Origin of the sequence: Acidiphilium sp. AL (assembly GCF_025499445.1) — a bacterium.
Classification (GTDB): Bacteria; Pseudomonadota; Alphaproteobacteria; order Acetobacterales; family Acetobacteraceae; genus Acidiphilium; species Acidiphilium iwatense.
The window spans coordinates 169,376-280,913 of sequence record NZ_JAIMBZ010000002.1; the positions used below are offsets into that span (position 1 = coordinate 169,376).

The 111,538-nt window shown below is 65.4% G+C and carries 116 protein-coding genes, 2 tRNA genes and 2 pseudogenes (2 of these 120 cut by a window edge); 32 read left to right on the forward strand and 88 right to left on the reverse strand.

Annotated elements, in window-relative coordinates; all coding sequences use genetic code 11:
- Window positions 1-198, reverse strand: partial view of an ABC transporter ATP-binding protein gene (locus tag AiwAL_RS02195; protein WP_235702636.1) — the 5' end (the start) only. Its footprint begins 600 nt before the window's first position; 198 of the gene's 798 nt are visible here — the first part of the coding sequence; its start codon is at window positions 196-198; its stop codon lies off the left edge, out of view.
- Between the two features lie 4 nt (window positions 199-202).
- Entirely contained in the window at window positions 203-1,084 is an 882-nt protein-coding gene (locus tag AiwAL_RS02200; RefSeq protein ID WP_235702637.1) for an ABC transporter permease, read from the reverse strand.
- A gap of 270 nt (window positions 1,085-1,354) precedes the next feature.
- Here AiwAL_RS02200 and AiwAL_RS02205 point away from each other — a divergent pair, with 270 nt between their 5' ends.
- Both AiwAL_RS02205 and AiwAL_RS02210 read left to right on the forward strand, forming a co-directional pair.
- Window positions 1,355-2,749, forward strand: a complete 1,395-nt coding sequence (locus tag AiwAL_RS02205; RefSeq protein WP_235702638.1) for a selenium-binding family protein — start codon at window positions 1,355-1,357, stop codon at window positions 2,747-2,749.
- An 11-nt stretch (window positions 2,750-2,760) separates the two neighbouring features.
- Window positions 2,761-3,429: a hypothetical protein gene (locus AiwAL_RS02210; RefSeq protein ID WP_262312021.1), complete on the forward strand. Its 669-nt coding sequence runs from the start codon at window positions 2,761-2,763 to the stop codon at window positions 3,427-3,429.
- A 7-nt stretch (window positions 3,430-3,436) separates the two neighbouring features.
- On the opposite strand, the gene senA is transcribed toward AiwAL_RS02210, so the two are convergent.
- On the reverse strand, window positions 3,437-4,744 hold the full coding sequence (gene senA, locus AiwAL_RS02215) for a selenoneine synthase SenA (RefSeq protein ID WP_262312022.1): 1,308 nt from the start codon (window positions 4,742-4,744) through the stop codon (window positions 3,437-3,439).
- A 36-nt stretch (window positions 4,745-4,780) separates the two neighbouring features.
- Here senA and senB point away from each other — a divergent pair, with 36 nt between their 5' ends.
- A complete protein-coding gene (gene senB, locus AiwAL_RS02220) occupies window positions 4,781-5,743 on the forward strand; it encodes a selenoneine biosynthesis selenosugar synthase SenB (RefSeq protein ID WP_235702641.1) in 963 nt (320 codons plus the stop codon).
- Here senB and selD read toward each other — a convergent pair.
- Complete coding sequence (gene selD, locus AiwAL_RS02225; RefSeq protein ID WP_235702642.1) at window positions 5,727-7,994, reverse strand: selenide, water dikinase SelD; 2,268 nt, start codon at window positions 7,992-7,994, stop codon at window positions 5,727-5,729. The genes senB and selD overlap by 17 nt on opposite strands.
- Before the next feature lie 35 nt (window positions 7,995-8,029).
- Window positions 8,030-9,403 (reverse strand): FAD-containing oxidoreductase, encoded by a 1,374-nt coding sequence (locus AiwAL_RS02230; RefSeq protein ID WP_262312023.1) that lies wholly within the window; start codon window positions 9,401-9,403, stop codon window positions 8,030-8,032.
- Window positions 9,404-9,491: 88 nt separating this feature from the next.
- On the opposite strand from AiwAL_RS02230, the gene AiwAL_RS02235 reads away from it, so the two are divergent.
- On the forward strand, window positions 9,492-10,292 hold the full coding sequence (locus tag AiwAL_RS02235) for a phytanoyl-CoA dioxygenase family protein (protein WP_235702644.1): 801 nt from the start codon (window positions 9,492-9,494) through the stop codon (window positions 10,290-10,292).
- Window positions 10,293-10,298: 6 nt separating this feature from the next.
- Window positions 10,299-11,654, forward strand: a complete 1,356-nt coding sequence (locus tag AiwAL_RS02240) for an NAD(P)H-dependent oxidoreductase (RefSeq protein WP_235702645.1) — start codon at window positions 10,299-10,301, stop codon at window positions 11,652-11,654.
- An 11-nt stretch (window positions 11,655-11,665) separates the two neighbouring features.
- Here the strand turns inward: AiwAL_RS02240 and AiwAL_RS02245 are convergent, their stop codons facing one another.
- The 11 genes from AiwAL_RS02245 to AiwAL_RS02295 all read right to left on the reverse strand — a co-directional run bounded on the left by AiwAL_RS02245 (window position 11,666) and on the right by AiwAL_RS02295 (window position 23,968).
- A complete protein-coding gene (locus AiwAL_RS02245; RefSeq protein ID WP_262312024.1) occupies window positions 11,666-12,439 on the reverse strand; it encodes a ferredoxin--NADP reductase in 774 nt (257 codons plus the stop codon).
- 94 nt (window positions 12,440-12,533) lie between these two features.
- Window positions 12,534-12,806, reverse strand: coding sequence for a hypothetical protein (locus AiwAL_RS02250; protein ID WP_235702647.1), 273 nt, complete (start codon window positions 12,804-12,806; stop codon window positions 12,534-12,536).
- A 186-nt stretch (window positions 12,807-12,992) separates the two neighbouring features.
- The gene (locus tag AiwAL_RS02255; RefSeq protein WP_235702761.1) at window positions 12,993-13,913 is read right to left on the reverse strand and encodes an SDR family NAD(P)-dependent oxidoreductase; all 921 of its coding nucleotides are present in this window, start codon (window positions 13,911-13,913) and stop codon (window positions 12,993-12,995) included.
- 29 nt (window positions 13,914-13,942) lie between these two features.
- The gene (locus AiwAL_RS02260; RefSeq protein WP_235702648.1) at window positions 13,943-15,088 is read right to left on the reverse strand and encodes an acyl-CoA dehydrogenase family protein; all 1,146 of its coding nucleotides are present in this window, start codon (window positions 15,086-15,088) and stop codon (window positions 13,943-13,945) included.
- On the reverse strand, window positions 15,081-16,151 hold the full coding sequence (locus AiwAL_RS02265; protein ID WP_262312026.1) for an acyl-CoA dehydrogenase family protein: 1,071 nt from the start codon (window positions 16,149-16,151) through the stop codon (window positions 15,081-15,083). Before AiwAL_RS02265 ends, AiwAL_RS02260 begins: the two co-directional genes overlap by 8 nt.
- Window positions 16,148-17,026: a MaoC/PaaZ C-terminal domain-containing protein gene (locus tag AiwAL_RS02270; RefSeq protein WP_262312027.1), complete on the reverse strand. Its 879-nt coding sequence runs from the start codon at window positions 17,024-17,026 to the stop codon at window positions 16,148-16,150. Before AiwAL_RS02270 ends, AiwAL_RS02265 begins: the two co-directional genes overlap by 4 nt.
- Window positions 17,023-19,125, reverse strand: coding sequence for an acetate--CoA ligase family protein (locus tag AiwAL_RS02275; protein WP_262312028.1), 2,103 nt, complete (start codon window positions 19,123-19,125; stop codon window positions 17,023-17,025). The genes AiwAL_RS02270 and AiwAL_RS02275 overlap by 4 nt, the downstream gene beginning before the upstream one ends.
- Entirely contained in the window at window positions 19,122-20,279 is a 1,158-nt protein-coding gene (locus tag AiwAL_RS02280; RefSeq protein ID WP_262312029.1) for a thiolase, read from the reverse strand. The genes AiwAL_RS02275 and AiwAL_RS02280 overlap by 4 nt, the downstream gene beginning before the upstream one ends.
- A 1-nt stretch (window position 20,280) precedes the next feature.
- On the reverse strand, window positions 20,281-20,658 hold the full coding sequence (locus AiwAL_RS02285) for a Zn-ribbon domain-containing OB-fold protein (RefSeq protein WP_262312030.1): 378 nt from the start codon (window positions 20,656-20,658) through the stop codon (window positions 20,281-20,283).
- A gap of 135 nt (window positions 20,659-20,793) precedes the next feature.
- The gene (locus AiwAL_RS02290; RefSeq protein ID WP_262312031.1) at window positions 20,794-22,164 is read right to left on the reverse strand and encodes an MFS transporter; all 1,371 of its coding nucleotides are present in this window, start codon (window positions 22,162-22,164) and stop codon (window positions 20,794-20,796) included.
- A gap of 76 nt (window positions 22,165-22,240) precedes the next feature.
- Window positions 22,241-23,968, reverse strand: coding sequence for an acyl-CoA dehydrogenase family protein (locus tag AiwAL_RS02295; RefSeq protein ID WP_235702655.1), 1,728 nt, complete (start codon window positions 23,966-23,968; stop codon window positions 22,241-22,243).
- A 217-nt stretch (window positions 23,969-24,185) separates the two neighbouring features.
- Between AiwAL_RS02295 and AiwAL_RS02300 the strand changes: the two genes are divergently transcribed.
- Window positions 24,186-24,983 (forward strand): IclR family transcriptional regulator, encoded by a 798-nt coding sequence (locus tag AiwAL_RS02300; RefSeq protein WP_235702656.1) that lies wholly within the window; start codon window positions 24,186-24,188, stop codon window positions 24,981-24,983.
- A gap of 1 nt (window position 24,984) precedes the next feature.
- Here the strand turns inward: AiwAL_RS02300 and AiwAL_RS02305 are convergent.
- A tRNA-Thr gene (locus tag AiwAL_RS02305) sits at window positions 24,985-25,059 on the reverse strand.
- A gap of 86 nt (window positions 25,060-25,145) precedes the next feature.
- On the opposite strand from AiwAL_RS02305, the gene AiwAL_RS02310 reads away from it, so the two are divergent.
- A tRNA-Ala gene (locus AiwAL_RS02310) sits at window positions 25,146-25,221 on the forward strand.
- 304 nt (window positions 25,222-25,525) lie between these two features.
- Here the strand turns inward: AiwAL_RS02310 and AiwAL_RS02315 are convergent.
- The 37 genes from AiwAL_RS02315 to rplK form a co-directional block, all read right to left on the reverse strand.
- Window positions 25,526-25,906 (reverse strand): hypothetical protein, encoded by a 381-nt coding sequence (locus AiwAL_RS02315; protein WP_262312032.1) that lies wholly within the window; start codon window positions 25,904-25,906, stop codon window positions 25,526-25,528.
- 91 nt (window positions 25,907-25,997) lie between these two features.
- The gene (gene rplQ, locus AiwAL_RS02320) at window positions 25,998-26,435 is read right to left on the reverse strand and encodes a 50S ribosomal protein L17 (protein ID WP_235702658.1); all 438 of its coding nucleotides are present in this window, start codon (window positions 26,433-26,435) and stop codon (window positions 25,998-26,000) included.
- Between the two features lie 56 nt (window positions 26,436-26,491).
- The gene (locus AiwAL_RS02325; RefSeq protein WP_235702762.1) at window positions 26,492-27,511 is read right to left on the reverse strand and encodes a DNA-directed RNA polymerase subunit alpha; all 1,020 of its coding nucleotides are present in this window, start codon (window positions 27,509-27,511) and stop codon (window positions 26,492-26,494) included.
- Between the two features lie 123 nt (window positions 27,512-27,634).
- The gene (gene rpsK / locus AiwAL_RS02330) at window positions 27,635-28,027 is read right to left on the reverse strand and encodes a 30S ribosomal protein S11 (protein WP_235702659.1); all 393 of its coding nucleotides are present in this window, start codon (window positions 28,025-28,027) and stop codon (window positions 27,635-27,637) included.
- A 101-nt stretch (window positions 28,028-28,128) separates the two neighbouring features.
- Window positions 28,129-28,506, reverse strand: coding sequence for a 30S ribosomal protein S13 (gene rpsM / locus AiwAL_RS02335; protein ID WP_235702763.1), 378 nt, complete (start codon window positions 28,504-28,506; stop codon window positions 28,129-28,131).
- 225 nt (window positions 28,507-28,731) lie between these two features.
- Window positions 28,732-29,415, reverse strand: coding sequence for an adenylate kinase (locus tag AiwAL_RS02340; protein WP_235702660.1), 684 nt, complete (start codon window positions 29,413-29,415; stop codon window positions 28,732-28,734).
- On the reverse strand, window positions 29,412-30,761 hold the full coding sequence (gene secY, locus AiwAL_RS02345; protein WP_235702661.1) for a preprotein translocase subunit SecY: 1,350 nt from the start codon (window positions 30,759-30,761) through the stop codon (window positions 29,412-29,414). Before secY ends, AiwAL_RS02340 begins: the two co-directional genes overlap by 4 nt.
- Before the next feature lie 136 nt (window positions 30,762-30,897).
- On the reverse strand, window positions 30,898-31,383 hold the full coding sequence (gene rplO / locus AiwAL_RS02350) for a 50S ribosomal protein L15 (protein WP_235702662.1): 486 nt from the start codon (window positions 31,381-31,383) through the stop codon (window positions 30,898-30,900).
- The gene (gene rpmD, locus AiwAL_RS02355) at window positions 31,384-31,590 is read right to left on the reverse strand and encodes a 50S ribosomal protein L30 (RefSeq protein ID WP_235702663.1); all 207 of its coding nucleotides are present in this window, start codon (window positions 31,588-31,590) and stop codon (window positions 31,384-31,386) included.
- Window positions 31,583-32,155 carry a 30S ribosomal protein S5 gene (rpsE, locus tag AiwAL_RS02360; protein ID WP_235702664.1) on the reverse strand — a complete coding sequence of 191 codons (573 nt, stop codon included), beginning with the start codon at window positions 32,153-32,155 and terminating at the stop codon, window positions 31,583-31,585. The genes rpmD and rpsE overlap by 8 nt, the downstream gene beginning before the upstream one ends.
- 10 nt (window positions 32,156-32,165) lie before the next feature.
- Window positions 32,166-32,528 (reverse strand): 50S ribosomal protein L18, encoded by a 363-nt coding sequence (gene rplR / locus AiwAL_RS02365; RefSeq protein ID WP_235702665.1) that lies wholly within the window; start codon window positions 32,526-32,528, stop codon window positions 32,166-32,168.
- Window positions 32,528-33,061, reverse strand: a complete 534-nt coding sequence (gene rplF / locus AiwAL_RS02370; protein ID WP_235702666.1) for a 50S ribosomal protein L6 — start codon at window positions 33,059-33,061, stop codon at window positions 32,528-32,530. The genes rplR and rplF overlap by 1 nt, the downstream gene beginning before the upstream one ends.
- A 12-nt stretch (window positions 33,062-33,073) precedes the next feature.
- Entirely contained in the window at window positions 33,074-33,472 is a 399-nt protein-coding gene (gene rpsH, locus AiwAL_RS02375) for a 30S ribosomal protein S8 (protein WP_235702667.1), read from the reverse strand.
- A gap of 12 nt (window positions 33,473-33,484) precedes the next feature.
- Window positions 33,485-33,790 carry a 30S ribosomal protein S14 gene (gene rpsN, locus AiwAL_RS02380; protein ID WP_235702668.1) on the reverse strand — a complete coding sequence of 102 codons (306 nt, stop codon included), beginning with the start codon at window positions 33,788-33,790 and terminating at the stop codon, window positions 33,485-33,487.
- 77 nt (window positions 33,791-33,867) lie between these two features.
- A complete protein-coding gene (gene rplE / locus AiwAL_RS02385) occupies window positions 33,868-34,425 on the reverse strand; it encodes a 50S ribosomal protein L5 (protein ID WP_235702669.1) in 558 nt (185 codons plus the stop codon).
- 10 nt (window positions 34,426-34,435) lie between these two features.
- Window positions 34,436-34,756: a 50S ribosomal protein L24 gene (gene rplX, locus AiwAL_RS02390; protein WP_235702670.1), complete on the reverse strand. Its 321-nt coding sequence runs from the start codon at window positions 34,754-34,756 to the stop codon at window positions 34,436-34,438.
- Between the two features lie 2 nt (window positions 34,757-34,758).
- Window positions 34,759-35,127 (reverse strand): 50S ribosomal protein L14, encoded by a 369-nt coding sequence (gene rplN, locus AiwAL_RS02395; protein WP_235702671.1) that lies wholly within the window; start codon window positions 35,125-35,127, stop codon window positions 34,759-34,761.
- A gap of 1 nt (window position 35,128) precedes the next feature.
- On the reverse strand, window positions 35,129-35,407 hold the full coding sequence (gene rpsQ, locus AiwAL_RS02400; protein WP_235702672.1) for a 30S ribosomal protein S17: 279 nt from the start codon (window positions 35,405-35,407) through the stop codon (window positions 35,129-35,131).
- A 13-nt stretch (window positions 35,408-35,420) separates the two neighbouring features.
- Window positions 35,421-35,627 carry a 50S ribosomal protein L29 gene (gene rpmC, locus AiwAL_RS02405; RefSeq protein WP_235702673.1) on the reverse strand — a complete coding sequence of 69 codons (207 nt, stop codon included), beginning with the start codon at window positions 35,625-35,627 and terminating at the stop codon, window positions 35,421-35,423.
- A gap of 1 nt (window position 35,628) precedes the next feature.
- Window positions 35,629-36,045, reverse strand: coding sequence for a 50S ribosomal protein L16 (gene rplP / locus AiwAL_RS02410; protein WP_262312033.1), 417 nt, complete (start codon window positions 36,043-36,045; stop codon window positions 35,629-35,631).
- 17 nt (window positions 36,046-36,062) lie between these two features.
- The gene (rpsC, locus tag AiwAL_RS02415) at window positions 36,063-36,740 is read right to left on the reverse strand and encodes a 30S ribosomal protein S3 (protein ID WP_235702675.1); all 678 of its coding nucleotides are present in this window, start codon (window positions 36,738-36,740) and stop codon (window positions 36,063-36,065) included.
- Window positions 36,740-37,213: a 50S ribosomal protein L22 gene (gene rplV, locus AiwAL_RS02420; RefSeq protein ID WP_235702676.1), complete on the reverse strand. Its 474-nt coding sequence runs from the start codon at window positions 37,211-37,213 to the stop codon at window positions 36,740-36,742. Before rplV ends, rpsC begins: the two co-directional genes overlap by 1 nt.
- Window position 37,214: 1 nt before the next feature.
- Window positions 37,215-37,493 carry a 30S ribosomal protein S19 gene (gene rpsS, locus AiwAL_RS02425; RefSeq protein WP_235702677.1) on the reverse strand — a complete coding sequence of 93 codons (279 nt, stop codon included), beginning with the start codon at window positions 37,491-37,493 and terminating at the stop codon, window positions 37,215-37,217.
- Between the two features lie 3 nt (window positions 37,494-37,496).
- On the reverse strand, window positions 37,497-38,330 hold the full coding sequence (gene rplB / locus AiwAL_RS02430; RefSeq protein ID WP_235702678.1) for a 50S ribosomal protein L2: 834 nt from the start codon (window positions 38,328-38,330) through the stop codon (window positions 37,497-37,499).
- Between the two features lie 14 nt (window positions 38,331-38,344).
- Window positions 38,345-38,641 carry a 50S ribosomal protein L23 gene (locus tag AiwAL_RS02435; RefSeq protein WP_235702764.1) on the reverse strand — a complete coding sequence of 99 codons (297 nt, stop codon included), beginning with the start codon at window positions 38,639-38,641 and terminating at the stop codon, window positions 38,345-38,347.
- 41 nt (window positions 38,642-38,682) lie between these two features.
- Window positions 38,683-39,342 (reverse strand): 50S ribosomal protein L4, encoded by a 660-nt coding sequence (gene rplD / locus AiwAL_RS02440; RefSeq protein ID WP_235702679.1) that lies wholly within the window; start codon window positions 39,340-39,342, stop codon window positions 38,683-38,685.
- 10 nt (window positions 39,343-39,352) lie between these two features.
- On the reverse strand, window positions 39,353-40,027 hold the full coding sequence (gene rplC / locus AiwAL_RS02445; RefSeq protein WP_235702680.1) for a 50S ribosomal protein L3: 675 nt from the start codon (window positions 40,025-40,027) through the stop codon (window positions 39,353-39,355).
- A gap of 15 nt (window positions 40,028-40,042) precedes the next feature.
- Window positions 40,043-40,351 carry a 30S ribosomal protein S10 gene (gene rpsJ, locus AiwAL_RS02450; protein ID WP_235702681.1) on the reverse strand — a complete coding sequence of 103 codons (309 nt, stop codon included), beginning with the start codon at window positions 40,349-40,351 and terminating at the stop codon, window positions 40,043-40,045.
- A gap of 72 nt (window positions 40,352-40,423) precedes the next feature.
- Complete coding sequence (tuf, locus tag AiwAL_RS02455) at window positions 40,424-41,611, reverse strand: elongation factor Tu (protein ID WP_235702682.1); 1,188 nt, start codon at window positions 41,609-41,611, stop codon at window positions 40,424-40,426.
- A 65-nt stretch (window positions 41,612-41,676) separates the two neighbouring features.
- Window positions 41,677-42,153, reverse strand: coding sequence for a 30S ribosomal protein S7 (rpsG, locus tag AiwAL_RS02460; protein WP_235702683.1), 477 nt, complete (start codon window positions 42,151-42,153; stop codon window positions 41,677-41,679).
- An 11-nt stretch (window positions 42,154-42,164) separates the two neighbouring features.
- Window positions 42,165-42,536: a 30S ribosomal protein S12 gene (rpsL, locus tag AiwAL_RS02465; protein WP_235702684.1), complete on the reverse strand. Its 372-nt coding sequence runs from the start codon at window positions 42,534-42,536 to the stop codon at window positions 42,165-42,167.
- 412 nt (window positions 42,537-42,948) lie between these two features.
- Window positions 42,949-47,115: a DNA-directed RNA polymerase subunit beta' gene (rpoC, locus tag AiwAL_RS02470; RefSeq protein ID WP_235702685.1), complete on the reverse strand. Its 4,167-nt coding sequence runs from the start codon at window positions 47,113-47,115 to the stop codon at window positions 42,949-42,951.
- An 82-nt stretch (window positions 47,116-47,197) separates the two neighbouring features.
- Window positions 47,198-51,379, reverse strand: a complete 4,182-nt coding sequence (rpoB, locus tag AiwAL_RS02475; protein WP_408851126.1) for a DNA-directed RNA polymerase subunit beta — start codon at window positions 51,377-51,379, stop codon at window positions 47,198-47,200.
- Window positions 51,380-51,606: 227 nt separating this feature from the next.
- The gene (rplL, locus tag AiwAL_RS02480) at window positions 51,607-51,984 is read right to left on the reverse strand and encodes a 50S ribosomal protein L7/L12 (RefSeq protein WP_235702687.1); all 378 of its coding nucleotides are present in this window, start codon (window positions 51,982-51,984) and stop codon (window positions 51,607-51,609) included.
- Window positions 51,985-52,060: 76 nt separating this feature from the next.
- A complete protein-coding gene (gene rplJ / locus AiwAL_RS02485; protein ID WP_235702688.1) occupies window positions 52,061-52,579 on the reverse strand; it encodes a 50S ribosomal protein L10 in 519 nt (172 codons plus the stop codon).
- A 271-nt stretch (window positions 52,580-52,850) separates the two neighbouring features.
- The gene (gene rplA / locus AiwAL_RS02490) at window positions 52,851-53,543 is read right to left on the reverse strand and encodes a 50S ribosomal protein L1 (RefSeq protein ID WP_235702689.1); all 693 of its coding nucleotides are present in this window, start codon (window positions 53,541-53,543) and stop codon (window positions 52,851-52,853) included.
- A gap of 2 nt (window positions 53,544-53,545) precedes the next feature.
- Entirely contained in the window at window positions 53,546-53,980 is a 435-nt protein-coding gene (gene rplK, locus AiwAL_RS02495; RefSeq protein WP_235702690.1) for a 50S ribosomal protein L11, read from the reverse strand.
- Window positions 53,981-54,213: 233 nt separating this feature from the next.
- Between rplK and AiwAL_RS02500 the strand changes: the two genes are divergently transcribed.
- Window positions 54,214-55,194, forward strand: a complete 981-nt coding sequence (locus tag AiwAL_RS02500; RefSeq protein WP_235702691.1) for an aldo/keto reductase — start codon at window positions 54,214-54,216, stop codon at window positions 55,192-55,194.
- Here AiwAL_RS02500 and gltX read toward each other — a convergent pair.
- The 7 genes from gltX to AiwAL_RS02535 all read right to left on the reverse strand — a co-directional run bounded on the left by gltX (window position 55,184) and on the right by AiwAL_RS02535 (window position 61,411).
- Window positions 55,184-56,581 (reverse strand): glutamate--tRNA ligase, encoded by a 1,398-nt coding sequence (gltX, locus tag AiwAL_RS02505; protein ID WP_262312035.1) that lies wholly within the window; start codon window positions 56,579-56,581, stop codon window positions 55,184-55,186. The two genes, AiwAL_RS02500 and gltX, sit on opposite strands and share 11 nt — an antisense overlap.
- 39 nt (window positions 56,582-56,620) lie before the next feature.
- Complete coding sequence (locus tag AiwAL_RS02510; protein WP_262312036.1) at window positions 56,621-57,448, reverse strand: TIGR01459 family HAD-type hydrolase; 828 nt, start codon at window positions 57,446-57,448, stop codon at window positions 56,621-56,623.
- Window positions 57,445-58,539 carry a quinone-dependent dihydroorotate dehydrogenase gene (locus AiwAL_RS02515; protein ID WP_262312037.1) on the reverse strand — a complete coding sequence of 365 codons (1,095 nt, stop codon included), beginning with the start codon at window positions 58,537-58,539 and terminating at the stop codon, window positions 57,445-57,447. Before AiwAL_RS02515 ends, AiwAL_RS02510 begins: the two co-directional genes overlap by 4 nt.
- Window positions 58,540-58,541: 2 nt before the next feature.
- A complete protein-coding gene (locus AiwAL_RS02520) occupies window positions 58,542-58,985 on the reverse strand; it encodes a hypothetical protein (protein ID WP_262312038.1) in 444 nt (147 codons plus the stop codon).
- A gap of 65 nt (window positions 58,986-59,050) precedes the next feature.
- Window positions 59,051-59,896, reverse strand: coding sequence for a fumarylacetoacetate hydrolase family protein (locus tag AiwAL_RS02525; protein WP_262312039.1), 846 nt, complete (start codon window positions 59,894-59,896; stop codon window positions 59,051-59,053).
- Between the two features lie 84 nt (window positions 59,897-59,980).
- Entirely contained in the window at window positions 59,981-60,724 is a 744-nt protein-coding gene (locus tag AiwAL_RS02530; protein WP_235702697.1) for a BglII/BstYI family type II restriction endonuclease, read from the reverse strand.
- An 18-nt stretch (window positions 60,725-60,742) separates the two neighbouring features.
- Window positions 60,743-61,411 (reverse strand): MT-A70 family methyltransferase, encoded by a 669-nt coding sequence (locus AiwAL_RS02535; protein WP_235702698.1) that lies wholly within the window; start codon window positions 61,409-61,411, stop codon window positions 60,743-60,745.
- Window positions 61,412-61,649: 238 nt separating this feature from the next.
- Between AiwAL_RS02535 and AiwAL_RS02540 the strand changes: the two genes are divergently transcribed.
- The 7 genes from AiwAL_RS02540 (at window position 61,650) to tldD (ending at window position 70,151) form a co-directional block, all read left to right on the forward strand.
- Complete coding sequence (locus AiwAL_RS02540) at window positions 61,650-62,975, forward strand: aspartate aminotransferase family protein (RefSeq protein ID WP_235702699.1); 1,326 nt, start codon at window positions 61,650-61,652, stop codon at window positions 62,973-62,975.
- Window positions 62,976-63,004: 29 nt separating this feature from the next.
- A complete protein-coding gene (locus tag AiwAL_RS02545) occupies window positions 63,005-64,435 on the forward strand; it encodes an NAD-dependent succinate-semialdehyde dehydrogenase (RefSeq protein WP_235702700.1) in 1,431 nt (476 codons plus the stop codon).
- 10 nt (window positions 64,436-64,445) lie between these two features.
- Window positions 64,446-65,177: an SDR family oxidoreductase gene (locus AiwAL_RS02550; protein ID WP_262312040.1), complete on the forward strand. Its 732-nt coding sequence runs from the start codon at window positions 64,446-64,448 to the stop codon at window positions 65,175-65,177.
- Window positions 65,170-66,306 carry a winged helix DNA-binding domain-containing protein gene (locus tag AiwAL_RS02555; RefSeq protein WP_262312041.1) on the forward strand — a complete coding sequence of 379 codons (1,137 nt, stop codon included), beginning with the start codon at window positions 65,170-65,172 and terminating at the stop codon, window positions 66,304-66,306. The genes AiwAL_RS02550 and AiwAL_RS02555 overlap by 8 nt, the downstream gene beginning before the upstream one ends.
- Window positions 66,307-66,550: 244 nt before the next feature.
- Window positions 66,551-67,654: a COX15/CtaA family protein gene (locus AiwAL_RS02560; protein ID WP_235702703.1), complete on the forward strand. Its 1,104-nt coding sequence runs from the start codon at window positions 66,551-66,553 to the stop codon at window positions 67,652-67,654.
- Entirely contained in the window at window positions 67,651-68,715 is a 1,065-nt protein-coding gene (locus AiwAL_RS02565; RefSeq protein ID WP_262312042.1) for a COX15/CtaA family protein, read from the forward strand. Before AiwAL_RS02560 ends, AiwAL_RS02565 begins: the two co-directional genes overlap by 4 nt.
- Window positions 68,715-70,151, forward strand: a complete 1,437-nt coding sequence (gene tldD, locus AiwAL_RS02570; RefSeq protein WP_262312043.1) for a metalloprotease TldD — start codon at window positions 68,715-68,717, stop codon at window positions 70,149-70,151. Before AiwAL_RS02565 ends, tldD begins: the two co-directional genes overlap by 1 nt.
- A gap of 6 nt (window positions 70,152-70,157) precedes the next feature.
- On the opposite strand, the gene AiwAL_RS02575 is transcribed toward tldD, so the two are convergent.
- From AiwAL_RS02575 to AiwAL_RS02620, 10 genes are all read right to left on the reverse strand, one after another.
- Window positions 70,158-71,777 carry a GMC family oxidoreductase gene (locus AiwAL_RS02575; protein ID WP_235702706.1) on the reverse strand — a complete coding sequence of 540 codons (1,620 nt, stop codon included), beginning with the start codon at window positions 71,775-71,777 and terminating at the stop codon, window positions 70,158-70,160.
- Between the two features lie 276 nt (window positions 71,778-72,053).
- Window positions 72,054-72,830, reverse strand: coding sequence for an MBL fold metallo-hydrolase (locus tag AiwAL_RS02580; protein ID WP_235702707.1), 777 nt, complete (start codon window positions 72,828-72,830; stop codon window positions 72,054-72,056).
- Window positions 72,831-72,860: 30 nt separating this feature from the next.
- Window positions 72,861-73,010, reverse strand: a complete 150-nt coding sequence (locus tag AiwAL_RS02585; protein ID WP_235702708.1) for a DUF1674 domain-containing protein — start codon at window positions 73,008-73,010, stop codon at window positions 72,861-72,863.
- Complete coding sequence (gene ccmI, locus AiwAL_RS02590) at window positions 73,007-73,774, reverse strand: c-type cytochrome biogenesis protein CcmI (protein ID WP_262312044.1); 768 nt, start codon at window positions 73,772-73,774, stop codon at window positions 73,007-73,009. Before ccmI ends, AiwAL_RS02585 begins: the two co-directional genes overlap by 4 nt.
- Entirely contained in the window at window positions 73,771-74,238 is a 468-nt protein-coding gene (locus AiwAL_RS02595) for a cytochrome c-type biogenesis protein (protein ID WP_235702710.1), read from the reverse strand. Before AiwAL_RS02595 ends, ccmI begins: the two co-directional genes overlap by 4 nt.
- Before the next feature lie 9 nt (window positions 74,239-74,247).
- Window positions 74,248-74,811: a DsbE family thiol:disulfide interchange protein gene (locus AiwAL_RS02600; protein WP_262312045.1), complete on the reverse strand. Its 564-nt coding sequence runs from the start codon at window positions 74,809-74,811 to the stop codon at window positions 74,248-74,250.
- A gap of 8 nt (window positions 74,812-74,819) precedes the next feature.
- Window positions 74,820-76,793, reverse strand: a complete 1,974-nt coding sequence (locus AiwAL_RS02605) for a heme lyase CcmF/NrfE family subunit (protein WP_262312046.1) — start codon at window positions 76,791-76,793, stop codon at window positions 74,820-74,822.
- Complete coding sequence (gene ccmE, locus AiwAL_RS02610; RefSeq protein WP_235702713.1) at window positions 76,790-77,311, reverse strand: cytochrome c maturation protein CcmE; 522 nt, start codon at window positions 77,309-77,311, stop codon at window positions 76,790-76,792. The genes AiwAL_RS02605 and ccmE overlap by 4 nt, the downstream gene beginning before the upstream one ends.
- Window positions 77,308-77,457: a heme exporter protein CcmD gene (gene ccmD / locus AiwAL_RS02615; RefSeq protein WP_235702714.1), complete on the reverse strand. Its 150-nt coding sequence runs from the start codon at window positions 77,455-77,457 to the stop codon at window positions 77,308-77,310. Before ccmD ends, ccmE begins: the two co-directional genes overlap by 4 nt.
- Window positions 77,454-78,266, reverse strand: a complete 813-nt coding sequence (locus AiwAL_RS02620; RefSeq protein ID WP_235702715.1) for a heme ABC transporter permease — start codon at window positions 78,264-78,266, stop codon at window positions 77,454-77,456. Before AiwAL_RS02620 ends, ccmD begins: the two co-directional genes overlap by 4 nt.
- 301 nt (window positions 78,267-78,567) lie before the next feature.
- On the opposite strand from AiwAL_RS02620, the gene AiwAL_RS02625 reads away from it, so the two are divergent.
- From AiwAL_RS02625 to AiwAL_RS02640, 4 genes are read left to right on the forward strand one after another with little or no spacing between them, the layout of a single operon-like run.
- Window positions 78,568-78,861: a YciI family protein gene (locus tag AiwAL_RS02625; protein ID WP_235702716.1), complete on the forward strand. Its 294-nt coding sequence runs from the start codon at window positions 78,568-78,570 to the stop codon at window positions 78,859-78,861.
- Between the two features lie 4 nt (window positions 78,862-78,865).
- Window positions 78,866-79,279, forward strand: coding sequence for an EVE domain-containing protein (locus AiwAL_RS02630; RefSeq protein ID WP_262312047.1), 414 nt, complete (start codon window positions 78,866-78,868; stop codon window positions 79,277-79,279).
- A gap of 19 nt (window positions 79,280-79,298) precedes the next feature.
- Window positions 79,299-81,593, forward strand: coding sequence for a penicillin acylase family protein (locus AiwAL_RS02635; protein ID WP_262312048.1), 2,295 nt, complete (start codon window positions 79,299-79,301; stop codon window positions 81,591-81,593).
- A 56-nt stretch (window positions 81,594-81,649) separates the two neighbouring features.
- On the forward strand, window positions 81,650-84,037 hold the full coding sequence (locus tag AiwAL_RS02640; protein ID WP_262312049.1) for a 1-deoxy-D-xylulose-5-phosphate synthase N-terminal domain-containing protein: 2,388 nt from the start codon (window positions 81,650-81,652) through the stop codon (window positions 84,035-84,037).
- Between the two features lie 3 nt (window positions 84,038-84,040).
- Here the strand turns inward: AiwAL_RS02640 and hpf are convergent, their stop codons facing one another.
- The 9 genes from hpf to AiwAL_RS02685 all read right to left on the reverse strand — a co-directional run bounded on the left by hpf (window position 84,041) and on the right by AiwAL_RS02685 (window position 93,019).
- Window positions 84,041-84,646, reverse strand: coding sequence for a ribosome hibernation-promoting factor, HPF/YfiA family (hpf, locus tag AiwAL_RS02645; protein WP_235702720.1), 606 nt, complete (start codon window positions 84,644-84,646; stop codon window positions 84,041-84,043).
- Window positions 84,647-84,664: 18 nt separating this feature from the next.
- A complete protein-coding gene (rpoN, locus tag AiwAL_RS02650; protein WP_235702721.1) occupies window positions 84,665-86,212 on the reverse strand; it encodes an RNA polymerase factor sigma-54 in 1,548 nt (515 codons plus the stop codon).
- Window positions 86,213-86,310: 98 nt separating this feature from the next.
- Entirely contained in the window at window positions 86,311-87,228 is a 918-nt protein-coding gene (locus AiwAL_RS02655; RefSeq protein WP_262312050.1) for a type II secretion system F family protein, read from the reverse strand.
- A 10-nt stretch (window positions 87,229-87,238) separates the two neighbouring features.
- A complete protein-coding gene (locus AiwAL_RS02660; RefSeq protein ID WP_262312051.1) occupies window positions 87,239-88,195 on the reverse strand; it encodes a type II secretion system F family protein in 957 nt (318 codons plus the stop codon).
- Window positions 88,192-89,544 carry a CpaF family protein gene (locus tag AiwAL_RS02665; RefSeq protein WP_268920091.1) on the reverse strand — a complete coding sequence of 451 codons (1,353 nt, stop codon included), beginning with the start codon at window positions 89,542-89,544 and terminating at the stop codon, window positions 88,192-88,194. Before AiwAL_RS02665 ends, AiwAL_RS02660 begins: the two co-directional genes overlap by 4 nt.
- A complete protein-coding gene (locus tag AiwAL_RS02670; RefSeq protein WP_235702725.1) occupies window positions 89,544-90,746 on the reverse strand; it encodes a pilus assembly protein CpaE in 1,203 nt (400 codons plus the stop codon). Before AiwAL_RS02670 ends, AiwAL_RS02665 begins: the two co-directional genes overlap by 1 nt.
- 34 nt (window positions 90,747-90,780) lie before the next feature.
- The gene (gene cpaB / locus AiwAL_RS02675) at window positions 90,781-91,608 is read right to left on the reverse strand and encodes a Flp pilus assembly protein CpaB (RefSeq protein WP_235702726.1); all 828 of its coding nucleotides are present in this window, start codon (window positions 91,606-91,608) and stop codon (window positions 90,781-90,783) included.
- Window positions 91,609-91,659: 51 nt separating this feature from the next.
- The gene (locus tag AiwAL_RS02680; RefSeq protein WP_316044760.1) at window positions 91,660-91,905 is read right to left on the reverse strand and encodes a Flp family type IVb pilin; all 246 of its coding nucleotides are present in this window, start codon (window positions 91,903-91,905) and stop codon (window positions 91,660-91,662) included.
- Window positions 91,906-92,038: 133 nt separating this feature from the next.
- Window positions 92,039-93,019: an adenosine kinase gene (locus tag AiwAL_RS02685; RefSeq protein WP_262312052.1), complete on the reverse strand. Its 981-nt coding sequence runs from the start codon at window positions 93,017-93,019 to the stop codon at window positions 92,039-92,041.
- Window positions 93,020-93,419: 400 nt separating this feature from the next.
- On the opposite strand from AiwAL_RS02685, the gene AiwAL_RS02690 reads away from it, so the two are divergent.
- Genes AiwAL_RS02690 through gshB form a run of 3 tightly spaced genes read left to right on the forward strand, consistent with a single transcriptional unit; the run spans window position 93,420 to window position 95,235 of the window.
- Window positions 93,420-93,875 (forward strand): polymer-forming cytoskeletal protein, encoded by a 456-nt coding sequence (locus tag AiwAL_RS02690; RefSeq protein WP_316044761.1) that lies wholly within the window; start codon window positions 93,420-93,422, stop codon window positions 93,873-93,875.
- A 28-nt stretch (window positions 93,876-93,903) separates the two neighbouring features.
- Window positions 93,904-94,254 carry a hypothetical protein gene (locus AiwAL_RS02695; RefSeq protein ID WP_235702729.1) on the forward strand — a complete coding sequence of 117 codons (351 nt, stop codon included), beginning with the start codon at window positions 93,904-93,906 and terminating at the stop codon, window positions 94,252-94,254.
- Window positions 94,255-94,287: 33 nt separating this feature from the next.
- The gene (gene gshB, locus AiwAL_RS02700; protein ID WP_262312053.1) at window positions 94,288-95,235 is read left to right on the forward strand and encodes a glutathione synthase; all 948 of its coding nucleotides are present in this window, start codon (window positions 94,288-94,290) and stop codon (window positions 95,233-95,235) included.
- Here the strand turns inward: gshB and AiwAL_RS02705 are convergent.
- The 3 genes from AiwAL_RS02705 to AiwAL_RS02715 form a co-directional block, all read right to left on the reverse strand.
- Window positions 95,174-96,463 carry an MFS transporter gene (locus AiwAL_RS02705; RefSeq protein WP_262312054.1) on the reverse strand — a complete coding sequence of 430 codons (1,290 nt, stop codon included), beginning with the start codon at window positions 96,461-96,463 and terminating at the stop codon, window positions 95,174-95,176. The genes gshB and AiwAL_RS02705 overlap by 62 nt on opposite strands.
- Window positions 96,464-96,749: 286 nt before the next feature.
- Entirely contained in the window at window positions 96,750-96,953 is a 204-nt protein-coding gene (locus AiwAL_RS02710; protein WP_262312055.1) for a hypothetical protein, read from the reverse strand.
- Between the two features lie 223 nt (window positions 96,954-97,176).
- Complete coding sequence (locus AiwAL_RS02715) at window positions 97,177-98,634, reverse strand: NADP-dependent isocitrate dehydrogenase (protein ID WP_262312056.1); 1,458 nt, start codon at window positions 98,632-98,634, stop codon at window positions 97,177-97,179.
- A gap of 197 nt (window positions 98,635-98,831) precedes the next feature.
- Between AiwAL_RS02715 and AiwAL_RS02720 the strand changes: the two genes are divergently transcribed.
- Window positions 98,832-99,170, forward strand: coding sequence for a helix-turn-helix transcriptional regulator (locus AiwAL_RS02720; protein ID WP_262312057.1), 339 nt, complete (start codon window positions 98,832-98,834; stop codon window positions 99,168-99,170).
- A complete protein-coding gene (locus AiwAL_RS02725; RefSeq protein ID WP_262312058.1) occupies window positions 99,154-99,609 on the forward strand; it encodes an SRPBCC domain-containing protein in 456 nt (151 codons plus the stop codon). Before AiwAL_RS02720 ends, AiwAL_RS02725 begins: the two co-directional genes overlap by 17 nt.
- A 34-nt stretch (window positions 99,610-99,643) precedes the next feature.
- Here AiwAL_RS02725 and AiwAL_RS02730 read toward each other — a convergent pair whose 3' ends face one another.
- The 3 genes and pseudogenes from AiwAL_RS02730 to ispF form a co-directional block, all read right to left on the reverse strand.
- Entirely contained in the window at window positions 99,644-100,081 is a 438-nt protein-coding gene (locus tag AiwAL_RS02730; protein WP_235702736.1) for a type II toxin-antitoxin system VapC family toxin, read from the reverse strand.
- The gene (locus AiwAL_RS02735; RefSeq protein ID WP_235702737.1) at window positions 100,078-100,350 is read right to left on the reverse strand and encodes a type II toxin-antitoxin system Phd/YefM family antitoxin; all 273 of its coding nucleotides are present in this window, start codon (window positions 100,348-100,350) and stop codon (window positions 100,078-100,080) included. The genes AiwAL_RS02730 and AiwAL_RS02735 overlap by 4 nt, the downstream gene beginning before the upstream one ends.
- Window positions 100,351-100,417: 67 nt before the next feature.
- Window positions 100,418-100,903 (reverse strand): annotated as a pseudogene (ispF, locus tag AiwAL_RS02740) (2-C-methyl-D-erythritol 2,4-cyclodiphosphate synthase); the annotation flags it as partial.
- A gap of 119 nt (window positions 100,904-101,022) precedes the next feature.
- On the opposite strand from ispF, the gene dusB reads away from it, so the two are divergent.
- The 7 genes and pseudogenes from dusB to AiwAL_RS02775 form a co-directional block, all read left to right on the forward strand.
- Window positions 101,023-102,072 (forward strand): tRNA dihydrouridine synthase DusB, encoded by a 1,050-nt coding sequence (gene dusB / locus AiwAL_RS02745; protein WP_235702739.1) that lies wholly within the window; start codon window positions 101,023-101,025, stop codon window positions 102,070-102,072.
- Window positions 102,069-103,220, forward strand: coding sequence for a nitrogen regulation protein NR(II) (locus AiwAL_RS02750; protein WP_235702740.1), 1,152 nt, complete (start codon window positions 102,069-102,071; stop codon window positions 103,218-103,220). The genes dusB and AiwAL_RS02750 overlap by 4 nt, the downstream gene beginning before the upstream one ends.
- On the forward strand, window positions 103,217-104,680 hold the full coding sequence (gene ntrC, locus AiwAL_RS02755) for a nitrogen regulation protein NR(I) (protein ID WP_235702741.1): 1,464 nt from the start codon (window positions 103,217-103,219) through the stop codon (window positions 104,678-104,680). Before AiwAL_RS02750 ends, ntrC begins: the two co-directional genes overlap by 4 nt.
- A 21-nt stretch (window positions 104,681-104,701) precedes the next feature.
- Window positions 104,702-106,918, forward strand: coding sequence for a PAS domain-containing sensor histidine kinase (locus AiwAL_RS02760; protein ID WP_262312059.1), 2,217 nt, complete (start codon window positions 104,702-104,704; stop codon window positions 106,916-106,918).
- The gene (locus tag AiwAL_RS02765) at window positions 106,911-108,308 is read left to right on the forward strand and encodes a sigma-54 dependent transcriptional regulator (protein ID WP_262312060.1); all 1,398 of its coding nucleotides are present in this window, start codon (window positions 106,911-106,913) and stop codon (window positions 108,306-108,308) included. Before AiwAL_RS02760 ends, AiwAL_RS02765 begins: the two co-directional genes overlap by 8 nt.
- Entirely contained in the window at window positions 108,301-108,669 is a 369-nt protein-coding gene (locus tag AiwAL_RS02770) for a VOC family protein (protein WP_235702744.1), read from the forward strand. Before AiwAL_RS02765 ends, AiwAL_RS02770 begins: the two co-directional genes overlap by 8 nt.
- Before the next feature lie 46 nt (window positions 108,670-108,715).
- Window positions 108,716-108,883: pseudogene (locus tag AiwAL_RS02775) on the forward strand (helix-turn-helix domain-containing protein); the annotation flags it as partial.
- 143 nt (window positions 108,884-109,026) lie between these two features.
- Here AiwAL_RS02775 and AiwAL_RS02780 read toward each other — a convergent pair.
- Entirely contained in the window at window positions 109,027-109,959 is a 933-nt protein-coding gene (locus tag AiwAL_RS02780; protein WP_235702745.1) for a DMT family transporter, read from the reverse strand.
- A gap of 88 nt (window positions 109,960-110,047) precedes the next feature.
- On the opposite strand from AiwAL_RS02780, the gene AiwAL_RS02785 reads away from it, so the two are divergent.
- Window positions 110,048-110,896 (forward strand): LysR substrate-binding domain-containing protein, encoded by an 849-nt coding sequence (locus AiwAL_RS02785; RefSeq protein WP_235702746.1) that lies wholly within the window; start codon window positions 110,048-110,050, stop codon window positions 110,894-110,896.
- A gap of 67 nt (window positions 110,897-110,963) precedes the next feature.
- Here the strand turns inward: AiwAL_RS02785 and AiwAL_RS02790 are convergent, their stop codons facing one another.
- Window positions 110,964-111,538: the 3' portion of an L-threonylcarbamoyladenylate synthase gene (locus AiwAL_RS02790; RefSeq protein WP_262312063.1), read on the reverse strand. It continues 388 nt past the right edge of the window; only the last 575 of its 963 coding nucleotides appear in the window; its start codon lies off the right edge, out of view — the gene reads right to left on this strand; its stop codon occupies window positions 110,964-110,966.

Consider the following 111,538-nt stretch of genomic DNA (forward strand, 5'->3'; position numbering starts at 1 on the left):
CGAGCCGACGAGCCCGAGCCGGTCGCCCGAGCGCATGGTGAAGGAAATATCCCGCAGCGCCTGCACGACCAGGCGTTGCCGGTCGTCCTTGGCGAACCGGCCCGAGGCGCGGCCCAGAACGGTTTTCTTCAGCGAGCGGTTGTCGCTGTGGTAGAGCGGAAACGCCACCGACAGACCAAAGGCGGTGAGATAGGTCATCAGGCTAGACCCAGTATGCGATGCGGCCGCGGGTACGGGCGAAACCAACCGTCGCGACCAGGATCAGCACGCCGGAGACGATCAACGCCTTCCAGACCATATCGAGCGTCATCGGGGTACCAAGCAGCGGCCCGCGAACAATTTCGAGAAGATAATAGAACGGGTTGAATCGGATCAATAATTCGCCTTCCGGGTGCTTTTCCAGCAGGCTAGCATACCACATGATCGGGGTGACGAAAAACGCGATCTGCATGACCGACATGATGATCTGCGGCACATCGCGGAACCGGGCGCAGAAGGCGCCGAACAGGATGGACATCGCGAAGGCGTCGATCAGCCAGAGCAGGAAGCCGGGAATCGCCCACAGCGAATAGAGCGACATGGACACGCCCATGATCGCGAACACGGCGACCACCACGATGATGTTGTGGGCCAGAATGATGGTGTTGCGGATCACGCTGCGCGCGGCATGAACCGTGAACGGCATCCGTATCCCCCGGATCATGGACTCTACCTGGCTGAAACAGGTGCAGCCGTCGGAGACCAGCATGTTCAGATAGTTCCACAGGATGATCGAGACGGTCAGATAGGGGAGATAGGTATGGATATCGGTGTGAAACAGGTCGGCGTAGAGAAACGCCATCGCCCCGATCATGATCGCGGTTGACAAAGTGAGCCAGAACGGCCCCAGCGCGGAGCCGCGATAGCGCAGCCTGATATCCGAAAACGCCAGCGACCAGGCGAGGCGCCACAGCTTCACGCCGCCCCGCAGATCGGTGCCGGCGAGCTGGAACCGCTGAATCCAGCCGCGATCCGCCGAGAGGGTGAACAAAGGCTGGGTTTCCGACGCCCGGATCGCGCGCTCGGTCGCCGGTAGATCACTCATGGTCACGTCTGATCACGTCCTTGAATTGGTGCGCCGCGCATCCGATCGGCCAACCCGTTGAATATGCACAGCCCGCGGGTTCTACCCATAGAGTCGGACGATAAAAAGAGCCATGACCGACATCTGACCATATGTTCATGAACGCGATATGGTGGCTGCGCCGCGCCCGGCAGCCCTGTCCGGTGGAAATAGCTTCCCCGGCCCGAGGATTCACGGCTACAAAAGCATGGATAACACCGGGGGAACGCGGATATGAGCAGTATGGTTCAAATGAGGCCCGATCCGACCTTCTATCCGTCGGCGAAGCTGGCGATGGAGGCGGCGCGCGAAACCATCGGCTACGTCGCCTTGCTGAGCAAGGACAAGAACGCGGCCGATGCGCTGGCGGTGGTCGATCTCGACCCCGCATCGTCCCGGTTCGGCACTATGCTCAACACGCTGGTGCTGCCCCATATCGGCGACGAACTGCATCATTACGGGTGGAGTGCCTGCAGCGCGTCCCTGTGCCCGACCAGCGGTCATGCGTTCAGCGAACGGCGCTATCTGGTGGTGCCGGGCATCCGCTCGTCGCGCATCTACATCATCGACACCAAGCCGGACCCGCGCGCGCCGAAAATCGTCAAGGTGATCGAGCCGGACGAGGTCAGGCGCAAGACCGGCTATTCCCGGCCGCATACGGTGCATTGCGGGCCGGAGGGGGTCTATATCAGCACGCTCGGCGGCAAGGGCGTCAACGGCGATGAAAGTCCGGCGGGCGTCTTCATTCTCGATTGCGACAGTTTCGAGATTCGCGGGCAGTGGGAAATCGACCGTGGCGACCAGTTCGCCCATTACGATTTCTGGTGGAACATGCCGCACGACTACATGGTCTCGAGCGAATGGGCGCTGCCGCCGCTGTTCGAGAACGGCGTGGTGCCGGAAGCGCTGATGGGCGGAAAATACGGCCACAAGCTGCATTTCTGGGATCTGCGCGGCCGCCGGCACATCCAGAGCATCGATCTCGGCGCCAACCATCAGATGGCGCTCGAAATCCGGCCGGCGCACGAACCGACCAAGGATTACGGGTTTCTCGGCGTGGTGATCGACAACACCAATCTGGAAGGCTCGATCTGGACCTGGTGGCGCGAGGGCGGCAAGTTCCACGCGAAAAAGACCGCGATCGTTCCGCCGCAGCCGGCCGACCCGGCGCTGCTGCCCGAGCTGCTGAAGCCGTTCGCCGCTGTGCCGCCGCTGATCACCGATATCGATCTCTCGCTGGACGATCGGTTTCTCTATGTGGCGTGCTGGGGAACCGGCGAGTTGCGCCAATATGACGTGAGCGATCCGATGGCGCCGAAACTGGCGGGGACGGTGAAGCTCGGCGGCATCGCGGCAAACACCGAACACCCCTCGGGCGCGGCGTTCCACGGCGGCCCGCAGATGGTCGAGATCAGCCGCGACGGCAAGCGGGTCTATTTCACCAATTCGTTGTACAGCACGTGGGATACCCAGTTCTATCCGCGCGGCGTGCCGGGGCAGATGGTGATGTGCCATGCCGACGCTGCCGGCGGCTTCAGGCTCGATCCGAATTTCAGGATCGAGTTCGGCGCCGGCTATGGCGCGCATCAGGTGCGGCTCGAAGGCGGCGATTGTTCGACCGAGAGCTTCTGTTTCGCCTCCGCATGAGCGGGGTTTCGATGATGAACCAGGCCCTGCCCTGGCTGATGGCGATCGGGATGGGGGTGTATCAGGGGGTCAATCCGCCGGTCGGCTGGCTGCGCGCGGTGGCGCGCGGGCTGGAAACGAACTCGACGCGGGCGATCCTGCTGAGCACCGCGGCGCTCGCGTTCGGGCATTTCCTGTCGATGATCGTGTTGCTGGCGCCGGTCTCGGTCGTCATCGCCGTGCTGCTCGCGGACCGGCTATCGATGATGACGCTGATGCAGGCGGGGTCGCTGGCCGGTTTCGGACTGATCGGCTTCGGCCTCTATAAAATCCTGCGGCCGCGCCATCCGAAATTCCTCGCCCGGATCAGCCCGGACCGGCCGGTGCGGTGGGCGTTCTGCATGGGGCTCACCCATTGCGGCTCGCCGGTGATGATGGCGCCGATGCTGATCAACCTGATCCTGGTGAGCGCGTGGGTGGCCGCACCATCCACCGTCGCCCCGATTTTCGGCGCCGTCCTGATCGCGCTGGCGGTGAGTGCGGCGATGGCCGTCCCGCTGTTTCTGACCGGATCGGCGGTCGCGATCGCGGTGGTCCGCCGGTTCGGACTGCGCGCGATCACGCGGTACTGGGTCAACCTCGATCTCGGCTGGGCGGTGATGTTCATCCTGATGGGAATCATGGGCCTGACGATGGGGTGAGGTGAGATCAGTCTCGCGCGCAGCTCCGAAATCCGGCCATGATGTCGCGCCGCTCCGGGGTGAAGAAATTGCGATAGGTGTTGGCGATCATCCGGCCGCGGGTCGCCCAGGCGCCGCCGCGCAGAACCTTGCGCGAGCCGAACCACGGCGCCGAATAATCCTCGTAGATGTCGGGAGCGAAGCCCGGATAAGGCGCGAACGGTGTCGCCGTCCACTCCCAGACATTGCCGAGCATCTGGCGACACCCCCATGCGCTGTCGCCCTCGGGATGCGCCGCGACATCGACGGTGCCGAGCACACGCCCGTCGAGATTGGCGTGGCGCGGGCCGGGCGCCGCGTCGCCCCAGGGATAGCGGCGCTTGCGTGGGGCGAACCCCCCGGCGCCGGGTTCGGTCGCGGCGGCAGCCTCCCATTCGGCTTCGTGCGGCAGCCGCCGCCCGGCCCAGTTGCACCACGCCTCCGCCTCATGCCAATTGACATGGATGACCGGCCGGTGCGGAAGAAGGCCGATCGTGCGATCGAACTGCCGCTCGCTCCAGCCATCTTGCTGCGCGACCCAGTAGAGCGGATGATCAGCCTCGGCCGCTTCGCGCCAGCGCCAGCCCGCATCGCTCCATAAGGCGCGGCGTCGATAGCCGTCATCGGCCACGAATTCCAGGAATTGGGCGTTGGTGACCGGCGCGCAGCCGATGCGGAACGGCTCCACGGTCACCGGATGCGCCCATTTTTCGTTGTCGAACACGAAGTCTGCGCCGGGCGCCGCGCCGAGAGAAAAACTGCCGCCCGCCACCGCGACGTCGCCGTCGAGCAGTCCGGCATCGATGTCGGTGGGCGGACCGGCCGCAAGGGTCGCGAATTCGGGCGCCTTGTAGCCAAGCGTCTGGCGCGAATAGGTGAACGCCTCGCCGTGCATGTCCTCATGATAAGTTGTCAGAAGATAAAGATACGCTTCCTCCGCACTGGCGGCGCCGCCGTTCAGCCGGTTGACCATCGCATCCAGCACCCGCGCCAGGTAATCGAGCGTGCCCTGAAGCGTGGGCAGCGGCAGATCCCACCGTATGTCGTGCGGGACGGTCGAGGAGTTGTAGAGCGCATCGGCGGCATCGAGGCGCTGCGTGCGGTCGCCCAGGGTCCGCAGCGCGAAATGCTCGTGAAACCAGGCGAGGTGGCCGATCTCCCAGAGTAGCGGATTGACGATGTCGAGTGGCGGTCCCTTAAGCTGGTCGGCGTTGAGCCCGTGCACCAGTTCGAGCGTGCGGGCACGGGCGTCCACAAGGCAATCGATGAGGTGAGCGGTGGGGACAGGATCGGTCATAGCGTCTCTTTGGGCGTCTCTTTGTCCGAGCGATCGATGAAGATTAGCCTGATCACGCCGGCCCGCCAACACGCGCGCACCGGCAACCGGACCACAGCGATGCGTTGGGCGCACATTCTGCGCGGGATGGGCGCGCGCGTGACCGTAAGCACCGCCTATGCGGGCGAGAACGCGGACCTGATGATCGCGCTCCATGCGTGGCGCAGTGCCGACAGCATCGGCGCGTTCCGGGCGCGGTATCCCGATCGCAAGCTGGTGGTGGCGCTGACCGGGACCGATATCTACCGCTTTCAGCAAAGCGATCCCGAAACCACGCTGGGTTCGATGGCGATGGCGGATGCGCTGGTCGGGCTGCACGATCTGGTCGCCGACGCAATCCCCGCCCGGTTTCGGTCGAAGGTCAGAATAATTTATCAGTCGGTCCCGCCACTATCCCGCCGCCTGCCGCCGCTGCGGGGGGTTTTCGAGGTTCTGGTGATCGGTCATCTGCGCGCGGAAAAGGACCCGATGCGCACCGCCCTCGCCGCCCGCGCGCTGCCGGAGTCCTCACGTATCCGCATCGTCCACCTCGGCATGGCGCATGATGCGGACTGGGCCGAGGCGGCGCGCGCGGAAATGACGGTCAACCGGCGCTATGTCTGGCGCGGTGAGGTGCCGGGCTGGGCGGTCCGTCGCGCGCTCGCCCGCGCCAAGCTGATGGTGTTGAGTTCGGTGATGGAGGGCGGCGCCAATGTCGTCTCCGAGGCGCTGGTCGCCGGGGTGCCGGTAATCGCGTCGCGGATTGCCGGCTCGGTCGGGCTGCTCGGCGGCGACTATCCGGGCTACTTTCCGGTTGGCGACACGGCGGCGTTGACTGGATTATTGCGCCGTGCCGAGAGCGATCCGGGCTTTCTCGACGATCTCCGCGCCCGGTGCGGCGCGCGCGTACCTTTGTTCGACCCCGCGCGGGAACGCGCATCCTGGCAAACGCTCCTCGCGCAACTCACCGGCAAAGCGTGATCGGTTCGAGGGCGTCGCCCTGCGGCATGACGGTGCCGATGATGGCGGCGCGATCGTAGCCGAGGGTTCCGAGTTCGGCGAGGCACGCCTCCGCCTGCTCGGCCGGAACGCTCGCCAGAAGGCCGCCCGCGGTTTGCGGATCGAAAATGAGCGGAAACCGCTCATCCGCCGAGGCGGTTTCGATGTCGCGGATCGCGCGGCGCAGCCGGACATTCTGCGGCTGGAGAGAGCTGAAAATGCCCATCCGCACCGTGTCCAGCGCGCCGTCGAGGAACGGCAGGGACGCAAGATCGAGCGTGACATCGACCGATGATGGCCTGGTCATCTCGATCAGATGACCAAGCAGCCCAAAGCCGGTCACGTCGGTGCAGGACGTCGCCCCATGGTGGTGCAGACAAGCCGCACCCGCGCGGTTGGACTGGACCATGCTGACCAGCGCATCGTCGATCCAGCGCCCCTTGGCCTTCATTCGCATATCCGCCGCGAACAGCGTCCCGGTGCCAAGCGGCTTGGTCAGGATCAAGCGGTCGCCCGGCCGCATTCCGCCCTTGCGCATCAACCGCGCGCGGTCGGCCAGACCGTTTACGGCAAAGCCGAGACTGAGTTCGGCGCCTTCGCTGGTATGGCCGCCGACCAGTGCGCAATCCGCTGCGTTCAGTACCTCGATCGCCCCGGACATGAGCTGGAACAACTGATCCTCGACCTGCGCCTCCAACCCATAGGACACCGTGACGATGGCGAGCGCCGATTGCGGCTCGCCGCCCATCGCGAAAATATCGCCCAGGCTGTGATTGGCCGCCACTTTCCCGAAAATATACGGATCATCGACGAAGGCGCGGAAATAATCGACCGTGTGGATCATCATTTTGCCCGGCGGCACTTCGACCACGGCGGCGTCGTCGGGCGCGTCGAGCCCGATCAGGATGTCGGGCCGGCCGATCGGGCTCAACTGGCCGAGCACCCGGCTGAGCACCGTGCTGCCCACCTTGGCACCACACCCGCCACAGCGCATGGCGATGGCCGAGATCTCGCCGAGTGCCGCGGCATCGGCGAGCCCGGTGGCAAATTCAGGTGGCTTGGCCACCGCCATGTCCGGCAGTTCGGAAAATTTGCGCATGAAGCGCCGGTCGATCCAGTCCTTCCATTGCCACATCGACCGCCCTTCGCGTGACCATCGGCCGCGCGAGGCGACGGCGTATCGATCGCCGGTGGAAATCAGGCTGAGGAACCGGCGTTGCGGGCGAAACGGGCGGAGCGTCCGCCCGAGCAGCGAGCGGCGCAGATTGAGCGCCAGCGGCGCGCCCTGGCGCACCGCGAACACGCCGGATTTCGGCCGGGGATGCCGGATCACCGCGGCAATGTCCCCGGCGGCGAACACGCCGGGATGCGAGACCGATTCCAGGGTTTCGTTCACTTCGATGAAGCCCTGAGCATCGAGGCTCAGGCCCGATGCGCGCAGCCAGGGCGCCGCGCCCGCGCTCGTCACCCACAAGATCTCGTCCAGATCATAGGTTTCGCCGTTCGCCCGGCGCAGCCGTCCCGATGCAACCTCGGTGATCGCCTGTCCGGTCAGCACCTGGACGTTCCGTTCCCGCAGCACGCGCTCGAAACTCCGCCGTGCGCCCGCATTATGGCCCGGAAGAATCTCGTCCGCATTGCCGAAAAGATAATAATCCAGATGATCGTCCGGCCGCCCGCCTTCCGCCAGCAATGCGCGCAGCCGATGTTGGGTCGCCAATAATATTTCAACCCCGCCGGCGCCGGTGCCCACCACGCCGATGCGCACCCGATCGCGGGTTACCAGAACCCGCTCGCGCAGCGCCTCCCACTGGGCGATGAACCGGCTGATCGGCTTGACCGGCACCACATTGCCGGCGGCGCCCGGCACGTCGGCGGTGCGCGGTGTCGAACCGATGTTGATCGAGAGAACGTCGAACCGGACCGGCGGCCGGTTGCGGCACAGAACCACTCGACCTTCAAGGTCGAGCCCCGTTACCTCGTCCTGATAGAAACGCGCCCCCGCGAACCGGCAAAGCGGGCCGAGATCGATATGCGCCTCGTCGAAGGCATAATGCCCGGCGATCAGGCCCGGCAGCATGCCGGAATAGGGTGTCTGGGCGTCCTGGCTGATCAATGTCAGGCGCACGCCCGCCAGTTTGTTCATGCCGAAGCGCTTCAGCACCGCGACATGGCTGTGGCCGCCGCCGATCAGCACAAGGTCCTTGAGGATCGCCGCATCGCCGCTCTGCATGACGGTGGTTTGTTATCGTCTGGCGGAACCGCCGTCTACGGCCGGAGGTCTCCCAGCATTGTCGGGATCAGTTCCGACACGGTGGGATGGATCGGCATCGAGCGCCGCAGGGTGGCGGATGGCGCCTTGGCGGTCATGATGCCCAGCACGCCGTGGATCGCCTCGTCGCCGCCGACGCCGAGGATCGCGGCACCCAGAATGGCGTCGGTTTCGGCATCGACCACGATTTTCATGAACCCCTGGGTTTCGCCTTTCTCGATGGCGCGCGCGATCCTGGTCATCGGCCGCGTGCCGACGCGGATTTTGCGCCCGGCCTTGCGGGCTTCGGCTTCGGTCATGCCGACCCGCCCGAGCGGCGGGTCGATATAGAGCGCGTAGGCAGTGATCCGGTCGCTGACCCGGCGCGCATCATTGTCGAGCAAATTGGCCGCGACGATCTCGAAATCATTATAGGCGGTGTGGGTGAAGGCGCCCCGGCCGTTGCAATCGCCGAGCGCCCAGATGCCCGGCACGCTGGTGCGCAACTGGTCGTCCACCACGATATAGCCGCGCTCGTCCAGTGCGACGCCCGCCTGATCCAGGCCGAGATCGTCGGTGTTCGGACGCCGCCCGACCGCCAGCAGCACGTGGGAGCCCACGATTTCCGGCGCGCCGGATGTGCAGTTCACGCCGGCGGCGATGTCGGTGCCGCGCGGCGCGAAGCTGATGCAGTCGGCATCGAGGCGGACGGCAATTCCTTCAGCTTCGAGGATGTCTTTCACTGCGTCGGACACGTCCTCGTCCTCGCGGGCGATCAGGCGCGGGCCCTTCTCGATGATCGTGACCGCGCTGCCGAAGCGGCGATACATCTGGGCGAATTCCAGCCCGATATAACTGCCCCCGACGATCACCAGATGGCGCGGTGCCTCGTCGAGTTCCAGGATGGTGGTGTTGGTGAGATAGTTCACCCGATCGAGGCCCGGCATGTCCGGGATGGCGGCACGCGCGCCCGCATTAATGAAAATGCGCGCGGCGGTGATCCGCTCATCGCCCACGCGGATCTCACGGAGCGATTCAAAGCGTGCATGATCTTGATAGACGGTGCACCGCTCCATGCCCCTTAGCCATGTTTCGACGTTCTGGCGTGACGTGCCCGAAACCGCGTCTTTCCGGGCTTTGACCGCCGCCATGTCGATTTCGACCGAACCGCCGAGCGTCACGCCGAAATCGGCGGCGCGGCGTGCCAGGTGAGCGGCATAGGCGCTGGCGATGAGCGTCTTGGTCGGGGTGCAGCCGGTATTGACGCAGGTACCGCCGAACAGCTTGCGCTCGATCAGGGCGACGGTCATGCCGGATGAGGTGAGGCGGCTGGCGAGCGGCGGTCCGGCCTGGCCAGCGCCGATGATGATGGCGTCGAAACTCCTGCTCATGCGGCAGAGATGGGCAACGCCGGGGTGTTTGACAGGGGGGACGGCACGGGCGCAGGTTTCGGAATTCCAAAAACCCTGTGGAGGAACCATGCACCTGAGCCAGGAGCAGATCGACGATTTCAACGAACAAGGCTGGCTGTTCCTGCCCGAATTGTTCGATGCCGGCGAAGTCGCCCTGCTCAAGCGCGAAGCCGAGGCGATCTATGCCCAGCAGCGCCCGGAAGTGTGGCGCGAAAAAAACGGCGCGCCGCGCACCGCCTTCGCCGCGCACACCTATAACGAGGCGTTCCGGCTGCTGGGTGCGCATCCGCGGCTAATCCGCCCGGTCGAGCGGATTTTCGGCGAACGCCTCTACATGCATCAGTTCAAGATCAACGCGAAGGCGGCCTTCACCGGCGAGGTGTGGCAATGGCACCAGGATTACGGCACCTGGAAGCGCGACGACGGGATGCCCGAGCCGAAGGCGATGAACATCTCGGTGTTTCTCGACGAGGTGATGCCGATCAACGGTCCGCTGCTTCTGGTGCCGCGCAGCCATCTAGCCGGCGATCTGGAGGCGACGCACGATGTCGAAACCACATCCTATCCGTTATGGACGCTGGACAACGAGACGGTGACGCGTCTGGTCGCCCAGGGCGGCATTGTGGCCCCCACCGGCAAGCCGGGTGGCGTGCTGATGTTCCATGGCAATCTGGTGCATGGCTCGGCCGGCAATATCACGCCCTATCCGCGCCGGATCGTGTATCTGACGCTCAACGCCGTCTCCAACTTTATTCGCACGCCGACCCGCCCGAGCTTCATCGCGCATCGGGATTTCGCACCGATCGAGCCGGTGGCGGACGATGCGCTCGGGCGCATGGCGCAAGGGTTTCAGGCGGCGGCGGAATAGCGCGCGGTGAACCTGCATCATCTGCTGGCGCAGCGCGTCGCGGCCGAAAAGCCGGTGCGTGTGGTGCTGATCGGCGCCGGAAAATTCGGCGCGATGTTCCTGGCCCAGGCGCCGCACACGCCGGGGCTGGAAATCGCCGCCATTGCCGATCTCGACCCCGATCGGGCGCGCGCGGCGTGCCTTGGCGTCGGATGGCCGGATGAATCCATCGAAGCGACCGATTTCACCGACGATGCATTGGCGGCGATCGCCCGAGCGGATGCCGAAATCGTGGTGGAGGCGACAGGCAACCCGGCGTTCGGCATCGTTCACGCGCGCGCCGCCATGGCCTGCGGCAAGCATGTGGTGATGGTGAATGTCGAGGCGGATGCGCTCGCCGGACCGCTGCTCGCGGAGGAGGCGCGGCGCGCTTGCGTGGTCTATTCGCTGGCCTATGGCGATCAGCCGGCGCTGACCGCCGAACTGGTCGATTGGGCGCGAGCCTGCGGATTCCGGGTCGTCGCGGCGGGCAAGGGCACCAAATATCTGCCGTTCTACCATACTGTCACGCCCGCGACCGTGTGGGAGCATTACGGGCTGACCGAAAATGAAGCTCGTGACGCCGGAATGAACGCGCGGATGTTCAACTCCTTCCTCGACGGCACCAAATCGGCGATCGAGATGGCGGCGATCGCCAATGCCACTGGGCTTGACGTGCCGGATGCCGGGCTGGGGTTTCCGCCCTGCGGGGTGGATGATCTGCCGCATATCCTGCGCCCCCGAAGTGCGGGCGGCGTGCTCGATCGCGCCGGCATGGTGGAAGTGGTCTCGTCGCTGGAGCGCGACGGCAGGCCGGTGTTCCGCGACCTGCGCTGGGGCGTGTATGTGGTCCTGGAAGCGCCGAACGACTACGCCGCCGCGTGTTTTCGGCAATACGGCCTCAAGACGGATGCGTCAGGCCGCTACGCGGCGATGTACAAGCCCTATCATCTGATCGGTCTGGAATTGAATATTTCCGTCCTGTCCGCCGCCTTGCGCGGCGAACCGACCGGCCAGCCGCGCGGTTTTTTGGGCGACGTGGCCGCGATCGCCAAACGGCCGCTGCGCGCGGGCGAGACGCTGGATGGCGAAGGTGGTTATACGGTCTGGGGACGGCTGATGCCGGCAGAGGCAAGTTTGCAGGCGGCCGCGCTGCCGATCGGGCTTGCCCATCACGCCCGCCTGCTTCGCGATGTCGCGGCGGGTGAAACCGTGCGCTGGGCCGATGTGGACCTGCCGGCTCATGACGCGGCATCGCGAACCGCGATCGACGCACGGCGCTGCATGGAGCGCCGCTTCGCCGGCGCGCATCACGGCGGCACCGTCGTACCCGCAATGGTATAAGGCGCTATCCCCTATTTCTCGACGAAGGCTTTCTCGATCACATACTGGCCCGGCCGCGCCAGGCTGCCTTCGACGAAATCCCGGCTGTCGAGGAATCCGGTCATGTCGGCGAGAAAGGCCGGACTGCCGCACAGCATGACCCGGTCCTGCGCCGGCGCGATCGGCGCCAAACCGCGCGCCGCGAGGGCGGCGCCCGATTCGAGCAGCGCGGTGATCCGCCCGGTGGTGGCGAACGCCTCGCGGGTGACCGTCGGGATATAGATCAGGTGCTCACGGATCTGCTCGCCGAGAAATTCGTGGCACGGCAAATCCTCGGCGATGAAGTCCCGATAGGCGAGGTCGCCGATATGCCGGACCCCGTGCATCAGGATCACGGTCTCGAACTGGTCGTAGGTTTCCGGGTCGCGGATGATGCTGAGGAACGGCGCGAGGCCGGTGCCGGTCGCGAGCAGGAACAGCCGCCTTCCCGGCGTCAGCCCATCGAGCACCAGGGTTCCGGTGGGTTTGCGCCCGATCAGGATCGGGTCGCCCGGCTTGATCCGCGCCAGCCGCGAGGTCAGCGGGCCGTTCGGCACCTTGATGCTGAAGAATTCCAGACTATCGTCGTAATGCGCGCTCGCCATGCTGTAGGCGCGCGATATCCTGCGTCCCTCGGCTTCCAGCCCGACCATGGTGAACTGTCCGCTGCGAAACCGGAAGCCCGGATCGCGCGTGGTCGAAAAACTGAACAGCGTGTCGCTCCAGTGGCGCACGCTGATGACGGATTCGGTTTGCTGCTCGGCCATGATTGCCCCTTAGCATAGATGGGAAATATTGCCTTATCGCTGGGGCGCGTTCCGAACAGAACAGATATGCCGTCCGGCGGTCGGGGGCGGGCGATCAATTGTTCTGGTTGCGTTCGCCCTGCTGAGTCATCGAATGGCTTGGCTTTGAGCTGTAAGGCGAGTTGATGCTCTGGTGCTGCCCCGTCCCCGGCGTCGACAAAGGCTGAGTGGTTTGGTGGCGCTCACCCTGCTGCGCCATCGAATGGTTTGACTTTGAATTGTAAGAGGGATTCTGGGCCGGACCCTGGGTCACGGTCGCGGCGAACGCCGAACACGTCATCAGAACCGAAAACGCCGCAACGCTTGTCAACATCGATCGTGTCTTCATGGTCTATTCCTTTTGCCAAATCAGAGGATTCCCAATTTGGGGGCCTATGATGAAGAACTCCTGGAAGCTTCGTGTATTTAAGGAGTGTCGAGCCGTAAGGTATAATGAATATGGTATACCAGATATGCCTTAACGTGAATGGACGGGGTAAAGTCGAGCCCGTGTATCAGACTGACGAAATCGTGGTCAGACCGGGTCCCAGCTGAACACGTCCGGGCTGCGGTCGAGCGGCGGCAGCGAGGCGCGCAGGGCCGGATAGGCGTGTTCGGCGATCAGCTTCGGGGTCCAGCCTTCGCCGCGATGCACCGAGCGGATCGGCCGGCTCTGGCTCATCAGCAGAATCTCGTTGTGTCTTGCCGCGAAAACCTGGCCGGTCACGTCGCGCGCGGCCTCCGAGGCCAGGAACACGGCGAGCGGGGCGTTCTTGTCGGGCGTCATCTGCCGCAGCTTCGCCACCCGCGCCTTCTGTTCCGGCGTTGCGGCCGGAATCGAGTCGGTCATCCGGCTCCAGGCGAAGGGCGCGATGCAGTTGGAGCGCACCTTGTAGCGCTGCATGTCGAGCGCGATCGATTTCGACAAGGCGACGATGCCGAGCTTGGCCGCCGAATAATTCGCCTGCCCGAAATTGCCGACCAGACCGGAGGTGCTGGTCATATGCACGTAGGCGCCCGATTCCTGGCGCCGGAAATGCTCGGCGGCGGCGCGGCTGACGAAGAAACTGCCGTTCAGATGGACGTTGATCACCGCGAGCCAGTCTTCCGGCGCCATTTTATGGAAAATCGCGTCGCGCAGGATGCCAGCATTGTTGACCACGATGTCGATACGGCCGAACGCATCCAGCGCCGCCTGCACGATGCGCTGCGCCGAGTGCCATTCGCCGACGCTTTCGGCGCAGATCGCTGCGGCACCGCCGCGCTGCTCGATGATCTGCTTGGTCTGTTCGGCCGGGGTTCCCGATCCGCCCGCGCCGGTCAGCGACACGCCGATATCGGCGATGAGCACCGAGGCGCCAGCCAGCGCCATGGCCAGGGCGATCTCGCGGCCAATGCCGCCGCCCGCGCCGGTGACGATCGCGACCTTGCCATCCAACATCCGCTCTGCCTGCATCATGTTTCCTTTTTTCCGTATCCGGGCGGTCAGCCCGGCAGCCCCAGCACGGTCCGGGCCAGGATGTTGCGCTGAATCTCGTTCGATCCGCCGTAGATCGTCACCGGACGCGCTTGCAGGAACAGGCCGGCGGGGTTGAGATCGCGGTTGCCCTCCATCGGCTCCAGTAGCCCCGCATTCTCGGCGGCGATCTCCAGCATCGTGTCGGTGATCCGCTGATAAAGCTCGCTCTGATGCAATTTGAGCATGGAAGCATCGGCCCCCGGCATCTCGCCGCGCCGCAGGATCTCCAAATAGGTTTCGTAAAGCGATGTATGATCGGCGAGGTCGAGCCGCAGGCCGGTATAGCGGTCCTGGAAGACGGGATCGTCCCAGCCCCCCATGCGCTGCGCCAGCAGGCGCAACCGCCCGAGCGCATAGGCCGACTGCTTCGGCGAGCCGATCATGACCCGCTCGAAGCCGAGCAGCGCCTTGGCCATGGTCCAGCCCTGGTTCACCGCGCCGACGAGATTGTCGTGCGGCACGCGCACGGTGTCGAAAAACACCTCGCAGAACTCGTCGTGCAGGTCGAGATTGACAATCGGTCGCACGGTAACGCCCGGCGCATCCATCGGGACCAGGAAAAAGCTGATGCCCTCCTGCTTCTTCGCGGCGCGGTCGGTGCGCGCGAGAACAAAGATCCAGTTTGCGTCGTTGGCCAGCGTGGTCCAGGTTTTCTGCCCGTTCAGCACCCAGTCCTCGCCCTCCCGCACCGCCGTGGTCGCGACGCTGGCGAGGTCGGAACCGGCATTCGGCTCACTATAGCCCTGGCACCAGATATGCTCGCCCGACAGAATTTTCGGCAGGAACCGGCTCTTCTGCGCTTCGGTGCCGTAGCGGATGAGCAGCGGGCCGAGCATGACGATGCCGTGGTCGTTGGTGCGCGCGACGCCGTGGCGTTCATATTCGTCGAGCATGATGAGCTGTTTCGCGGCCGAAAGCCCCATGCCGCCATGTTCGCGCGGCCAGCCCGGCGCCAGCCATCCTTTCTCCGCGAGCTTCAGATACCAGACCTTGTTGTCCCGCCAGTGCAGGCGCTTTGGCGGGTTGCGCAGCTCCGGCGGATAGGCTTCGCGGAGCCAGCGCCGCACCGCGAGTCGGAAATCCTCGTCGTCGAGCGCGTTCAAGTCAGTCATGGTCCGTCTCCGGCAGAAGGCGCGCATAGCGTGCGCGGTGCTCGGCGGCGCTGCCGTGCAGATTGGCCAGCACCATCGCCTTGCGCAGATAGAGACCGATATCGGCCTCGTCGGTGTAGCCGATCGCGCCATGCAACTGGATCGCCTGGCGCGTCACCAGCATCGATGCCGTGGCCGCACGGGCCTTGGCCCGCGAGACAGCAGCCGCGCGTGGCGCGGCCGGGCCGGCGGAATCAAGCGTCGCGGCGGCGCTCTCGACGCTGGCACGCGTGAGGGCGATCTGAATGCCGAGATCCGCCGCGCGGTGCTGCAGCGCCTGAAAACTGCCGATCGGCCGGCCGAATTGCCGGCGCGTGCACAAATAGTCGAGAGTCAGCGCGAAACTCCGCTCCATCGCGCCGAGCAGATAGGCGGCGAGCGCCAGGGCCGCCTCGTCCAGCGCCTCGTCCACCGCGTCTTCCGTCGCAGCCGCGACCGCCTCGGCCGGCGCATCGTCGAGCGAGAGCGTGCCGAAATGCCCGCCATCCTGGGTTCCGGCGATCTCAAGCGAAACGCCGGGCGCGTCGGCGCGCACCAGCGCGAGGCCATCATGTGTCGTAACCAGGAAGGCATCGGCACAGCTTGCCATCGGCACGAACAGCTTGCGGCCGGTGACGCGCCCGTCGCGCAGCGCGGCATCCCGCCCGGCGGCGATCGCGCCGGCGCGTTCCTGCCAGGCCGGCAGCACGATCCGCTCCCCGGCGAGCAGCGCTTCCAGCGCTTCGCCCCGCAGCAGCCGGGCCGCAAACGCGCCCTGGATTAGCGGCTCGGGGACCAGCCCGCGCCCAAGCTCCTCAACCAGGGCGCAGAATTCAGCCATCCCGAGCCCCGAGCCGCCTTCCGCTTCCGGCAGGCGCAGCCCCGGCCAGCCCATCGCGCACATCTCCCGCCAGACATCCCGATCGATGCCAGGCGCGCCGAAGCGCAGCGCCCGCACCCGGCGGAGATCGCCCGGCGGCACCACCGCCCCGGCGCTGTCGCGGATCATCCGCAGGTTTTCCGGCCGGTCGGCCGCCACGCTCACCGTTTCGGCCCTCCGTCCGGCGCGCGCTCGAACACGGCGCGTCCGTTGTTCACCACGATCTCGTCGCGTTCCAGGACGCGGGCTCGGAAGGAACCGTCCCGCCAGATTTCGGTGCGAATCGTCTCGCCCGGCAGCACCGGTGCGGAAAACCGCAGATCGAGGCTGCGGAAAGCGGTGGTGTCGTAATCCCCCAGAACGCGCAGCAGCGCATGGGCGACGACGCCAAGCGTGCACAACCCATGCAGGATCGGGCGCGGAAACCCTGCTTGCTCCGCAAAGGTGGGATCGGCATGCAGCGGATTGTCATCGCCATTCAGGCGGTAAAGGAGCGCCTGCTCCGGCCGGGTCGGCAGGTCCACGACGAATTCGGGTGCGCCCTCCGGCATCGGATGCGCCGGGCGCACGGGGCCGGACGGACCGCCAAATCCCCCATCGCCGCGCAGGAAGGTGGTGCTGCGCGTTAGCGCCAGCACATCACCGCTGGCGGCGTCGATCACCTGTTTCTCCGAATAGAGCAGCGCGCCGCGCCCCGCGCCCTTGTCCACCAGCCCGGTGATGCGGGTGCGGCCGATGACCTCGCCCTCCACCGGCAGCGGCCGGAGAATTTCCACGCTCTGCTCGCCGTGCACCACCCGCACGGCGTCCACGCCGGTACGCGGGTCGAGCAGCCAGAAGCCGGGATGGCCGAGCACGACAGGCATCGACGGCAAAACGCGCAACGTCCGGTGCTGATCGACGAAGTCGAGCTGCCGCGCGTCGAGCGGGTCCTGCCCGAGCCCTACCGAGAGCGCGTAGAGAATCGTGTCCCGCCGTGTCAGGCGCTGCCGGACATCCGGGATCGGGAAATTCAGAAGGTGGTCGGGATTGATCGTCATGGCGGTGCCTCCAGCTCCAGAACGGCATCGAGCGCGTAGGCCCCGCCACTATCCGGCATCGCGAGCACGGGGTTGAGCTCAACCGACAGCAGGCGCGGTCCGGCCCGGTGCGCGAAAACCGACAGCCGGGACAGCATCCGGGCCAGCGCACCGAGATCGGCGGGCGGCCTGCCGCGCGCGCCAAGCAGGAGCGGTGCACCACGAATACCGCTAATCATGTCCATCGCCTCCGCCTCGCCGAACGGGCAGCGGCGAAACGCGACATCGCGCAGGATTTCGACGAAAATACCGCCCAGGCCGAACATCGCGACCGGGCCGAAGACCGGATCGCGATGAATGCCGAGGATGCATTCCACGCCGCCGCGCAACTGCTTCGCCACCAGGACGCCGTCGATCCGCGCGGACGGCGCCGCCGCCTTCGCGCGCGCCAGCAGCGTGGCATAGCCGGCCCGCACTTCGGCTGCGTCACTGATATCGAGCAGCACGCCGCCGATTTCGGATTTGTGCTGAATATCGGGGGACAAAATCTTCATCACCACCGGAAAGCCGAGCGCCGCCGCCGCGGCAACCGCCGCTTCGGCGCTTGCACAGCTTTGTTCCGGCGCCGCTTCGATGCCGATTGCCGCGAGCAGCCGCTTGGCTCCGGCTTCGTCCGGCGAGCGATCCGGCAAGTCGATTGCGGGAACCGCAGGCAGCTTGCTGCCCGGACCGCGCGCGAAGGCGGCGCCGAAGCGGCCCATCGCATGAATCGCGACCGTCGCGCGGGTCGGGTCCTCGAAAACCGCGAAGCCGTCCGCCTCGTATTGCGCGACCAGTTCGGGCGACGCGAGAACCGAGAGGACATACAGCCGGTCTGGATGACGGTCGCGGACCGCGCTCAGTTCAGCGCGCAGCCGTGGCGCGATGGACCGCGCGCCGCCCGTGTGGGTGAAAAACGCGAGCACGGAACTGTAGCCGCCCTCGTCCACCATGGCCTCGGTGAACCGGCCAACCAACGACATGTCGTTAAAAACATGCGCCGTGCAGTCAACCGGATTCGCCGGCGATGCGAACGGCAGCAGGGTTTTGAGTCGCGCCTGGGTCTCCTGCGGCATCAGGGGCATGTCCAGACCCAGGGTCTCCGCCGCATCGCTGACCAGCACGCCGGCGCCACCGCTGACCGTAATCATGCCGAGCGTATTGCGCACCGGATAGACGCGGCGCGTCGCGAGATAGGCGATGTCCAGCATCTCCTCGGTGTTGCGCGCACGCACCGCACCGAACTCCGCCAGCACGGCGTCGGTCACCTCGTCGTCCCCCGCGATTGACGCCGTGTGGGAACGCGCGGCCGCCTGCCCGCGCTCGCTTCGCCCGGCCTTCATGATCACGACAGGCTTGTGCGCGGCACGCGCCGCCTCCAGCGCGGTCATGAAGCTGACCGCCTCGCGGATGCCTTCGGCATAGACGGCAATGACGTCGGTGTCCGGGTCTCGAACCATCCAGCCGATCACTTCGCCGACCGTCACGTCCGCCTCGTTTCCGGTGGTCACGCAAATCGGCGCGCCGATCCGCCGGTTCCGCGCGGCAGCGAAGACATGTGTGCCATAGGCACCCGACTGGCTGACGATGCCGATGCGGCCGGGAAGCGGATATCCGGTTTCGAGGCTGGCGGAAAATATCCCGTAAAACCCGATGCGCGCGTTGAACAGGCCGAGGACGTTGGGGCCGAGCAGCCGCATGCCGTGAACCCGCGCCGCAGCCAGAAGGCGATCCTGCGCCGCCGCGCCGTCGGCGCCGGTTTCGGCGAAGCCGGCGGCAAACACGATCGCCGCCTTCACGCCGCGCGCACCGAGATCGGCCACCGCCTGCTCCGCCGCCGCACCGGGGACCGCGACGATCGCGACATCCGGCACGCTCGGCATGGCATTCACCGAAGGATAGGCCGGCAGCCCCTGGATTTCCGTCCGGTTCGGATTGACCGGCAGGATCGCACCCCGGAAGCCCGCGTCGCGCATATAGGCGATCGGCCTGCCGCCGATCCGCGCGGGGTCGGAGGATGCCCCGATAATCGCGACCGAGCGCGGCGCGAGCAGCGCATCGAGCCCGATATCCCGATTCATTGCGTCACCGTCGCGGTACTGCCGAGCAGCGCCGTCACCTGGCTCGACAAGGTGCCCCCATTGCCGTGGCACAGCGCGACCTCGCAGCACGGAAGCTGCCGTTCGCCGGCATCGCCGCGCAACTGGGTGACCGCCTCGATAATCAGAAACATGCCGTACATGCCGGGATGCACGCAGGAGAGTCCGCCGCCATTGGTATTCACCGCGAGGCGCCCACCCGGCGCGATCGCGCCGTCCTGGACGAAGCGGCCGCCCTCACCCTTCGGACAGAAGCCAAGATCTTCAAGGAACAGGATCGTGTTGATGGTGAACGCATCGTAGAGCATGACCAGATCGACATCGCCAAGCGCGAGACCGGCCATCTCGAACGCGCGCGGACCGCTTTCCGCCGCCGCGGTGACGGTCAGATCGCGCATCTGCGCGATCGAGCGATGCGAATGCGCCCCGGCGGCACCGAGCAGGAAGGCCGGCTTTCGCTTCAGGTCGCGGGCGCGGTCGGCGCGGACCATCACGCAGGCTCCGCCGCCATCGGTGACGAGGCAGCAATCATATTTGGTCAGCGGATCGCTGATCATCCGGCTCGACAGCACATCTTCGCGCGACAGCTTGCCGCGCGCGAAGGCGTCTGGATTTTTGTTCGCCCATTGCCGCGCGGCAACGGCAACGTCCGCCAGCATCTCGCGCGTGGTACCGTACTGATACATGTGCCGGTTCGCCGCGAGCGCATAGGCGGTGATCGGATGGCGCGGCCGGTATGGCGCCTCGTGCCATTGGGTTTCGCTCATCGAAACCAGGCGGCCGCTGGCGGTGCGCTGATCCGACCCGTAGCAGATCAGCGCCGCATCACACAGCCCGGCATCGAGCGCGAGCGCCGCCTGCAGAAGATGCATTTCAAAAGATGCGCCGCCGATATTGGTTCCGTCGAAAAATCGCGGGCGGAGTCCGAGATATTCGGCGACCGACAGCGTCGGGAACGCGTGACTGCTGGTCGCGGCGAAAATGCCGTCGATATCCGCGAGACGGAGACCGGCATCGGCGATCGCGGCCAGCGACGCTTCGGCAAGCAGTTCCATGGCGGTACGGCCCGGTGCCTCGCCCAGGCCGGCCATGCCGATCCCCACGACGGCGGTACGCCCTCGCAATGCATGCGCCATCCTATTGCTCCCCGAGCACATCGAACACGATGAAAGCCTCGTCGCCTTCGGAAACGATCCGGGCCTTCACCCTGGTGCCGATCGCGACGTTCTCGACGCCGTCGATGCGGCTCATCAGGCGCGGCCCTTCGTCCAGTTCGACGATCGCGACATTGTAGTCTTCGTCCCGGCCGCGATTGACGGTGATGGCATGGACAATGCCGGTTCCAGCCGCTGCCACCCAGGCAAGATCGGTCTCGCCGGTTTCCGGCACGGCAACGCGCGGATAGAATATATAACGCCCTGTGGACCGGCTGCGCTGGATCATGAACCGTCCAGCGCGCAGATGCTCCCGGTATTGCGCCTGCGGCCCGTTACCGCTGGTGGCTGTGCTGGTCATGCATCCTCCCGATCCCGATGAGGTTTTGATGCGAATGGCACAAACGTGGCGTTCCTGCTTCTCAAGAGGCCTATAATTCTCATTGGAGAATGTCAATCTCTTAGGCGAATAACAGACCTTCCCATCGGGACACACCTATACCGAAGGCAATTCGTCGGTCCGGCGCACGCCCAGAGTGACGATCAGAATGGCGCAGATCACCATGAGTCCCGCGAGAAACCCGAAGGCGCCGCGCGCACCCCAGCTCGCCATCGCCGCCAGCACGACGTAAGGCGCGATCATGCCGCCGATATGACCGCCGCCATCGGCGATGCCCATGGCCGACGCGCGGACCCTGGTCGGAAATATCTCGGACGTATAGATATAGCCTACGCCGCAATTGAACAGGATGTTCAGCGCGACGAGCACGGCGCCGAGCACCATGACTGCCCCATTCCAGCTTGCCGCGAGGACCGCGAGCCCCACGGTGTAGGTGATGCTCGACAGGCCGAGCAGATAGCGTCTCGGAATCCGGTCCAGCAGAATGAGCGGCAGTGCGGCGCCGACCGGAAACGCAAGATCGCCCAGGGCGGTGAAGAGCAGTCCGTGCGGCTGCTGGATCGTCATTTTATCGAGCAGGACCGTCTCGAAACCCAGAAAACCATAGGTCGCGACATAGAACAGGGTCCAGTAGGTCGTGACCACCAGAACGCGCGATAGATAAGGCGGCCGGAACAGATCGACGAAGCTGACCGACATGGCGCTTGCAGGAAGCGCCACCTCGGCCGCTTTGTGGACATTCGTAATCACCACGCCGCGCGCTTGCAGCGTCGCCTCCATCTCCGAGACAACCCGTTGCGCCTCGTCGTATCGTCCTTTGGCGGCCAGCCAGCGCGGCGATTCCGGTAGCCAGTAGAGTAACGCTGCAGGAATCAACGCCAGAACACCGAATCCGAGCACCAGGCGCCAGCCGAAATCGCCTGTGGCCAGCAGCGCCATCGCGACGAACGGCGTCACCGCATCGCCGATACCGCCGGCGATGATGTTGCGCTGAATGTTACGTCCGCGCTGTGCACTCGGCGATAATTCGTTGATCATCGTCGCACTCAGCGAAATCTGCGCCCCGATGCCCATGCCGTTGAACAGCCTGAACACCGCAAGCGACGCGATGTTCCAGGACAGGCCGCACAGCACGGAGGATGCGGCGAGCAGAAGCATCGTCACCAGCAGGGTGTTGCGCCGGCCCCACGAATCCGCGAGATGCCCCAGGATGACGGCCCCGATGATGTAGCCGATCAAACTCGTCGTCAGTGGCAGCGCCTCTTCCGCGCCGCTCAGGTGCAGCGCATGCGCGATATTCGGCAATGTCGCGCCGATCGCGATGATGTCGTAGAACGAGAAGAAATATGCCGCGGCAAACACTGCTTTCCCAGCAAGCGTCAGCCCCCAGGCCGGCAGCCGGTCGATCCTGGCGCCGATTTCCGCCGCGCGGTCCTCATCGGCATGAGTCATGGTCGCACTGTTCATTTATCTCCCTTTGCGGCAAAATGGTTCTGCTTCTGATTGCGGCCCCGAACAGGTTGTTACCTGGAAACCGTCTGTCCTATTCTGGACAGAATCGCATCGCCTCCTCGATCGGCATCGTCCGCGCCTCGACGATGGCGCGCAGCGCCTCCGCATCGGGCCCTCTGTCCTCCAGTGCGAGCGGGTCGAATGGCATCAGCCGGTGCCGGACGACCAGGTGGCCGAGGGCGAGGCGCTGGAAATCCGGCGCCATCCGCGCGGCTTCCCAGGCCATGAAGACGGCGCTGCAGAGATGGTACAGGGCGCTGCCGGCCTGGCGGACCCGCTCCGTATCCTGGCGCTCGGCAACCCTGGTGACGGCACCGATGGTTTTGCCGATCAGGCGCCGCATCAGCGCGTCACTTGGCTCCGGCAGCGCCGCCTCGTCGAGCAGCCTGGCCAGATAGGCCGAGAGCGGCTCGAGGCAGGCTTCGCGGCGGGCGGCGCGCGCGATATCGAGCGCTACGATGTTGCTGGTGCCTTCCCAGATCGATCCGAGATGCGAATCGCGCACCAGCCTCGGATCGGACCATTCCTCGATGTAGCCGACCCCACCACGGACTTCCATCGCATCACCGGTCACCCGGCGCGCGTCGCGGCAGGCCCGGAACTTGATCAACGGGGTGAGAATGCGGACCAACTTGGCGGCCTCGGCATCGCCGGCATCGGCGCGATCGAGGCAGCGCGCGGTATGCATGAACATCGAGCGCGCTTGCTCGGCCGGCAGCAGGATTTTCGTCAGCTGCCGGAGCATCAGCGTCATGTCGGCCAGCTTCTGGCCGAAAGCGTGCCGCTCGCGTGCGACATGCAATGCCTCGGTCGCGGCGCGCCGCATCAGCCCGGCGGCGCGAACGCCATTGGACAGGCGTGACATGTTGATCATGTCCGCCATCTGATGAAACCCGCGACCGACCTCGCCAATCAGATAGGCCAAGGCGCCATCGAGCACGATTTCGCCGCTTGCCATCGAACGGCTGCCGAGCTTGTCCTTGAGACGGACGATCCGGTAGGAATTCCGCGCGCCGCCCTCCAGCACCTTCGGCATCAGGAACAGCGCGATCCCGGCAATGCCGTCGGCGGCACCCTCGGGCCGCGCCAGAACCATCGCGAGATCCGCATCGGGGTTAGAGCAAAACCATTTTTCGCCGTAAAGGCGCCATTCCCCGCCTTCGCGCACGGCGCGCGTCGCGATCCGGGCGACATCGGAGCCGGCGGCCTGCTCGGTCATGAACATCGCGCCCTGAAAAGCGGTGTCCGAATCGCGCGAAATCAGAAAGGGCAGATAGCGCCGGACCAGCTCTTCCGAACCGAAACGGCGCAGGGTCCGGGCCAGCGAGTCGGTCATGCTGAGTGGGCAGCAAAGTCCGAACTCAGCCTGGACGAAAAGAAAGGTCAGCGCATATTTGACCAGCGAAGGAATTCGCTCGCCGCGATGGCTCATGCCGGCAAGCCCCAGCTCGCCGAACGCAACGCGTTCAAGCGCCGTGTAGCTCGGATGCTTGACGATGCTCTGGATCGCCTCGCCCCGGCGGGTGCGATGCCGCAGAACCGGCGGGTTTTTGTCGGCGGTCAGAGCCCATTGGTCGAGCTCGTCGGAGGCGCGCTGGCCGAGATCGATCAGCGTCGGCTCAAGCGCCGAAAACCGGTCTTCCCCGAGATAGAGCCTGAGCAGGCCGGAGAAGACCGGATCACTGCGATAGAGATTGATCCCGCTGGCATCGGGAACGTTGTCATGTCCCGCCTGGGGTAGCGTCATCGGATGATCCATGCGCCAATCTCCTTGCCAAGGCCGAATATCGCCGGCTTCCCACCCGGTTCCCCCACCATGGGATGCCGCGTTCCGACCGGTTCGCGAGCAGGTCCGATGGCGATGACCTGCCAGGGACGATCTGCCCGTGATGGCCGCGCAGCGGCGAAAATCCATTGCATTTCACCTGAAAACGGCTCATATCCTTCTCCATAAAGAATGTCAATCGGAATCAAGAATGAAGTCGGAAAACAAAGTGCAGGGCGAGGTTGGCGCAGTCGTCCACGCGATCCGCATTCTCCGCCATCTGGCGGCAACGACGACTCCGCTCGGCGTCGCCGCCATCGCGCGCGAGACCGGCATCAATCCGAGCACCTGCTTCAATATCCTGCGAACCCTGGCGCGCGCGCGCTTCGTCGCGTTCCGGGACGGCGACAAGACCTACACGCTCGGGATGGCGGTGGCGGAACTCGCCACCGGGCTGGTCGGGCTGCGCCATGCCGAGCTGATCCGGCCGGAGCTGGAACGGCTCGCGCTCAATTACGACATGCTCCTGGTCCTGTGGCGCATCAGCGAGGACGGCCATATCGCCCTGATCGACCGCGCGCATAGCGAAACGGCGGTGCGTGTCGAGATGCGCCTCGGGCTGCGTCTGCCCGCGCTGGTCGGCGCCGTCGGGCGCTGCGTCGCCGCGGCGCTCGACCTGCCGGTGGCCGAATTGCGGCGGCGCTTCGCCACGCTCCGCTGGCAGAACCCGCCGACCTTCGAAAGCTACCGGGCCGATATCGCCCGCGCCGGGATCGACGGCTGGGCGATCGACGACGGCCAGCTCTATCGCGGCCTGCAGACGGTGGCGTCGATCGTTACCGACGAGACCGGGCAGCCGCGCTTCGGCCTCAGCGGCATCACCATCGCGGACCAGCACGGGCACGAAATCCTTGTGCGGCTCGGCGCCGATCTCCACGAGGTCGCCACCATCACCAGCGCGTCGCTCTACCCGTCCGTCTCTCGCATCGCCGGAATGCTGCAATCGTAGGTGGTGCCGGGTGAGGGATTTGAACCCCCGGCCTTCGGTTTACAAAACCGCTGCACTACCGCTGTGCTAACCCGGCATCAGGTCGCTTCTTATCACGACCGCCTCCCGGTTCCACCCCTTGCAGGCCCGGCCAACCCGGTTTATACGCCCGCCATTGCCGGTGGGGCCATAGCTCAGTTGGGAGAGCGCCTGAATGGCATTCAGGAGGTCGGCGGTTCGATTCCGCTTGGCTCCACCAATTAAATCAATGATTTTTACCCCCTCTTGTATACAGGGCATTTGTCATTGCCCCCCGGCGGACCCGGTGAGCAGGCACAGTGTGACGAGTTTAAGCTCATCACACTCAACTCTTTGTTTGGGCGCGCAATTAAACGGCTGTGCTGGATCGCTCCGCGATGCCATCAAATGCCGTATTGCCAAGTGTTCCGTTTCGGAAATTCATAGCACGCTATCGGGCAATGCAAACGAATTTCCGAAACGATAGAACTTTACAACAAAATTACGCGGATCGGCGCCGAAGGACAATCGGATATGTGGGCAGGTCAGTCGCCGCTACTCGGCCGGACCACCAGGTTGGAGGATGGCAAATGGCATTCCTGTGCGGCGGAGGTGACGGCACCATTATCCACCCGATCATAAACCTCCTGCACGTGATTGCTGATCGAATTGGTCGACGAATTCGCCGTGATATCGCCGCTTTGCAGGCTCGGCGCCGCGACGACATACACCGTGCCGCCCAGCTTTTTCTGCAACTGGCTCTGACAATAGAGCACGGTCTGGCGGGAGGCCGGCTTCAGCCCCGACAAAAACGTGGCATTGTCGGCCTTGGCGGCACTGGCGGTTGTGGGGGCGCCGCCCATCCCCGAGGAGCAGGCGGCGAGAAGAAGGGCGGCCGGCAGGCCGAAGAATGTCAGTTTTGTCATGCCGTGACGATAACGCGGCGCGCATGGATTGCAACGAAAAAGGCGCAGCCGGAGCCGCGCCTTTCGCTAACCTCAAGCGTTCGTGAGATGGTCAGGCGGCCTGATCGGCCGCCTCACCCTCACCTTCCTTGGCTTCCGGCTTCGGCCCGCTATCCTGCCCCTTAGCCGCTGGATCGCGCTCGACCAGTTCAATCACCGCCATATCGGCGGCGTCGCCGTAGCGCATTCCAGCCTTGAGCACGCGGGTATAGCCGCCCTGCCGCGCCTTGTAACGCTCGGCCAGGGTGGCGAACAATTTGCTCACGATCACGTCGTCGCGCAGCATCGCGTGGGCCTGACGGCGCGCATGCAGCCCGCCGCGCTTGCCCAGAGTGATGAGTTTCTCCGCGACCGGCCGGAGCTCCTTGGCCTTCGGCAGGGTGGTGGTGATCTGCTCGTGCTTCAGCAGGGCCACCGCCATGTTGCGGAACATGGCAGCGCGGTGGGACGTGGTGACACCGAGTTTACGTCCTGCAACACCGTGACGCATTTGGGTTACTCCAGATCAGAAAAAAGTCGAAACCAACGACAAAGGCGAAAGCGCGATCAGAACGGCTGGTCGGACCGCTTGATCAGATCCTCGATATTCTCGGGCGGCCAGTCAGGCACCGACATCCCGAGGCTGAGCCCCATGGCGGTGAGCACTTCCTTGATCTCGTTCAGCGATTTGCGGCCGAAATTCGGCGTGCGCAGCATCTCCTGCTCGGATTTCTGCACCAGATCGCCGATATAGACGATATTGTCGTTCTTCAGGCAATTGGCCGACCGGACCGACAATTCGAGTTCGTCGACCTTGCGCAGCAGATTCGGATTGAACGGCAGTTCCGGGCGCGGCTCTTCCGAGCGCAGTCGCTGCGGCTCCTCGAAATTGATGAACATGCCAAGTTGGTCCTGCAGGATGCGGGCGGCCAGCGCCACCGCATCCTCGGGCGTAACCGCCCCGTTGGTCTCCACCTGAAGGATCAGCCGGTCATAGTCGGTCACCTGACCCACGCGGGTCGGCTCGATCCGGTAGGAAACCCGCCGCACCGGGGAATAGATCGCATCGACCGGGATCAGCCCGATCGGCGCATCTTCCGGGCGGTTCGCCGACGCCGCCACGTAACCGCGCCCGACATCGACGGTGAATTCCATGCCCAGGGTCGCACCGTCGTCCAGCGTGCACAGCACCAGATCGGGGTTCATGATCTCGATATCATGGCCAACCTGGATCTGCCCCGCGGTGACTTCGCCCGGCCCCTTCGCCGTCAGCGTCATTCGTTTCGGCCCGTCGCCATGCATCCGCACCGCGATCTGCTTGATGTTCAGGACGATGTCCGTCACGTCCTCGCGCACGCCGGCGATCGAGGAGAATTCGTGCAGAACCCCGTCGATCCTCACCGACGTCACCGCGGCGCCATGCAACGAGGAGAGCAGAATCCGGCGCAGCGCGTTGCCGAGCGTCACGCCGAAGCCGCGCTCCAGCGGCTCGGCGATGATCGTGGCGGCACGCATGTCGTCGGCGCCCGGCTCGATATCCAGCTTTTCCGGCTTGCGCAGCAACTGCCAGTTCCGCTGCATCGCCAAATGCGTATCTTTCAACATCAACCCCTCCGGTCGGACGACAGCATCGCCCCTACCTTCCGAAAACCCGTAACCTCATCCACCTGGCCGCGACAACCGAGCGCGATCAGGTCGATCGGTCCTGAATCAAACGCGGCGCCGTTTGCGTGGGCGGCATCCGTTATGCGGAATCGGCGTCAGATCGCGGATCGCGGTGATCGAGAACCCGATCGTCTGCAACGCCCGCAACGCGCTCTCGCGGCCCGAACCGGGACCGCTGACCTCGATTTCCAAGGTCTCCATGCCATGCTCGCGCGCCTTTCGCCCGGCATCCTCGGCGGCGACCTGCGCCGCATAGGGCGTCGATTTCCGGCTGCCCTTGAAGCCCTGGCTGCCAGCCGACGACCACGAGATCGCGTTGCCCTGCGCGTCGGTGATCGTCACCATCGTGTTGTTGAAGCTCGCGAGCACATGCGCGACGCCCGAGCTGATGTTCTTGCGTTCCTTGCGGCGGGGGCGCGTGGCGGCTGGTTTGGCCATGAAATATCCTGTCTTTCTCGCGATCCGGCCGGCACTGCGAAGCCGGGCCGGATCAATCCGTCATCCGTGTTGCGCCCATGCGTCGAGCACGGGCCGAAGGGCTACTTCGTGACCTTCTTCTTGCCGGCGATCGCCACCGCCTTGCCCTTGCGGGTGCGGGCGTTGGTGTGGGTGCGCTGGCCGCGCACCGGCAGCCCCTTGCGGTGACGCAGGCCGCGATAGCAGCCGAGATCGACCAGCCGCTTGATGTTCATCGCGACTTCGCGGCGCAGATCGCCCTCGACCCGGTAATCCCGGTCGATCAGTTCGCGGATTTTCAGGATCTCGTCGTCGGAGAGCTGATTGACGCGCTTGTCGTCGGCAATGCCGAGCGTGGCGCAGATACTCTGCGCCTTGGTGGGCCCGATACCATAGATATAGCGCAGGCTGATCAGCACGCGCTTGTTCGAAGGGATGTTTACGCCGGCAATACGCGCCACGCTTGCTGCTCCTCGGTCTCCGGCGGCAATGCCGCTCGGACTTTTGCGTCGATGAACGGCTTGGGTTTCACGCGGCGTAGCCGCCAAACCTCGGCCTGAATAAAGCGCGGCGCCCCGCAAGGGAGCGCCGCTGATGGCGTTCATTATCGCCGGGGGACGGTTGAGTCAATCGACGGACATCAATTTTTCGTGAAACCGCCGGTCCCGCCCGCACGACCGCCGGTTTCAGCCGGCGGTGGCGGCTTCGGGCTCGGCGACCCCGGCCTGGCGCAGCGCCGCCTCGATCGCCTCGGTCACCTCGTCGAGTTCCGCCATGCCGTCGACCGCATAAAGCCGTCCTTTCGCCTTGTAATACGGCAGGATCGGCGCCGTCTGCTCGTTATAGGCGGCGAAGCGCCGCTTCACCGTGGCTTCGTTGTCGTCCGCCCGATGCACGAACTCATGGCCGCCGCATTTGTCGCAAACTCCCGGCTTCGCCGGCGGGTGGAACCTCCGGTGATAGCCGGCGCCGCAATGCGCGCAGGAAAACCGCCCGGCGATCCGCTCGACCAGCATGTCCTCGTCGACCTTCAGCAGGATGACCGCGTCGAGACCGAGTTGCTTCTCCGCCAGCATCGCATCCAGCGCCTCCGCCTGCGGCACCGTGCGCGGAAACCCGTCGAGAATGAAGCCATGCCGGCAATCGGGCCGGGCCAGCCGGTTGCGCAGCATTTCGATAATCAGGTCGTCGGAGACGAGCTGTCCCGCCTCCATCACCGCCTTCGCTTCGCGCCCCAGCGGCGTGCCCGCCTTCACCTCGGCGCGCAGCATGTCGCCGGTGGCGATCTGCGCCGCGCGATACCGATCCTGCAGGATCTTCGCCTGCGTGCCCTTGCCGGCACCCGGTGGTCCCAACAGAATGATCTTCATCGCGTTCGCGCTCTCCCACGGCCCTTTCGGATCAGGCCTTCATATTGATGTGCCAGAAGATGAGACTGGATTTGCGCGACCGTGTCCATCGTCACCGACACCACGATCAGCAGCGAGGTGCCGCCGAAATAATAGCCGGCGGCAAGATCGAACTGGCCGATCAGGAATTGCGGGATCAGACACACGATCACCAGATACACCGCGCCGATCGTGGTCAGCCGGGTCAGCACCGTGTCAAAATATTTCGCGGTGTTCGCTCCGGGCCGGATACCGGGCACAAACCCCCCGTATTTCTTGAGATTGTCCGCGGTTTCCTCGGGATTGAACACAACGGCGGTATAGAAATACGAGAAGAAAACGATCAGGGCGGCATAAAGAAGCATGTAGCCCGGCTGGCCGTTGGACAGTTCGCGCGCGAGAAACTGCAGCCAGCCCGGTCCGGTGCCGTGGCTGAAGCCGATGATCGTCGCCGGAATCAGCAGCAGCGAGCTTGCGAAAATCGGCGGGATCACCCCCGAGGTATTCACCTTCATCGGCAGATGCGATGCATCGCCGCCGAACATCCGGTTGCCGACCTGGCGCTTCGGATACTGGATCAGCACCCGGCGCTGCGCGCGCTCCATGAACACCACGAAGGCGACGACCACCAGGGCCAGCACGAAAAACCCGATCACGAAGCCGGTGGACAATCCGCCGGTCGCGCCAAGCTGCAGCACGCTCGCGATCGCCCCCGGAAACGCCGCGACGATGCCCGAGAAAATGATCAGGCTCGACCCGTTGCCGATCCCGCGCGAGGTGATCTGTTCGCCGAGCCACATCAGGAACACCGTGCCTCCGGTCAGCGTGATCACCGTGGTGATCAGGAAGAACGCGCCGGGGTCGAGCACGGCGGGGCCGACCGAACTCCTGATATGTTCCAGTCCGATCGCGATGCCGTAGGACTGCATCAGCGCGATCAGCACGGTCAGGTAACGGGTATACTGGTTGAGCTTCTGCTGGCCGGACTGGCCTTCCTTTTTCAGCGTCTCCAGCGAGGGCACCGCCGCCTGCATCAACTGCATGATGATCGACGCCGAGATATAGGGCATGATGTTCAGCGCGAACACGGTCATCCGCCCCAGCGCGCCGCCGGTGAACATGTTGAACATGCCGAGCACGCCGCCGCCGTTCTGCGCGAGCATATGCTCCATCACCACCGCATCGACGCCGGGGATCGGGATGTAGGTGCCAAGCCGGAACACGATCAGCGCCCCGAGGGTGAACCAGATCCGTTTTTTCAGATCGGTCGCCTTGGACAGCGTCTCCAGGTTCAGGCTCGATGCAAGCTGCTCAGCGGCGGACGCCATGGATATCCCTCATCAGACGGGTCGCGAACCGACCCCGAAAAAGCGAACGGCGCCCCGGCCTGTGAAAACTCACGACCAGATGGCGCCGTTCGTCATATGCATTCTGCCGCAACCATGCGTGCGACGGCAAGAGCGGTTAAGCGGCGTCCTGTCCGGCCTTGGCAACCAGTGTCTTCACCGAACCGCCCGCCTGCTCGATCGCCGCGATCGCCGAGGCCGACGCGCCGGACACCTCGATCTCGACCTTCGCGCCGATCTCACCCCGGCCGAGCAGGCGAACGCCCGAAACTTTCGGGCCGCCGAACACGCCGGCCTCGCGCAGGATCGCTTCGGTGATCGGTTTGCCGGCATCGAGCTTGCCGGCATCGATCAGGGCCGCCAGCGTGCCGATATTGAGCGGCGCGTATTCGCGGCGGTTGATGTTGGTGAAGCCGCGCTTCGGCAGCCGGCGATAGATCGGGAGCTGACCACCCTCGAAGCCGTTCAGCGCCACGCCCTCGCGCGCCTTCTGGCCCTTGACGCCTTTGCCCGATGTCTTGCCCTTGCCCGAGCCGATGCCGCGCCCGAGCCGCTTGGACTTCGGCCGCGCACCCGCATTGTCGCGCAATTCATTGAGTTTCATTTACGCCAGCTCCTCGACCTTCAGGAGATGCGCGACCTTCTTGATCCGGCCGAGCGTCTCCGGCGTCGCCGCCATTTCGCGGCTTGCATGCATGTGGCGCAGTCCGAGCCCGACCAGGGTTTCCTTCTGGCCCGGCTTGCGGCCGATCGCCGATCCGGTCTGGGTGATCTTGACCCGCCTGACCGCGTCCTTCGTTGTTTCAGGCATCGACGGTCGCCTCCTTCTCGCGCTTGCCGAACAGATCGGCGACCTTCTTGCCGCGCCTTGTCGCCACGCTGCGCGGGCTCGCGCAATTGGTCAGCGCGGCAACCGTCGCCTTGACCATGTTGTGCGGGTTGCGGCTGCCGAGCGATTTCGCCACCACGTCGCCGATCCCGAGCGTCTCGAACACCGCGCGCATCGGTCCGCCGGCGATGATCCCGGTGCCGGCCGGCGCCGAGCGCAGCACGACATGCCCCGCGCCGTAGCGTCCCTCGACGTCGTGATGCAGCGTGCGGCCTTCCTTCATCGGCACCCGGACCATGCCGCGCTTGGCACGTTCCGTCGCCTTGCGGATCGCCTCGGGTACTTCCTTGGCCTTGCCGGCGCCGAAGCCGACCCGGCCCTTCTGGTCGCCCACCACGACGAGGGCCGCGAAGGCGAAGCGCCGACCGCCTTTGACCACTTTGGCGACGCGATTGATGGTAACCAGCTTGTCGATCAGCTCGTCGCCATCACGATCCCGTTCGCGCTCGCGCTCGCGGCCCCGGCCTTCTCTCGATTCCCGTGCCATGCAATGCTCCTCAGAAGTCCAAACCGCTCTCGCGAGCGGCTTCGGCCAGGGCTTTCACCCGGCCATGATACATATAAGCGCCGCGATCGAACACGACCTGGGTGATCCCGGCCGCCTTTGCGCGCTCCGCGACGAGCTTGCCGACCGCCGCGGCCGCCACCCGGTCCGCGCCGGTGCGCAACTCCACGCGCAGCCCGGCATCGAGCGAGGATGCCGCGGCGAGCGTGCGCCCGGCCGCATCGTCGATGATCTGGGCATAGATGTGCTTGCCCGAACGAAACACCGAAAGCCGGGGCCTGCCGCCGGATTTCTGGCGCAACTGATAGCGCAGCCGTTGCCGGCGCCGCGCCTCTTTGTCCTGAACAGCGCTCATTACTTCTTCTTGCCTTCCTTACGCCGGATCGCCTCGCCCTCGAACTTCACGCCCTTGCCCTTATAGGGTTCGGGCGGCCGGAACGCGCGGATCTCGGCCGCGACCTGACCGACGAGACGCTTGTCGATGCCCTCGACCTTGATCGTGGTCGGCTTCTCGCAGGTGATCTTGATGCCCTTCGGCACCGGATACACCACATCGTGCGAGAACCCCAGATTCATCACCAGGTTGCCGCCCTGCACCGAGGCGCGGAAACCCGTGCCGGTGATTTCCATGGTCTTGGCGTAGCCCTGCGACACGCCGTGAACCATGTTGGCGACGATGGCGCGGGTAGTGCCCCACATCATGCGGGACGCCGCCTCTTTCGATTTCGGCGTGACCGAGAGCTTGCCGTCCTCGACCTTCGTCTCGACCTTGTCGGACACCGGAACCGCCAGCTCGCCGAGCCTGCCTTTCGCGGTCAGAATGCCGTCGACGATCGTGATCGCCACACCCTGCGGGAGCATAACCGGATATTTACCAACGCGTGACATGATGCTGCCTCCTCAGAAGACGCGGCAGAGCACTTCGCCGCCGACATTGGCAGCGCGCGCTTCGACATCGCTCATCACGCCGCGCGGCGTGGACAGGATCGAAATCCCGAGTCCGGCATAAACGCGCGGCAACTCGCGGATCTTGGAATAGACCCGGCGGCCAGGTCGCGAAATCCGGGTGATTTCCTTGATCACCGGCTCACCCTCGCTGTATTTCAGCTCGATGCGCAACTGCGCGACACCGGGGCGCAATTCCTCCTTCGAGAAACCGCGGATGAACCCTTCGCGCTTCAGCACGTCGAGCACGTTGGCGCGCAAATGCGACGCCGGAGCGACGCACACCGTCTGGCGGGCGCGCTGGGCATTGCGGATACGGGTGAGCATGTCACCCAACGGATCGGACATCGACATGGCTTTGCCCCCTTACCAGCTCGCCTTGACCATGCCGGGGATCTGCCCGGCACTGGCCAAGTCGCGCAACGCAATGCGGCACAGCTTGAACTTGCGGTAATTGCCGCGCGAACGGCCGGTCAGCTCGCAGCGCAGCCGCACCCGCACTTTCGCGCCGTTGCGCGGCAGCCGAGCGAGTTTCAGCGTCGCGTCGAACCGATCCTCGACCGGCAGGCTGCGATCCATCACGATCGCCTTCAGCGCCGCGCGCTTGCCCTGATCGCGCGCCGCCAGCTTCGCCCGCCGATTATTCCGATTGACCTGAGAGGTCTTTGCCATCGTCTGTTACCCTCCGGAACCTGCCGGCATGACCCGGCGGTTTTCCATGAAACTGATTACGCGTTCGCCCACGCCGTTCAATTCGCGAACGGCAGGTTGAACCCCTTGAGTAGCGCCTTCGCCTCGGCGTCGCTCTTCGCGGTGGTCACGAACACGATGTCCATGCCGCGCACCGTATCGACCTTGTCGTAGGCGATCTCTGGGAACACGATCTGCTCCTTGAGGCCCATCGCGAAATTGCCGCGCCCGTCGAATCCCTTGCCGGTAATTCCACGGAAATCCCGCACGCGCGGCAGCGCTATGGTGACCAGCCGATCGAGAAACTCGTACATCCGGGCCTGGCGCAGCGTCACCTTGCAGCCGATCGGCAGGCCTTTCCGAATTTTGAAGCCGGCGATCGCCTTCTTGGCGATGGTCTTCACCGGCTTCTGCCCGGAAATCAGCGCGAGTTCGGCAACCGCCGAGTCGAGTTTCTTCTGATCGGCGGCGGCTTCGCCGACGCCCATGTTGATCACGATCTTTTCCAGCTTCGGCACCTGCATCACGTTGCCGTAACCGAATTCCTTCTGCAACGCCGCACGCACCACCTCGTTATAGTGCTGGTGCATCCGGGTCTTGGCACTCGCCTCGCTCATCGTTTCATCCTCAACCGTCGATCACGGAGTTGCTTTTCCGCGCAACCCGGACCTTGCGACCATCATCGAGCACGCGGAAACCGACGCGGGTCGGCTTCTTCGTCTCGGGGTCGATCAACGCGATATTCGAAAGATGCACCGGCATCTCCTTCTGGACGATGCCGCCCGGCTCGCCCATGCCGCGCGGCTTGGTGTGCCGCTTCGCGATCGCGACACCCTGCACCACGGCGCGGTTCTCCGCCGGCAGCACCCGCAGCACCTCGCCCTGGCGCCCCTTATTCGCGCCCGCGATCACGACGACCGTGTCGCCCTTACGGATTCGTGCGGCCATGGTCAGAGCACCTCCGGCGCCAGGCTGATGATCTTCATGAACTTGCGCGCGCGCAATTCGCGCGTCACCGGCCCGAAGATGCGGGTGCCGATCGGCTCCATCTGCTTGTTGATCAGCACCGCCGCGTTGCGGTCGAAGCGGATCACGCTGCCGTCGTTGCGCCGCACCGGATAGGCGGTGCGCACGATGACGGCCTGATGCACGTCGCCCTTCTTCACTTTGCCGCGCGGAATCGCATCCTTCACGGACACCACGATCACATCGCCGACCGATGCCGTGCGACGCTTCGATCCGCCCAGCACCTTGATGCACTGGACGCGGCGCGCCCCGGAATTGTCGGCGACATCGAGATTGGATTCGACGATGATCATGTCAGGCCCCCTGCGGCGCTTCGGCCGGCGCTGCGGCCAGCGTCTCGCCGTTCCGCGCCGTCACCAGCCAGGTCTTGCGCTTGCTGATCGGCGGGCATTCCTCGATGCGCACGAGGTCGCCGATCGCGCACAGATTGGCTTCGTCATGCGCCGCGTATTTCTTCGAGCGGCGGATGAATTTCTTGTAGAGCGGATGCATGACGCGACGCTCGACAAGAACCGTCACGGTCTTGTCCATCTTGTCACTCACGACCCGCCCGGTCAGGACGCGCTTCGGCATCGTATCGAACCCCTCAAGCCTTCTGGGCGGCGCGCGCGCGCGCCGCCATGATCGTCTTCACCCGCGCGACATCGCGCCGGATTTTCCGCACCTGGCTGGTATTCTCCTGCTGGCCGGTGGCCCGCTGGAACCGCAGGTTGAGCTGCTCGCGCTTCAGGTCGAGCAGCATCGCATCGAGTTCGTCCGGCGTCTTGACCCGGATATCGGTCGCCTTGGTCATCTCACGCCTCCCCGATCCGGGTGATGATCTTGGTCTTGACCGGCAGCTTCGCGGCACCCAGCGTCAGCGCCTCGCGCGCGATTCCCTCGGGAACGCCGTCGATCTCGAACATGATCCGGCCCGGATGCACCCGCGCCACCCAGAATTCCGGGCTGCCCTTGCCCGAGCCCATGCGCACCTCGGCCGGCTTGGTCGAAACCGGCACATCCGGGAAGATCCTGATCCACACCCGGCCCGCGCGCTTCATCTGGCGGGTGATCGCGCGGCGCGCCGCCTCGATCTGGCGCGCGGTAATCCGCTCCGGCTCCATCGCCTTCAGGCCGAAGGCGCCGAAATTGAGTTGCGTGTTCCCCTTGGCCAGGCCGTGGATACGGCCCTTATGCGCCTTGCGGAACTTGGTTCGCTTCGGTTGCAGCATTGTTCCCTAACTCCCGCTCAGCGCTGCGGCGCCTGTTCGGCGGCCCGCTTGTCCTGCGCCAGCGGATCATGCGCCATGATCTCGCCCTTGAAGATCCACACCTTGACGCCGCAAGTGCCATAGGTGGTCTTCGCCGTCGCCGTGCCGAAATCGATATCCGCGCGCAGCGTGTGCAGCGGCACCCGCCCTTCGCGATACCATTCCATCCGCGCGATCTCGGCGCCGCCAAGCCGTCCGCCGCAATTGATTCTGATCCCCTGCGCGCCGAGCCGCATCGCCGACTGAACGGCGCGCTTCATCGCGCGGCGGAACGCGACGCGGCGCTCCAGTTGCTGGGCGATGTTCTGCGCCACCAGAACCGCGTCGATCTCGGGCTTGCGGATCTCGACGATATTCAGCGACACATCGGCTTTCGCCATCGCCGACAATTCTTTTTTCAGAACGTCGATGTCCTGGCCCTTCTTGCCGATCACCACGCCCGGCCGCGCGGCATAGATCGTCACCCGCGGCTTCTTCGCCGGGCGCTCGATCAGCACCTTCGAGATGCCCGCGCCGTGCAAACGTTTGGTCAGATGGTCGCGCAGCTCGAGATCGTCGTGCAGCAACTTCGCGTAATCCGCGCCGGCGAACCAGCGGCTGTCCCAGGTGCGGTTGATGCCGAGCCTGAGCCCGATCGGATTGACTTTATGACCCATTACGCCTGCGCCCCTTCATTCGTCTCCGCACCCGGCTTGGTCCGCCCGGCCGCAGATCCCTTTATCCGCGCGCTCTCCGCACGCCGCTCCGCCTTCGTCACGATGTCGCGCTCGGCGACGACGATGCGCAGATGGCTGAACCATTTCTCCACCCGCGCCGCCTTGCCGCGGCCGCGCGCCTGGAACCGGCGCATGACGATGCCGCGCCCGACCTCCGCCGTGGTGACGACCAGCCGGTCGACATCGAGCTGATGATTGTTCTCCGCGTTGGCCACCGCGCTCTGCAGCAGCTTCTTCACGTCCTGGGCGATGCGCCGCTTGCTGAAGGTCAGCGCCGCGATCGCGCGTCCGGCCGGCAGGTTGCGGATCGATGCCGCGACCACGTTCAGCTTGCGCGGGCTGACGCGAATATTGCGCAGCACCGCCTCGGCCTCGGTCTCGGCGAGCATGCGCGGATGATTGGGCTTGCTCATGTCAGCCTCGCTTCGCCTTCTTGTCGGCCGAGTGGCCGGTGAACGTGCGGGTCGGCGAGAATTCGCCGAACTTGTGGCCCACCATGTTCTCGTTGACCTGAACCGGCAGAAACTTCCGGCCGTTATAGACGCCGAAGGTCAGGCCGACGAATTGCGGCAGGATCGTCGAGCGGCGCGACCAGATCTTGATGATCTCGTTGCGGCCCGAAGCGCGTGACGCTTCCGCCTTGTTGAGCATATACCCGTCCACGAACGGGCCTTTCCAAACCGAGCGTGCCATCGATCAGCCCTTTCCGCTCTTGCGGCGCCGGATGATCAGACCATCCGTCCGTTTGTTCGAGCGCGTCTTGTATCCCTTGGTCGGCTTGCCCCACGGCGTCACCGGATGACGGCCGCCCGAGGTCCGGCCCTCGCCGCCGCCCAGCGGATGATCGACCGGGTTCATCGACACGCCGCGGTTATGCGGCCGGCGGCCGAGCCAGCGATTGCGCCCGGCCTTGCCGAGCTGCTGGTTCGAATGATCCGGGTTCGACACCGCCCCGATCGAGGCCATGCATTCGCCGCGCACCAGGCGCAGCTCGCCGGACATCAGCTTGACCTGGGCATAGCCCTGATCCTTGCCGACCAGCTGGGCGAAGGTTCCGGCGGAACGCGCCATCTTGCCGCCCGCGCCCGGCTTCATCTCGATATTGTGGATGATCGTGCCGACCGGGATTGCCGACAACGGCATCGCATTGCCCGGCTTGATATCCACCCGCGCGCCCGACACCACCTGGTCGCCCACCTTCAGGCGCTGCGGTGCCAGGATATAGGCCAGCTCGCCGTCGGCATATTTGATCAGGGCCAGAAACGCCGAACGATTCGGATCGTATTCCAGCCGCTCGATTGTCGCCGCCACGTCGAACTTGCGGCGCTTGAAATCGACCAGGCGATAGGTGCGCTTATGTCCGCCGCCCCGGAAATAGCTGGTCGTGCGGCCATGATTGTTGCGCCCGCCGGTGGAGTGCTTGCCCTCGGTCAAACCCTTGACCGGCTTGCCCTTCCACAGCTCGCTGCGATCGACCAGAACGGTGCCGCGCAGGCTCGCCGTCACCGGCTTGAAATGCTTGAGTGCCATGGTTCAGCCCCGCCTCACGCCAGCCGCGTGGTGAAATCGATCGACTGGCCCTCGGCCAGCGTCACGAACGCCTTCTTCACATCCGAGCGCTTGCCCGGACGCCCCTTGAAGCGCTTCGCCTTGCCCTTCTGGATCAGGGTGTTCACGCCGGTCACCTTGACGCCGAACAGCCCTTCCACCGCCGCCTTGATCCCCGGCTTGGTCGCGTCGATCGCGACCTTGAAACCGACCTGATTGCGCTCGGACAAAGCCGTCGCCTTCTCGGTGATCAGCGGCCCGCGAATGATGTCGAACATCGCCTCGCGCGACAGCGCCGGCTTTTTCGCCGACGCGGTCTTTTTTGCGGTCTCGCTCATGCCGCGATCTCCTCATGCCCGGCATCGCCGTTCAGGCGGCGCTTCAGCCCTTCGAGCCCGGCCGTGGTGATCGCCAGAATATCGTGGCGCAGAATGTCGTAGACATTCGCCCCCACCACCGGCAGCACGTCGATGCCGACCAGATTGCGGCTGGCTCTGGCGAATCCGTCATCGACCACCGCATCGACGATCAGCGCGCGGCCCCAGCCCAGCTTCTTGATCTTGCCGTTCAGCTCACCGGTCTTGGTGACGCCGGCGACCGTGTCGAGCACCACCAGCTTGCCCTCCGCCGCCTTCTGCGACAGCGCCGAAATCAGGCCCAGCCGGCGCACCTTCTTGTTCAGCGAATAGCCATGGTCGCGCACCACCGGCCCGTGAACCACGCCGCCGGTGCGAAACTGCGGCGCGCGCAGCGAACCCTGACGGGCATTGCCGGTGCCCTTCTGGCGATACGGTTTCTTCGTGGTGCCCTGAACCTCGCCCATGCCCTTGGTCTTGTGGGTGCCGGCGCGGCGTTTCGCGAGCTGCCAATGCACCACCCGCGCCATGATGTCGGCACGCGGCTTCGCGCCGAAAAACGCGTCCGGCAGGTCGGCCTTGCCCAGCTTGCCTTTATCGTCGGTCCCGGCATCGAGCGTGGTGATATCGATTTCCATGACGCTCTCCTCAATCCTTCAGCGCGGCGGGATAGGCCGCATCGGCCGGACGCGGCTTCTTGATCGCGTCGCGCACCAGCACATAGCCGTCCTTCGCGCCCGGCACCGCGCCCTTGATCATGATCAGGCCGCGCGCCGCGTCGACCGCCGCGATTTCGAGATTGAGCGTGGTGATGCGTTCCTGCCCGAGATGCCCGGCCATCTTCTTGTTCTTGAAGGTCTTGCCGGGGTCCTGGCGGTTACCCGTCGATCCCAGGCTACGATGGCTGATCGACACGCCGTGCGACGCTTCGAGGCCGGCGAAATTCCAGCGCTTCATGCCGCCGGCGAATCCCTTGCCCTTGCTGATGCCGGCAACATCGACCTTCTGGCCGACGCTGAAATGCGCGGGCGAAACCACCTGGCCCGCTTCCAGCACCGCATCCTCGGCGACGCGGAATTCGACCAGCTTCATCGCCGGCTCGACCTTCGCCTTCGCGTAATGGCCTTTCATCGGCTTCGACACGTTCTTGGTCTTGGCATGGCCGAACCCTAGCTGAACCGCCGCATAGCCATCGGATTCGACGCGCTTCGCGGCAACCACCCGCACCTCATCCATGTGCAGCACGGTCACCGGCACATGCGTGCCGTCTTCCCTGAACAACCGGGTCATCCCCAGCTTTTTCGCGATCACTCCGGTGCGCATCACACTCTTCCAGACTTAAATCTTGATCTCGACATCGACGCCGGCGGCAAGGTCGAGCTTCATCAGCGCATCGACCGTCTGCGGTGTCGGCTCGACGATGTCGAGCAGTCGGCGATGGGTCCGAATTTCGAACTGCTCGCGGCTCTTCTTGTCGACATGCGGCGAACGGTTCACGGTGAACCGCTCGATATGCGTCGGCAGCGGAATCGGCCCCCGCACCTGAGCGCCCGTGCGCTTCGCCGTGTTCACGATTTCCTTGGTGCTGTTGTCGAGCACCCGGTGATCGTACGCCTTCAGGCGAATGCGGATATTCTGATTGTCCATCGTCAAAACCTTGTTCGCTCCGTTCCTGGAATTCCCTCAAGGAATTCCAGGACAAAGCATTGGTCAGTCAGCTTACTTGGTCACTTTCGCGACGACGCCCGAACCCACGGTCCGGCCGCCCTCGCGAATCGCGAAGCGCAGGCCCTCGTCCATGGCGATCGGTGCGATCAGCTCGACGCTGACCGTCACGTTGTCGCCCGGCATCACCATCTCGACACCCTCCGGCAGCGTGACCACGCCGGTCACGTCGGTGGTGCGGAAATAGAACTGCGGACGGTAATTGGTGAAGAACGGCGTGTGACGGCCACCCTCCTCCTTGGTCAGGATATAGACCGAGCCGCCGAAATTGGTGTGCGGCGTGATCGAACCGGGTGCGGCGAGCACCTGGCCGCGCTCGACATCCTCGCGTTTTGTTCCACGGAGCAAAGCGCCGATGTTGTCGCCTGCTTCGCCCTGATCGAGCAGCTTGCGGAACATCTCGACGCCGGTCACGATGGTCTTCACCGTCGGCTTCAGACCGACGATCTCGACTTCGTCGCCCACCTTGACGATGCCGCGCTCGACACGGCCGGTCACCACGGTGCCGCGGCCCGAAATCGAGAACACGTCCTCGACCGGCATCAGGAACGGCTTGTCCTTCGGACGCTCCGGCTGCGGGATATAGGCATCCACCGCCGCCATCAGCTCGATGACCGACTGCTCGCCGATCTCCGGCTGCTTGTCTTCCAGCGCGCACAGCGCCGAGCCCTTGATGATCGGGATGTCGTCGCCCGGAAACTCGTATTTGTTGAGCAGGTCGCGCACTTCCATCTCGACCAGCTCGACCAGATCGGGGTCGGCCATGTCCATCTTGTTCAGATAGACGACCAGCGCCGGCACGCCGACCTGACGGGCGAGCAGGATGTGCTCGCGGGTCTGCGGCATCGGGCCGTCGGCGGCGGACACCACCAGGATCGCGCCATCCATCTGCGCGGCGCCGGTGATCATGTTCTTCACGTAGTCGGCGTGGCCGGGGCAATCGACATGCGCGTAGTGACGGTTGGCCGTCTCGTATTCCACGTGCGCGGTCGCGATCGTGATGCCGCGCGCGCGCTCCTCGGGAGCGGCGTCGATGCTGTCATAGGCGCGGAACGTCGCCCCGCCCGACTTCGCCAGCACCTTGGTGATCGCCGCGGTGAGCGACGTCTTGCCATGATCGACGTGGCCGATCGTGCCGATGTTGCAGTGCGGCTTGGTCCGCTCGAATTTAGCCTTGGCCATGTTCGGTCTCTCCGTAACGTGTCCTGCCCCGCGCCGTCATCCGCGTCGGGTCAGAGGGGTCAACTTTACCAGCGATAGTGGCTGAACGCCTTGTTGGCTTCGGCCATGCGGTGGGTGTCTTCGCGCTTCTTCACCGCCGCGCCGCGATTGTTCACCGCGTCGAGCAGTTCGTTCGACAGCCGGTCCTCCATCGTGTGCTCGCCGCGCTTGCGCGCCGATTCGATGATCCAGCGGATCGCCAGGGCCTGGCGCCGCTCGGTGCGCACCTCGACCGGCACCTGATAGGTGGCGCCGCCGACCCGGCGGGACCGCACCTCGATCGCCGGCTTCACATTGTCCAGCGCCTCGTGGAACAGCCGGACCGGATCGGCATTCTGGCCGCCCCGGCGCTTCAGGCTGTCCAGCGCGCCGTAGACGATCGATTCGGCGGTCGATTTCTTGCCGTCATACATCAGCACGTTCATGAACCGGCTGATCACGACATCGCCGAATTTCGGGTCCGGCAAAACTTCGCGCTTGACCGCGCGGTGACGTCTGCTCACGAAATCTCTCCTTACTTCGGCCGCTTCGCGCCATACAGCGACCGGCGCTGACGGCGCTTGGCGATGCCCTGGGTATCGAGCACGCCGCGCAGAATGTGATAGCGCACGCCCGGCAAGTCCTTCACGCGCCCGCCGCGGATCAGCACGACCGAGTGCTCCTGCAGATTATGCCCCTCGCCGGGGATGTAGCTCACCACCTCGTATCCGTTGGTCAGGCGTACCTTGGCCACCTTGCGCAGCGCCGAGTTCGGCTTCTTCGGCGTGGTGGTATAGACGCGCGTGCAGACGCCGCGCTTCTGCGGACACCCCTCAAGCGCGGGCACCTTGTTGCGCTTGGCCCGGACTTCGCGTCCCTTGGCGATCAACTGATTGATAGTCGGCATGCTCGATCCTGATCCTTCTTGCCGGTTCCGTCCTGCCGCGCGCTCATAAAAACACCGCAGGGCGGAGTGGTGCTCCGCCTGCGGCAAACCCAGACCCGCGACCTGAGCCGACCCGAAGCCGGGCGACGGCGCCGCAAGCGTGAGACTGAATGAACGGCGCGGCCGGGCGTTACCCAGGCCTCGCTGAGGCCGCCACCCTTAAGAGCAGCCCTGCCCCAAGTCAAGCGCCGCACGCCCCGGATCGGGCCCCGGCGCCAAAGAAAAACGCCGGCGACACAAGGCCGCCGGCGTTCAATATATGCCCTCAAACGCCGGGCGGACGCGCGCCCGCATTCGCGGTCGGCAGCGGAACGAGCCAAAAGGCTACGTTCCGCTGTCAAGAGCCAAACGTGACGCAGCTATGCGAGACGCACTACTCGGCGACGACCTCGCGGCGCGATGGCAGCGCGGGACGGGACTCGGCCAGCGTATGCTTGTCGCGCCCGGCGGCGATCGCCCGCAGCCGGCTCATCACGCTGCCGGTGCCGGCCGGAATCAGCCTGCCCACGATCACGTTCTCCTTCAGCCCGAGCAGATTGTCGGTTTTGCCGGCAGTCGCCGCCTCGGTCAGCACCCTGGTAGTCTCCTGGAACGAAGCCGCCGAGATGAAGCTCTGGGTCTGCAGGCTCGCCTTGGTGATGCCCTGCAGCACCGGCAGCCCCTGGGCCGGCCGCTCGTCCGCCGCGAGGCGCCGGTCGTTCTCGTCGTCGAACTCGATCCGGTCGACCAGTTCGCCCACCAGATAGGTGGTATCGCCCGGCTCGGTGATCTCGATCTTCTGGAGCATCTGCCGGACCACGACCTCGATATGCTTGTCGTTGATCTTCACGCCCTGGAGCCGGTAGACGTCCTGGATCTCGTTGACCAGGTATTCCGACAGCGCCTCGACCCCGAGGACGCGCAGAATGTCGTGCGGCACCCGCGGGCCGTCGACCAGCGGGTCGCCCCGATGGACGTAGTCGCCCTCCTGCACCGAAACGTGCTTGCCCTTCGGCACCAGATACTCGGTTTCCTCGCCGGTCTCGTCGTTTTTCACGATCACCCGGCGCTTGGCCTTGTAATCCTTGCCGAATTCCACGCGGCCATCGGTTTCCGCGATGATCGCGTGATCCTTCGGTCGGCGCGCCTCGAACAATTCGGCGACCCGCGGCAGACCGCCGGTAATGTCGCGCGTCTTGCTGCCTTCGCGCGGCATCCGCGCCAGCACGTCGCCGGCATGCACCGTCGTGCCGTTCTCGACCGACAGGATCGAGTCCGGCGGCAGGAAGGATCGCGCCTCCGCTCCAGTCGCGAGCCGGACGATCTCGCCCTTGGCGTCCTTGAGCAGCAGGCGCGGCCGCAAATCCGCCCCTTTGGCCGACTGCTTGTAATCGACCACGACTTTCGAGGTCAGGCCGGTCACCTCGTCGATCCGTTCGATCAGGGTCACGCCTTCGAGCAGATCGGCGTACTCCACCACGCCCGCGCGCTCGGTGATGATCGGCAGGGTATAGGGGTCCCATTCGGCGAGTTTCTGGCCGCGCGTCACCGCCTCGCCTTCATCGGCGATCAGCCGCGCGCCGTAAGGCACCCGGAACCGCGCGCGTTCGCGCCCGGACGCATCGACGATCGCGAGTTCGCAATTGCGGCTCATCACGATCGGCGATCCGGCGCTGTTGGCCACCACGTTGCGGTTCTTGATCGTCACCGTGCCGTCGTGGCTGGCTTCCACGTTCGACTGCTCGGCGCCGCGCTGCGCCGCGCCGCCGATATGGAAGGTGCGCATGGTGAGCTGGGTGCCCGGCTCGCCGATCGACTGCGCCGCGATCACGCCGACCGCCTCGCCGGAATTGACCGGCGTGCCGCGCGCCAGATCGCGCCCATAGCACATGGCGCAGACGCCGACTTTCGATTCGCAGGTCAGCACCGAACGGATTTTCACCCCTTCGACACCCGCCTGTTCGATCCGGTCGGCCTCGATCTCCTCGATCAGCGTATTCGCCGGCACCAGAACCGATTGATCCACCGGATCGAGAATGTCCTCGGCCGTGGTGCGGCCGAGGACGCGTTCGGACAGGCTGGAAATCACCTCGCCGCCATCCATCACCGCGCGCACGGTCAGGCCGCGCTCGGTGCCGCAATCATGGGTCACCACGATGCAGTCCTGCGCGACATCGACCAGGCGCCTGGTGAGATAGCCCGAATTCGCCGTCTTCAGCGCGGTATCCGCGAGGCCCTTGCGGGCGCCGTGGGTCGAGTTGAAATATTCGGCGACGGTCAGCCCCTCCTTGAAGTTCGACAGGATCGGCTGCTCGATGATCTCGCCGGACGGCTTGGCCATCAGCCCGCGCATCCCGGCCAGCTGGCGCATCTGCGCCGGCGACCCGCGCGCGCCGGAATGGCTCATCATCCACACCGAGTTGGTCGGCTTGCCCGGCTCCTGCCTGGAAATCTCGCGCATCATCGCCGCGGCCACCGCGTCGTTGCAGCGCGACCACGCATCGACCACCTTGTTGTAGCGCTCGCCCGCTGTGATCAGACCGTCGTGATACTGCGCCTCGAACTCCTTGACCTCGGCCTGGGTCTGCTCCAGCAGCGCGTGCTTCTCCTCGGGGATGACCATGTCGTCCTTGCCGAACGAAATGCCCGCCTTCGCCGCCTGGGTGAACCCGAGCGCCATCAGCCGGTCGCAGAAGATCACCGCCTCTTTCTGGCCACAATGGCGATACACCGCGTCGATCACGTCGGAGACCGACTTCTTGGTGAGCTGCTTGTTGACCAGCGCGAACGGCACATCCTTGTGCCTGGGCAGCAACTGGCCGATCAGCATCCGCCCCGGCGTGGTCGCGACGACCTCGCGGACCGACGTGCCGTCGGCGAGCGTCCGCGTCACACGGGCGCGGATCTTGTCGTGCAGCTTCACCCGGCCGACCGCGAGCGCATGCTCGATCTCGCCCGGCGTGCCGAACGCCGGCGCGTCCTTGTCCTCGACGCCGGTGAATTGCGGGCTCTCCAGCGACAGATAATACAGCCCGAGCACGATATCCTGGCTCGGCACGATGATCGGCTTGCCGTTCGCCGGATTGAGGATGTTGTTGGTGCTCATCATCAGCACGCGCGCCTCGAGCTGCGCCTCGATCGACAGCGGCACGTGAACCGCCATCTGGTCGCCGTCGAAATCGGCGTTGAAGGCGGTGCAGACCAGCGGATGCAACTGGATCGCCTTGCCCTCGATCAGGATCGGCTCGAACGCCTGAATCCCGAGCCGGTGCAGGGTCGGCGCGCGGTTCAGCATCACCGGATGCTCGCGGATCACCTCTTCGAGGATGTCCCACACTTCCGGCCGCTCCTTCTCGACCATCCGCTTCGCCGCCTTGATCGTGGTGGCGAGGCCGTATTTTTCGAGCTTGGCGTAGATGAACGGCTTGAACAATTCGAGCGCCATCTTCTTCGGCAGGCCGCACTGGTGCAGCTTCAGCTCCGGCCCGACCACGATGACCGAACGGCCCGAATAATCGACGCGCTTGCCCAGCAGGTTCTGGCGGAACCGCCCCTGCTTGCCCTTCAGCATGTCCGACAGCGATTTCAGCGGCCGCTTGTTGGTGCCGGTGATCGCCCGGCCGCGCCTTCCGTTATCGAACAGCGCATCGACCGATTCCTGCAGCATGCGCTTCTCGTTGCGCACGATGATGTCCGGCGCGCGCAATTCGATCAGCCGCTTCAGGCGGTTGTTGCGGTTGATGACGCGACGATAGAGATCGTTCAGATCCGAGGTGGCGAACCGGCCGCCGTCGAGCGGCACCAGGGGCCGCAACTCGGGCGGGATCACCGGAACCACGTCCAGGATCATCCATTCCGGCCGCGTGCCGGACTCGATGAAGCTCTCGACCAGCTTGAGCCGTTTCACCAGTTTCTTGCGCTTGGCCTCGGAGGTGGCCTCCTTCAGATCCGCGCGCATGGTGACGCGCTCGGTCTCCAGATCGACCTGCATCAGAATCGACTTGATCGCTTCCGCGCCGATCCCCGCCTTGAACCCGTCATCGCCGAACTCGTCCTGCTTGGCGTACAGGTCGTCCTCGGACAGTAACTGATAGCGCTTCAGGTCCGAGGTGTACGGGTCGAGCACGATGTAGCTCTCGAAATACAGAACCTTTTCGAGATCCTTCAGCGTCATCTCCACCATGGTCGCGATCCGGCTCGGCAGCGACTTCAGGAACCAGATATGCGCGACCGGCGAGGCGAGCTCGATATGCCCCATGCGCTCGCGGCGCACTTTCGCCAGGGTGACCTCGACGCCGCATTTCTCGCAGATGATGCCGCGGAACTTCATCCGCTTGTATTTGCCGCACAGGCACTCGTAGTCCTTGATCGGCCCGAAGATGCGCGCGCAGAACAGCCCGTCACGCTCCGGCTTGAAGGTGCGATAGTTGATGGTCTCTGGCTTCTTGATCTCGCCGTAGGACCACGAGCGGATCTGCTCGGGCGAGGCGATCTGGATTCTGATCTGGTCGAACGTCGCCGCCTGACCGGTCTGGCCGAGAATCTTCATCAAATCATTCATCGATAGTCCCTTTCATCAGCCCGCGACGTCATCGCCGCCGCGCGCCATGATCAAACCCTGCGCTGAGTTCAGTTCCTGGCCGTCATGCGGCCGACTGGTCGAGATCGACATTCAGTCCGAGCGATTTCAGTTCCTTGGTCAGCACGTTGAAGCTTTCGGGAACGCCGGCCTCGAAATTATCCTGCTCGCGCACGATCGCCTCATAGACCTTGGTGCGGCCGGACACGTCGTCGGACTTCACCGTCAGCATTTCCTGCAAGGTGTAGGCCGCGCCATAGGCTTCCAGCGCCCAGACCTCCATTTCGCCGAAGCGCTGGCCGCCGAACTGCGCCTTGCCGCCCAGCGGCTGCTGGGTCACCAGGCTGTACGGTCCGATCGAGCGGGCATGGATCTTGTCGTCGACCATGTGTCCGAGCTTGAGCATGTACATGTAGCCGATCGTCACCTTCCGCTCGAACTGATCGCCGGTACGCCCGTCGAACACGGTCATCTGGCCGGACACGTCGAGCCCCGCCTTCGCCAGCATCGCGTCGATATCCGGGATGCGCGCGCCGTCGAACACCGGGGTCGCGATCGGCACGCCCTTGCGGATATTGCCGCACAATTCGGCAAGTTCCGCATCGTCCATGCCGGCGATCTGCGCGCGATAGATCTCCTCGCCGTAGACATCCTTGAGCATCGCGTGCAGCCGCTCGCGCTCGGCGCCGCTGCGCCGGTATTCGTCGACCATCTCGCCGATCTGCCGGCCGAGATTGGCGCAGGCCCAGCCCAGATGCGTCTCCAGGATCTGCCCGACATTCATCCGCGACGGCACGCCGAGCGGATTGAGCACGATATCGACCGCGGTGCCGTCCTCCAGGAACGGCATGTCCTCGATCGGCACCACTTTCGACACCACGCCCTTGTTGCCGTGCCGTCCAGCCATCTTGTCGCCCGGCTGCAGCTTGCGCTTCACCGCGATGAAGACCTTGACCATCTTCATCACGCCCGGCGGCATTTCGTCGCCGCGCTGCAGCTTCTCGACCTTGCTCTCGAACCGCGCCTGCAGGCGATGCACCGCCGCGTCGAACTCGCGCTTCAGCGTCTCGATCTCGGCCATCACCGCGTCGTCCTGCACGGTCAGGTTCCGCCACGCGCCGCGCGGGATCTCGGCGAGCAGTTCCGCGTTGATCTCGCTGCCCGACTTCACCCCCTTGAAGCCGGAACCCGCCATCTGGCCGAGCAGCTTCTCGCGCAGCCGGTTGAGGAAGGCGCGCTCCTGGATCGCCCGCTCGTCGTCGCGGTCCTTGGCGAGCCGTTCGATCTCGGCCCGCTCGATCGCCAGCGCGCGCTCGTCCTTATCGACGCCGCGCCGGTTGAACACCCGCACATCGACCACCGTACCCGACACGCCGGGCGGCAGCTTCAGCGAGGTGTCGCGCACATCGGAGGCTTTTTCGCCGAAAATCGCGCGCAGCAGCTTTTCTTCCGGCGTCATCGGGCTCTCGCCCTTCGGCGTCACCTTGCCTACCAGAATGTCGCCGGGGTTCACCTCGGCGCCGACATAGACGATGCCCGCCTCGTCGAGGTTGCGCAAGGCCTCCTCACCCACGTTCGGAATGTCGCGGGTGATTTCCTCCTGGCCGAGCTTGGTGTCGCGCGCCATCACCTCGAATTCGTCGATATGGATCGAGGTGAACATGTCGTCGCGCGCCACCCGCTCGGAAATCAGGATGGAATCCTCGAAGTTGTAGCCGTTCCACGGCATGAACGCGCAGAGCACGTTGCGCCCGAGCGCGAGTTCGCCAAGCTCGGTCGAGGGGCCGTCGGCGATGATGTCGCCGTCGCCCACCCGGTCGCCCACCCGCACCAGCGGCCGCTGATTGATGCAGGTCGACTGGTTGGAGCGCATGAACTTGCGCAGCCGGTAGATATCCACGCCTTTGGTCGTGCCGTCCTCGTTGGTCGCCCGAACCACGATGCGCGCGCCGTCGATCTGATCGACCACGCCGGCCCGGCGCGCCACGATGGTCGCCCCGCTATCCTGCGCCACCGCCGCTTCCATGCCGGTGCCGACCAGCGGCGCGTCCGACTTGATCAGCGGCACCGCCTGGCGCTGCATGTTGGAGCCCATCAGCGCGCGGTTGGCGTCGTCATTCTCCAGGAACGGAATCAAGGCGGCAGCGACCGACACCAGCTGCTTCGGCGACACATCGATCGCCGTCACCTCGTCCGGGCGGACCAGCCGGAAATCGCCGTTGCGGCGCACCGAAACCAGATCCTCGGTCAGCGTGCCGTCGGCAAGCTTCGGCGCATCGGCCTGCGCGACGGTGAGCTTCTCCTCCTCCATCGCCGACAGATATTTGTATTCGTTCTGGACCTTGCCGTCCTTCACCATCCGGTACGGCGTCTCGATGAAGCCGTATTTGTTCACCTTGGCATAGGTCGCGAGCGAGTTGATCAGCCCGATATTCGGCCCTTCCGGCGTCTCGATCGGGCAGATCCGGCCGTAATGGGTCGGGTGCACGTCGCGCACCTCGAAGCCGGCGCGCTCGCGGGTCAGCCCGCCCGGCCCGAGCGCCGACAGGCGGCGCTTATGCGTCACTTCCGACAGCGGGTTGGTCTGATCCATGAACTGGGACAATTGCGAGCTGCCGAAGAACTCGCGCACCGCCGCCGCCGCCGGCTTCGCGTTGATCAGGTCGTGCGGCATCACCCCGTCGATATCGACCGAGCCCATGCGCTCGCGGATCGCTCGCTCCATGCGCAGCAGGCCGATGCGATACTGGTTCTCCATCAGCTCGCCGACCGAGCGCACCCGCCGGTTGCCGAGATTGTCGATATCGTCGATCTGGCCGCGCCCGTCCTTCAGCTCGCACATGATCTGGACCGTGCGCAGGATGTCCTCCTTGCGCAGCACCCGCATCGTGTCGTCGCACTCGATGCCGAGGCGCATATTCATCTTCACCCGGCCGACCGCCGAAAGATCGTAGCGCTCGGAATCGAAGAACAACCCGCGGAACAAGGCTTCCGCCGTCTCGCTGGTCGGCGGTTCGCCGGGGCGGATGACGCGGTAGATGTCGATCAGCGCATCCTCGCGATTGGAATTCTTGTCCACCGCCAGGGTGTTGCGAATCCACGGTCCCTTCGATTGGTCGATCGCGAGCGTCGGAATCGTCTCGAGCCCGGCTTCCTCGAAGGCGGTCAGCTTCGCTTCGCTGATCTCCTCGCCGGCATCGGCGAAAATCTCGCCGCTACTCGGGTCGAACAGATCCTCGGCGACAAAGCGCCCCACCAGATCGGCGCGGCTGACCAGCACATGCTTGGTCGTCTCGGCAATCTTGCGGGCGGCGCGCGCGGTCAGCTTGTCCTCGGCCTTCGCGACGACGGCGCCGGTCTCGGCGTCGATCAGATCCTCGACCAGCTTGGCGCCCCGGAACGTCTCCGGCTCGAACGGCCGCGCCCAGGCGGTCGCCCCCTCGGCGTCCTTGGTGCGGGTGAACGCGACCTGGCCGTAGAAGGTGTTGAGAATTTCCTCAGGGTCCATGCCCTTGATTTCGGCAATCTCCAGCGTCTCGCCCTTGGCCGCGCGCGCCGCGCGCAACGCCTCGGTCGCCCTGCTCTCCAGGGCGTAGAGCAGCGTGGTGACCGGCAGCTTGCGCTTGCGGTCGATGCGCACATAGACGAGGTCCTTGGCGTCGAATTCGAAATCGAGCCACGAGCCGCGATACGGAATCACCCTCGCTGCGAACAGATACTTGCCCGAGGCGTGGGTCTTGCCCTTGTCGTGGTCGAAGAACACGCCGGGGCTGCGATGCATCTGGCTGACGATGACCCGCTCGGTGCCGTTCACCACGAAGGTGCCGTTATCGGTCATCAGCGGCATGTCGCCCATGTAGACGGGCTGTTCCTTGATGTCGCGGATCGAGCGCGCGCCGGTATCCTCGTCGAGATCCCACACGATCAGGCGCAGCACCACCTTCAGCGGCGCCGCATAGGTCATGCCGCGCTGGATGCACTCCTCGACATCGTATTTCGGCTCTTCCAGCTCGTAATAGACGAATTCGAGCCGGCCACGGCCGGCGAAATCGTCGATCGGGAAAACCGATTTGAACACTTCCTGCAGCCCGGAATTGGTACGCGAATCCGGCGAGACATGCATCTGCAGAAACGCGTCATAGCTCGCCCGCTGCACGTCGATCAGGTTGGGCATCGGCGTATTTTCGGGAATTTTGCCGAAACTTTTGCGAATGCGCTTGCGATTCGTAAAGGAAATCCTGTTCATGCCACCAGAAATCGCATTCATGCTCAGACCCCGACCTTCAACTCTGTAAGCGAACGCCGCCACCGGGCGGCATCAAGACCGCGGCGCGCCGGAAACGGCCCGCCTCGGCATCGCCGGTGCCGCCCATGCTCGGGCGCCACGGCAAACAGGCGGGGGGCCGCAAGGCTCCCCGCCATATTCAGGCTCGTAACGTCCCGCTCCCGAAGGGAACGCGACGCGCGGACGAATTACTGGATTTCGACAGATGCGCCCTGCTCTTCCAAAACCTTCTTGATCTTTTCCGCCTCGTCCTTGTTCACGGCTTCCTTCACCGTCTTCGGCGCGCCCTCGACCAGGTCCTTGGCTTCCTTCAGCCCAAGCCCGGTGATCGTGCGGATTTCCTTGATCACATTGATCTTCTTGTCGCCGCCGGCCTTCAGCACGACGGTAAACTCGGTCTGTTCCTCAACCGGCGCGGCAGCCGCACCGGCGGCCGGTGCCGCGGCGACGGCAACCGGAGCCGCAGCGGACACGCCCCACTTTTCCTCAAGCAGCTTGGAAAGTTCCGCCGCTTCGAGGACCGTGAGGCCGGAGAGTTCGTCAACCAGCTTCGCTAGATCAGCCATGTTCGTGTATCCTTATATTAGCGTTCATTTGGTTCCATGCAAGCCGGCTCCGGCCCGCATCGTGATTTCGAGGCCGTCAGGCCGCCTCACCCGTCTTGGCAAAGGCCGCGAAGACCCGCGCGAGCTGTCCGGCCGGCGCCTGCACGACACAAGCGATCCGCGTGGCGGGGGCCTGAATCAGCCCCACCAGTCTGGCGCGCAGCGCGTCGAGCGACGGCAGTTCGGCCAGGGCCTTGACGCCGGATGCATCGAGCATCTGCGTTCCCAAGGCGCCGCCGACCAGCACGAACTTCTCGTTGGTCTTGGCGAACTCGACGGCGGTTTTCGCCACGGCCACCGGGTCGCGCGACCACGCAAGCGCGGTCGGTCCCTTCAGCAGCGGCGCGATTCCGTCGAATCGGGTCCCTTCCAAAGCGAGGTGAGCCAGACGGTTCTTCGCCACCTTGTATTGTGCGCCCGCCGCCCGCATGCGCCGGCGCAGCTCCGTGACATCGGCAACCGTCAACCCGTCATTGCGGGTGATGACAATCATCGATGTCTCGGCGAACACCGCGGCAAGCTGGTCGACGAATTCACGCTTCTGTGCGCGATCCACGTCGGTCTCCACTCGTCAGGCAGCGCGCGTTTGGACCGCGCCCCGCCGGGTTGCCCATGGCGGCCAGGACCATCCCGGCCGCCGGTTCGCCTGTCCTCAAAGTCGGAACCATCGAAGCGCTATCTGCTCCGACACCCCGTCTCCGGCTCGCGGGTCGCCCCATTAAAATCCGGTCGCCCGGATTGCGCGCCGTCTTGGACAGGTCGGGACGGCGCCGGTCATGCAACCGGCGCATCCCGTCATGGCCGAACCGAAGTCCGGCGCATTTCTCTCAAGCCGAAAGGCTGCTCACATCCACGCGCACGCCCGGCCCCATGGTCGAGGACAGCGCCGCTTTCTGCAAATACGTGCCCTTGGCGCCGGCCGGCTTGGCTTTCTGGATTGCATCGACCAGGGCGCGGGCGTTCTCGATCAGCTTGTCCGCCTCGAAGCTCGCCTTGCCGATCCCGGCATGGATGATCCCCGCCTTTTCGGCGCGGAACTCCACCTGGCCCGATTTCGCCGCGGTCACCGCGCCTTTGACATCCATGGTCACGGTGCCGAGCTTCGGGTTCGGCATCAGCCCGCGCGGCCCGAGAATCTTCCCCAGCCGCCCGACCAGCGCCATCATGTCCGGGGTCGCGATGCAGCGATCGAACTCGATATTGCCGTTCTGCACCTGCTCGGCCAGATCCTCGGCACCCACCACGTCGGCACCCGCCGCCTTCGCCTCGTCGGCCTTCGGCCCGCGCGCGAACACACCGACGCGCAGCGTCTTGCCGGTGCCGTTGGGCAGTGAAATCAGCCCGCGCACCATCTGATCGGCATGGCGTGGATCGATACCGAGATTGAGCGACATCTCGACCGTTTCGTCGAATTTCGCGGTCGCATTGCGCTTGACCAGCGCCATCGCGTCGGTCAGGGCATAGGATTTGTTGCGATCGACGGTCTCGCTCGCCTTGGTCAGCCGCTTGTTCTTCGCCATGATCAGCCCTCCACGACCGAAAGACCCATCGAGCGGGCCGAGCCGATCAGCATGCGCACCGCGCCGTCGACATCGTTGGCGTTCATGTGAACCATCTTGGTCGCCGCGATTTCGCGCAACTGGCTCATCGTCACCTTGCCGACGGTCGCACCCTTGCCTGTTGTCGTCGAACCCTTGGCGATGCCGGCGGCCTTCTTCAGGAAATAGGTGTTCGGCGGCGTCTTGGTGATGAAGGTGAAGCTGCGATCGGCATAGGCGGTGATCACCACCGGCACCGGCATGCCCACTTCCATCCCCTGGGTCGCGGCATTGAAATCCTTGCAGAACTGCATGATGTTCAGCCCGCGCTGGCCGAGCGCCGGACCCACCGGCGGCGAGGGATTCGCCTTGCCCGCCGGGATCTGCAGCTTGATATAGCCGACGATTTTCTTCGCCATGCGGCGCCACTCCTGATCCGATGGCATCCCGAAGCCCGGAAACGCCAATGGACCGCGGTTCAACCGGCCGAACCAGCCGTGGTTCAACCTCCCGCGTTCCGATGAAGCCGCGCCTATACAAGACCGGCGCGCGCCTGTCGAGTCGGCAATCCGCCCCTCATGGCAGGTTTGCCGGGCTTGGGGAGCGGCCGCGCACGCCCCATCTGAGCCCTCAACCCTTAAAGGAGCAAAAAATGAAAACCCGCAACCTGGGCGGCTTGACCGTCTCCGCCATCGGGCTCGGCTGCATGGGCATGTCCGATTTCTATTCCGGCCGCGACGAGGCCGAAGCCCGCGCCACGCTGGACCGTGCGCTGGACCGCGGCGTCACCTTCTTCGACACCGCCGACATGTACGGCTTCGGCGATAACGAGGTTCTGCTCAGCCCTTTCGTCAAGGCCAACCGGAGCAAAATCGTCCTCGCCACCAAATTCGGCAACGAGTTCAGCGCGGACCGCAAACGCCTCGGCGTCAACGGCAAACCGTCCTACGTGAAATTCGCCTGCGACGCCTCGCTCAAGCGCCTCGGCATCGACACGATCGACCTCTATTACCAGCACCGGGTCGATCCCAACGTGCCGATCGAAGACACTGTCGGCGCGATGGCCGAACTGGTCAAAGCGGGCAAGGTCAAACATCTCGGCCTGTCCGAAGCCGCCCCCGAAACCATTCGCCGTGCCGCAAAGGTGCATAAGATCAGCGCCCTGCAGACCGAATACTCGCTCTGGTCGCGCGACCCGGAAGGTGAATTGCTGGAAACCGTGCGCGAACTCGGCATCGGCTTCGTGCCCTATTCGCCGCTCGGCCGTGGTTTCCTGACCGGCGCCATCACCAAACCCGAAGACCTCGAAACCGATGACTGGCGCCACAACAACCCGCGCTTCCAGGGCGAGAATTTCGCGAAGAACGTGAAACTGGTCGAGGAAGTCAAAAAACTGGCGGCAGCGAAGAAATGCACCGCGAGCCAGCTCGCCCTCGCCTGGGTGCTGGCCCAGGGCGACGACATCGTGCCGATTCCCGGCACCAAGCGCCGCAAATATCTCGACGAGAACGTCGGCGCCGTCGATGTTACGCTGACGAAAGAAGACTTCGCGGCGATCGACCGCATCCTGCCCGCCGGCGCCGCCGCCGGCACCCGCTACCCGGAAGCCGGGATGAAAGCCGTCAGCCTGTAACGGCTTCGATCCGCGCGATGGTGGCGTTCCGACCCAGGGATGCCATCACCGCGTCGATCGGCGGGCTGGTCGTGCTGCCGGTCAGCGCCGCGCGCAAGGGCTGCGCCACCTCCCCGAGCTTTTTCCCTTTTGCCGTCGCGAAACCGGCCATCGCGGCGTGCAGCGCCTCGGCCGAAAAATCAGTCGCGTTCAATTCGGCCGCGAGAGCGGCCAGATCCGCCTTCGCTTCATCGGTCAGGAGCAAAAGCGCCTTCTCGGTCATCGGCAAAGGCGGCTCGCGCACCAGGAACAGCGCCGATTCGGCCAGTTCCGCCAGGGTCCGCGCCCGCTCCTTCAGCGTGGGCATGATCGCGGCGATCCTTCCGGCCGCCCCGGTGCTCACCGCCAGCCCGTGATCGCGCGCGATCCGCCCGACCACATCCGCCGCCAACCGCTCGTCTTCCGCCGCGCGCAGCCACACCGCATCGACGTGCAGCAGCTTGGCGTAATCCATCCGGCTCGCCGCGCGCCCCACCCCGTCGAGATCGAACAGGGCGATCTGCTCGTCGCGCGATAGAATTTCCGCATCGCCATGGCCCCAGCCGAGCCGGAGCAGGTAGTTGCACAACGCCTCCGGCAGATAGCCGTCCTCGCGGAATTGCAGCACCGACACGGCACCGTGGCGCTTCGACAGTTTCGCGCCGTCCGGCCCATGGATCAGCGGAATATGCGCGAAGTCCGGCCGCGCCCAGCCCATCGCGTCGTAAATCTGCGCCTGCCGGAACGTGTTGGTCAGATGATCGTCGCCCCGGATCACATGGCTGATCGCCATGTCGTGGTCATCGACCACCACCGCGTGCAGATAGGTCGGCGTGCCGTCCGAACGGAGCAAAATCATGTCGTCGAGTTCAGCATTCGCGACCCGCACCTCGCCCTGCACCAGATCGCGCACCACCGTCTCGCCGCCGCGCGGCGCCTTCAGCCTGATCACCGGATCGACCCCAGGCGGCGCTTCCGCCGGGTCGCGATCTCGCCACCGCCCGTCATAGCGGAACGGTTTTTTCTCCGCCTCGGCCGCGGCACGCATCTCGGCCAGTTCCTCGCGGGTGCAGAAACACCGATAGGCGGTCCCCGCCGCCAGCATCTGCTCGGCAACCTCGCGATGCCGCGCGTAGCGGGTCGACTGGAACACCGGCGGTTCGTCCGGCGTCAGGCCAAGCCAGTCCAGCGCATCCAGGATCACCTGGGTCGCTTCCGTCGTGCTGCGGTCCCGATCGGTGTCCTCGACCCGCAGCAGAAACCGCCCGCCATGGCGCCGCGCGAACAGGAAGTTGAACAAAGCGGTGCGGGCGCCGCCGATATGCAGCATCCCGGTCGGGCTCGGAGCGAAACGGACGCGGATTGTCATGCGCCCCCGCTATCACGATGGGGCGCTATCACGAAACCCCTACCAGGCGAAACCCGGCAGGATCGCGACCGGCGCCAGCCCCTCATCCGCCGCCGCCGCCGAAGCCTGCGCCATGGTCAGGGTATGAATGCCCGACAGCACGAACACCCCGTCGATGCCCGCCGCCTTGGCGCCGGCGAGATCGGTGCGCAGCGAATCGCCGACCGCGACGCTCCGCGCGCGATCGGTACCGAGCAGTGCCAGTGTCGGCGGATAGATCGCCGGATCGGGCTTGCCGCGCAGAATCACCCGCCCGCCTTGCGCGGCGTAGCGTTCCGCCAGTGCGCCGGCGCAGACGATCCGCCGCCCGTCGCGAATCACTTCGAGATCGGGATTGGCGCAGACCATCGGCAGCCCCGTCGCCAGCGATTCGGCCAGCACATCGTCGAACGCCGCCGGGTCGTCTTGCGGCGCCAGGTCGTCCGGCCCGGTATTGAGCAGGAAATCCGCCTCGGCGGGCCGCGCGACCTCGACCAATCCCAGGTCGTCGAACAGATTGCGGTCCCGCTCCGGCCCCAGATGATACAGCCGCGTCCCCAGCCCCGCGAAATCGGGATCGGTGCGGGCGATCAGCGCCGCGCGCACCGCCTCGCCGCTGGTCATCACCCCGTCATAGAAGCCGCGCGCGATGCCCATCGCCGCCAGCGCATCCGCCACCGCGCCGGCCCGGCGCGGCGCGTTCGACAGGAACGCCACGCGCTTGCCGGCATCCCGCAGCCGGGCGAGGCAGTCGAGCACGCCCGGATAGGGCCGCACCCCGTCATGCACCACGCCCCAGAGATCGACGATGAACCCGTCATACCGCGCGGCGATATCGGCGATGCTCATCGGGTGTGCCCTAGCTCCAGCTCCGACAGCCGGTCGGCATCCCGCCCGATCGTCTCGGCCAGTGAAGCGCAGCCATATTGATCGAGCAGACGGCCCAGCCCGGTGACGATCCGCCCGATCACCGCCGGCCCCTGATAGACGAAACTCGTGTAAACCTGCACCAGGCTCGCCCCGGCGCGGAACTTGGCGAAAGCCTGCTCCGGCGTCGCCACGCCACCCACCCCGATCAGCGTCAGCCGGTCGCCCGCCAGCAGCCGCACCCGTGCGAGCATCCGGGTCGAACGCGCGAACAGCGGCGCGCCGGACAAGCCGCCCGCCTCGCCGCGCGCCGCCCCGCGCAGGCTCTCCGGCCGCGCCAGCGTGGTGTTGCTGACGATCAGCCCGGCAATCCCCCGTCCGATCGCCATGGCAACCAGCTCGGGCAACGCCGCCTCGTCGAGATCGGGCGCCAGTTTCACGAATAGCGGCGGATGCGCTCCGGCGCCGCGCGCGATCGCATCGAGAATCGCCGCCAGCCGGTCCGCCGCCTGCAAATCCCGCAGCCCAGACGTATTCGGCGAGGACACGTTGATCGCGATATAATCGGCATGGGGTGCGACCGCGCGCACCAGCGCCGGATAATTAACCAGCGGATCGGCGCCGTCCTTGTTGATCCCGAGATTCGCACCGATCGCCACCCGCGCCCGATCCTGATAGGCAAGATTGGCCGCCCGCGCGAGATTGCGCGAAAACGCCTCGATCCCGCGATTGTTGAACCCCATGCGGTTGATCAGCGCCTCGTCCTCGGCAAGCCGGAACAGCCGCGGCCTGGAATTGCCCGGTTGCGCGCGCGGTGTTGCGGTTCCCGCCTCGATGAACCCGAATCCCAGCCGGGACAGGCCGGCGAGTGCCGCCGCATCCTTGTCGAACCCGGCGGCAAGCCCGATCGGGTTTTTCAGGGTCCGCCCGAACGCGGACACGGCCAGGCGCGGATCGGGCGCGATGTCCCACCCGCCGGCAACTCCGAAGCGCAACCCGGCGATCGCGATGCGGTGCGCGGTCTCCGGCTCCAGCCGCCGCAGCCACGGCAACACGAAGCCTGAAAGACTCATGATTACTTCGCGAACACCACGATTTCCGGCGCCTTGGGTGTCGGCACGTGCGGCAGCTTGGTCGAGGCGCCGAGCGAGACATTCCCCGGCAGCACCCCATCGGCGGCGATCGCATCGGCTACCGCGGCCGCCTCGGGGGCGAGCTTCGCCATCTGCTGTTCGGACACGGAGGGGATCGCCGCCGCCGGCCCGGTCACATAGACGCGGAATTTCGCGTCCTTGTTGATTTTCAGCGCCTCGGCCACCGCGTATTTCACCGAAGGCGCCCAATTCTGCGCCCCTTGCGGGATCGTCACCAGCGGCAACTGCCCATTGAACTTGGTCAGCGCCGCGACATCGACCAGCGACGGCGCGTTGGCATAGGGCGAGAGGGTCTTGCGGCCGAACAAGGCGCAGCCGGCAAGGGCGAGCGGAAGCAGCAGGGCGGGAATCAGGATACGGCGCATGACCCGCCTTTAGTCGAGAGGTGCGCCGCCCGCAACGGGTAGGCCGCCGCCGCAACGACCCGTGATCACCCGCCGATCGTCTTCTGCGCCTGCTCGCCGAGCCCGGCAATGCCGAGCCGCATGGTCTGGCCGGGCCGCAGAAACACCGGGTTCGGCTTGATCCCCATGCCCACGCCCGGAGGCGTGCCGGTGGCGATGATATCGCCCGGCAGCAGCGCGATGAACTGGCTGACATACGAAACCAGGGTCCGCACCCCGAAAATCATCGTGCGCGTATTGCCGTTCTGCATCCGCCTGCCGTCCACCTCGCACCAGAGGTCAAGGCTCTGCGGATCGGGCACCTCGTCGCTTGTGACCAGATACGGCCCCACCGGGCCGAAACTCGGGCAGCCCTTGCCCTTGTCCCAGGTGCCGCCGCGCTTGATCTGGTACTCCCGCTCGCTCACGTCGTTCACCACGCAATACCCGGCCACATGGTCGAGCGCGTCGGCTTCGGTCACGCAATGCGCCGCCGTGCCGATCACCACGCCCAGTTCCACCTCCCAGTCGGTCTCTTTCGAGCCGCGCGGAATCACCACGTCGTCGAACGGGCCGGAATAGGCGCTGCCCGCCTTGAGAAAAATGATCGGCTCCTCGGGAATCGGCAAATTGCTCTCCGCCGCGTGATCCGCATAGTTCAGCCCGATGCAGATGAAATTGACCGGGCGCGGCACCGGCGCGCCGATCCGCGCCCCGTCCGGCACCATCGGCAGCGCGGCGGGATCGATCGCCGCGATCCGCGCCAACCCCTCGGCCGACAACGCCGCCGCATCGAACCCCGCGAGATGCGCCGAAAGATCGCGCAAGCCGCCCTTGGCATCGACCACACCCGGACGCTCGGCCCCCGCCGCACCATGCCGAAACAGTTTCATGCCGTCGCTCCTTGTCCCCGATTTATAATATGCTTCTAAGGCGCGACACCGCCCCCGCCAAGACCGCGCGGCCACAAACCCCGCTCAACCGAACGTCACGATCGAAGGTGGCAAACCGATCAGCAGCAGCGGGCACGGATTGCCCACACCTCGGTGAACTCGATCTTCCAGTTTCTTCCAGTGCGTCGTCGCCTCGCCGAATTTGTCAGACACGAATTTGTCCGTGAACGCGGCGCGAAACGGAATGGGGTTGTTGGCCCGACCAACCCGGCTCTGAATATCGCGGCGCTGTTTCGGCGTAGGAACGTAATCGAACGATTCCAATGCGGGGAAATCGTCAATTCCGTGCCGATCCAGAAAACGTCTTACAAAACCATGCATGGCCGCATGCAACGCCCGCCCGCGCGTGACGATGACCCCGATCGAAATCGCCCCATCGGCGTGCAGCCGTTTGAAGTTCTCAAGGTCACGATCATAGAATGGATCTTTGTTGTTCCACTCGATTTCGAGAGCGATCCGCGCACCAGACTCGAATGCCCGGACGTGATCGACCTCGTGGGACTGGCTTTCCCGCTGAACGCCGTTGATGATCTTTTCGACCACGAAAGTCGTTTTGACCCAGCCTTTTTCAGCCAGCGCCTTGCGCAGCCGTTGGGTTCCCTTTGCTTCGCCCCCGCCACCGGCGATAATCTCCTCTATCGGGATCGAAGCATTGACCAAAGCCGATTCCAGTTCCTGGGCGGCCTTGGGAAAATCCACGCTCATGATCGCTTCGGCGTGGGACAGGAAATGGATCTCGAACCCGCGCGCTTTCAAACGATCGAACATATCAATGCTGACCCGATGCTAATCTGCGCCCAACGGCAAGACCGACTGCCGATCGCTCGCCGAATTATGCGCATAGGTCTCCCAGCTCGGCGCATAACCCTCATCCGCTTGGCTGCCCCACGCAGTCCAGTTCGGGCGCACGCCGCGCGCGAACAGTTCGAGGCGCGGGGCCGGGCTGCACGCCTCGATGATATCGTAAATCTCATCGGGTTTGCGCGAATGTTCGCGTTTGCGCGTCGCGAGATAGTTCACCTGCCGTCGCCCCGCGGCGAGCGTGCGCGCATTCTTGCCGCGCGTCCCGAACAGCACCATCTCGGTTACGTTGCGGAAATAGAACCCCACACCCCGCCCGTCGCTACCGCCATCCTTGCGGATTTTGTGCCAGACGATGTTAGACTTGTACTGAAACCCCCACGCGCTCATCACCCTAAACCCCTCGGGCAGCAGCGCGTTCGGCACCCAGAGATAGAGATGCGCGGTCGAAGCCGTTACCTCGGCGACTGGAAGGGCGCAGATGTCGTCGAGCGACATGGTCCCGTAGCGCGCCAATCGGCGATGCTCGGGTGCGACCTTCCCGGTGCGATTGGCGAATTGCCATGGCGGATCGGCCAGAATCGTAGCGAAACGCTGTCCCTCGACGGACGAGAGAAGATCTGCGGCAGGGTCCGGGATGAATTGCCTGGGCATCGTGCCAACAACCTTCCTTGGTGAACGCAAGAATAGTGACAAATACTGAACGATTCGGTCCAGTCTCATAGCCGGATCGACACATGACAAGCTATGCGCGCGGTCCAGCCGTCGAACAAGATCGGGCGCCAAGTGATAAGAATAATCGACAGTCTGCGTTGAATTGCCCTTAAAAAACAGGCCTTGCCAAAAATACGCTTAAAATATTAAGCTTGCTCAAACCAAGGAGGGTCCGATCATGAGCCAGGCCGCATCACGCTCCAACGAGCCGCTGATCCATCACTGGATGCCGTTCACCGCCAACAAGCAGTTCCAGGAGGCGCCGCGCATCATCGCCCGCGCCGAGGGCGTCCATTACTGGAACACCCTGGGCGAACAACTGCTCGACGGCGTCTCCGGCCTCTACACCACACCCGCCGGGCATGGCCGCCGCGAAATCCGCGAGGCGGTCACCCGCCAGCTCGAGGAGCTCGACTACGCGCCCGCCTTCCAGTTCGGCGTGCCGGGATCGTTCCGCCTCGCCCATGAACTCGCACAGATGCTGCCCGAGGGGCTCAACCGCGTGTTCTTCGCCGGCTCCGGCTCCGAAGCGGTGGAAACCGCGCTGAAAATCGCGATCCAGTACCATCGGGTGCGCGGCCAGGGTCAGCGCCAGCGCCTGATCGGCCGGGCGCGCGGCTATCACGGGGTCAATTTCGCCGGCTGGTCGGTGGGCGGCATGGTGAAGAATCGCGACGCCTTCGGCCTCGGCCTGCCCGGCGTCGCCCATATGCGCCACACCCACATCCCGGAAAACCGCAACGTGATGGGCCAGGGCGAACACGGCGGCATCGACCTCGCCGACGATCTGCAGCGCCTGGTCGATCTGCACGGCGCCGACACCATCGCCGCCTGCATCGTCGAGCCGATCGCGGGGTCGACCGGCGTTCTGGTCCCGCCGAAGGGCTATCTCGAACGGCTCCGCGCGATCTGCGACAAACACGGCATCCTGCTGATCTTCGACGAGGTGATCTGCGGTTTTGGCAGAACGGGCCACGCCTTCGCCGCCGATGCGTTCGGTGTCACCCCCGACATCCTGACCATGGCCAAGGCGATCACCAACGGCAATATCCCGATGGCGGCGATCGCGGTGCGCGAGGACATCCAGCAGGCCATCCTCGACGCCGCCGGGCCCGACGCCGTCGAATTTTTCCACGGCTACACCTATTCCGCCCATCCGGTCGCCTGCGCCGCGGCCCTCGCCACGCTGAAGCTCTACCGCGACGAGGACCTGTTCGCCCGCGCCGCCGCGCTCACCCCGAAATTCCTTGAACGCATCGCCTCGCTCGCCGATATCCCGATCGTCACCGACACGCGCGGCTACGGATTGCTGGGCGCCGTCGACCTCGCGGTCGACGGGTCGGCCGGCAAGCGCGGCTTCGCCGTGCTGCGCCGCTGCTTCGAGCAGGGCTTGGTGATCCGCGTCGCCGGCGATACGGTGGTGTTCGCGCCGCTGTTCATCACCACCGAGGACGAGCTTGACCAGATGTTTGCGCTCCTGCGCGGCGTGCTAAAGACGGTCTGAACGACAAGACCTTACGGACAGGATCAAAAATGTACCAGGATGTGATGCTGCATATCGGCGGCGAATGGACCGGCGCGAAATCGGGCCGCACGCTCGATGTCCTCAACCCGGCAACCGAGGAAAAAATCGGCACCGCCGCCCACGCCGAGCGCGCCGATCTCGACGCCGCGATTGCCGCCGCCGAGACCGGCTTCGTCGCTTGGCGCAAGACCAGCCCGCAGGCCCGCGCGAAAATCATGCGCAAGGCCGCCAATCTGATCCGCGAGCGTGCCGACACCATCGCCCGCACCATGACCATGGAACAGGGCAAACCGCTCCCCGAGGCGAAGGGCGAAACCCTGCTCGCCGCCGACGTGATCGACTGGTTCGCCGAGGAGGCCCCGCGCACCTATGGCCGGGTCATTCCGGCCCGTGCCGACGGCGTCTATCAGCTCGTCGTCAAGGAGCCGGTCGGCATCGTCGCCGCCTTCACGCCGTGGAACTTCCCGCTCAATCAGGCGGTACGCAAGGTTTCCGCCGCCATCGCCGCCGGCTGCGCGGTGATTCTGAAAGGCCCCGAGGAAACCCCCGGCTCCTGCGCCGAACTGGTGCGCGCCTTCGCCGATGCCGGGCTGCCCGCCGGCGTGCTCAACCTCGTCTATGGCGTGCCGGCCGAGATTTCGGAATATCTCATCCCGCATCATTCGGTCCGCAAAATCTCCTTCACCGGCTCGACCGTGGTGGGCAAGCACCTCGCCTCACTGGCCGGCAAGCACATGAAGCGCGCCACCATGGAGCTTGGCGGCCACGCCCCCGCCATCGTGTTCGAGGACGCCGATCTCGACGCCGCCGCGAAAATCCTCGCCGCCAACAAGTTCCGCAACGCCGGGCAGGTCTGCGTCGCGCCCACGCGGTTCCTGGTCCAGGACAGCGTCTATGACGGGTTCATGGAGCGCTTCCTCGGTGCTGTCGCCAAAATCAAGGTCGGCGACGGGCTCGAAGCCGGCACCACCATGGGCCCGCTCGCCAACGAGCGCCGCATCCCCGCCATCGAGGGCTTCATCGCCGACGCCAGGCAGCACGGTGCCAAAGTCGCCGCCGGCGGCGAGCGGATCGGCAACAAAGGGTATTTCTTCCAGCCCACGGTGATGACCGACGTGCCGGTCACCGCCCGCGCGATGAACGAGGAGCCGTTCGGCCCGCTCGCGCTGGTCAACCGTTTCGCCTCCTTCGACGATGCGATCGCCGAGGCCAACCGGCTCGATTTCGGCCTCGCAGCCTATGCCTATACACGCTCGACCAAAACCGTCACCGCTCTGGGCCACCGGATCGAGAGCGGCATGGTCTCGATCAACCATCACGGCCTCGCTCTGCCCGAAACCCCGTTCGGTGGGATGAAGGATAGCGGCTATGGCTGGGAAGGCGGCGCGGAGGCGATCGACTCATACCTCGCCACCAAGTTCGTCACCCAGGCTTCGTGACAGGGGCTTCGTGAGCAGCGCCCTCGCCGGCAAGACGGCGATCGTCACCGGCGGCGCCAGCGGCATCGGCCGCGCGATCGCCGCTGGGCTCGCCGCCGAGGGCGCTTCGGTCATCATCTGCGGGCGCGACGAGGCGAAACTCGCCGAAGCCGCGCGCGCGATCGGCAGCGAAACCGTCTCGATTTTCACCGCGGACATCACCCGCGAACCCGATGTCGAACGGTTGTTTGCCGCCGCCGAAGCCCGCTTCGGCGGACGATTGGACATTCTGGTCAACAATGCCGGCCGCGCCACCCACACCCGCACCGAAGACCTGCCGATGGCGGATTTCGAGGCGGTCATCGCGGTCAACGTCACCGCCGCGTTTCGCTGCGCCCAACGCGCCTTCCGCATCATGAAGGCGCAGAAATCGGGCCGGATCATCAATATCGGCTCGGTCTCGGCCCGCGTGCCGCGCCGCAATTCGGTGCCCTACACCACCTCGAAATTCGCCCTCGAGGGCATGACCCGAGCGCTGGCCCTCGACGGACGGATGCACGGCATCGCGGTCTCCATCCTGCATCCCGGCAACACCGAAAGCGCCATCTGGCCGGATCAGGAGGCGACACGGCGCGAGGAAGGGCTCATGCCCGCCGATCAGGTCGCCCGCGCCGCCGTGCTGATGGCGACCCTCCCGCCCGGCATCAATTTGTTGGATGCAACGATTTTGCCGTTGACCATGCCGCTGTTGGGTCGTGGCTGAGGCGGTCACTATAAAACAGGCCGTCGCGTTTCGCCTGCGGCGGCATCATCTGATCGACCCCGTTTCCGCCGACCAACTCCCCGCAATGATCGGGGACATCTGCGGCCTCCAGGCGCAAATCCCCTCAGCCACCGAACAAGCCGCGTCGGTCAGAACCACAAACCTCCAATCCGGCACCCTCACCAAAGCGCTGGAAACCAGCAGAACCCTGGCCCGAACCTGGCTGATGCGCGGAACGGTGCATATCATCCCGTCCGCCGATCTGCCGCTCTACAGCGCCGCGATCGGCCCGGCCGGACTCCGCGAACTGCATCGCTGGCTCGGCACCTATGGGCTGACACCAGATCAGATCACCCGCGCCAGCGATGCGGTGTGCAAGGCGCTCGAAACCGGCCCGCTCACCCGGAAAGACCTCGCGGATCGGGTGGTCGCGCTGGTCGGCGATCAAGCACGCGCCTGGATCGACCACGGCTGGGGCGGCATCGTCAAACAGGCCGCGCTGGAGGGCGCGATCTGCTTCGGACCAACCAAAGACCGCGACATCAGCTTCGTCCGAACCGACACATGGTTCAAAGCCAGCCCATTGCCAAAACGCCCGCCCGGCCCGGAAGCGCGCCGATGCCTGCTCGACCGCTATCTCCGCGCCTACGGCCCCGCCACCATCCAGGGTTTCGCGCGCTGGGCCGGCATCCCGTCCGGCGAAGCCAAACAGGCCGGCCACGATCTCGCCGACGACCTGATCGACATCACGGTCTATGACCGGCCGACGATCGCCCGACGAGAAGACCTCGACGACCTCGCGACCATCGCGCCAGCAAGCCGGGTGAGTCTGCTCCCGGCGTTCGATCCCTATGTGCTGGGCTGTTCCGTCAAATCCCATCTGGTCGATGAGCCGCACCAGACACTGATCTATCGAAAAGCCGGCTGGGTCGCGGCGACCATTCTGATCGATGGCCGCGCCGCCGGCACCTGGGAAGCGAAACCGCGCGGCAAACGCTTGAATATCACAATCACGCCGTTCGCATCATCGCTCGCCAAACACGCTACCGACATCGAAACCGCCGCCGCGCCGCTCGGCCGGCTGCACGGCCTCCCAACCGCGATCCAAATCAATGCGGCCGCTGCTTGATCAAATCGCGATCTCCATCCCGCATCCTGATAATATCGAAAGCTCCATTTGGCCGGACCAGGAGGCGGCGCGGCTTCCACCTTAATTCCACCCGGGGCTGGTCCTCACTGCAGGGTCCAGTTCAGTGACCGCGCCGCCGGGCAACCGTCGCACCGATCCAACGCCATCGACACGATCCGGGTTTACAATCCGACGATCGGGTGCAAATCCGGGGCAACTTGTCTCACGACTGAAGGATCGATCGATGGCGTCGCAGACCGCCGCCGGTATCGCCATGAACCAGAGCCGGGCCGCGCGCGCCGCATCGCCGGAAAACCGCCGGCTGGTGGCCGCGTGGCTGTTCGTCAGTTTCGCCCTGATCGTCGAGATGTTCGGGATCGGCGCCTATGTGCAGAACGACAATGCCGGGCTGTCGATCATGGCGTGGCAGCCGGTTTCCGGCATCATCCCGCCGCTGACCCATGCGGCGTGGGAGCGCATGTTCGCTCTCTACAAGACTATCCCGCAATACCAACTGCTCAACAGCCACATGGACCTCGCCGGGTTCAAGGCGATTTTCTGGCCGGAATGGATTCATCGCCTGTGGGGCCGCCTGCTCGGCCTCGATTTTGGAATCCCGCTCGTCTGGTTCTGGTGGACCGGAAGGCTGGAACGCCGCCTGCGCCCGTGGCTTCTGCTCCTGTTCGTCCTCGGCGGCATTCAGGGGCTGATCGGCTGGTGGATGGTCGCCTCGGGCTTTCACCCCGGCATGACCGAGGTTTCGGTCTGGCGCCTGTCGATCCATTACTGCTTCGCGACCGCGCTGGCGATCGCCGTTTTCTGCTCCGGCCTCGTCGTGCTCAGGCCCGAGTCCGAACGCCTGCCGCCTGCCGAAGCCGCGAAATACCGCACGGCGCGCGGCTTCGCGATCGCCTCGATCGTGGCGATCTGCATCGCGATCGTCGCCGGCACGTTCCTCTCCGGCACCCACGCCTACACCATCGACAACACGTTCCCGCTGATGCAGGGGCGCTGGATTCCGCCCGGTTACGCAACGCTCCACCCGTTCTGGCGCAACTGGGTCCTGAACAAGGCGGCGGCGCAGTGGGATCACCGGCTGCTCGGCACCGTGGCGGCGCTGGTGGTCATCGCCGCCGTGGTCGCGGCGATCCGCGCCGATCTGCCGCCGCGCGCCCGCGATGCGTTCCTGGTGATGGGCGGCCTTCTGATCGTGCAGTATATTCTGGGCGTGACCACGCTGGTTTCGAAGATCCTGGATATCGGCATCGTGCATCAGATGAACGCCGTTCTGCTGCTGGCGGCCGCGGTATGGGCGTATTTCGAGCTGCGGGGACGCCGCTCAGCATGAACGCCAGGCCCGACCGCCTTGTCGGCAACTGGCTGCTGCTGATCTGCGTCATGATTTTCGGCATGGTCGTCGGCGGCGGTCATGTGCGCACCATCGGCGCCGGATTTTCGGTCCAGCTCTGGCAGCCGGTGATGGGTTTCGTGCCGCCGCTGACCCATCGCGCCTGGGAACGCCTGTTCGCGCTCTATCAGGCAACGCCGCAATTCCAGGCGCTGCATCCCACCATGACCCTCGCCCAGTTCAAATCCCTCGCCTGGCCGATGCTGCTCGACCGCGACTGGGGACGGCTGATGGCGCTGGTGTTCATCGTTCCGCTCGCGGTTTTCTGGTGGCGGAGCAGAATCTCCAGCCGGCTCGCGCTGTGGCTCGGGTTGCTGTTCGCCGCCGGGGCCGGCGAAGCGGTGATGGGCTGGCTGATGACCTATCAGGGGCGCTATGGTGGCGTCCTGCACCCCTCACCGCTGTTTCTGGCGCCCCACCTTATCGTGGCGATGCTGATTTTCACCGCGATGCTATGGACCGCGCTGACCATCCGCAACCCCGAACCGGCGCCGATCGCCGGGCACACGGTGCTGCGCGCCCTGCTGACCGCCTCGATCGTGCTGATCATCGCGACGATCGGGCTCGGCGCGCTGGTCGCGGCGACCCATGCGAACAAGGTGTTCAACACCTTTCCGTTGATGGACGGCCATGCCCTGCCGCCGCACGCACTGAAACTGCATCCGCTCTGGCTGAATTTTCTTGCCAATAAATCCACGGTGCAGTTCGATCACCGGATCGTCGCAACCATCACCACCCTGGTCGTGGTGGTCGCAGCGGTCATGGGCCTGCGCGCATCGCTCGGCCCCAAAGCGCGCGATCTGTTCCTGCTCCTGGCGGGGCTGGTCTCGCTGCAATATATACTGGGCATGACAGCGCTGCTCTCCGGCATGGGTTCGATCGGCTATCTCCACGAACTCAACGCCGTTCTGCTGCTCGCCGCCTGCGTCGCCTGCCGCCACGCGCTGCGCGGTGCCACCGCCATCCGCGCCGAAACCCTCGCCATGAAGGCCGCTGAATAATGTCCGAAGCACTCGCCACCGCCGACCGGCTGTTCCACCACAACGAGGGGCTGGATGTTCACGAAGCGCGCCGCGCCATCGCGCCGGTGCTCGACCCGGCGGATGACGGCGAGTTGTTCCTCGAATATCGCGAGTCCGAGGTGGTCAGCCTCGACGACAGCCGCATCCGCAATGCCAGCTTCGATTCCCGGCGCGGCTTCGGCCTGCGCTCGGTGACCGGCGAGGCGGCGGTTTACGCTCATGCGGGCGAGATTTCGGATGCGGCACTTGCCCGCGCCGTTGCCACCCTGCGCGACGCCCGGTCCGGTGAAGCCGGCATGGCCTCGGTCGGCCCCGCCACAGCCTCGGCCCCGCTCTACAAGGCACTGAACCCGCTCGCCGAAATGCCGTTCGCCGCCCGTGCCGGCCTGCTCGGCGAGATCGACGCCTATGCGCGCGGCAAGGACTCTCGCGTGGTTCAGGTGATGGCCAGCCTTGCCGGCGAGTGGCAGGTGGTGGAAATTCTCCGCGCGGACGGGGTGCGCGTCGCCGATATCCGGCCGCTGGTGGTGCTGCATGTCTCGGTGGTGATGGAGCAGAACGGACGCCGCGAATCCGGCGGTCACGGTGCCGGCGGCCGCGAGACCTATTCCAGCGTCACCGCGCCGGATTTCTGGCGCGCTTCGGTCGATAAGGCGATCCGCAACGCGACACTCAATCTTGAAAGCATCGCGGCGCCCGCCGGCGAGATGCCGGTCGTGCTCGGCGCCGGCTGGCCCGGCATTCTGCTGCACGAGGCGATCGGCCATGGGCTGGAAGGCGACTTCAACCGCAAGAAGACCTCCGCTTTCGCCGGGCTGATGGGCAAGCGGGTGGGCTCCAAAGGCGTCACCGTCATCGACGACGGCACCATCCCCGACCGGCGCGGTTCGCTCACCGTCGATGACGAAGGCACGCCCACCAACCGCACCGTGCTGATCGAGGACGGCATTCTCACCGGCTACATCCAGGACCGCCAGAACGCCCGGCTGATGAGCATGCGCGCCACCGGCAACGGCCGTCGCCAATCCTACGCCCATCTACCGATGCCGCGCATGACCAACACCATCATGCTCGCCGGCGACGCCTCGCGCGACGACATGATCCGCTCGATCAAGCGCGGGCTCTACGCCGCCAATTTCGGCGGCGGCCAGGTCGATATCACCTCGGGCAAATTCGTGTTCTCGGCCTCGGAAGCCTACCTGATCGAAGACGGCAGGATCGGCGCGCCGGTGAAGGGGGCCACGCTGATCGGCAACGGGCCGGACGCGCTGACCAAAGTGGAGATGATCGGCGCCGATCTCGAACTCGACCCCGGCATCGGCACCTGCGGCAAGAACGGCCAGGGCGTGCCGGTCGGCGTCGGTCAGCCGACGATCAAGATCTCCGGCCTGACCGTCGGCGGCACGGCGGCCTAAGCCCCGTTATTCCGCAGCAACTTGCGCGGGCGCGTTGCGATCGGCCAGGATCATCCGCGCCGCTTTTTCGCCGATCACCATGGCCGGCGCGTTGGTGTTGCCGCTGATGACGGTCGGCATGATCGAGGCATCCGCCACCCGCAGCCCCGCCACGCCATGCACCCGCAGCCGGTCATCGACCACGGCCATCGGGTCGCTGCCCATCTTGCAGGTGCCGACCGGGTGGTAGATCGTCTCGGCCTGGGCGCGGATCGAGGCGATGACCGCAGCATCGCTGACATTGCGCGGGCCCGGTTCCACCTCGCCGCCGGAAATCCCCGCCATTGACGGTGCCGCCATGATCCGCCGCCCCAGCTTCACGCCCCCGAGCAGTTCGGCGACATCGTCATCGTGCGACAGATAGTTCGGGTCGATCAGCGGATCGGCCAGCGGATCGGCGGATTTCAGCCCGATATATCCCCGGCTTTTCGGCCGCAACTGGCAGACATGCAGGGTCATGCCGTAGCCCAGAGTCGGCTTGCGGCCATGGTCGCGCAGCATGGTGGGCAGAAAATGAAACTGGATTTCCGGGACCTCGCTCTCCGGCGTCAGTTTCGCGAAACCGCCCGCCTCGGCGGCGTTGGAGGCGAACATGCCCGAGCCCTTGCCGCGAAACTCGAAGAAGGCGCGCACCAGGCGCGGCAGCATCCCCGGCCCGACTCCCACCGCCTGCTTGGTCCGGTCACGCACCAGGATGGCGTAGTCCAGATGATCCTGCAGGTTCCGCCCCACCCCCGGTAACTCATGGCAGAGCTGGATGCCGGCGCGGGCGATCTCCGCGCGCGGCCCGATCCCCGAGAGCAGCAGCAGATGCGGCGAGTTGATCGCGCCGCCGGCCAGGACCACCTCGCGCCGCGCCATCACCCGCTCGGTGCCCTGCGGCGTTTTGATCTCGACGCCGATCGCCCGGTTGCCGTCCATCAGCACGCGCAGCGCCCGCGCCTCGGTCCTGATGGTGAGGTTCGGCCGCGCCTTGATCGCATCCAGATAGGCGCGCGCGGATGAAAATCGCTTGCCGTCCTTCTGCGTCACCTGGTAGGCGCCGGCACCTTCCTGCCGCGCGCCGTTGAAATCGGGGTTGCGCGGCAGGCCGGCCTCGATCGCGGCCTGGATGAACACCGGCCCCAGCCCGTTCGGATTGCGCAGATCGGCGACGTTCAGTTCGCCATCGGCGCCGTGATACTCATCGGCGCCCCGCTCGTTGCGCTCAAGCGCCTTGAAGATCGGCAACAGGCTCGACCATCCCCAGCCCGGATTGCCCTGCGCTTCCCACCCATCGTAATCCGCCGGCGCGCCGCGCATATAGATCATCGCGTTGATCGACGACGATCCACCCAGCGTCTTACCGCGCGGCCAATAGAGCCTGCGGCCGTTGAGTTGCGCCTGCTTCTCGGTGTTGAAATACCAGTTATAGGTCTTCGTCCCGAGCAGCCCGACGATGCCGAGCGGCGTGTCGATCATCAGCGATTTGTCGGCCTTGCCCGCTTCGAGCAGGCAGACCCGGTCGCCCGGATCGGCCGATAGCCGGTTCGCGAGCACCGCACCCGCCGAACCCGCACCCACGATGACGTAATCGAACTCGGACATCGTATTCCTCCCAATTTTCCCGTCATGGCGGGTATTATCTCTAATAGAACCATTTATTGACGTTTGCGGCAATATGGACTGTCTGAAAATTCAAATTTCGGGCAATATCACGGTTACGCGATCACCCGGCCGACGCGCCGCTTTGCGCATCTCATTGTTTCGGCTAGCTTCAGAGCTGAAGCTGCCCCCGCGAGATGATCGAAGGCGCTGGACGCAGTACGAACAAATTGCCACCAGGTCCGAAATATCAAACGGGGGCACTACCCGCCGGTCGTTTCACAATTGCAACCCGATCGCCGAGCCGGTTTTCAGGGGCACCAGCCGCTCCGCGAGGCCGAGTGCCGCGAAGGCACGTTCGAGTTCCTCCCGGCTTTCGGTGAAATGCGCCCAGCCATCGGTATGAACGGCGACGATCCGTGCATTCGGGAAGGCATGGGCGGTCTCGATCGCGTCGTTGCTGTCCATGGTCAGATGAAACGAGCCGCGCGTCTTGGCGGAACCGGCGAACAGGATGACGAGGCGCGGCCGGTAGCGGCGCGCGACCTCGGCAACGCCGTCGTACCAGACGGTATCGCCGGTGACGTAGATCGCATCGCCCGGCTGATCGAAACCGATCAGGAATCCGGTGACATCGCCGGAAAGCGGCTCGATTCCGGCGGGACCATGCCGCGCCGGGGTTGCCGTGATGTGGATCGGCCGGCCGTTCGTACCGGCGAGCTCGACGGTTTGCCACGGCGCGAGCCCTTGCGCCACACCGCCGAGCCGCCCGGCGCCGGCAAGCGTGGTGAACACGGCGGGAACCGCGCCGAGCAAGGCGCGGCCGGCATTGTCGAGATTGTCGGCATGCTGGTCGTGGCTGAGCAGAACCGCGTCGATCCGGCCGAGTTCCGCCGCCGCGAGGCCCGGCCCCGCCAGTTTTTCCAGCGTGACATGCGGTAATGTGTAGCGTCCCGGCTCATCGAACGTAGGATCGGTGAGAAGCCGGACATCCCCGATCTCGATCAATACGGTGGGGCCGCCGATCAGCGTCAGCGCCACGGGCAACAGGCTCATCGGCATAGTCTCTCCGGCTGAAGCAGGAAATCAAAAATCCGAACAGCGGCCGTTGCGTTCCCAGTCGCCGTAGCGCGTCGGCTCGGGGCCTTTCGGGCCGCCGATCTCTTTCGGCCAGGTTTTTTGCTCCTCCGAATCGGTTTTTGCAACGGGAGCATCGGTTTTGTCTGTCTCGGTCATGGGCTGGATGTGGCGTCCGGCGCTGGTTTCGGCAAGGGTTTCGCCGGCAGCGTCACCGCCGCCTCGCGCAGTCGCTGTTCCGCGAGCTTGCGCCACGGCGCGTTTGCCGGCGCGCGATCCAGCGCCCGATGGAACAGATGCGCCGCGTTGGGCGTCACATGGCCGGCCGCTTCGGTCTCCGCCTCGGCGGTTTCGGCGGCGAGGGTCGGGTCGAATTTCTGATCGAGCGCGATGGTCCATGCCTTGGCGGCGGCGGCAAGTTTGTGCTGCGTCACCAGCACCTGACCGAGAAGCAGGTAACCCTGGCGCGCCCGTGCGGTGTTCGGCGGGATTTCGGCAAGTTTCCGTTCCAGCCTGGCGATCAGCGCGTCGTCCTGCTTGCGCGCCGCCGATTCCGCGCGCACCATGGCCGCGTGCGGCTCGGACGGCACCATCGGCAGGCTGCCCGGCAGGAACAGGGCGAGCGCGCCGACGGGAATCAGCACCACCACGGCGATCAGCAGACCGCGCGCGCTGCGATTCGCCTCGGGCTCGGGCAGCGCATCCGCCGCCAGCAGCCGGCGCTCCACTTCCAGCCGCGCGCCCTGATATTCCGAGTCCGGCAGCCGCCCCTCGTCGCGTTCCCGCGCGATCTCGTCGAGCTGCGCGCGATGCAGCGCGAGCGCGGTGTCCCGCCGGTAGCGGATCTGTCCGCGCCGCACCCACACCACCACGATCGGCGCCACCGCGACCAAGGCGAGAACCGCCATCCAGAACCAGATCAAGAGAGAATGTCCTTCAGCCGGTCGCGTTCCGCTTCACTCAGCCCCGGCAGCGACGGCGGCGCGCGGCGGCGGCGCGCGATCAGCACCACCATGAGTCCCGCCAGCAGCGCGATCACCGGCGAGAACCACAGCAGCCAGGTCAGCGGGATCAGCGGCGGCTTGAGCAACACGAAAATTCCATAGCGATGCACCATGAAATCGACGATCTGCGTATTGGTCTCGCCACGCACCACCCGCCGGCGAATGATCCCCCGGAACTGCTTGGCAAGGCCGGCCTGCGAGTTCTCCACCGTCTCGTTCTGGCACACCAGGCAGCGCAATTTGTTGCCGATATGCTCGGCGCGTTTTTCCTGCGCGATCGTCAGCGTCACCCCGTCGCGCAGGATCGTCACCGGCGTATCGGCCGCCGCGATGGCGAAGGTGACCGCGAGGCCGAGGAAGCACAGGATCAGGACGCGTTTCATCGGATCAGGTCACGACAGCCGGCGCAAAGCGGGCTTGAGCTGACTTTCGATGATCTCGGGCACCAGCGGCCCGGCGATATGCCAGCGCACCATGCCGCCGGGGGCGATCAGGAAGCTCTCGGGCACGCCGTAGACCCCCCAGTTGATCGCGACCCGTCCGCTCAGATCGGCGGCGATCCGCCGATACGGATTGCCGTATTTGGCTAGATACAGCGCGAGCGGTCCGGGCTTGTCCTGATAGGCGATGCCCCAGATATCCAGCCCGGATTTCGCGATCGCGCGCAGATAGGGCGCCTCGCCCACGCAGGGGATGCACCAGGAGGCGAAGAAATTGACCAGAACCGGCCGCTTCCGTGCGATCAGCGCCGCCCGGTCGAAGCCCTGGTTGCCATCGACCCCCAGCAGGGTGAAATCCGGCACTTCGTGACCGACCAGCGGGTTGTTGAATTCCTGCGGGTTGTAGGCGCCGCTGCGCATCCGCTCCAGCAATGCGTAGAACCCGATCCCGCCCACGGCCACTGCCGCGAGCGGGATGCCGAGCATCAGGCGGCGCGAAACGCGTGGCGTATCCATCGGATCGTTCAGACCGTCGCCGAACCGGCCGGCTTGCGCAGCTTGCTCCGCACCGGCGCGCCGATGCGGAACCGCCGGTCGCTCAGCGAAATCGCGCCACCCAGCGCCATGATCAGCCCGCCGAGCCAGATCTCCGGCGCGAAGGGATGCACGTTGAAGCGGAACTCGCCGCCGCCGGAATTATCCTCGCCGGCGAAAGTCGCGAACATGTTGCGCACGCCGTTGGTGCGGATCGCGGCAGCCACCGTCTTGACCTTCTGCGCGGTGAAGAACCGCCGTTCCGGCCGCATCGTCATCACCAGCCTGCCATGGCGGGTGACGGTGATCGTCGCCCGCCGTGCCTGATAATTCGGCCCCTGTGCCGGGCTGATCCTGTCCAGCGTCCAGCGATAGCCGCCGAGATCGACCGACTGGCCCGGATGCAGCACCGTGACGGTATGCACCCGGAGCGTCATTCCCGCGATTCCGAGCACCGTGACACCGAAGCCGAGATGGCCGAGCGCGGCGCCGACCTGCGCGCGCGGGAGGGTGAACAGCCGGGCGAAGGACTGGCCGGGCGGCACCCGGAACAGCCGCACCCGCTCCGCGAGATCGACCAGCGCGCCGACGATCACCCAGGCGGCACCCGCGAGCCCGAGTGCCGCGATCGCATGACCCCTGAACAGGACGAACGCGAAAACGATCAGGGCCAAGACCGCGCCATACCATATTTTCGCCAGGGCCGGCCCGATCGCGCCGCGCTTCCAGGGCAGCATCGGCCCCACCGCCATCGCCAGGATCAAGGGCGCTGTCAGCGGCAGCACCGCCTGGTCGTAGAACGGCGCCCCGACCGACAATTGCAGCCCGAACAGCAGATCGACGAAAGGCGGATACATCGTGCCGGTGAACACCACCGCCGCGATGACGCACAGGAATATATTGTTCAGGATCAGCGCGCCTTCGCGCGAGACCGGTGCGAACACCCCGGTCGCGGCAAGGCCGGGCGCGCGGAACGCGAACAGCAGCAGCGAGCCGCCGATGGTCAGCGCCAGCAGAACCAGGATGAACAGCCCCTGATTGGGCGAGGCGGCAAAGGCATGAACCGAATTGAGCAGGCCCGAGCGCACCAGGAAGGTGCCGCACAGGCTGAGCGAAAACGTCGCGATCGCGAGCAGGACGCTCCAGGTTTTCAGCGCCTCGCGCTTTTCCACCACGATCGCCGAATGGATCAGCGCCGTGCCGGTCAGCCAGGGCAGCAAAGCGACGTTCTCCACCGGGTCCCAGAACCAGAATCCGCCCCAGCCCAGCGTGTAATAGGACCAGAGCGAGCCGAAACAGATGCCGGCGGTCAGAAACACCCAGGATACCAAGGTCCAGGGCCGCACCCAGCGCCCCCAGGCGGCATCGACCCTTCCTTCGATCAGCGCGGCGACCGCGAAGGCGAAGGCGATCGAGAAGCCGACATAGCCGGTGTAGAGGATCGGCGGGTGCACCGCCAAACCAGGATCCTGCAGGATCGGGTTGACCCCGGCGCCATGCAGCGGCGGCGGCCAGATGCGCCGGAACGGATCGGACACGGTGAGGGTGAACAGCAGGAACCCGCCCGAAACCAGCCCGAGCACACCCAGCACGCGCGAGCGCAGGCTGGACGGAATATTGGTGCCGAACACGCCGACGGTCGCGCCGCAGAGCGAGAGGATCAGGCACCAGAGCAGCATCGAGCCGTCGTGGTTGCCCCAGGTTCCGGTGATCCGGTAAAACAACGGCGTGGTGCTGCTGGAGAACTCGGCGACGTTGCGCACCGTGAAATCCGACACCACGCCGGCCCACACGAGGGCGGCGAAGGCCGCGCCGAGCATCAGAAACTGAGCGATCGCCAGGGCAGGCGCGGCGCGGAGCAGAATCCGGTCGCGCAACATCGGCCCGAACAGCCCGATCACCGCCTGCGCCGCGGCGATCGCCAGCGCCAGTGCCAGTGCGAAATGACCGAGGGTCGGAATCATCCCTTGCTGTCCGCCTCGATGGCGCGGGGCGATTTATCGTCCCAGGCGGCGGCATTCGGCGGCGGCCCGAATTTCGGATTCCATTTGCCGGCCTTGCGCAGCGCCATTTCTACATCGCGCGGCATGTAGCTCGCCCCATGCTTGGCGAGCACCGTGCTGGCGACGAATTCGCGGTCGCCCCGCGTCATCGCACCGATCGTCACCACGCCCTGGCCCTGGCGGAACAGCCCCGGCAGAACGCCGGTGAACACCACCGGAATCGCCGTCTGACCGTCGGTGATGCGGAAAGTGGTATAGGGCTTGCCGTCTCGTGTGCCCATGACCACGGTCCCCGCCTGCACGATCCCGCCGAGGCGGAATACCATGCCGGGCGCGGGACGCTTGGCGAGAACCTGCTGCGGCGAGAGAAAAAACGACAGGCTGGAGCGGAACGCGACCAGCATCAGCGCGACGGCGCTCGACAGCCCGATGCCGCAGGCGACCACGATCCACAACCGCCGCTTCTTCCGGCTCATCATGGATTTCCGCTCCGGCGCGGCTCGACCGCCGCCAGACGCCGGCGCGCGCCGCGATAGCGCAGCAGGGCCGAGAGGGCGAGAAAGCCGAGAACCAGCAGCGCCGCGCCGTAGCTGCCGGCGACGAAGGGCATCGCGTCCCTGATCATGCGCCGCCCCGTTCGGCGCGGGCGAGCAGCAGGGAGCGCGCCCGGTTTTCCATGATCGCGCTCGAAATCCGCGCCAGCACCATCGCGAGGAAGGCCAGATAGAAGCCGATGGCGCTGACCAGCAGCGGGTAGAGCATGGTCACGTAGATCTTCGACGGCCCGGTGATCGAGATCGTGTTGCCCTGATGCAGCGTGTTCCACCAATACACGCTGAACACGATGATCGGCAGGTTGATCGCCCCCACCAGCCCCAGGATCGCCGCCGCCCGATAGCCGTGCTGCGGGTTGTCGAAGGCGCGGATCAGCGCCATGTGCCCGAGATAGAGGAAAAGCAGGATCAGCACCGAGGTCAGCCGCGCATCCCACACCCAGTAGGTGCCCCATTCCGGCCTGCCCCAGAGCGAGCCCGAAATCAGGCACAGAAGGGTGAATCCGGCGCCCACCGGGCCGATCTCCTTGGCGGCGATGTCCGCCAGCGGATGGCGCCAGACGATCGAGAGCAGCGAGCAGATGGCCAGTGCCGCATAGCCGTTCATCGCGACCCAGGCCGCCGGCACATGCACATACATGATGCGCGAGGCGATACCCTGCTGCCAGTCGGCCGGCGCGAAGGCAAATCCCCAGACCAGGCCGGTAACGGTGACGACGAAGGCGGCGGCGGCAAGCCACGGCAGGATCGGCTGGATCAGCCGCTGGAACCTGCCCGGATTGGCGAAGCGATGCAGCCACGCGCCGGCCTTCGATTGCGGCACGCCGATCGAACCCGCTGCTATCTGCCCTGGATAATCCGAGGTGCCTGTCCGTTCCATTCTAGGGTGTGTCCCCAATGGCGGTGTGGCCGCGACCGGGGGCTTTTGGCCGCTGGCTGTGTCGTTCGTCGCTCATGATCGGCAAGATCACTTCACTCCTCTCTCCTGGCCAGCGGCCAAAAGCCCCCGGTCGCGGCCACACCGCCATTGGGGACACACCCTGGTGGTTTAATACAACGCCCGTGCTTTGCCATCCCCTGTCTTCCGCGCGAAACAAGGCATTCCGATCACATCTTGGCATTGTGATGTATTCCATGGTCGTGGCAGAACAGGGCTCATCGCCTCGACAGGGAGTTTCGCCATGCAGTTCATCCTGATCGCCCATGACCGCGACGGCGGCCTCGCGCTGCGCAAGCAGATCCGCCCCGATCATCTCGCCTATCTGACCGAAATCGCCGGGAGCATCGTGTTCGGCGGACCGCTGATCGACGATGCCGGCGATCCGTGCGGCTCGATGATCGTCTATGAGGCGCCGGACCGCGCAGCCGCCGAGGCGCTGATCGCGAACGACCCCTATAGCCGCGCCAATCTGTTCGGCCGGACCGAAATCCGCGCTTTCCGCACCGTGGTGCGCGACGGCAGGGTCACGGCGTAACCCGATGCAATACTGGCTGGTCAAATCCGAGCCGGAGGCGTTTTCCTGGGACCAGCAGGTGGCGAACGGCGTCGAACCCTGGACCGGGGTGCGCAATCACACGGCGAAGCTCAATCTCAGGGCGATGCGCCGGGGCGATCGGGCGTTCTTCTACCATTCCAACACCGGCAAAGAGATCGTCGGCATCGTCGAGGTGGTGCGCGAAGCCTATCCCGACCCGACCGCGGAGACCGGCGACTGGGTGGCCGTGGACATGAAAGCCGTGGCGCCGATCCCGCGGCCGGTCACCCTGGCCGAGATCAAGGCCGATCCCGCGCTCGACGGCATCGCCCTGATCCGCCTGTCGCGCCTGTCGGTCTGCCCGATCGGCGCCGAACATTGGCGCCATATCTGCGCGCTTGGTTTGGCCGCAGAGTAACGGCTCCTTGCGCCGCGTGGTGAAATTCGCCGTTCTTGCCGTGGTCACGCTGCTCATCGCCGCGGTCGTGGCCGCGGGCACGCTGATCCTGGTGACGATGCCTGGCCAGAGTGGCCGGTTCCGCCTGCCAGGATTGACGGCGCCCGTCACCGTCACCTTCGGGCCGCGCGGCGTGCCGTTCATCCGCGCCGCCGATACCGACGATGCCGCCGAGGCGCTCGGCTATCTCCATGCCCGCGCGCGGCTGTTCCAGATGGAGTTGTTGCGGCGTGCGGCCGAGGGGCGGCTGTCCGCATGGTTCGGCAAAAGAACGCTCGGCGTCGACGAACATATGCGCACGATGGGGTTCGAGGCGGCGGCGATCGCGTCCGAGCGGCATTTGAGCCCCAAGGCACGGTCGCTGCTCGCCGCTTATGCGCGCGGAGTGAATGCCTGGATCGCGCAGCGCGGCCGGCTGAGCGCCTGGGAGTTCCTGATCTACGGCAAACCCCGGCCCTGGCGGGTGCGGGATTCGCTGCTGTGGGGCGAATTGCTCGCCGACGAGCTTTCGGGAAACGCGACGGTTGAGCTGGAGCGGCTGGCGCTGTCGCGCCACATGCCGCGCGCGAAAATCGGCCAGCTCTGGCCGAAAGTGAGCCCGCCGCCCCCTGACACGGCGCGCCTTGACCACACACCGGGCGAGGCGCGGGCGGCGTTGGCGGCATTGGCGGCGATCCCGCGATTCCCGACGCCGTTCACCGGGCCGCGCACCGCATCGAACGAATGGGCGGTCGCCGGCCCCCGCTCGGCGACCGGTGCGCCGCTGCTGGCCGGCGATCCGCATCTCGGGTTCCAGTTCCCTGGGCTGTGGTATCTCGCGCGGATCGATGCCGGCGATGAAACCCTGGCCGGGGCGACCGCGCCGGGCGCGCCGTTCCTGGTGTTCGGCCATAACCGCCGTATCGCCTGGACCTTCACCAATAACGGCGCGGCGGTGCAGGATATTTTCGCCTTCAGGCGGGTGGGCAAGACCCACTATCAAGGCCCGAGCGGGGTGCTCGCGTTCGGCATCGAGCGGGAGACGATCAAGGTTGCCGGCCATAAACCGGTGCCGTTCGTGGTGCGCACGACGATCGACGGGCCGGTGGTCGGCCTGCGCAAGCATACCGCCCTCGCGCTCAAGGCGGCCAACCTGACGCATGACGATCGGGCGGCGGACGGGCTGATGCGGCTCGACGCGGCACCCTCGCTGCACGACGCCGAGGACGCGGCGGCCGCGATCACCACGCCGGTCGAAAATCTTCTGGTCGCGAGCCGCCGGCGCATCGGGCTGATCGTGACCGGCTGCGTGCCGCTCCGCGGCGCGGGGGACGGCGCGTGGCCGCTCGACGGCGGCAAATCCTCCGACCAATGGATCGGGCTCGCCTGCGGCAAGGCGCTGCCGCGCATCATCGCGCCGCCGAGCAACGTGCTGGTCAACACCAATGAGCAGGTCGCGCCGAAGGGTTTTCCAGTCGATATGGGCGCGGATCAGTTCGGCGACTGGCGGTCGGCCGCGATCCGCGCGGCGCTTGCGCGGCATCGCACGCTGACCGTGGCGGAGTTCGTCGCGATTCAGCATGATGTGGTCAGCGCCTATGCACAGCAGCTTCTGCCGGTGCTCGACGCGATCCGCCCGAACACCGCACTCGCGCGGCGCGCCGTGAATTTGCTGCATGGCTGGAACGGCACGATGCGCCGGCGCATGCCGCAGCCGCTGATTTTCAATGCCTGGCTGCGCGCGTTCCGTCACGATGTGCTGGCGCGCAACCATGTGCCGCTCGCCCTCGCCGGGCCGGCGCATATGCAGTTCGTGCAGGCCCTGCTGACCGCACGGCGCGTCGCGAAAAACTGGTGCGGCGGCGATTGCGGGACGCTTCTGGCGCAATCGGCGGATCGCGCGATGGCCGCGCTGGCGAAGCATTACGGCGGCGATCCTAAGCGCTGGCGCTGGGCCGGCCCGCATCGCGCGGTGTTTCCCGACATGCTGCTCGGTCAGCTGCCTTTGATCGGGCGGTATATCTCGCCGTCGATCGCGGTACCGGGCGATGGCAGCACCGTGGACCGTTCGGTGCCCGCGCCGAATAGTTGGATCGCGGTGCAGGGGCCGAGCTATCGCGGGGTGTATGATCTGGCGGATCTCGACCGCAGCCGGTTCATCATGACGCCCGGCCAGTCCGGCGATATCTTCAGCCCCGAGGCGCGGGATTTCCTGAAACCGTGGCGCGACGGGCGGACCATCGCCCTGCCGGCGAAACCGCTTCAGGTGCGCGGAACCATGACCTTGATTCCCTAGGTGGCGCGGATCGGCCAGCTCGCGCTATAATGGTAGCGACAGGACGGGAACCGGAAATGGACGAGATACTGGCCGGGTTTGCGGCCGATAGCGGAGCGCGGCAGGCGGTGGACTACGCGTCGTTGCGCCAGATCGAGCGCAAGCTGCTGTGGCTGTCGTCCTGGACGATCCACCACGCCAACCACATCCGCCCCAATCGCGACGGGCTGAAAGTGGGCGGGCATCAGGCGTCCTGCGCGTCGGTGGTGTCGATCATGACGGCGCTGTATTTCCATATGCTGCGCCCGCAGGATCGCGTTGCGGTCAAGCCGCACGCCGCCCCGGTGCTGCACGCGATCAATTTCCTGTTCGGCCGCCAGACCGTGGAAAAAATGATGGGGCTCCGCCAGTTCGGCGGGGCGCAGGCCTACCCCTCGCGCGCCAAGGACGGCCCGGAGATCGATTTCTCCACCGGGTCGGTCGGGCTTGGCGTGGCGATCACCTCGTTTGCCTCGCTGATCCAGGATTATCTGCGCGCCCACGGCATGACCGACCCGAGCCGGTCGCCGGCGCGGCACGTCGCGATCGCCGGGGACGCCGAACTCGACGAGGGCAATATCTACGAAGCCTTGCTCGAAGGCTGGAAGCACGATGTCCGCGACGTGTGGTGGGTGGTCGATTACAATCGCCAGAGCCTCGATTCGGTGATGCCGGACCGGCTGTTCGGCCGGTTCGAGGGCCTGTTCCGCGACATGGGCTGGAACGTGATGAGCCTGAAATACGGCAAGGCGCTGGAGACGGCGTTTCGCCAGCCGGGCGGTGCCGCGTTACGCGCCTGGATCGACGATTGCCCGAACAGCCTGTATTCCGCGCTGACCTTCCAGGGCGGTGCGGCGTGGCGCCAGGCGCTGGTCGCCGATCTCGGCCGCTCGCGCGGGGTGCGCGCGATCATCGACCGGCTGGACGACGACGCCCTGGCCACGCTGATGACCAACCTCGCCGGGCACGATCTGCCGACCCTGATCGAAGCGTTCGAGACCGCCGCGCTGTCTGACCAGCCGACCTGTTTCCTGGCCTATACCACCAAGGGCGCCGGCCTGCCGTTCGCCGGCCACAAGGATAATCATTCCGGGCTGATGACCGAGGACCAGATGGGCGCGTTCCGCAGCGCGATGCGGGTGCGCGACGGCCATGAATGGGACGCGTTCGAGGGGATCGACGAGCCCGACCGGCTGCGCCGCTTCGTCGCCTCGGTGCCCTTTGCCGGGCGGCTGGCGCCGCATGGGCGTACCCTTGAAGCGCCACTCGTGAACGTGCCGGCGCAATTGCCGCACGCGCCGTTCGCCGGGCGGCGTATGTCGACCCAGGGCGGGTTCGGGGAGCTTCTCTCGGAAATCGGCCGGGGCAAGGGCGACTGCGCGGAACTCGCGAAACATATCGTCACCATGAGCCCGGATGTGACGGTTTCGACCAATCTCGGCCCCTGGGTGAACCGGCGCGGCGTGTTCGACCGGCACACCCGCAACGACGTGTTCCGCGATTCCAAGCTCGCCTCCGCGCAGCGCTGGGGCATGAGCCCAGACGGCCAGCACATCGAACTCGGGATCGCCGAGCAGAACCTGTTTCTGCTGCTCGCCGCCGCCGGACTGGCCGCACCGATGCAGGGCGCGCGGCTGCTGCCGATCGGCACCGTATACGACCCGTTCGTCAATCGGGGCCACGACGCGCTGGTCTACGGCTGCTATCAGGATGCGCGGTTCCTGCTGGTCGCGACCCCTTCGGGGATCACGCTGGCGCCCGAGGGCGGCCAGCACCAATCGACCAACACGCCGCTGCTCGGCATGGTGCAGGACCGCATCGCGGCCTACGAGCCCGCCTATTCCGACGAACTCGCGATCCTGCTGCGCCACGGGCTCGATTGGATGCAGCGGCCGGAAGGCTCCTCGGTCTGGCTGCGCCTGTCGACCCGGCTGCTGGCCCAGCCCGAGCGCACGCTGGACGAGGCATCGGTGATCGCCGGAGCGCATTGGGTGGTGCACCCCAAGCAAGGTGCCCGCATCGCGATATTGTATCAGGGTGCGGTCGCGCCGGAGGCCGAAGCGGCGTTTGCGGCGCTGATCGAGGACGAACCCGATGCGGGGCTGATGGCGCTGACCAGCCCGGACCGGCTGTTCGCCGCGTGGCGGGATGCGCAGCTCGCCCGCCGGTCCGGCGATGCGCGGGCATCCGCGCATATCGAGCGTCTGCTCGCCCCGCTCGCCGCCGATGCCGCCCTGGTTTCGGTGCTGGATGGCCACCCGAGCACCCATGCCTGGCTCGGCGGGGTGCGCGGGCAGCGCGCCTATACGCTGGGGCCGAACCATTTCGGCCAGTCGGGCGACATTCCCGATCTCTATCGCGCCTATGGCATCGATACCGACGCGATCCTGAATGCCTGTGCGGAGGCTCTGCTTGAGCTTGACTGAATCTCAGCTCGTCGTGCTGGAATCGATCCAGCCGATATGGCCGTCGCTGCGCCGGTAGATCACGTTGAGCGCCCGGTTGGCGGAGTTGCGGAACATCAGCACCGGCTGATCGGCGAGATCCATGCGCATCACCGCTTCGCTGACCGAGAGGAAGGCGATTTCGGTCGGGGTTTCGGCGACCACCGCGGCGTGCGGGCCGGTATCCGGCTCGGTGCTGCCGGCACCGTTGACGGCCGGCTTGTCGTCCCGCTCATAAACCTCCTGCAGCACATATTGGCGTGCCGCTTCCGGCCGGTCGCGACCGGCGATTTCGCGGGCGTGCTCGTTCACCCGGCGGCGATAGCGGCGCAGCCGCTTGGCGATATGTTCGGCCGCATCGTCGAACGCGGCATGGGCGTCGGCCGCTTCGCCCTCGCCGCGCAGGGTCAGCCCGCGCGCGGCATGGACATTGATGTCGCAGGTGAAAAAACTGCGCGCCCGGCTGAAGGTGACGTTCGCTTCCAGCGCATAGTCGAAGTACTTGGTGGCGATCGTATCGAGATGGTTGGCAACATGGACGCGCAAGGCATCCGATAGATCGACTTGCTTGCCGGAGACCGTGATCTGCATCACCAGTGATCCTTCTTGTTAGCCAGTGTTGCCGGCTCGCAGCGGAGGCGAAGGGGATAGCGGCTCGGCGATGCCGAGCGCCTTGTCCCGCTTGCGCTGCGCCGAGCCGGGAATACGCAGCGCCTCGCGGTATTTGGCCACAGTTCGGCGGGCAATGTCTATGCCTTCCTTCTGTAACAATTTGGCCAGAGCATCGTCGGATAGAATCGCGGCGGGCGGCTCGGCCTCGATCAGCGCGGCGATGCGGTGGCGCACCGCTTCGGCGCTGTGGCTCTCCCCGTTCGCGCCGGCAAGAGCCGTGGTGAAGAAGAACTTCATTTCGAAAACGCCGCGCGGGGTCGCGATCACCTTGTTCGAGGTCACCCGGCTGACCGTGCTTTCGTGGATGTCGAGTGCCGCGGCCACCTCACGCAAAGTCAGCGGTTTGAGAAACCCGATCCCGAAGCGGAAGAACGCGCCCTGATGCTGGACGATTTCGCCGGCGACCCGCAGGATCGTTTCGGCGCGGGATTCCAGCGCGCGCACCAGCCAGTTGGCGCTTTGGATGCGGTCGGAGAGGAATTGCCTGGTCTCGCGCGACGCCTTGGCCGCCATGCGGGCGTGAAATCCGCGCCGGATCAGCACGCGCGGCATGGTTTCCGGGTTGAGTTCGAGCATGTAGTCGCCGTCCGGCGCCGGGCGCATCAGCACGTCGGGAATGAGCGGGGTGATCGGCGACGCGTCGAACCCCGCGCCGGGTTTAGGGTTCAGACGCTTCAGCTCCGCGATCATGTCGCGCAGATCTTCGGCATCGACGCCGCATATCTCCATCAGGGCCCGATGATCGCGCCGGGCCAGCAGGTCGAGATGGGCAAGCAGGGCATCCATCGCGGGGTCGAGCCGGTTGCGCTCGGCGAGCTGGATCGCGAGGCACTCGGCGAGGTCGCGCGCGAACACGCCGGTGGGATCGAACCGCAGCATCACCTGCCGGACCGGCTCCAGAACCTCGAACCCGATGCCGAGCGCCACGGCGATCGCCTCCGGCGTATCGGCGAGCCGGCCGGAGGGGTCGAGCGCCATGATCAGCGCCGCCGCGATCCGGCGCTGCGCGGGATCGGGGAAGGCAAGCCGTGCCTGCTGTTCGAGATGTTCGCGCAGATCGGGCGGGCGATCGGCGATCTGGCCGATCCCGTCGTCATCTTCGAAGCCGATGCCGGAATCCCGGCCGCCGCCATCGGAGGTTCCGCCGAAATCATAAACATTGGAGAAATCGGTATCGAGCGGAGTCTGCGCGCCCGGCGCGTCGGCATCGACCGTAACCAGCCCGTTCGCGCCGTATTCGGAGGCGGGGATGGGGGCGGCTTCCATCTGGGCGATCGCCATGCCGTCGGACGCGGCAGCGAGCGGGGCGGTGGCATCGGATTCCGAGTCCGCGCGTTCGATCAGCGGATTTTTCAGCAGCTCGTCCTCGATGAACTGATTGACTTCGACATTGGTGAATTGGAGAAGCTGGATGGCCTGCCGCAATTGCGGGGTCATCACCAGCGACTGGGTCTGCCTTAGATCGAGACGCGGTCCAAGTGCCATGCATGGATCATACCAAGCAATTCAAACAGACGGAATACGCCACGGCACGATTTGGTGCGCTTTTTGCATAAATTCGCCGGCGCGATGTTTGCCCGACGTCAGAACACGGCCATCACCTTGAGGATTGCCGGGCCGCCAACCACCAGAAACACGCAGGGCAGGATGAAAACGATCATCGGCACGGTCAGGAGCACCGGCAATCGGGCCGCGCGCTCCTCGAACCGGGTGAGCTGCTCCTGGCGGAGCTCGGCGGACAGAATCCTGAGCGCCTGGGTCAGCGGCGTGCCGTATTGGATCGTTTGAATCAAGGTCGAACCGAGGCGTTTGAGACTATCGAGCCCGGTGCGCGCGCCCAGCGCGGTCAAGGCCTCGCGGATATTGGTTCCGATGCGCATCTCGTTCGCGGTGATCGTCAGTTCCTGAGAAACCGCATCGTGCGATTGCCGCACCTCCTGCGCGACGCGGACGAGCCCGGCTTCGAGGCTGAGCCCGGCATCCGCGCAGATCACCATCAGATCGAGCGCATCGGCAAGCCCGGCTTCGACGCGCTTGATGAAGCGTTTGCGCCGCCGCTGGATGATCATGTCAGGCGCAAGCAGGCCGACGACCGCACCGCCGCAGGCAAGAACCAGTTCCGGCAGTTCAACCATGCCGGACAGGCGCGCGAAACCCAGCGTGACGCATGGCAGCACGATGAGGGTAAGAAGTTTCGCGCCGACAAAAAAGCCAAGTGCGCCCTGGTCGCGGATGCCGGCCATCCGCAATGTGTGGTGCAGCTCGGCGAGGGTTCTGGTGCTCAGCAGACCGCTGCGGGCCACCGCGAAGCCGAGCCCGGTGACGACCCGGATATGCAGAGGCTGTAGAGTCGATTTATCGTCGGCAAGCGCCGAAATCCCCGCCGCCCGGCCAATCCGGCGCGCGAGCTTCTCCTCCTCGATCACCAGTTTCAGCATCAGGAAGGCGATGACCGAAACCACCAGGAAGAAGGCCGGCACGCCGATATAGAGCGCGTTCATTGCTGGATGCCTAACTGAGGCTGCGGCGAATGATCGTGCGCATGGTCAGCGTGCCCATCATCAACATGCCGACCGCCGCGCCGAAGATGAAGCGCCCTTTGCGACTGATGAACAGGACGGCCATGTATTTCGGCTGGAGCAACTCGATCCCGAGCCCGGCGACGATCGGGATGGCACCGAGGATCATGGCGCTGGTGCGTGCCTCGGCGGCAAGCGCGTAGCCTCGCGCCTTCATCGCAACCCGCTTGCGAATCACTTCGGCCAAAGTTTCCAGCGTCTGCGCGAGACCGCCGCCGGACCGCGCCTGCAGGCTGAGCGCCGTCGCGAAGAAGCCGTATTCGGGCAGTCTGGACCGTCCGGCGAGTTCCTTCAGCGCCTGATCGAGCGGCGTCCCGATCGAGACCTGATCCGCGATATGGGCAAATTCCACCGCGGTCGGCCTGGGCATGTCGCGGGCGATGATGCGCAGCGCCTCCTGCACCGGAATTCCGACCCGGACGCAGCGCACGATGGTCGCCAGCGCGTCGGGAAACTGGTTCAGCAGGACCGAGGACCGGCGCGCATGGATGGAGCCGAAAACGAAGCGCGCGATCATGATGGTCGCGAGCGGCCAGAGCGCGGTGCCGATGCCGCCGAACATCATCGACGCCAGGAACGCAACCGCGCGCCCGGCAGCGCCCACGCCGATCAGGATCGCCCACCAGGGCGCCGGATAATCCAGCGCCCGTTTCCGGTCGATTCCGATGCAGCTCAACGCCAGGTCGAACGGGCGGTGAAATCGTTCCAGAATCTTGGCGGATTCCGGCCTCCGGTCGGTGTCCTGGACGATCAGGCCGGTGGTGACGCGGCTGAGCCGCAAACCCATCCGGCGCTCGTGCCGGTCGGCATGGACGACATTGACGGCCAGAAAAACCAGGCCGATCGTCATGATCAGGCTCAATGCCAGAAGGACCGGCAGATCGGTCATGCGCCGCATGCCTCTTCGAGAGCGGCCGACCAGGATCGCAACAGGCCGAAATAGGTCAGGCGTTCGTGGAAGCTCGACCGCATGCGCGAGACGATGTAGCGGCCGAGCAGCCGCCCCGTCGCGTCCTCGCCCTGCATTTCGTATTTGAAGATGTCGTTCAGCAGCGGAGTTTCGCCCTCGATTCCCGACATTTCGGTCAGCTGCACGACGCGCCGCCCGCCATCGCGCTGACGTTCGACCTGAACGATCAGGTTGACCGCGGAGACGACCTGCATGCGGATGGCCCGCAGCGACAGGCCCATGCTGGCCATCTGAACCATGTTTTCGATCCGCGCCAGCGCATCGCGCGTATTGTTCGCATGAATCGTGGACATCGAGCCGTCATGCCCGGTGTTCATCGCCTGGAGCATGTCGAACGCTTCCGGCCCGCGCACCTCGCCGATGATGATCCGGTCCGGCCGCATGCGCAGCGCGTTGCGCAACAGGTCACGCTGATTGATTTCGCCCTTGCCTTCGAGATTGAGCGGCCTGGTTTCCAGCCGGACCACATGGGGCTGCTGAAGCTGCAATTCGGCGGCGTCCTCCACCGTGACGACCCGCTCCGCCGGGTCGATGAAACTGCTCATCGCGTTCATCAAGGTGGTCTTGCCGGAGCCGGTCCCGCCGGAAATCACCACGTTGAGCCGGCACCGCGCGGCGATTTCCAGAATGCGCGCGATCGGCGGCGTGAGCGAGCCGTATTCGATCAGCCGCGCGAAACTGATCGGCTTTTTCGCGAATTTGCGAATCGACAAACAGGGGCCGTCGAGCGCGAGCGGCGGCAGCACGATGTTGACGCGCGAGCCGTCCTTCAACCTTGCGTCGACCATCGGGCTCGATTCGTCGACCCGCCGCCCGACCGAGGCGGCAATACGCTGGCAGATATTGGCAAGATGCGCGGAGTCGCGGAATCGCACTTGCAACTGGTCCAGCTTGCCGCTGCGCTCGGCAAACACCTTCTCGGGGCCGTTCACCATGATGTCGGTGATCGTGTCGTCTTCCAGCAAGGGCTCCAGCGGGCCGAGGCCCAGCATGTCGTCGACCAGTTCCGCCGCAATCTGGCGCTGCTCGCGGCCGTTGAACTGAATCCGGTGTTCGGTTGCCAGTTCGGCGAGCAGAACCTCGACCGTATGGAGCAGCCGCGACTGCGACAGAGATGCGATCACCGACGCGTCGATTTTCGAAAGACAAAGCGCGCGGATCAGATCGACGTCTTTTTGCCGGACGCCCGCCTGGATTTTGCCTGAGCCGATCGACCCGTCGAATGGCTGGGTGGTCGAGCGGCGGCCGAATACCGGCGATGCGTCCATCACACGCCAACCGTGGCGGCACCCGCGCCAACCACATGCGCGAGTTCGATCAGCGCGTCGCGGAACTTGCCTTTCCTGGTCACGATGACCTCGCCAAGATCGGCGGCGCGTGACGCCGCCTGGGCGATATCGGGTACGACCACGGCAATCTCCGTCTTCAGCAAAGCCTCGATCCGGCTCGGCATCATCTGGCGCTGCCGCTGGTAGCGGTTGAGGACGAGAATGGGCCGGGTCGCCTGCATCGGTCCCGGCGGACGGCCGAGCCAGCGCCACGCATGGGCAAGGCTCTGGGATGTGGCGTCGACGACCAGGACACGCTGTTGCGCAAGCGCGAGAATCTCGGCGGCAAAACCGAAAGGACGCGCCGGAATATCGGCGATCACGAAATTATAGCGCTGGCGCAAGGCAGCCGAAAGCGCCCTTCCGCCGCCCGGCCGATAGGGGAATTTCTCGGTCAATGGTTCCTCGGCCGCCAGCACATGCAGGCGTTCGGCCGCGGGATGGGCGGCGCGCTCGATCAACAGCGGATCGATCCGGTCCGGCGCCTCGATCGCGGTTCTGAGGCCGGTACTCGGCGGCACGTTCATCGCCAGCGCGCCGCTGCCGCGATGCAGGTCGGCGTCGAGCAGGATGGTATGTCGGCGCGTCTCCGCCCCGACCAACCAGGCAAGATTGGCGGCAAGCGTCGTCACGCCGATGCCGCCGCGCGTGCCGCAAATGGCAATCATCGCACCGCCGCGGGCGGAGTCGATTTCAGGAATTCCACCGGCCGCCCAGGGCAGAAATTCCCGCGCCACCGCCGCGGCATCGAGCGGTTTCGGAAGATACTCCTTGACACCGAGATTCCGGGTGAGCGTGCGGTAGAAACTGACGCTGCGGTTATCGCCGATCACCAGCACCCTGGTCCCCGGATCGACCACGCTCTCAAGCTGAAGCATCGCGGTGAGCGGCTGGTCCTCTCCTGAAATATCGACCAGGATGGTCGCCGGCGTTTCGACCCGGCGCAGATGACCGACCGTCTCCCGGAACGAAAGCCGGTGCAATTCGAGCCCGGCCGGGAATGCGGGGCCGAACACCGTCCTCAGAATGTGGACAGTGTCGGCATCGCCGACGAAACCCGCAAAACCGGACCGTCCCGGATGCGCGCCGGACGGGCATGAGAAATGCGACACATCCAACACCTGATTTGGCGGAACGTTCATGAACGATCCCGCAGGATTTTGCCGCCGGGACGACTCATCGCGGAGTGAACTCGGTCTGCCGCGCCGGTCCCTGAAACACGGTGACGCTGTCGGCCGCCATCGGCGCGCTGACCGCGGCAAGCGCGGGGGAAACCTGACCGCTATAGACCGGCGGCGGTGCGGGACGCGGCAGCTTTGCCGCATCGGTCGGCCGGACGATCAGCGACAGCGGACCGAGATGGGCGGCGACGGCGACGCGCTCGGCCTGGTCTGGCGTGACTTCGAGCGTGACGGTGCGCGCGAGAGCGCGCGGCCGGGTTTTCGCGTCGGCACCCTGAACCAGGCGCTGATCGATCGCGATGACCCGCACATCGGACAGGACGGTTTCGGCGGCAACGCTTTTCGCGGGCGGCAGATTGGGCGCGCTGAGCTGCTGGGTGAGCAGAAGATCGACGTGATCGCCCGGCCAGATCAGCCCGGCGGTGCCGGTGACCGCATCGACCCCGACCGAGACGGCGCGCATACCGGGTTGCAGGACGGCGGCGAGAAAGCCGTGATCGCCGGGGCGGATCACGTCGCCCGCCACGATCGGCGCATCGGCGCCGAGCGGATGGCGCACCATGGCGCCGGTATAGGACGAACGGTTGAACGGCGTATCGGGCACGGTGCCGAGCGGCGCCCTGGCGCCGTGCTCGACCAGGGCGGTGAAATCGGCCGGCTGGATCAGGCTGCCCGCGCGCAGCGCATGCGCGGTCGCAAGAAGCAGGATTTTATGCGGCGCCGCTTCGTGCGGCCTGGCCGGATGCAGATCCAGCCAGGCCACCGTGCCGAAACCCGCGAGACCGATCGCCAATAGACAGAATAAAGAGACTCGCAAAAGCATGAGTGTTTGCCTCGATGAGGAACGATAATTTCTCGCCCCGCTCGTGCGTAATCAGAGATGCGTGCTGAGGTTGGTAAACAACGTACTCAGATCGGTTCCGAGGGTGGAAACGGCAGTAACGATCGCGGCGGCGATCAGCGCCGCGATCAGCCCATATTCCAGCGCGGTCACGCCGCGCTTGTCGTTGACGAGAGAAATCCCGCGTACGGCGAGCCAGGTTTTCGCATAGTCGAGCATGGTCGATTCTCCTGCACGCCGCGAGGCTGGCGCCCGAAGCGCGACGATGATGAATGGCATGGCGCCGGGATTTTCCCGGCGGCTGCGCGGCTTCAATTGAGAAGGCCGCGAAGCCGGTTTTCAGGCCTGCATATCAGCAGAAGAATCTTGCCAAATCGTTAACGGGCCACGCCGATTCGATGGCGGCGAGGCTTTATCGCATCAGCGCCGCGAGAGTTGCCGCATCCGGCCGCGCGCCGATCCGCGCGATCGCGGCCGAGGCGGTGCGGCTTGCCAGTGCGGCGCAGGCGGGAAGACTCTCGCCGCGCGACAGGGCGACCATGAATCCCGCCGCATAGGCATCGCCCGCGCCGGTGGTGTCGACGACGTCGGTGAGGACCGCATCGGCGCGATGGCGGGTCGCCCCTTCGACGATCACGCTGCCCATCTCGCTTCGCGTCAGCGCCGCGAGCGGCACCGATCGTGCCGCCGCATCAGCCGCGCTCTCGAAATCGTTCCGTTCGAACAGGGCACGGATTTCCGCTTCATTGGCGAACAATATATCCACGCCCTCCGCGATCAGGTCGAGAAACCCGGCGCGGTGGCGGTCGACGCAGAACGGATCGGAGAGCGACAAGGCGACAAGGCGACCCGCCGCGCGGGCGATGCGCGCCGCCTCGCGAAACGCTTCCTGCGCCGCCGGGGGGTCGAACAGATAGCCTTCGAGATAGAGGATCGCCGCCGAGCGGATCGCCCCGGCGTCGAGATCGTCCGGGCCGAACGCGCCGCCCGCGCCGAGATAGGTGTTCATGGTGCGCTGGCCGTCCGGGGTCACCAAAATCAGGCAGCGCGCGGTGGGATCGCCGCCGGCGAGCGGTTCGGTGGGGTAATATACGCCCATCGCCCGCATGTCGTGCGCGAACACGGCGCCGAGCTGGTCGTCCGCCACCTTGCCGAGAAAGGCGACCCGCGCGCCGAGACCGGCCGCCACCGCACAGCTATTGGCGACCGAACCGCCGGAGGCTTCCTGCCCGGCCGGCATCGCCGCATAGAGACGCTCCGCCATCCCGGCATCGATCAGCGCCATGGACCCTTTGCGCATATCGTGCCGATCGAGAAACGCATCGTCGGTGCGGGCCAGAACATCGACGATCGCATTGCCGATACCGATCAGATCGAGCCGCGTTGCGGTCATCGCCGTCTCCTGTGATGGATGGTCACGTCCGCCTAACATCCCCGGCGGCCCGCACCAAGTATCGGCCAAGACATGGCCGGTGCATTGCCGCGCGGATAATCGATCGGATTGCGGAACCTTGGGGAAAACTCGGGTTTTTTGGCCGCCCGGTCATTGTCCGGCGCGCGCCGTGCGTGCTAGCTGCCGAGACCGCGATGCGAGTGGAGGTTCCGTGATCAAGTTCCTGAAACGCGACGACCAGCAATCCGACCCGAAACATGACCAGGATTCGCAGGAAACCGGCACGCAATCGTCTCAGCAGGCTTCGGATGACGGGCTCAGCATGCCGCCATTCCGCCCCGCGACGCCATCTCCGAGCCCGCGATCCGCCGACATTACGCCTACCGAAAAGGAGACGCCCATGGCCCGTTCCCCCTTCGCTCCGACCCAGCCGCAACCCGCGCCGGCGACCCAGCCGGCCTCGCCGCTGCCCGGCGCTGCTTTCCGTCCCACCGGCACTCGTGCGCCGGAAGCCGCCGAGCGCCGTACCCTGGTCGTCGGCCGGGGCATCAGCGTGCAGGGCGTGGTGCAGGACGCCGAACGCCTGGTGGTCGAAGGCACCGTCGAAGCCACGATGATCAATGCGACCGAGCTCGCGATCGCCCAGGGCGGCGTGTTCAAGGGCGAGGTCGAGGTCGAGGAGGCCGAGATCGCCGGCACGATCGACGGCACGTTGACCGCGCGCCACGCGCTGATCGTGCGCGGAACCGGCAAGGTGCTCGGCACCGCCCGCTGCAAGCGCCTGCAGGTCGAGGATGGCGGCCAGATCACCGGCCGGATCGAAATGATCACCGATAGCGGCGCCAAGACCGACTGACGGAAATCGGACGCCGGATCGGCGAACCGTGAAGCGGACACGCCCAATTTGGTGGCTGATGGCCTCGGTGCCGCTGGCGCTGGCGGGATGCGCCGCCACTCCCGCGCCCCGTACGGCCGCAAACGCCGGATCGGCCGCCCCGGCGACCCTGGTGGGCGCCACGCCGTCCAGCCTGCAAGCCGAACTCGGCGCGCCCGCCTTGCGGCGGATCGACGGGCCGGCCCAGGTCTGGCTTTACGATTCGCGGGTCTGCCGGCTCGACGTCATTTTCTATCCGAGCAGTGCCGGCCAGCCGGAAGTCGCGACCGCGAGACCGATGCCGCGCGGGATATCCCAAGCCTCCTGCCTTGCCAGCCTGGAACAGAACCGCGCCTCCTGATAGAGGAGCGAGCCGAAGCAGGATGGAGTGGGCATGAGCGGTTTGCGGGTCGCGGTCCAGATGGACCCGATGGACAGCATCGATATCGACGGCGATTCCAGCTTCGCGCTCATGCTGGAAGCGCAAAAGCGCGGCCATCGCCTCTGGCATTATCTGGTGCGCGATATGTGGCTGGAAGCCGGCGTGCTGCGCGCGCGGGTGCGGCCGGTTTCGGTGCGGCGCGAGCCGGGCGCTCATTACACGATCGGCGAGCCTGAAATCGTCGATCTCTCGACCATGGACGTGGTGCTGATGCGTCAGGACCCGCCGTTCGACATGGGCTATATCACCGCGACCCATCTGCTCGAACACATCCATCCCAGGACTCTGGTGGTGAACGACCCGGCTTCGGTGCGCAACGCGCCGGAGAAACTGCTGGTCATGGAATTCCCCGATCTGATGCCGCCCACGCTGATCGCCTGGAACCGGCAGGCGATCAGCGATTTCCGCGCGCGCTACCAGGACATCATCGTCAAGCCGCTGTTCGGCAACGGCGGCGCGGGAATTTTCCGCATCCAGCCGAATGACGAGAATCTGGGCGCGCTGCTCGATCTGCATTTCGGCATCTCGCGCGAGCCGCTGATGGTGCAGCGCTACGAACCCGCCGTGCGCGCGGGCGACAAGCGGATCATCCTGATCGACGGCGAGGCCATGGGCGCGATCAACCGGGTGCCGGTCGAGGGCGATGCGCGTTCGAACATGCATGCCGGGGGCGTCGCGCAGCCGACCGAACTGACCGCGCGGGACCGCGAGATCTGCGCGCGCATCGGCCCGGTTCTGAAGGAGCGCGGGCTGCTGTTCACCGGCATCGACGTGATCGGGGAGTATCTCACCGAGATCAACGTGACCTCGCCCACCGGCATCCAGCAGATCGCGCGTTTCACCGGCGTGCATCTGGAACAGGCGATGTGGGACCGGATCGAGGCGAAACGGTCAGCGTGATACGCCGGAGCGTGAACGCCAGACCAAGGGCGATCAGCGGCGGGATACCAAGGCCGAGAAAGGCGAGTTTCCAGCCGATCAGCCCGATCAGCGTGCCGCCCAGCGCGTTGGACAGCGAAGCGCCGATCCCCTGCACCGTCATTACGAAACCGAGCACGGTCTGGGTGCGGCCCGATCCCCAGGACAGATCGGCGGCGAGCGGCGGGGTTATCACGCCGAGCGTCCCTGCCCCCATCGCATCGAGGATCTCGATCGGGAACAGCCAGACCGGTGCGATGCCGAACGCCGCGATCCCGGCGCGGACCGGCAGGATCGCACAGGCGCCGATCAGCAAAGGGATGCGCCCGTAGCGCTCGGCGAGCCGGCCAACCACGAGGGCCACCGCGATCATCGCGATCTGCGAAACGATCACGCAGATCGACATCCAGCGCGTCGCGTTGCCGGCAGCACCCTGGCCGCCGAAATGGGCGAGGCGCAGCCCGAGCAGCGGCAGCATCGCGGCATTGCCGAGATGGAAGAACATCAGGGTGAGGGCAAAGATGAATATCGGCCGCTGACGCACGAAATCGCGCCAGCCCATCGGCTTGCTCCCGGCGGCAAGCCCCATGCGGGCAATCGCGCCGGATGGCGGCCTGAGCAGCATCAGCGCAACCAGGGTGAGCGTCGCCATGCCGGCCAGAACCAGCAGCGGCATGTTCGCTCCGAACCGCTTCGCGCCGAGGAAGACCAGCAGGGCGGCGGAGACGTTGCCGGCATTGCTCCAGGCCGCATTCCGCCCCTGCTGGCTGGGAAAATGCTGTCTTCCGACATAACCGAGCGTCGCCGCCGCCATCGCCGGCCCTACAACGGCGGCGCCCACCGCCTGGATGATTTCGCCGGCCACCACGAACGGCAAGGCATGGCCGATCACCATGGTCGCGACCCCGAGCAGGATCAGCGCCGACCCGGCCATCACCATCAGCTTCGGCCGGCCAAGCCGGTCCACCAGCGCGCCGCCCGGCGTGTTGAATGCAAGACCGAACACGCCGCCCACCGTCATCAGCAGGCCGATGCCCTCGGGCGACCAGTGCAGCGCCTCGGCGAACCAGGTGGGCAGGAACGGGCCGAGCCCGCCGGCGACATCGGCGAGGAAGAAATTGACCGCGGCGAAGCCGGGCGGCGCCTTGCGCGGCGCGGTCTCGCGCAGCGTGCCGCCGGCGGCACGCGCATCGTTCGAGACCGCCTCCATGCGATGGACATGGGAGTTCGGACCGATCGCGCCAAGCTGATGTCGTTTGCGATCGACGCTTCACGCCGCATATCGAGACACAATAGAGCGCGATGATTTTCAGCCGATCACGCTCTGGTCCTTGTTTGGGCGAGCAATTTCATGGCTTTGCGGATCGATGAGGGTTTCGACGGGAACCCAGCCGCCGAAAACGCAAAAAAAACGACCCGAGGCAATCCCCGGATCGTTCTCCGATCGTCTTTTCGCACGTAGCCTGACTGAATGGGCGGTCAGGCGCGTCGCGGGATCAGGCCGCCTTGGCGTGCTGGCTCGACTTCTGATGGGCTTCGGTCGAGTGCTTGTGCGCCATCTCGGATTGGGTGAGGGCCTTCTGCGAATGCTCGAGCGATGCCTTGTGATCACCCTTGCCCTGGTGTTCCGCGGCGGTGTGATGGGCCTTGGCCGCATCTTCGTGTGATTTTGCTGCGTTCTGGTGACTGGTTTCGGCCATTTTGATATCCTTTATAGGGGTTTCCGCGCAGATCGCGCGGTAATTCGGCGCAATGCGGCTCCGAAAAACTACAAATAATGCGTGACAGGGTCAGATATTGTCTCGTCACAATTATCTGCGTTCCTACAGATTGGTCAAAATAATTCAAAAACAACCTGATTAAGTGCTATAAATTATTATTTATATTTTCTGATTACAGAAAACAATCGCCCGATACTTCGAATCATGCTTCGCCCTGGGGCCGCTCGAAGGCGTCCTTGCCGTCGAAACGCTGCAGTTTCTCGACATGCATCCAGGAATGTTCCTGCCCGATCGCTTTGACGAGATCGGAAATCCCCTGCGGCCCGTTGCCCTGCGCCGGTTCCTTCAGCATGAAGCGGCAATCGAAATGATCGACCAGGAAGGTCTGCCCGCCGGTGGAGGGCCAGACCTGCACGCCGCGATTCGAGATGGAGTCGAGCGTCAGCGCGCTGCCTTCGGCAAGCTGGGCCAGGGAAGCACCGAGTTCGGCGGCGGACAGGTCGCTTTCGATGAACACGTCCACGCCGAGCAGCTCACGGGTTTTCGGCTCGGTATGGGCGGTGAGGTTCGGCCAGGGCGTGAGGCTGAGCGGGTGATAGTCGCGCGAGGGCTGATTGCTGGCGCGCCCCAGATTCGCGATCACCTGGCCGACGAATTTGTCGGTACCCACACCGTGGCCGCGCGGCGAGAGATCGCCGGTCAGATTCTGCCCCTCGGCCAGGGTGATGAACAGGGCCTGCTCGATGGTCGCGGCGGTCTCGAACGCACCGATATGGCGCAGCATCATGATCGCCGCCGATAAGAGGGCCGTCGGGTTGGCGAGCCCCTTGCCGGCGATTTGCGGCGCGGAGCCGTGAACCGCCTCGAAAATCGCCGCGTGATCGCCCAGATTCGCCGACGGCGCGATGCCGAGGCCGCCCACCAGCCCGGCGGCGAGGTCGGAAATGATGTCGCCGTTCATGTTCGAGGTCACGATCACGTCGAACTGCTCGGGCGCGATCACCAGTTGGTGCGCGCAATTGTCGATGATGATGTGGTCGCGCGCGATGTCCGGGTAGTCCGGGCCGACCTGCTCGAAGACGCGCTTCATCATGCCCTCGGTAAGCTTCATGATGTTCGCCTTGGTGGCGCAGGTGACTTTCTTGCGATCCTCGGCGATGGCGAGGCCGAAGGCGGCGCGGATGATGCGCTCGCAGCCGGGGCGGGTCATCAGCTTGAGGCATTGCGCGACATCGGGTGTCTGCATGTGCTCGATGCCGGCATAGACGTCTTCGACGTTTTCCCGGACGATCACCATGTCGATGCCGCGCCCGGTGAACGGCGTCCTGATGCCCGGCAGCTCGCGCACCGGGCGGATATTGGCATAGAGCTCGAAATGCTTGCGCAGGGTAACGTTGGCCGATTTTTCGCCGTAGCCGACCGGGGTTTCGAGCGGGCCTTTCAGGGCGAGGCGGTTTTTGGCGATACTGTCGAGAGTTTCGCGCGGCGCGCCGGAAGCGATGCCCTTCTTGAACACGGCAGCGCCCGCCTCGGCCATCTCCCACTCGATCGGCGCGTTCGCCGCCTCGAAAATGCGCCGCGTCGCCTCGAACACCTCGGGGCCGATGCCGTCGCCCGGCAGGGCGGTGACGCGGGTTTTGCTGGCAGGCGTGGCACTCATCGATCGATCCCCGTTTCTGTTTCCGCGCCCTATACGCCGCCAATGCGACACGCGCCACCGCGCCCGCCACCCCGCCCCCGCTACCCCGCCCCCGCTACCCCGCCCCCGCTACCCCGCCATGTCATGGTCGATGCCGGGTTCGGGAATGGCAAAAAACTTCTTGACTTAACCGACTAGTTATTTAACTAATACGTTAAATGATAAATCTCGACACCACATTCGCCGCCCTCGCCGACCCGACCCGCCGGGCCATCCTGTCCCGCCTCGCCTTGGGCGAGACAACCGTGGGGGAACTCGCGGAACCGTTCAGCATCTCGCTGCCGGCGATCTCCCGGCATCTGCGGGTTCTTGAGGCAGCCTCGCTGATTACTCGCGAACGGAGCGGCCAGCACCGGCGCTGCCGCCTCAACGCCGATGCGCTGCGCGAGGCGCGCGACTGGCTGGAGCACTACCGCCGGTTCTGGACCGAGGCGTTCGACCGGCTCGATGAGCATCTCAAACAAACCGAAGGAGACGACCATGGACGCAACCGCTGATGCATCCCTTACCCTCGATCTGTCCCGCCGCTTCGCGGCTCCGCCCGAGCGGGTGTTCGACGCCTGGACCACCGGAATGCTGGGCGAATGGCTGGCGCCCGGCGGCGCGGCCTGCCGGGTCGTGCATCTCGATCCCCGCATCGGCGGCGGTTTCGCCGTCGCCATGACCATGCCGGACGGTCGGGAAATCGAGATCGCCGGCACCTATCGCGAGATCGACCGGCCCCGGCGGCTCGTGTTCACCTGGGTCGGCAATTACAACAACAAGGAGACGGTGATCGCGCTGGATTTCCGTCCCGACGGGGCCGGCACAATGATGACCCTGCACCAGACCGGCTTCGCCGATCTTTCCCTGCGCGACGGCTACGACAAAGGCTGGACCGGCCCTGGCGGCTCGTTCGACAAGCTCGCTGCCTTCCTGGCGAAGGCGGGTGCCTGAGTGTCCGTGCCCCGATTCACATGGCGAATGCAGATCAGCACGCCACGACGTTGACGAATCCAGCTTCGGCATAGGCGATGATTTTGCGGTCGCGCGTCACGATGGGTACGCCCAGATGGCGCGCGGTCGCGATGATCAGCCGGTCGCCCGGATCGCCATGCGGCTCGCCCGGCAGATACGAAGCGTCGATCGCGATGTCCGGCGTGATCGGCGCGTCGCGGATACCCGGCCCCGCCATGAGTCGGGTAAACCAGGTTTTCGGGTCGGGCAGGAACTGCAACGGCGCGTCCCGTCCCGGTCTTGACCGGCTGAGCATGCCGATTTCCCAGGCGGAGGCCGGCGAGACATGGATGGCGCCGTCGATGCCCGCCGCGATGATCGCGTCTCGTGCGGCATCGGCGATGGCATCCCCGTTGGCGAGCCAAATCAAAGCGCAGGTGTCCAGCAGAACGCCGGGCGTGGCGCCGTTCATCCGTGCAGGTCGCCCCGAGCGGCAATGAAATCTTCATCCGCGACCGGCGCGGTGAGGTCGAAACCGGATGGTATGACGACCGAACCGCGCATGAAGCCATGCAATCCGCGTACTGCCGCGACATCGTCGTCAGGCGGGGTCAGGACGGCGACGATGCGCCCGCGCTTGGTAATGGTGACGCGCTCAAGCTCATGGCTGGCCAGCCGATCCAGGATGTCGAGGCATTTGGCCTTGAATTCGGCGGCGCCGATCGTCTGAGTGTCGATCATGAATAGTCTCATACAGTCATGTTATATGACTAGTCATATCATATGGTCATGAATAATGCAAGTGCCATCAAGAGCCGAGCGGCAGGAGCACCATCGCGGCCGCCTGGGCGGCGATGCCCTCGCCGCGCCCGGTGAAGCCGAGGCGCTCGCTGGTGGTCGCCTTCACCGAAACCCGGTCGATCGGAATCCCCATCAGCTCCGCGAGACGCGCGCGCATTTCGGGGGCATGAGGGGTGATTTTCGGCCGCTCGCAGATGAGGGTGACGTCGGCGTTCGCGATCGCGCCGCCCTTATGCGCGACCAGCCCCGCCGCGTGGCGCAGGAATCGCGCGGAATCGGCGTCTTTCCAGGTCGCCTCGCCGGGTGGGAAATGCCGGCCGATATCGCCCTCGGCCATCGCGCCGTAGAGCGCGTCGCACAGGGCATGAATGCCGACATCGGCGTCCGAATGGCCGGCGAGCCCCTTGTCGTGCGGAATCTCGACGCCGCACAGGATGAGCTTGCGGCCTTCCGCCAGCGCGTGAACGTCGAAGCCCGTGCCGACCCGCGGCAGCGCGCCGGTGGCGATGAGCGATTTCAGGTCCATGCGTGTCTCCGGTAATGCGCGTAATGCAGGCGGCTTTGGCGATTGAACGATTGCGCGTCAATGCCCGCGCCTGTAGTGCTTAAATCATGAGCACGGACCAGCAATCCATCCCGCAACTCAAGCCGATCGTCCTGCGCGCGCCGCGCGGCGCCGTGACCATCGACGTGCCGGTGATCCTCGCGCCGATGTCCGGCGTGACCGACCTGCCGTTCCGCCGGCTGGTCAGGCGCATGGGCGCGGGGCTGGTGGTTTCCGAGATGATCGCGTCCTGGGCGATGATCCACGAAAACGCGGCAACGCTGCGCATGGCCGAAGTCGTGAGTGGCGGCGGGCCGTCCTCGGTGCAGCTCGCCGGCTGCGAACCCGAGGCGATGGCCGAGGCGGCGCGGCTCGCGGTCGATCGCGGCGCCGACCTGATCGACATCAATTTCGGCTGCCCGGTCAAGAAAGTGGCGGTCGGCCAGATGGCCGGCTCGGCGCTGATGCGCGACGAGATACAGGCCGCGCGCATCCTGACAGCGACGGTGCGCGCCGTCGATGTGCCGGTGACCTTGAAAATGCGCATGGGCTGGGACCGCCAGAGCCTGAACGCGCCGCGCCTCGCGCAAATCGCCGAGGAGTCGGGCATCGCCATGGTCACGGTGCATGGCCGCACCCGCCAGCAATTTTACGAGGGCATCGCGGATTGGGATTTCATCGCGGACGTGAAGAACGCGGTTTCGATTCCGATCATCGCCAATGGCGACATCACCACCGAGGATCAGGCGGCGGAGGCGCTGGCGCGCTCCGGTGCGGATGGGGTGATGATCGGGCGCGGCGCCTATGGACGGCCGTGGTTCCCGGCCCAGGTCGGAAGCTACCTGACCACGGGGCGGCGTATTCCGGCGCCGGATCTCGCCACCCAGCACGGCATTCTGCTGGAACACTACCGCGCGATGCGCGCGCATTACGGCGAACACGCCGGGCTGCGGGTCGCCCGCAAGCATATCGGCTGGTATGCGCGCGGGCTGCCAGGTGCCGCGGAGTTCCGCGCCGCGGTCAACCGGCTGGACGAGGCCGAAGCCGTCGAATCGCTGATTGCCGGATTGTATGAGCGGGTCATGGCGCATCAAGCCCCGTTGCGGGAGGCGGCATGAGCGGCCTGCGCGGTGCGTTTCGCCGCCGCGCACCGGCCATCGCCCGGCGATCCGAAGCGCCTGCCGAAGCCGGAAGGCTGCTCGACGCCCTGCCGCTCGCGGTGATCGAACTCGACGCCGACGACCGTTTCCTGTTCGTCAATTACGCCGCGGAGGAATTGTTCGGCTCCTCGGCATCGTTTCTTTGCGGCAAGCCGCTGCACGACATCCTGCCCGCCGATCATCCGATTTTCATGGTTCTCGACCGGGCGCGGCGCGACGGTGCGACGATCGCGGAGCATGACCTTGCGATCGAAAGCCACCGCCTCGCGCGGCGCGGCGTCTCGCTTCAGGCCGCTCCGATCGCCGAAGCGCCGGGGCATCTGGTGGTGACGCTGCAGGACAGTTCCGCCGCCCGTGCGCTCGACCAGCAGCTTTCCGCGCGCAATGCGGCGCGCAGCATCACCGGCATGGCGGCGGTGCTCGCCCACGAGGTGAAAAACCCGCTCTCGGGCATTCGCGGCGCCGCGCAACTGCTGGAGACCAACGCCGCCGCCGAGGACCGCGAACTCGCCGTGCTGATTCGCGACGAGGTCGACCGCATCCGCAACCTGGTCGAACGGATGGAAATGTTCGGCGACAAGAAGCTCGATCTGCACGCGGTGAACATCCATCGCGTGCTCGAGCATGTCCGCAAACTCGCGCAGCAGGGATTCGCCGCGCGCATCCGTTTCGTCGAAACCTACGATCCCTCGCTGCCGCCGGTGCTCGGCAATCGCGACCAGCTCGTTCAGCTCCTGCTCAACCTGATCAAGAACGCCGCCGAGGCGGTCTCCGAAACCGAACGGCAGGACGGCGAGATTCAACTCCTTACGGGATTTCAGCATGGCGTGCGGCTGGCGGCCTCGCCGGCACGGAGCCAGCCGAACCTGCCGATTTTCATTGCGGTGCGCGACAACGGCGCGGGCATCCCCGAGGATATCAGGCGTCATTTGTTCGAACCCTTCGTCAGCACCAAGGCGGCGGGCAGCGGGCTCGGTCTCGCGTTGGTCGCCAAAATCGTCGCCGATCATGGAGGATTGATCAACGTGGACAGCCGGCCCGGCCGTACCGAATTTCGTATCCATCTGCCGCCCTTCGAGGATCAGACGGAGAGTGACCGCGCATGACCACCCTGCCCACCATCCTGATCGCCGACGACGATCGTTCGATTCGAACGGTATTGACTCAAGCGCTCGGCCGTTCGGGCTATCAGGTGCGCACGACCTCCTCGGCGGCCACGCTCTGGCGCTGGGTCGAGGATGGCGAGGGCGATCTGGTGATTACCGACGTGCTGATGCCCGACGAAAACGGGCTCGACCTGGTGCCGCGCATCAAGCGCATCCGGCCCGAATTGCCGGTCCTGGTGATGAGCGCGCAATCGACCATCCTGACCGCCGTGCAATCGACCCAGCGCGGCGCCTTCGAATATCTGCCCAAACCCTTCGATCTCGGCGAATTGCTCGGCATCGTCGATCGCGCGCTGAAGCAGCCGGCGATGCAGACCCCGGCGGCGCCGGAACAATCGCCCGAGGACAATCTGCCGCTGATCGGCCGCTCGGGCGCGATGCAGGAAATCTACCGGGTGATCGCCCGGCTCACCACCACCGATCTGACCGTGATGATCACCGGCGAATCCGGCTCCGGCAAGGAACTGGTCGCGCGCGCGCTGCACGATTACGGGCGCAGGCGGCAAGGCCCGTTCGTCGCGATCAACATGGCGGCGATCCCGCGCGAACTGATCGAGAGCGAGCTGTTCGGCCATGAGCGCGGCGCCTTCACTGGGGCGACCAACCGGCATGTCGGGCGGTTCGAGCAGGCGGCGGGCGGCACGCTGTTCCTCGACGAAATCGGCGACATGCCGCCCGAGGCGCAGACGCGGCTGCTGCGCGTGCTGCAGGAAGGCGAGTTCACCACCGTCGGCGGCCGCCAGCCGATTCGTGCCAATGCGCGCATCGTCGCCGCGACGCACCGGGATTTGCGCGTGCTGATCCGCTCCGGCCAGTTCCGCGAGGACCTGTTCTACCGGCTCAACGTGGTGCCGATCCGCCTGCCGCCGTTGCGCGAGCGGCCGGGCGATATCGCGCTCCTCGCCAGCCATTTCCTCGCGCGCGCGCAAAGCGAGGGCCTGCCGGGCAAGACACTCACGCCCGAAGCGGTGGCGCGGCTCGCATCCTATCGCTGGCCGGGCAATGTGCGCGAGCTGGAGAACCTGATGCGCCGCTTCGCGGCCTTGGTGCCGCAATCGGTGATCACCGATGAGATCGTCGAGGCCGAACTCGCCGACCGCGCGATCATCGACGATGCGGCGCCGCACGGCACCGAACCCGCACCCGACACGCCACAGGCGATCGAGCGGGCGATCGAACGCCATGTCGCCCGGCTGATGGGCGAGGCGCGCGACAAGGGCGAGGATGGCGTGCTGTATGACCGTGTGCTCGCCGCCTTCGAGGAACCCTTGATCCGCCTCGTGCTCGCCGAGACGCGCGGCAACCAGATCCGCGCGGCCGCGCTGCTCGGACTGAACCGCAACACGCTGCGCAAGAAGATCCGCGAGCACGATATCGGCGTCTCGCGCCGGGTCGGCTGAAGGAATCGTCGTTTGGACCGGATGACCCAAGAGCTGAACAATCCAGTGCAGTCGCCGATCCGGGCGGGATTGCTGGACGTTCTGCTCGGCCGCGTCTCCACGCTGGTTCTCGCGGCCCTGGCCTTGCTGCTCGGCATCGGCAGCTTCGCCTATCTCGCGGGCGGCATCAAACTCGAACTCCATTCGGGCTCGGCATTCGGACTGGCGATCGGCGATATCGCGATCCTGCTCCTGCTCATCACGGTGCTGGTGGCGCGGGTCACCCGCGTGGTGATGGAAAGCCGGCGCGGCGCGGCGGGCGCGCGGCTGCATGTGCGCCTCGTGCTGCTGTTCGGCGGGGTCGCCGCGATACCGGCGATCCTGGTCGCGATTTTCGCCGCCGTGTTCTTCAATCTCGGCATCCAGGCCTGGTTCAATCAGCGGGTGCGCACAGCACTCGCGGAAAGCCAGCAGGTCGCGGTGGGCTATCTCGACGCGAAGAAGAACAGCATCCGGCTCGACGCGCTGGCGATCGCCAACGATCTCAATCAGAATGGGCCGATTTTCTACGGCGACCCCCAGAATTTCTTCAACCAGGGGTTTCTCAATCTGCTGGTCGCGCAGACCGCGCTTCACGGGCTGACCCAGTCGGCGATTTTCGAGCCCCTGACCAACAAGGTGGTGGCCTCCGCCGGATTATTCGCGGGAGCGGGCGTAACGTTGCCGCCGGAAGACAAGATCGCGGATGCCGAGAAACATCAGGTCGCGGTGTGGAGCGCGCCGAACTCGACCCTGGAGCGCGCGGTGGTGCAGCTCGACGCCACGCCGACCCTGATGCTGATGGTCGAACGGCCGATCGATCCCTCGATTCTCGCCCATGTCGACCGCACCCGCCAGGCGCTCGCCGAATATAACCGGCTGGAGCATCACCGCGCGCAGTTCGAGGTGTTTTTCGCGCTGATTTTCGCAACCGTCGCCCTTCTGGTGCTGTCCGGCGCATCGCTGATCGGGCTGGTGTTCGCCAACCAGATCGCCCGTCCGATCAGCTATCTGATCGAGGCGGCGGAGCGGGTACGGGGCGGCGATTACCTGGTGCGGGTACCGGAAGGCGACAGTGGCGACGATGTCGCCGGATTGTCGCGCGCCTTCAACCGCATGACCGGGCAGATCGCCGAGCAGCGCACCGAGCTGATGAGCGCCTACGGCCAGCTCGACGAACGGCGTCGCTTCACCGAAACCGTGCTTGCCGGGGTTTCGGCAGGGGTCATCGGACTCGACCTCAAGGGGCGGATCGAACTGCCCAACCGCACCGCCTCGATCCTGCTCAACCTCGATCTGCTCGCCCATCTCGGCAAGCGACTGGTCGATCTGTTGCCGGACTTCGCACCCTTGGTCGAGCAGGCACAGAACCACCCGGAAAAACCCGCGACCGGCGAAATCGAACATGGCACGGCCAACGCGAAACGCGTGTTCCTGGTGCGCATCGGCGCCGATCTGAAGGGCGAACGGGCCACCGGCTTCGTCGTGACGTTCGACGACATCACCGAACTGCAATCGGCGCAACGCAAGGCCGCCTGGGCCGATGTGGCGCGGCGCATCGCCCACGAGATCAAGAACCCGCTCACCCCGATCCAGCTTTCCGCCGAGCGGATGAAGCGGCGCTTCGCCCGCGAAATCACCACCGATCGCGAAAGTTTCACCCAGTGCGCCGACACCATCGTCCGCCATGTCGGCGATATCGGCCGCATGGTGGACGAGTTCTCCGCCTTCGCGCGGATGCCTCAGCCGATCATCAAATCCGAGGATCTGGGACGCATCGCGCGCGAGGCGGTGATTTTGCAGCGCAGCGCGCATCCGGGCATCAACTGGCGGGTGGAATGCCCCGATCCGGCGCCGCGCGCGCCCTGCGACGCAAGGCTGATCGGTCAGGCCCTGACCAATCTGCTGCAGAACGCCGCCGATTCGATCGGGATGCGCCCTGGCGACCCAGGCGGACATGTAACGCTCCAGATCACCAGCAACGGCGGGACGCGGCGTATCGCGGTGATCGACGATGGCATCGGCCTGCCGGATCATGATCGCGCCCGGCTGGTGGAGCCCTATATAACCCATAAATCGAAAGGCACCGGGCTTGGGCTCGCCATCGTGCGCAAGATCATGGAAGATCACCATGGTGGACTTGAACTGACCGATCGCGAGGACGGACCGGGCGCGATCGTGACGCTGACCTTGCCGAGCGAACAGGAGAACGATGTCTGAGATCCTGATAGTCGACGACGAGCCGGATATCCGGCTGCTGATCGAAGCGATCCTGCGGGACGAAGGGTATACGACGCGCAACGTAGGATCGTCCGACGAGGCGATCGCCGCGTTCCGCGACCGCCGGCCTTCGCTCGTCGTGCTCGACGTGTGGCTGCAGAACTCGCCGCTCGACGGGCTCGGCATTCTCGACGTGATGAAGGCCGAAGCGCCGGATATGCCGGTGGTGATGATCTCCGGTCACGGCACGATCGAGATGGCGGTGAACGCGATCCAGCACGGCGCCTATGATTTCATCGAGAAGCCGTTCAAGTCCGACCGCCTGCTGCTGATCGTCCAGCGCGCGCTGGAAGCGGCAAGGCTCGCCGCCGAGAACGCCGAACTGCGCCTGCGCATCGGCGCCGATTCCAGCCTGACCGGTTCCAGCGCCGCGATTCACGCGCTGCGCCACGCCATCGAGAAGGTGGCACCCACCGGCTCGCGGGTGCTGCTCTCCGGTGCGGCCGGCGCGGGCAAGGAAGTCGTCGCGCGGATGATCCACGCGCAATCCAAGCGCGCCGACAACCCGTTCATGGTGCTGAACTGCGCGATTCTGGCGCCCGAGCGCGTCGAGGTGGAATTGTTCGGCACCGAGGCGGGCGCCGATCCCAACGCCCAGCCGCGCCGCGCGGGCATATTGGAGCGCGCCAACGGCGGCACCCTGCTGCTCGACGAGATCGCCGACATGCCGCTGGAAACCCAGGGCAAGATTGTTCGCGTTCTGCAGGACCAGAGTTTCGAGCGCATCGGCGGCAGCCACCGCGTGAAGGTGGATCTGCGGATCATCGCGAGTTCGGCACGCGACCTCCAGGCCGCGATCGCAAACGGAAAATTCCGCCAGGATCTGTATTACCGGCTCGCCGTGGTGCCGCTGCGGGTGCCATCATTGCGTGAACGGCGCGAGGATATCCCGGAACTCGCGGCGCATTTCCTCAAGCGCGCCGCCGATACCTCGGGCCTGCCGCCGCGCGTGCTGTCATCCGAGGCATTGGCGGCACTTCAGGTCCATGACTGGCCGGGCAATGTGCGGCAGTTGCGCAACGTGATGGACTGGCTGATGATCATGCATCCGGGCGAAGCGGGTGAACCGTTCCGTGCGGAGCATTTGCCGGTCGAGATCGGCGCGCACGCGCCCCGCGCCCTGGCGATCGACCCGCTGGCCGACATCATGGCCTTGCCGTTGCGCGAGGCGCGCGACGTGTTCGAAACACAATATTTGCAGGCGCAATTACTGCGTTTCGGCGGCAATATCAGCCGCACCGCGAATTTCGTCGGCATGGAGCGCAGCGCGCTGCACCGCAAGCTCAAGCAGTTGGGCATCGGCGCCGAGGATCGGGTGGCGAATGCTTGATCATGTAACGATCGGCGTCAGCGACATGGATCGCTCAACAGCATTCTATGACGCCGCCCTGAAAATCGTCGGCATTGAGCGTCTTTATGCCGAAAGAGACGAATTTGCCGGCTATGGCGCCGATGGAAAGGCGTTCTTCTGGATCGACCTCAAGACGGAAACGATCACGGGTGTCCACGTGGCGTTCATGGTCGTGGACCGCGCGAGTGTTGATCGATTTCATGCGACAGCACTCGAAGCAGGAGGCCGCGACAACGGCAAACCCGGCCTGCGCCGGCATTATCACCCGCATTATTATGGGGCTTTCGTTCTCGACCCGGATGGTCACAATATCGAAGCGGTCTGCCATCGTTCGGCATGATCGAGGTAAACACAATGCTCCCTTACCGACGCGGCACCGCCGCGCGCGCCAGGCGCGCGACGTGTTCGAAACACAATATTTGCAGGCGCAATTACTGCGTTTCGGCGGCAATATCAGCCGCACCGCGAATTTCGTCGGCATGGAGCGCAGCGCGCTGCACCGCAAGCTCAAGCAGTTGGGGATCGGTGCGGAGGATCGGGTAGGGAGTGGGTGATTCGATGAGCGGAACGCAAGGTTTGTAACGGGTCGGCTTGAATGTCGGAGATGTATGGGGGATGTTCGTACCATGGGTATGCAACCGATAAATGCTTGTTTCCTTGCCCCCCCTTGTGGTGCATTTTTTTGTTAATTATGAACCTAACTGTGGTCAGCTTTCGAATTAGACAATGTTAGTTTCGGCTCTAATTCATGGATCGCCACGCCTGCTGTCTTGATCGTTGTTAAGTACACTGCTCCGATACTTGCAATAATGACTGCCAGAATCCCGGAGATCTGTCGGATCGATAGCATCTGACCGAGAATCAGAAATCCGAAGACAGCCCCAATCGCCGGCTCCAGGCTCATCAGGATACTGAACGCGCCCATGTCCATTCGCCGCAACGCCATCATCTCGAACGAGAAGGGGATCAGCGGCATCAGTAAAGCCAGCCCCGCGGCAGCCGGAAGCTGCCCAAGCGACAGCTCGGACGGCTCGATGGCAAACGCTAACGGCAAGGCTATCAGCGCCGCCACAACGAGCGACAGGCAGAGCCCCTCTTGCTCCGAAAAGAGCCGGCCGACATGCCGGGTCAGCACGATATAGGCGCCCCAACCAAACCCGGCGCCGAGCGCGAACAGCATACCGGTCGGGTCGAGCAGCCAACCCTTATCGCCATAAGTTATTGCCAGGACCCCGACCGCCGCGAGTAGTGGCAGCGCAAGCCTCGACCAGCCTTTGAGCGCAGTCGCGGCGACGGCCAGTGGACCGAGAAAGTCGATGGTTGTCGCCGGGCCGAGCGGGATGCGGATCACGGCCTCGAAATAGGTCAAAGTCATCCATGCCATGGTAACACCAAGTGCGATGGTGCCGATCCATTGCCGCCGATCGAAGCGGAAGATTTTCGGCTGGGCCAGCATGAGCATGACGACGGCGGCGCAGGCCAATCGCATGGCCGTGATACCGAACGAGCCGTGCGTAATCATCACCGGCACTGCGATGGCGGCGCCGAACTGAACGCTGAGCATCGAGCCTAAAGCGAGTCCCGAGCCTGTCAGTCGGTTCGATTGTCTGCGTAGCTGAAACGCCATCATCTTCACCCCTGAGGAAGTGGTGAGGCATATCAGATGATGCGTCCAAAAGGATCTGGCTAAAATTTACCGCCTCCTATAAGTTTTCATTATGGCCATAGACCTCGATACCGGATTGCTCAGGAATTTCCTCGTCTGTACGCGCCTCGGCAGTATCAGCCGTGCCGCACATGCGCTCGGGCGCACTCAACCGGCACTAAGCCAGCAACTTCGCCGGTTGGAAGATATTGTCGGCGAGGCACTTCTTCAGCGCGCGGCGACGGGTGTTTCGCTGACTGCGGCAGGTGCCGCATTGCTCCCCTACGCCGAGCGGATACTCGCACTTTCAGGTGAAGCCTTGGCCGGCGTTCCGCGCGCCAAACTTTCGGGACGGTGCAGCGTCGGCATCCTGGAGGATTTCACGGGAACGTCTCTGCCGGCGGCGTTCGCCGATTTCGGACGCCTGCACCCAGACACGACGCTGGAATTGGTCGCATTGCTCGGCTCGGAGACGCGGACAGCGCTCGATAGTGGCCGAATCCAGCTTGCCCTGTGTGATGCCGAATTCCTCGAACGCCCGCCGCGCTGGAGCGTTCGCGTTCCGTTGCTTTGGGCGGCGGCGGAAAATTTCGACGCGACGATCGACCCTCTGCCATTGGTCATGTTCTCCGAGCCATGCCGATGGCGTAGCCTTGCTTTCTCGGCTCTGAGCGTAGCAGGGCGATGTTGGCGGATTGCTTTTGAGAGCGGCAGCCTCACCGCCATCCATGCCGCCGTGCGCGCGGGCCTGGGCGTCACCACACTGCTGCCGACGGCCATGGCACAAGGCGTCGTCAGTGCGCCCGTTTCCCAGTCTCTCCCGGCGCTAACCGATATTGAAATCGGGTTGGCACGCCGGCCGGAAAGTGAAGGGGACGTTCTTACGAACGCTGTCGAGGGCATGCTGAAGCAGCTTGCGTAACCCGGCGTGACCTTAAATTCTTGATTTTTGCTCGGTGGCAACATCCCGCTTGGATTGAAAGCCGGCGTTACGCTCGCGGCGCCGCCGCGCGCGCCAGGCGGTCGTTAATGGCGAGGCCGAGCCCGTGATGGGGGATCGGAGCGACGGCGATGCGGGTCAGGCCGCGCGCGGTTCCCTCGGCGTCGAGTTGATGCAGCGCGCCGAACAGATTGGCGGCGGCCTCGGTCAGATCGCCCGATGACGAAAGATTAACCATGAGGCTTGCTTCGGGCTGAGCCGCGCCGAAACCGAGCCACGCCTCGCCCGGCTCCGGCGCAACCGCGTCGAGCCGCAGGGGCAGGCGCGGCGCGTAGTGCGATGCCATCATGCCGGGAGCGGTGATCGCAGAGGCGGCGTCTATCCGGCTGATCGGCCCGACGATCGCTTCCAGCGCCTCGACCGGCGTGCCGCCCGGCCTGAGCAGAACCGCAACCTCGGCGGTCAGGTCGAGGATTGTCGATTCGAGACCGACAGAAGTCGGTCCCGAGACCAGAACGGCATCGATCCTTCCATCGAGACCGGCCAGTACGTGTTCGGCCTTTGTCGGACTGATCCGCCCCGAGCGGTTGGCCGAGGGGGCGGCGATCGGCCGACCTACGGCAG

Coding starts and splice junctions, on each gene's coding strand:
- rplN (WP_235702671.1), bottom strand. CDS start 35,127: ATGATCATCGTCGAATCCAATCTCGATGTCGCCGACAATTCCGGGGCG.
- AiwAL_RS02540 (WP_235702699.1), top strand. CDS start 61,650: ATGAGCCAGGCCGCATCACGCTCCAACGAGCCGCTGATCCATCACTGG.
- AiwAL_RS02735 (WP_235702737.1), bottom strand. CDS start 100,350: ATGATCGACACTCAGACGATCGGCGCCGCCGAATTCAAGGCCAAATGC.
- AiwAL_RS02725 (WP_262312058.1), top strand. CDS start 99,154: ATGGACGCAACCGCTGATGCATCCCTTACCCTCGATCTGTCCCGCCGC.
- AiwAL_RS02510 (WP_262312036.1), bottom strand. CDS start 57,448: ATGAGCATCGCCGATATCGCCGCGCGGTATGACGGGTTCATCGTCGAT.
- AiwAL_RS02600 (WP_262312045.1), bottom strand. CDS start 74,811: ATGGATACGCCACGCGTTTCGCGCCGCCTGATGCTCGGCATCCCGCTC.
- ccmD (WP_235702714.1), bottom strand. CDS start 77,457: ATGATCAGGGACGCGATGCCCTTCGTCGCCGGCAGCTACGGCGCGGCG.
- gshB (WP_262312053.1), top strand. CDS start 94,288: ATGAGCGGTTTGCGGGTCGCGGTCCAGATGGACCCGATGGACAGCATC.
- rplL (WP_235702687.1), bottom strand. CDS start 51,984: ATGGCTGATCTAGCGAAGCTGGTTGACGAACTCTCCGGCCTCACGGTC.
- AiwAL_RS02545 (WP_235702700.1), top strand. CDS start 63,005: ATGTACCAGGATGTGATGCTGCATATCGGCGGCGAATGGACCGGCGCG.
- senB (WP_235702641.1), top strand. CDS start 4,781: ATGAAGATTAGCCTGATCACGCCGGCCCGCCAACACGCGCGCACCGGC.
- rpsS (WP_235702677.1), bottom strand. CDS start 37,493: ATGGCACGCTCGGTTTGGAAAGGCCCGTTCGTGGACGGGTATATGCTC.
- AiwAL_RS02290 (WP_262312031.1), bottom strand. CDS start 22,164: ATGAACAGTGCGACCATGACTCATGCCGATGAGGACCGCGCGGCGGAA.
- rplC (WP_235702680.1), bottom strand. CDS start 40,027: ATGCGCACCGGAGTGATCGCGAAAAAGCTGGGGATGACCCGGTTGTTC.
- rpsJ (WP_235702681.1), bottom strand. CDS start 40,351: ATGGACAATCAGAATATCCGCATTCGCCTGAAGGCGTACGATCACCGG.
- rpoB (WP_408851126.1), bottom strand. CDS start 51,379: ATGAACAGGATTTCCTTTACGAATCGCAAGCGCATTCGCAAAAGTTTC.
- rpmD (WP_235702663.1), bottom strand. CDS start 31,590: ATGCCTGAAACAACGAAGGACGCGGTCAGGCGGGTCAAGATCACCCAG.
- AiwAL_RS02255 (WP_235702761.1), bottom strand. CDS start 13,913: ATGCAGGCAGAGCGGATGTTGGATGGCAAGGTCGCGATCGTCACCGGC.
- AiwAL_RS02585 (WP_235702708.1), bottom strand. CDS start 73,010: ATGACCGAGACAGACAAAACCGATGCTCCCGTTGCAAAAACCGATTCG.
- selD (WP_235702642.1), bottom strand. CDS start 7,994: ATGCAGAGCGGCGATGCGGCGATCCTCAAGGACCTTGTGCTGATCGGC.
- rpsE (WP_235702664.1), bottom strand. CDS start 32,155: ATGGCACGGGAATCGAGAGAAGGCCGGGGCCGCGAGCGCGAGCGCGAA.
- rplP (WP_262312033.1), bottom strand. CDS start 36,045: ATGCTGCAACCGAAGCGAACCAAGTTCCGCAAGGCGCATAAGGGCCGT.
- rpmC (WP_235702673.1), bottom strand. CDS start 35,627: ATGACCAAGGCGACCGATATCCGGGTCAAGACGCCGGACGAACTCGAT.
- rplX (WP_235702670.1), bottom strand. CDS start 34,756: ATGGCCGCACGAATCCGTAAGGGCGACACGGTCGTCGTGATCGCGGGC.
- rplD (WP_235702679.1), bottom strand. CDS start 39,342: ATGGAAATCGATATCACCACGCTCGATGCCGGGACCGACGATAAAGGC.
- AiwAL_RS02230 (WP_262312023.1), bottom strand. CDS start 9,403: ATGAGCAGGAGTTTCGACGCCATCATCATCGGCGCTGGCCAGGCCGGA.
- AiwAL_RS02760 (WP_262312059.1), top strand. CDS start 104,702: ATGACCCAAGAGCTGAACAATCCAGTGCAGTCGCCGATCCGGGCGGGA.
- AiwAL_RS02340 (WP_235702660.1), bottom strand. CDS start 29,415: ATGAAGATCATTCTGTTGGGACCACCGGGTGCCGGCAAGGGCACGCAG.
- AiwAL_RS02285 (WP_262312030.1), bottom strand. CDS start 20,658: ATGACCAGCACAGCCACCAGCGGTAACGGGCCGCAGGCGCAATACCGG.
- AiwAL_RS02720 (WP_262312057.1), top strand. CDS start 98,832: ATGATAAATCTCGACACCACATTCGCCGCCCTCGCCGACCCGACCCGC.
- AiwAL_RS02535 (WP_235702698.1), bottom strand. CDS start 61,411: ATGCCCAGGCAATTCATCCCGGACCCTGCCGCAGATCTTCTCTCGTCC.
- AiwAL_RS02630 (WP_262312047.1), top strand. CDS start 78,866: ATGCAATACTGGCTGGTCAAATCCGAGCCGGAGGCGTTTTCCTGGGAC.
- rpsH (WP_235702667.1), bottom strand. CDS start 33,472: ATGTCGATGTCCGATCCGTTGGGTGACATGCTCACCCGTATCCGCAAT.
- AiwAL_RS02575 (WP_235702706.1), bottom strand. CDS start 71,777: ATGTCCGAGTTCGATTACGTCATCGTGGGTGCGGGTTCGGCGGGTGCG.
- rpsN (WP_235702668.1), bottom strand. CDS start 33,790: ATGGCAAAGACCTCTCAGGTCAATCGGAATAATCGGCGGGCGAAGCTG.
- AiwAL_RS02515 (WP_262312037.1), bottom strand. CDS start 58,539: ATGAGTCTTTCAGGCTTCGTGTTGCCGTGGCTGCGGCGGCTGGAGCCG.
- tldD (WP_262312043.1), top strand. CDS start 68,715: ATGTCCGAAGCACTCGCCACCGCCGACCGGCTGTTCCACCACAACGAG.
- rplR (WP_235702665.1), bottom strand. CDS start 32,528: ATGAGCGCTGTTCAGGACAAAGAGGCGCGGCGCCGGCAACGGCTGCGC.
- AiwAL_RS02525 (WP_262312039.1), bottom strand. CDS start 59,896: ATGAAACTGTTTCGGCATGGTGCGGCGGGGGCCGAGCGTCCGGGTGTG.
- AiwAL_RS02670 (WP_235702725.1), bottom strand. CDS start 90,746: ATGAACGTTCCGCCAAATCAGGTGTTGGATGTGTCGCATTTCTCATGC.
- rpsL (WP_235702684.1), bottom strand. CDS start 42,536: ATGCCGACTATCAATCAGTTGATCGCCAAGGGACGCGAAGTCCGGGCC.
- secY (WP_235702661.1), bottom strand. CDS start 30,761: ATGGCGTCCGCCGCTGAGCAGCTTGCATCGAGCCTGAACCTGGAGACG.
- AiwAL_RS02680 (WP_316044760.1), bottom strand. CDS start 91,905: ATGCCATTCATCATCGTCGCGCTTCGGGCGCCAGCCTCGCGGCGTGCA.
- rpoC (WP_235702685.1), bottom strand. CDS start 47,115: ATGAATGATTTGATGAAGATTCTCGGCCAGACCGGTCAGGCGGCGACG.
- AiwAL_RS02260 (WP_235702648.1), bottom strand. CDS start 15,088: ATGACTGACTTGAACGCGCTCGACGACGAGGATTTCCGACTCGCGGTG.
- AiwAL_RS02250 (WP_235702647.1), bottom strand. CDS start 12,806: ATGAAGACACGATCGATGTTGACAAGCGTTGCGGCGTTTTCGGTTCTG.
- rplO (WP_235702662.1), bottom strand. CDS start 31,383: ATGAAACTCAATGAATTGCGCGACAATGCGGGTGCGCGGCCGAAGTCC.
- AiwAL_RS02620 (WP_235702715.1), bottom strand. CDS start 78,266: ATGGAACGGACAGGCACCTCGGATTATCCAGGGCAGATAGCAGCGGGT.
- AiwAL_RS02520 (WP_262312038.1), bottom strand. CDS start 58,985: ATGCGCCGTATCCTGATTCCCGCCCTGCTGCTTCCGCTCGCCCTTGCC.
- AiwAL_RS02235 (WP_235702644.1), top strand. CDS start 9,492: ATGCACCTGAGCCAGGAGCAGATCGACGATTTCAACGAACAAGGCTGG.
- AiwAL_RS02580 (WP_235702707.1), bottom strand. CDS start 72,830: ATGAGCCTGTTGCCCGTGGCGCTGACGCTGATCGGCGGCCCCACCGTA.
- AiwAL_RS02315 (WP_262312032.1), bottom strand. CDS start 25,906: ATGACAAAACTGACATTCTTCGGCCTGCCGGCCGCCCTTCTTCTCGCC.
- senA (WP_262312022.1), bottom strand. CDS start 4,744: ATGACCGATCCTGTCCCCACCGCTCACCTCATCGATTGCCTTGTGGAC.
- AiwAL_RS02595 (WP_235702710.1), bottom strand. CDS start 74,238: ATGAAACGCGTCCTGATCCTGTGCTTCCTCGGCCTCGCGGTCACCTTC.
- AiwAL_RS02730 (WP_235702736.1), bottom strand. CDS start 100,081: ATGAACGGCGCCACGCCCGGCGTTCTGCTGGACACCTGCGCTTTGATT.
- AiwAL_RS02685 (WP_262312052.1), bottom strand. CDS start 93,019: ATGACCGCAACGCGGCTCGATCTGATCGGTATCGGCAATGCGATCGTC.
- AiwAL_RS02705 (WP_262312054.1), bottom strand. CDS start 96,463: ATGGAGGCGGTCTCGAACGATGCGCGTGCCGCCGGCGGCACGCTGCGC.
- rplK (WP_235702690.1), bottom strand. CDS start 53,980: ATGGCGAAGAAAATCGTCGGCTATATCAAGCTGCAGATCCCGGCGGGC.
- AiwAL_RS02785 (WP_235702746.1), top strand. CDS start 110,048: ATGGCCATAGACCTCGATACCGGATTGCTCAGGAATTTCCTCGTCTGT.
- AiwAL_RS02605 (WP_262312046.1), bottom strand. CDS start 76,793: ATGATTCCGACCCTCGGTCATTTCGCACTGGCACTGGCGCTGGCGATC.
- AiwAL_RS02210 (WP_262312021.1), top strand. CDS start 2,761: ATGATGAACCAGGCCCTGCCCTGGCTGATGGCGATCGGGATGGGGGTG.
- AiwAL_RS02300 (WP_235702656.1), top strand. CDS start 24,186: ATGAAGTCGGAAAACAAAGTGCAGGGCGAGGTTGGCGCAGTCGTCCAC.
- rplB (WP_235702678.1), bottom strand. CDS start 38,330: ATGGCACTCAAGCATTTCAAGCCGGTGACGGCGAGCCTGCGCGGCACC.
- hpf (WP_235702720.1), bottom strand. CDS start 84,646: ATGCAGATCACGGTCTCCGGCAAGCAAGTCGATCTATCGGATGCCTTG.
- ntrC (WP_235702741.1), top strand. CDS start 103,217: ATGACCACCCTGCCCACCATCCTGATCGCCGACGACGATCGTTCGATT.
- AiwAL_RS02770 (WP_235702744.1), top strand. CDS start 108,301: ATGCTTGATCATGTAACGATCGGCGTCAGCGACATGGATCGCTCAACA.
- AiwAL_RS02690 (WP_316044761.1), top strand. CDS start 93,420: ATGGCCCGTTCCCCCTTCGCTCCGACCCAGCCGCAACCCGCGCCGGCG.
- rplA (WP_235702689.1), bottom strand. CDS start 53,543: ATGGCGAAGAACAAGCGGCTGACCAAGGCGAGCGAGACCGTCGATCGC.
- AiwAL_RS02530 (WP_235702697.1), bottom strand. CDS start 60,724: ATGTTCGATCGTTTGAAAGCGCGCGGGTTCGAGATCCATTTCCTGTCC.
- rplE (WP_235702669.1), bottom strand. CDS start 34,425: ATGAGCGAGGCGAGTGCCAAGACCCGGATGCACCAGCACTATAACGAG.
- AiwAL_RS02500 (WP_235702691.1), top strand. CDS start 54,214: ATGAAAACCCGCAACCTGGGCGGCTTGACCGTCTCCGCCATCGGGCTC.
- cpaB (WP_235702726.1), bottom strand. CDS start 91,608: ATGCTTTTGCGAGTCTCTTTATTCTGTCTATTGGCGATCGGTCTCGCG.
- AiwAL_RS02275 (WP_262312028.1), bottom strand. CDS start 19,125: ATGAATCGGGATATCGGGCTCGATGCGCTGCTCGCGCCGCGCTCGGTC.
- AiwAL_RS02710 (WP_262312055.1), bottom strand. CDS start 96,953: ATGGCCGAAACCAGTCACCAGAACGCAGCAAAATCACACGAAGATGCG.
- AiwAL_RS02765 (WP_262312060.1), top strand. CDS start 106,911: ATGTCTGAGATCCTGATAGTCGACGACGAGCCGGATATCCGGCTGCTG.
- AiwAL_RS02245 (WP_262312024.1), bottom strand. CDS start 12,439: ATGGCCGAGCAGCAAACCGAATCCGTCATCAGCGTGCGCCACTGGAGC.
- AiwAL_RS02295 (WP_235702655.1), bottom strand. CDS start 23,968: ATGGATCATCCGATGACGCTACCCCAGGCGGGACATGACAACGTTCCC.
- rpsK (WP_235702659.1), bottom strand. CDS start 28,027: ATGGCCAAACCAGCCGCCACGCGCCCCCGCCGCAAGGAACGCAAGAAC.
- AiwAL_RS02780 (WP_235702745.1), bottom strand. CDS start 109,959: ATGATGGCGTTTCAGCTACGCAGACAATCGAACCGACTGACAGGCTCG.
- AiwAL_RS02205 (WP_235702638.1), top strand. CDS start 1,355: ATGAGGCCCGATCCGACCTTCTATCCGTCGGCGAAGCTGGCGATGGAG.
- AiwAL_RS02560 (WP_235702703.1), top strand. CDS start 66,551: ATGGCGTCGCAGACCGCCGCCGGTATCGCCATGAACCAGAGCCGGGCC.
- gltX (WP_262312035.1), bottom strand. CDS start 56,581: ATGACAATCCGCGTCCGTTTCGCTCCGAGCCCGACCGGGATGCTGCAT.
- AiwAL_RS02200 (WP_235702637.1), bottom strand. CDS start 1,084: ATGAGTGATCTACCGGCGACCGAGCGCGCGATCCGGGCGTCGGAAACC.
- rpsC (WP_235702675.1), bottom strand. CDS start 36,740: ATGGGTCATAAAGTCAATCCGATCGGGCTCAGGCTCGGCATCAACCGC.
- rplV (WP_235702676.1), bottom strand. CDS start 37,213: ATGAGCAAGCCCAATCATCCGCGCATGCTCGCCGAGACCGAGGCCGAG.
- AiwAL_RS02715 (WP_262312056.1), bottom strand. CDS start 98,634: ATGAGTGCCACGCCTGCCAGCAAAACCCGCGTCACCGCCCTGCCGGGC.
- rpsQ (WP_235702672.1), bottom strand. CDS start 35,407: ATGCCGAAGCGCGTCCTGACCGGGCGGGTCGTGAGTGACAAGATGGAC.
- dusB (WP_235702739.1), top strand. CDS start 101,023: ATGAGCACGGACCAGCAATCCATCCCGCAACTCAAGCCGATCGTCCTG.
- ccmE (WP_235702713.1), bottom strand. CDS start 77,311: ATGATGAGCCGGAAGAAGCGGCGGTTGTGGATCGTGGTCGCCTGCGGC.
- tuf (WP_235702682.1), bottom strand. CDS start 41,611: ATGGCCAAGGCTAAATTCGAGCGGACCAAGCCGCACTGCAACATCGGC.
- rplF (WP_235702666.1), bottom strand. CDS start 33,061: ATGTCACGCGTTGGTAAATATCCGGTTATGCTCCCGCAGGGTGTGGCG.
- AiwAL_RS02750 (WP_235702740.1), top strand. CDS start 102,069: ATGAGCGGCCTGCGCGGTGCGTTTCGCCGCCGCGCACCGGCCATCGCC.
- AiwAL_RS02270 (WP_262312027.1), bottom strand. CDS start 17,026: ATGACGATCAATCCCGACCACCTTCTGAATTTCCCGATCCCGGATGTC.
- rpoN (WP_235702721.1), bottom strand. CDS start 86,212: ATGGCACTTGGACCGCGTCTCGATCTAAGGCAGACCCAGTCGCTGGTG.
- AiwAL_RS02655 (WP_262312050.1), bottom strand. CDS start 87,228: ATGAACGCGCTCTATATCGGCGTGCCGGCCTTCTTCCTGGTGGTTTCG.
- AiwAL_RS02640 (WP_262312049.1), top strand. CDS start 81,650: ATGGACGAGATACTGGCCGGGTTTGCGGCCGATAGCGGAGCGCGGCAG.
- AiwAL_RS02665 (WP_268920091.1), bottom strand. CDS start 89,544: ATGGACGCATCGCCGGTATTCGGCCGCCGCTCGACCACCCAGCCATTC.
- AiwAL_RS02660 (WP_262312051.1), bottom strand. CDS start 88,195: ATGACCGATCTGCCGGTCCTTCTGGCATTGAGCCTGATCATGACGATC.
- AiwAL_RS02280 (WP_262312029.1), bottom strand. CDS start 20,279: ATGGCGCATGCATTGCGAGGGCGTACCGCCGTCGTGGGGATCGGCATG.
- rplQ (WP_235702658.1), bottom strand. CDS start 26,435: ATGCGTCACGGTGTTGCAGGACGTAAACTCGGTGTCACCACGTCCCAC.
- AiwAL_RS02565 (WP_262312042.1), top strand. CDS start 67,651: ATGAACGCCAGGCCCGACCGCCTTGTCGGCAACTGGCTGCTGCTGATC.
- AiwAL_RS02625 (WP_235702716.1), top strand. CDS start 78,568: ATGCAGTTCATCCTGATCGCCCATGACCGCGACGGCGGCCTCGCGCTG.